The 115,343-nt window shown below is 45.1% G+C and carries 92 protein-coding genes, 2 pseudogenes and 1 riboswitch (1 of these 95 running past the window's edge); of the genes and pseudogenes, 53 read left to right on the top strand and 41 right to left on the bottom strand.

All coding sequences use genetic code 11. The features are described 5' to 3' along the window. Positions 1-594 precede the first annotated feature (594 nt). Positions 595-1,563, top strand: coding sequence for an integron integrase (locus V7R35_RS12860; protein ID WP_334015274.1), 969 nt, complete (start codon positions 595-597; stop codon positions 1,561-1,563). A 41-nt stretch (positions 1,564-1,604) separates the two neighbouring features. Here the strand turns inward: V7R35_RS12860 and V7R35_RS12865 are convergent. The 3 genes and pseudogenes from V7R35_RS12865 to fadB form a co-directional block, all read right to left on the bottom strand. Next, positions 1,605-2,932: pseudogene (locus tag V7R35_RS12865) on the bottom strand (IS4 family transposase). Between the two features lie 130 nt (positions 2,933-3,062). Beyond that, positions 3,063-4,226 carry an acetyl-CoA C-acyltransferase FadA gene (gene fadA, locus V7R35_RS12870; protein ID WP_071816941.1) on the bottom strand — a complete coding sequence of 388 codons (1,164 nt, stop codon included), beginning with the start codon at positions 4,224-4,226 and terminating at the stop codon, positions 3,063-3,065. Positions 4,227-4,244: 18 nt separating this feature from the next. Then, positions 4,245-6,395, bottom strand: coding sequence for a fatty acid oxidation complex subunit alpha FadB (gene fadB, locus V7R35_RS12875; RefSeq protein ID WP_334015276.1), 2,151 nt, complete (start codon positions 6,393-6,395; stop codon positions 4,245-4,247). 587 nt (positions 6,396-6,982) lie between these two features. On the opposite strand from fadB, the gene V7R35_RS12880 reads away from it, so the two are divergent. The 3 genes from V7R35_RS12880 to V7R35_RS12890 all read left to right on the top strand — a co-directional run bounded on the left by V7R35_RS12880 (position 6,983) and on the right by V7R35_RS12890 (position 11,461). Further along, a complete protein-coding gene (locus tag V7R35_RS12880; RefSeq protein ID WP_438823479.1) occupies positions 6,983-9,013 on the top strand; it encodes a transglycosylase SLT domain-containing protein in 2,031 nt (676 codons plus the stop codon). 208 nt (positions 9,014-9,221) lie between these two features. Next, a complete protein-coding gene (pepQ, locus tag V7R35_RS12885) occupies positions 9,222-10,541 on the top strand; it encodes a Xaa-Pro dipeptidase (RefSeq protein WP_334015279.1) in 1,320 nt (439 codons plus the stop codon). A 203-nt stretch (positions 10,542-10,744) separates the two neighbouring features. Beyond that, a complete protein-coding gene (locus V7R35_RS12890) occupies positions 10,745-11,461 on the top strand; it encodes a ZIP family metal transporter (protein ID WP_334015281.1) in 717 nt (238 codons plus the stop codon). Positions 11,462-11,667: 206 nt separating this feature from the next. Here the strand turns inward: V7R35_RS12890 and ispB are convergent, their stop codons facing one another. Then, positions 11,668-12,642, bottom strand: coding sequence for an octaprenyl diphosphate synthase (gene ispB, locus V7R35_RS12895; protein ID WP_334015282.1), 975 nt, complete (start codon positions 12,640-12,642; stop codon positions 11,668-11,670). A 669-nt stretch (positions 12,643-13,311) separates the two neighbouring features. Between ispB and rplU the strand changes: the two genes are divergently transcribed. The 3 genes from rplU to cgtA all read left to right on the top strand — a co-directional run bounded on the left by rplU (position 13,312) and on the right by cgtA (position 15,304). Then, positions 13,312-13,623 carry a 50S ribosomal protein L21 gene (rplU, locus tag V7R35_RS12900; RefSeq protein ID WP_012517169.1) on the top strand — a complete coding sequence of 104 codons (312 nt, stop codon included), beginning with the start codon at positions 13,312-13,314 and terminating at the stop codon, positions 13,621-13,623. A gap of 15 nt (positions 13,624-13,638) precedes the next feature. Next, positions 13,639-13,896: a 50S ribosomal protein L27 gene (gene rpmA, locus V7R35_RS12905; RefSeq protein ID WP_012517170.1), complete on the top strand. Its 258-nt coding sequence runs from the start codon at positions 13,639-13,641 to the stop codon at positions 13,894-13,896. Between the two features lie 238 nt (positions 13,897-14,134). Then, positions 14,135-15,304 (top strand): Obg family GTPase CgtA, encoded by a 1,170-nt coding sequence (cgtA, locus tag V7R35_RS12910; protein WP_334015283.1) that lies wholly within the window; start codon positions 14,135-14,137, stop codon positions 15,302-15,304. 156 nt (positions 15,305-15,460) lie between these two features. Here the strand turns inward: cgtA and V7R35_RS12915 are convergent, their stop codons facing one another. Next, complete coding sequence (locus tag V7R35_RS12915; RefSeq protein ID WP_334015284.1) at positions 15,461-15,826, bottom strand: hypothetical protein; 366 nt, start codon at positions 15,824-15,826, stop codon at positions 15,461-15,463. A 242-nt stretch (positions 15,827-16,068) separates the two neighbouring features. Between V7R35_RS12915 and folA the strand changes: the two genes are divergently transcribed. Then, a complete protein-coding gene (gene folA, locus V7R35_RS12920) occupies positions 16,069-16,566 on the top strand; it encodes a type 3 dihydrofolate reductase (protein WP_438823477.1) in 498 nt (165 codons plus the stop codon). 119 nt (positions 16,567-16,685) lie between these two features. Here folA and rpoS read toward each other — a convergent pair whose 3' ends face one another. The 10 genes from rpoS to V7R35_RS12970 all read right to left on the bottom strand — a co-directional run bounded on the left by rpoS (position 16,686) and on the right by V7R35_RS12970 (position 26,412). Beyond that, positions 16,686-17,675 (bottom strand): RNA polymerase sigma factor RpoS, encoded by a 990-nt coding sequence (rpoS, locus tag V7R35_RS12925; protein ID WP_334015285.1) that lies wholly within the window; start codon positions 17,673-17,675, stop codon positions 16,686-16,688. A gap of 71 nt (positions 17,676-17,746) precedes the next feature. Then, on the bottom strand, positions 17,747-18,619 hold the full coding sequence (locus tag V7R35_RS12930; protein WP_334015287.1) for a peptidoglycan DD-metalloendopeptidase family protein: 873 nt from the start codon (positions 18,617-18,619) through the stop codon (positions 17,747-17,749). Between the two features lies 1 nt (position 18,620). Then, positions 18,621-19,199, bottom strand: coding sequence for a YqaA family protein (locus V7R35_RS12935; protein ID WP_334015288.1), 579 nt, complete (start codon positions 19,197-19,199; stop codon positions 18,621-18,623). Further along, positions 19,196-19,831: a protein-L-isoaspartate(D-aspartate) O-methyltransferase gene (locus tag V7R35_RS12940; protein ID WP_334015289.1), complete on the bottom strand. Its 636-nt coding sequence runs from the start codon at positions 19,829-19,831 to the stop codon at positions 19,196-19,198. The genes V7R35_RS12935 and V7R35_RS12940 overlap by 4 nt, the downstream gene beginning before the upstream one ends. Positions 19,832-20,078: 247 nt before the next feature. Beyond that, entirely contained in the window at positions 20,079-21,161 is a 1,083-nt protein-coding gene (gene truD / locus V7R35_RS12945) for a tRNA pseudouridine(13) synthase TruD (RefSeq protein WP_334015290.1), read from the bottom strand. Further along, positions 21,158-21,631, bottom strand: a complete 474-nt coding sequence (ispF, locus tag V7R35_RS12950) for a 2-C-methyl-D-erythritol 2,4-cyclodiphosphate synthase (protein ID WP_334015291.1) — start codon at positions 21,629-21,631, stop codon at positions 21,158-21,160. The genes truD and ispF overlap by 4 nt, the downstream gene beginning before the upstream one ends. After that, positions 21,631-22,416 (bottom strand): 2-C-methyl-D-erythritol 4-phosphate cytidylyltransferase, encoded by a 786-nt coding sequence (ispD, locus tag V7R35_RS12955; RefSeq protein ID WP_334015292.1) that lies wholly within the window; start codon positions 22,414-22,416, stop codon positions 21,631-21,633. The genes ispF and ispD overlap by 1 nt, the downstream gene beginning before the upstream one ends. A 5-nt stretch (positions 22,417-22,421) precedes the next feature. Next, a complete protein-coding gene (gene ftsB / locus V7R35_RS12960; protein WP_334015293.1) occupies positions 22,422-22,712 on the bottom strand; it encodes a cell division protein FtsB in 291 nt (96 codons plus the stop codon). Between the two features lie 104 nt (positions 22,713-22,816). Further along, a complete protein-coding gene (locus V7R35_RS12965) occupies positions 22,817-24,532 on the bottom strand; it encodes a TIGR03545 family protein (protein WP_334015294.1) in 1,716 nt (571 codons plus the stop codon). 257 nt (positions 24,533-24,789) lie between these two features. After that, positions 24,790-26,412: a methyl-accepting chemotaxis protein gene (locus V7R35_RS12970; RefSeq protein ID WP_334015295.1), complete on the bottom strand. Its 1,623-nt coding sequence runs from the start codon at positions 26,410-26,412 to the stop codon at positions 24,790-24,792. Between the two features lie 268 nt (positions 26,413-26,680). Here V7R35_RS12970 and V7R35_RS12975 point away from each other — a divergent pair, with 268 nt between their 5' ends. Next, positions 26,681-27,721: a zinc-dependent alcohol dehydrogenase family protein gene (locus tag V7R35_RS12975; RefSeq protein WP_334015296.1), complete on the top strand. Its 1,041-nt coding sequence runs from the start codon at positions 26,681-26,683 to the stop codon at positions 27,719-27,721. Between the two features lie 326 nt (positions 27,722-28,047). Beyond that, the gene (putA, locus tag V7R35_RS12980; RefSeq protein WP_334015297.1) at positions 28,048-31,845 is read left to right on the top strand and encodes a bifunctional proline dehydrogenase/L-glutamate gamma-semialdehyde dehydrogenase PutA; all 3,798 of its coding nucleotides are present in this window, start codon (positions 28,048-28,050) and stop codon (positions 31,843-31,845) included. A 94-nt stretch (positions 31,846-31,939) separates the two neighbouring features. Here the strand turns inward: putA and V7R35_RS12985 are convergent, their stop codons facing one another. Then, positions 31,940-32,542: a TIGR04211 family SH3 domain-containing protein gene (locus V7R35_RS12985; protein ID WP_334015298.1), complete on the bottom strand. Its 603-nt coding sequence runs from the start codon at positions 32,540-32,542 to the stop codon at positions 31,940-31,942. A gap of 160 nt (positions 32,543-32,702) precedes the next feature. Between V7R35_RS12985 and V7R35_RS12990 the strand changes: the two genes are divergently transcribed. After that, a complete protein-coding gene (locus tag V7R35_RS12990; RefSeq protein ID WP_334015300.1) occupies positions 32,703-34,208 on the top strand; it encodes a CYTH domain-containing protein in 1,506 nt (501 codons plus the stop codon). A gap of 91 nt (positions 34,209-34,299) precedes the next feature. Then, positions 34,300-35,376, top strand: coding sequence for a DNA mismatch repair protein (locus V7R35_RS12995; protein WP_334015301.1), 1,077 nt, complete (start codon positions 34,300-34,302; stop codon positions 35,374-35,376). Between the two features lie 87 nt (positions 35,377-35,463). Here V7R35_RS12995 and mutH read toward each other — a convergent pair whose 3' ends face one another. Next, positions 35,464-36,138 (bottom strand): DNA mismatch repair endonuclease MutH, encoded by a 675-nt coding sequence (gene mutH, locus V7R35_RS13000; protein WP_334015302.1) that lies wholly within the window; start codon positions 36,136-36,138, stop codon positions 35,464-35,466. Between the two features lie 113 nt (positions 36,139-36,251). On the opposite strand from mutH, the gene rppH reads away from it, so the two are divergent. From rppH to V7R35_RS13035, 7 genes are all read left to right on the top strand, one after another. Beyond that, on the top strand, positions 36,252-36,794 hold the full coding sequence (rppH, locus tag V7R35_RS13005) for an RNA pyrophosphohydrolase (protein WP_334015304.1): 543 nt from the start codon (positions 36,252-36,254) through the stop codon (positions 36,792-36,794). 44 nt (positions 36,795-36,838) lie between these two features. Continuing rightward, complete coding sequence (gene ptsP, locus V7R35_RS13010) at positions 36,839-39,130, top strand: phosphoenolpyruvate--protein phosphotransferase (protein WP_334015501.1); 2,292 nt, start codon at positions 36,839-36,841, stop codon at positions 39,128-39,130. An 80-nt stretch (positions 39,131-39,210) separates the two neighbouring features. After that, on the top strand, positions 39,211-40,017 hold the full coding sequence (locus V7R35_RS13015; protein WP_334015305.1) for a sulfite exporter TauE/SafE family protein: 807 nt from the start codon (positions 39,211-39,213) through the stop codon (positions 40,015-40,017). 4 nt (positions 40,018-40,021) lie between these two features. Beyond that, on the top strand, positions 40,022-40,822 hold the full coding sequence (lgt, locus tag V7R35_RS13020; RefSeq protein WP_334015306.1) for a prolipoprotein diacylglyceryl transferase: 801 nt from the start codon (positions 40,022-40,024) through the stop codon (positions 40,820-40,822). A gap of 18 nt (positions 40,823-40,840) precedes the next feature. Then, complete coding sequence (locus tag V7R35_RS13025; RefSeq protein ID WP_334015307.1) at positions 40,841-41,674, top strand: thymidylate synthase; 834 nt, start codon at positions 40,841-40,843, stop codon at positions 41,672-41,674. 10 nt (positions 41,675-41,684) lie between these two features. After that, entirely contained in the window at positions 41,685-42,794 is a 1,110-nt protein-coding gene (locus V7R35_RS13030) for a response regulator (protein WP_334015308.1), read from the top strand. Between the two features lie 17 nt (positions 42,795-42,811). Beyond that, positions 42,812-43,777, top strand: coding sequence for a diguanylate cyclase (locus V7R35_RS13035; RefSeq protein ID WP_438823480.1), 966 nt, complete (start codon positions 42,812-42,814; stop codon positions 43,775-43,777). Here V7R35_RS13035 and V7R35_RS13040 read toward each other — a convergent pair. The 6 genes from V7R35_RS13040 to rapA all read right to left on the bottom strand — a co-directional run bounded on the left by V7R35_RS13040 (position 43,772) and on the right by rapA (position 52,715). Then, entirely contained in the window at positions 43,772-45,940 is a 2,169-nt protein-coding gene (locus V7R35_RS13040) for a hybrid sensor histidine kinase/response regulator (protein WP_334015311.1), read from the bottom strand. The two genes, V7R35_RS13035 and V7R35_RS13040, sit on opposite strands and share 6 nt — an antisense overlap. Positions 45,941-46,063: 123 nt before the next feature. Further along, complete coding sequence (locus V7R35_RS13045; RefSeq protein WP_334015312.1) at positions 46,064-47,368, bottom strand: AmpG family muropeptide MFS transporter; 1,305 nt, start codon at positions 47,366-47,368, stop codon at positions 46,064-46,066. Between the two features lie 161 nt (positions 47,369-47,529). Next, positions 47,530-47,853: a hypothetical protein gene (locus V7R35_RS13050; protein WP_334015313.1), complete on the bottom strand. Its 324-nt coding sequence runs from the start codon at positions 47,851-47,853 to the stop codon at positions 47,530-47,532. Positions 47,854-47,995: 142 nt separating this feature from the next. Next, positions 47,996-48,973 (bottom strand): DUF3530 family protein, encoded by a 978-nt coding sequence (locus tag V7R35_RS13055; protein WP_334015314.1) that lies wholly within the window; start codon positions 48,971-48,973, stop codon positions 47,996-47,998. 197 nt (positions 48,974-49,170) lie between these two features. Continuing rightward, positions 49,171-49,872 (bottom strand): pseudouridine synthase, encoded by a 702-nt coding sequence (locus V7R35_RS13060; protein ID WP_334015315.1) that lies wholly within the window; start codon positions 49,870-49,872, stop codon positions 49,171-49,173. Continuing rightward, positions 49,872-52,715 carry an RNA polymerase-associated protein RapA gene (rapA, locus tag V7R35_RS13065; protein ID WP_334015317.1) on the bottom strand — a complete coding sequence of 948 codons (2,844 nt, stop codon included), beginning with the start codon at positions 52,713-52,715 and terminating at the stop codon, positions 49,872-49,874. Before rapA ends, V7R35_RS13060 begins: the two co-directional genes overlap by 1 nt. A gap of 863 nt (positions 52,716-53,578) precedes the next feature. Between rapA and V7R35_RS13070 the strand changes: the two genes are divergently transcribed. After that, a complete protein-coding gene (locus V7R35_RS13070) occupies positions 53,579-54,976 on the top strand; it encodes a PhoH family protein (RefSeq protein ID WP_334015318.1) in 1,398 nt (465 codons plus the stop codon). Between the two features lie 5 nt (positions 54,977-54,981). Here V7R35_RS13070 and V7R35_RS13075 read toward each other — a convergent pair whose 3' ends face one another. The 3 genes from V7R35_RS13075 to V7R35_RS13085 all read right to left on the bottom strand — a co-directional run bounded on the left by V7R35_RS13075 (position 54,982) and on the right by V7R35_RS13085 (position 59,417). Continuing rightward, entirely contained in the window at positions 54,982-56,019 is a 1,038-nt protein-coding gene (locus tag V7R35_RS13075; RefSeq protein WP_334015319.1) for a hypothetical protein, read from the bottom strand. Positions 56,020-56,090: 71 nt separating this feature from the next. Next, positions 56,091-57,476: a siroheme synthase CysG gene (gene cysG / locus V7R35_RS13080; protein ID WP_334015320.1), complete on the bottom strand. Its 1,386-nt coding sequence runs from the start codon at positions 57,474-57,476 to the stop codon at positions 56,091-56,093. 129 nt (positions 57,477-57,605) lie between these two features. Beyond that, entirely contained in the window at positions 57,606-59,417 is a 1,812-nt protein-coding gene (locus V7R35_RS13085; RefSeq protein ID WP_334015321.1) for a DEAD/DEAH box helicase, read from the bottom strand. A 362-nt stretch (positions 59,418-59,779) separates the two neighbouring features. Between V7R35_RS13085 and prsT the strand changes: the two genes are divergently transcribed. Then, positions 59,780-62,581: an XrtA/PEP-CTERM system TPR-repeat protein PrsT gene (prsT, locus tag V7R35_RS13090; protein WP_334015322.1), complete on the top strand. Its 2,802-nt coding sequence runs from the start codon at positions 59,780-59,782 to the stop codon at positions 62,579-62,581. Positions 62,582-62,713: 132 nt separating this feature from the next. Here the strand turns inward: prsT and V7R35_RS13095 are convergent, their stop codons facing one another. Continuing rightward, positions 62,714-63,544: an ion transporter gene (locus V7R35_RS13095; protein WP_334015323.1), complete on the bottom strand. Its 831-nt coding sequence runs from the start codon at positions 63,542-63,544 to the stop codon at positions 62,714-62,716. Between the two features lie 114 nt (positions 63,545-63,658). On the opposite strand from V7R35_RS13095, the gene V7R35_RS13100 reads away from it, so the two are divergent. After that, positions 63,659-63,811 carry a hypothetical protein gene (locus V7R35_RS13100; protein WP_334015324.1) on the top strand — a complete coding sequence of 51 codons (153 nt, stop codon included), beginning with the start codon at positions 63,659-63,661 and terminating at the stop codon, positions 63,809-63,811. A gap of 292 nt (positions 63,812-64,103) precedes the next feature. Here the strand turns inward: V7R35_RS13100 and tolC are convergent, their stop codons facing one another. Next, positions 64,104-65,477 carry an outer membrane channel protein TolC gene (gene tolC, locus V7R35_RS13105; RefSeq protein ID WP_334015325.1) on the bottom strand — a complete coding sequence of 458 codons (1,374 nt, stop codon included), beginning with the start codon at positions 65,475-65,477 and terminating at the stop codon, positions 64,104-64,106. Positions 65,478-65,772: 295 nt separating this feature from the next. Here tolC and nudF point away from each other — a divergent pair, with 295 nt between their 5' ends. The 5 genes from nudF to parE all read left to right on the top strand — a co-directional run bounded on the left by nudF (position 65,773) and on the right by parE (position 70,319). After that, positions 65,773-66,399, top strand: coding sequence for an ADP-ribose diphosphatase (gene nudF / locus V7R35_RS13110; protein ID WP_334015326.1), 627 nt, complete (start codon positions 65,773-65,775; stop codon positions 66,397-66,399). 41 nt (positions 66,400-66,440) lie between these two features. Next, entirely contained in the window at positions 66,441-66,836 is a 396-nt protein-coding gene (locus tag V7R35_RS13115) for a DUF1249 domain-containing protein (protein ID WP_334015502.1), read from the top strand. A 24-nt stretch (positions 66,837-66,860) separates the two neighbouring features. Continuing rightward, positions 66,861-67,649: a metallophosphoesterase family protein gene (locus V7R35_RS13120; RefSeq protein ID WP_334015327.1), complete on the top strand. Its 789-nt coding sequence runs from the start codon at positions 66,861-66,863 to the stop codon at positions 67,647-67,649. A 67-nt stretch (positions 67,650-67,716) separates the two neighbouring features. Next, positions 67,717-68,298, top strand: coding sequence for a YqiA/YcfP family alpha/beta fold hydrolase (locus V7R35_RS13125; RefSeq protein ID WP_334015328.1), 582 nt, complete (start codon positions 67,717-67,719; stop codon positions 68,296-68,298). A 125-nt stretch (positions 68,299-68,423) separates the two neighbouring features. Further along, a complete protein-coding gene (gene parE, locus V7R35_RS13130) occupies positions 68,424-70,319 on the top strand; it encodes a DNA topoisomerase IV subunit B (RefSeq protein ID WP_334015331.1) in 1,896 nt (631 codons plus the stop codon). Between the two features lie 28 nt (positions 70,320-70,347). On the opposite strand, the gene V7R35_RS13135 is transcribed toward parE, so the two are convergent. After that, entirely contained in the window at positions 70,348-71,025 is a 678-nt protein-coding gene (locus V7R35_RS13135) for a hypothetical protein (RefSeq protein WP_334015332.1), read from the bottom strand. A gap of 362 nt (positions 71,026-71,387) precedes the next feature. Here V7R35_RS13135 and V7R35_RS13140 point away from each other — a divergent pair, with 362 nt between their 5' ends. Further along, on the top strand, positions 71,388-72,683 hold the full coding sequence (locus V7R35_RS13140; RefSeq protein WP_334015334.1) for a hypothetical protein: 1,296 nt from the start codon (positions 71,388-71,390) through the stop codon (positions 72,681-72,683). A 32-nt stretch (positions 72,684-72,715) separates the two neighbouring features. On the opposite strand, the gene V7R35_RS13145 is transcribed toward V7R35_RS13140, so the two are convergent. Next, positions 72,716-73,048, bottom strand: a complete 333-nt coding sequence (locus V7R35_RS13145; protein ID WP_334015335.1) for a hypothetical protein — start codon at positions 73,046-73,048, stop codon at positions 72,716-72,718. A 174-nt stretch (positions 73,049-73,222) separates the two neighbouring features. Between V7R35_RS13145 and V7R35_RS13150 the strand changes: the two genes are divergently transcribed. Next, complete coding sequence (locus V7R35_RS13150) at positions 73,223-73,414, top strand: hypothetical protein (protein ID WP_334015337.1); 192 nt, start codon at positions 73,223-73,225, stop codon at positions 73,412-73,414. 1 nt (position 73,415) lies between these two features. Here the strand turns inward: V7R35_RS13150 and epmB are convergent, their stop codons facing one another. Beyond that, on the bottom strand, positions 73,416-74,441 hold the full coding sequence (gene epmB / locus V7R35_RS13155; protein ID WP_334015338.1) for an EF-P beta-lysylation protein EpmB: 1,026 nt from the start codon (positions 74,439-74,441) through the stop codon (positions 73,416-73,418). Positions 74,442-74,477: 36 nt separating this feature from the next. Here epmB and efp point away from each other — a divergent pair, with 36 nt between their 5' ends. The 5 genes from efp to V7R35_RS13180 all read left to right on the top strand — a co-directional run bounded on the left by efp (position 74,478) and on the right by V7R35_RS13180 (position 80,223). Then, positions 74,478-75,047 (top strand): elongation factor P, encoded by a 570-nt coding sequence (gene efp, locus V7R35_RS13160; protein ID WP_334015340.1) that lies wholly within the window; start codon positions 74,478-74,480, stop codon positions 75,045-75,047. A 206-nt stretch (positions 75,048-75,253) separates the two neighbouring features. Next, complete coding sequence (gene epmA / locus V7R35_RS13165; protein ID WP_334015341.1) at positions 75,254-76,222, top strand: elongation factor P--(R)-beta-lysine ligase; 969 nt, start codon at positions 75,254-75,256, stop codon at positions 76,220-76,222. Positions 76,223-76,383: 161 nt separating this feature from the next. Further along, the gene (locus tag V7R35_RS13170; RefSeq protein WP_334015343.1) at positions 76,384-78,894 is read left to right on the top strand and encodes a TonB-dependent receptor; all 2,511 of its coding nucleotides are present in this window, start codon (positions 76,384-76,386) and stop codon (positions 78,892-78,894) included. A 188-nt stretch (positions 78,895-79,082) separates the two neighbouring features. Then, positions 79,083-79,736: a gamma-glutamylcyclotransferase gene (locus V7R35_RS13175; RefSeq protein ID WP_334015344.1), complete on the top strand. Its 654-nt coding sequence runs from the start codon at positions 79,083-79,085 to the stop codon at positions 79,734-79,736. Between the two features lie 16 nt (positions 79,737-79,752). Further along, positions 79,753-80,223 (top strand): GNAT family N-acetyltransferase, encoded by a 471-nt coding sequence (locus V7R35_RS13180; RefSeq protein WP_334015345.1) that lies wholly within the window; start codon positions 79,753-79,755, stop codon positions 80,221-80,223. Between the two features lie 123 nt (positions 80,224-80,346). Here V7R35_RS13180 and V7R35_RS13185 read toward each other — a convergent pair whose 3' ends face one another. Continuing rightward, positions 80,347-80,916, bottom strand: coding sequence for a peptidylprolyl isomerase (locus V7R35_RS13185; RefSeq protein WP_334015503.1), 570 nt, complete (start codon positions 80,914-80,916; stop codon positions 80,347-80,349). Positions 80,917-81,000: 84 nt separating this feature from the next. Then, on the bottom strand, positions 81,001-82,209 hold the full coding sequence (locus V7R35_RS13190) for a methyltransferase (protein WP_334015346.1): 1,209 nt from the start codon (positions 82,207-82,209) through the stop codon (positions 81,001-81,003). A gap of 286 nt (positions 82,210-82,495) precedes the next feature. On the opposite strand from V7R35_RS13190, the gene V7R35_RS13195 reads away from it, so the two are divergent. The 4 genes from V7R35_RS13195 to V7R35_RS13210 all read left to right on the top strand — a co-directional run bounded on the left by V7R35_RS13195 (position 82,496) and on the right by V7R35_RS13210 (position 85,366). Next, positions 82,496-83,578, top strand: coding sequence for a hypothetical protein (locus V7R35_RS13195; RefSeq protein WP_334015347.1), 1,083 nt, complete (start codon positions 82,496-82,498; stop codon positions 83,576-83,578). A gap of 211 nt (positions 83,579-83,789) precedes the next feature. Further along, positions 83,790-84,425 (top strand): alpha-ketoglutarate-dependent dioxygenase AlkB family protein, encoded by a 636-nt coding sequence (locus tag V7R35_RS13200; protein ID WP_334015348.1) that lies wholly within the window; start codon positions 83,790-83,792, stop codon positions 84,423-84,425. Positions 84,426-84,430: 5 nt separating this feature from the next. Continuing rightward, the gene (locus V7R35_RS13205; RefSeq protein ID WP_334015349.1) at positions 84,431-84,742 is read left to right on the top strand and encodes a BolA family protein; all 312 of its coding nucleotides are present in this window, start codon (positions 84,431-84,433) and stop codon (positions 84,740-84,742) included. Positions 84,743-84,805: 63 nt separating this feature from the next. Then, positions 84,806-85,366, top strand: a complete 561-nt coding sequence (locus tag V7R35_RS13210) for a nucleotidyltransferase family protein (RefSeq protein ID WP_334015350.1) — start codon at positions 84,806-84,808, stop codon at positions 85,364-85,366. Here the strand turns inward: V7R35_RS13210 and V7R35_RS13215 are convergent. Both V7R35_RS13215 and V7R35_RS13220 read right to left on the bottom strand, forming a co-directional pair. Continuing rightward, positions 85,359-86,732, bottom strand: a complete 1,374-nt coding sequence (locus tag V7R35_RS13215) for a nitrate- and nitrite sensing domain-containing protein (RefSeq protein WP_334015351.1) — start codon at positions 86,730-86,732, stop codon at positions 85,359-85,361. The two genes, V7R35_RS13210 and V7R35_RS13215, sit on opposite strands and share 8 nt — an antisense overlap. A gap of 343 nt (positions 86,733-87,075) precedes the next feature. Next, positions 87,076-87,366 carry a hypothetical protein gene (locus V7R35_RS13220; protein ID WP_334015352.1) on the bottom strand — a complete coding sequence of 97 codons (291 nt, stop codon included), beginning with the start codon at positions 87,364-87,366 and terminating at the stop codon, positions 87,076-87,078. 262 nt (positions 87,367-87,628) lie between these two features. Between V7R35_RS13220 and V7R35_RS13225 the strand changes: the two genes are divergently transcribed. From V7R35_RS13225 to V7R35_RS13285, 14 genes and pseudogenes are all read left to right on the top strand, one after another. Next, complete coding sequence (locus tag V7R35_RS13225) at positions 87,629-89,194, top strand: SulP family inorganic anion transporter (RefSeq protein WP_334015353.1); 1,566 nt, start codon at positions 87,629-87,631, stop codon at positions 89,192-89,194. 379 nt (positions 89,195-89,573) lie between these two features. Then, positions 89,574-92,123, top strand: coding sequence for a nitrite reductase large subunit NirB (nirB, locus tag V7R35_RS13230; RefSeq protein WP_334015354.1), 2,550 nt, complete (start codon positions 89,574-89,576; stop codon positions 92,121-92,123). 87 nt (positions 92,124-92,210) lie between these two features. Beyond that, on the top strand, positions 92,211-92,612 hold the full coding sequence (nirD, locus tag V7R35_RS13235; RefSeq protein WP_334015355.1) for a nitrite reductase small subunit NirD: 402 nt from the start codon (positions 92,211-92,213) through the stop codon (positions 92,610-92,612). A gap of 21 nt (positions 92,613-92,633) precedes the next feature. Continuing rightward, entirely contained in the window at positions 92,634-95,429 is a 2,796-nt protein-coding gene (locus tag V7R35_RS13240) for a nitrate reductase (RefSeq protein ID WP_334015357.1), read from the top strand. 45 nt (positions 95,430-95,474) lie between these two features. Further along, entirely contained in the window at positions 95,475-96,464 is a 990-nt protein-coding gene (cobA, locus tag V7R35_RS13245; RefSeq protein WP_334015358.1) for a uroporphyrinogen-III C-methyltransferase, read from the top strand. Then, positions 96,448-97,440 (top strand): glycosyl transferase family protein, encoded by a 993-nt coding sequence (locus tag V7R35_RS13250; RefSeq protein ID WP_334015359.1) that lies wholly within the window; start codon positions 96,448-96,450, stop codon positions 97,438-97,440. The genes cobA and V7R35_RS13250 overlap by 17 nt, the downstream gene beginning before the upstream one ends. Before the next feature lie 110 nt (positions 97,441-97,550). Further along, a complete protein-coding gene (locus tag V7R35_RS13255) occupies positions 97,551-99,044 on the top strand; it encodes a bifunctional metallophosphatase/5'-nucleotidase (RefSeq protein ID WP_334015360.1) in 1,494 nt (497 codons plus the stop codon). Position 99,045: 1 nt separating this feature from the next. Beyond that, positions 99,046-100,641, top strand: coding sequence for a GGDEF domain-containing protein (locus V7R35_RS13260; RefSeq protein WP_334015361.1), 1,596 nt, complete (start codon positions 99,046-99,048; stop codon positions 100,639-100,641). A 236-nt stretch (positions 100,642-100,877) separates the two neighbouring features. Then, positions 100,878-101,654, top strand: a pseudogene (locus V7R35_RS17855) (PAS domain-containing protein); the annotation flags it as partial. Positions 101,655-101,789: 135 nt separating this feature from the next. Then, the gene (locus tag V7R35_RS17860) at positions 101,790-102,194 is read left to right on the top strand and encodes a methyl-accepting chemotaxis protein (RefSeq protein ID WP_390381280.1); all 405 of its coding nucleotides are present in this window, start codon (positions 101,790-101,792) and stop codon (positions 102,192-102,194) included. Between the two features lie 574 nt (positions 102,195-102,768). After that, positions 102,769-104,178: a CmpA/NrtA family ABC transporter substrate-binding protein gene (locus V7R35_RS13270; RefSeq protein WP_334015364.1), complete on the top strand. Its 1,410-nt coding sequence runs from the start codon at positions 102,769-102,771 to the stop codon at positions 104,176-104,178. 85 nt (positions 104,179-104,263) lie between these two features. Continuing rightward, entirely contained in the window at positions 104,264-105,259 is a 996-nt protein-coding gene (locus tag V7R35_RS13275) for an ABC transporter permease (protein WP_334015366.1), read from the top strand. Between the two features lie 26 nt (positions 105,260-105,285). Further along, the gene (locus V7R35_RS13280) at positions 105,286-106,164 is read left to right on the top strand and encodes an ABC transporter ATP-binding protein (RefSeq protein ID WP_334015368.1); all 879 of its coding nucleotides are present in this window, start codon (positions 105,286-105,288) and stop codon (positions 106,162-106,164) included. Between the two features lie 136 nt (positions 106,165-106,300). Further along, positions 106,301-107,521: an alginate export family protein gene (locus tag V7R35_RS13285; RefSeq protein ID WP_334015370.1), complete on the top strand. Its 1,221-nt coding sequence runs from the start codon at positions 106,301-106,303 to the stop codon at positions 107,519-107,521. A 106-nt stretch (positions 107,522-107,627) separates the two neighbouring features. Here V7R35_RS13285 and V7R35_RS13290 read toward each other — a convergent pair whose 3' ends face one another. The 6 genes from V7R35_RS13290 to V7R35_RS13315 all read right to left on the bottom strand — a co-directional run bounded on the left by V7R35_RS13290 (position 107,628) and on the right by V7R35_RS13315 (position 114,824). Next, positions 107,628-108,233 (bottom strand): HD domain-containing protein, encoded by a 606-nt coding sequence (locus V7R35_RS13290; RefSeq protein WP_438823478.1) that lies wholly within the window; start codon positions 108,231-108,233, stop codon positions 107,628-107,630. 104 nt (positions 108,234-108,337) lie between these two features. Continuing rightward, complete coding sequence (locus V7R35_RS13295; protein ID WP_334015372.1) at positions 108,338-108,970, bottom strand: thiol:disulfide interchange protein DsbA/DsbL; 633 nt, start codon at positions 108,968-108,970, stop codon at positions 108,338-108,340. 252 nt (positions 108,971-109,222) lie between these two features. Further along, the gene (locus V7R35_RS13300) at positions 109,223-111,145 is read right to left on the bottom strand and encodes a TonB-dependent receptor plug domain-containing protein (protein WP_334015373.1); all 1,923 of its coding nucleotides are present in this window, start codon (positions 111,143-111,145) and stop codon (positions 109,223-109,225) included. Positions 111,146-111,229: 84 nt separating this feature from the next. Next, positions 111,230-111,475: riboswitch (cobalamin riboswitch) on the bottom strand. 18 nt (positions 111,476-111,493) lie between these two features. Continuing rightward, positions 111,494-112,477 (bottom strand): serine/threonine protein kinase, encoded by a 984-nt coding sequence (locus V7R35_RS13305; protein ID WP_334015374.1) that lies wholly within the window; start codon positions 112,475-112,477, stop codon positions 111,494-111,496. Beyond that, positions 112,474-113,904: a cytochrome c oxidase accessory protein CcoG gene (ccoG, locus tag V7R35_RS13310; protein WP_334015505.1), complete on the bottom strand. Its 1,431-nt coding sequence runs from the start codon at positions 113,902-113,904 to the stop codon at positions 112,474-112,476. The genes V7R35_RS13305 and ccoG overlap by 4 nt, the downstream gene beginning before the upstream one ends. A 227-nt stretch (positions 113,905-114,131) precedes the next feature. Beyond that, on the bottom strand, positions 114,132-114,824 hold the full coding sequence (locus V7R35_RS13315) for a lipase (RefSeq protein ID WP_334015376.1): 693 nt from the start codon (positions 114,822-114,824) through the stop codon (positions 114,132-114,134). A gap of 389 nt (positions 114,825-115,213) precedes the next feature. Between V7R35_RS13315 and V7R35_RS13320 the strand changes: the two genes are divergently transcribed. After that, positions 115,214-115,343, top strand: partial view of a hypothetical protein gene (locus V7R35_RS13320; protein ID WP_334015377.1) — the 5' end (the start) only. The gene runs 236 nt beyond the window's last position; only the first 130 of its 366 coding nucleotides appear in the window; its start codon is at positions 115,214-115,216; its stop codon lies off the right edge, out of view.

Below are 115,343 nucleotides of genomic sequence, written 5' to 3' on the forward strand. Positions count from 1 at the left end.
AATTTTTTTGTTATGTGCCATTACTAAAGACAATCTCCGTTTGCGCAGCTAGTAATTAAAACTATAAGCCAAATCGCCACCAAAGTTAGAAAAAGGTACGTGCTAACAACTAAAATTTTAAAAACCTTGCTTGGATACCGTATTTTAGAGAGCGATACCACGCCAATAGAGGGTAGAAAGAAGGCAAGAATACCGTTTGCAACGTTTGCTCCTATCCAAAACTGTGTTTGGATAACGAGCCAGGAGCCAATTAACGGAACCGAAACGGCTATAGCAAAAAATTTTAAGTTTCTTACTTCCATTTATTTTTCAATTTCCGTTGGCACATAACAATTTAATCGTCCCCAAAACGGGACGATTTCCCGAACCGGAACGGGGTTTTTGTCCGTTTGAGCTATGTTAAGACTAAACCATAAGTTACCGCAATTACTATTAAATTTCACGTTGGTGTTTTTTGCTCAAAGATTAAAAACACCAAATCGGTGTGCAGGTGAATTTGGGGTATTTCATGCGTTTTTATGCTTAAAACTGGTGCTATGGTCAGTTATTTGAAAAATATTTTTTAAATAAACTGCTTCTACTTAGGAGCAGACCATGAAATCAACCTTTATCCAAACGCTTTATGATCACATGATGATGAAGCGTTATGCTAAACGCACTATTCAAACCTATCTTAACTGGATTAGCGACTATATTCGCTTTCATAATTTTCAACATCCCAAAGACTTAGATTCTGTGCATGTTGAAGCGTATTTAACGCATTTATCTACAAGGCGAAAGAACGCGCGTTCAACACAGGCTACTGCACTCAATGCGTTGGCATTTTTATATAACAAGTACCTTGACCAACCGCTACCAGAAGATATGAATTTTGTTGGAAGTGGGCGAGAACGAAAACTGCCTGTAGTGCTTACTCAGCTTGAGATAAAAGCGCTGCTGGGTCGAATACCTACCAATCATTATTTAGCGGTAGCATTGCTATATGGCAGTGGGCTTCGGTTAATGGAATGCACGCGTTTGCGAGTGGGCGATATCGACTTCGATTATAAATGCGTGCGTATTTGGTTTGGGAAAGGCGGTAAACATCGCGTGGTAACCTTATCGGAAGCGCTGCTCCCACTGCTAAAAAATCATATCAGTGAAAGTGAAAAGCTGCTTGCTAGAGATTTATTGGTGCCGGAGTTTGCTGGTGCTTGGATACCTCATGCGTTAAGAAAGAAATACCAGCAACGCAATAAAACTATTGAATGGCAGTATTTATTTCCCGCAGCAAAGCTAAGCGTCGACCCTGAAAGTAAATTGTTGCGAAGGCATCATATCGACGAAAAGCAAATACAAAGGGCTGTTACGCGGGCAGCAAATGATGCAGGCATTATTAAGCATGTCACTCCTCATACGCTAAGGCATTCTTTTGCTACGCATTTGCTTCAGTCGGGGGCAGATATAAGAACTGTGCAAGACCAACTTGGTCATGCCGACGTGCGCACTACACAAATATATACGCATATTTTACAGCAAGGCGCGAATGGTGTGGTAAGTCCGCTGTCTAGCCTGGTTTTTTAACATAGGCAGACAACAAAAAAGGGCCCGAAGGCTAATGCCAGTCAGTTAAGCTGACTGGCATTTTTCTTTTTGGCGGGGTACTTACTCGGTTTGGGTTTAACACATCGTGGATATAACCTATCCTCTCGCCGTGGCGGGAGCACATAGTAAGTCAGTTGATTGATAAGATTTTCATACAATACGGGCAGCTTCCCGGGGCTTGTAAGCCCTGTTGTTAGAAGGAATGCAATCACTGCGCTAGAACACCCGCTGAAGCTTAGTTGATTAGGCCAGATACCTTTGCGTGAAGCGGCTTCAGTCATTGCTACTCGTATTAAATTATAAGCCAGCAGTAATCCCCATAACTCTTGTTCAACCATGTCAGGCCGTTTACTTCTAAGCGTGTATTCACTGTTCAATAATGTCTGCTTCATTTCACGATACCCTAACTCTATCTCCCAGCGATGACTATATAAGTCTACAATCTCGTCACTGGGATAACGCATCACATCGGTAAGTGATGTAAGCATTCGACACTCTTTTCCCTTAATTTTCTTCGTAATTAGGCGCGCTTCAATTTCATTGGGAAGCGTGGCGAGCTTCTTTCTCGCTTGAGGTGTGGTTGTTAGTTTTACCCGCTTATCTACACGGCTATAACTCTCTAATACATCAAACTGGAGGCCTTTTTTGGCGGGTATCATCCAGTGCCTTTCTTGTCCTTCACTATGCCATTGGTGGAGTAAACCCAACGAATAAAAACCACGGTCAAACATAGTGAGCGAGTGGTTAGGCGTGCCTTTAATTAGCTGTTCTGCTAGCACCATCTCGTTAGACTTATACTTGTCAAATACACTGTTTATAAGTTGATGACTTGTCAACTCCATCTGGCAGACCATACGAATCTGAGGAAAAGCTGTATCGCCATATTGTGTGCTGCCAGAGCCATATTTTTCTCGATTCTCCGCAGTATCAGCCGTTCGCCATACGACCCCATCGACACCAAGTAAATTCAGGCCGTTCCATGTTTCGAATTCACTCTGTTGATACCAATGTTTGCCATCTTTTTAAATGACTGTTCAACGGCCTCAGTTCCTAGACGCTGCCGCGCCTGAACCATAGCGCTTGGCGCTACCAGCGGAGCTTTACCGGGCAATGCAATATCCATCTTAGTAGCAATATTCCACACTGATTCTTGCCTAAAAAGACTCATTCCCATGACACACCACATTACGGACTCAAGCGGTAAGCGACGCTTTCTAACGGTTGCCACACCAGCTTCAACAAAGGCCTCATCGATAATTGAAGGGTCTAAGAAAGTTGAGAGCTTTTCAAATGAGTGAAACTGTGTACTGGCGTTGAAAGCAGTATCTAACGCTGTTTTGATATCCATAAAAAAATCCGATGGCAAATGCTCATCGGATTTTTACATCTATAAAAGATCGGTCAACCGATCGCTAAAACATTTCTTAACTGATCGGCATTAGCCCGAAGGCCCTTTTAAAAACTAAGCAGTTAAACGCTTATACACGCTCAAATACGGTAGCAATACCTTGGCCTAAACCAATACACATAGTCGCTAAGCCTAGGCTTACGTCTTGTGATTCCATTAGGTTGATAAGCGTACCCGAGATACGTGAACCAGAACAACCTAGTGGGTGACCAAGTGCAATCGCACCACCGTTAAGGTTAATCTTAGTATCTAGGTGGTCCATCCAACCAAGTTGCTTAATGCACGATAGTGCCTGTGCTGCGAACGCTTCGTTAAACTCAGCAAGTTCAATATCGTCCATGGTAAGGCCAGCACGCTTAAGGGCTTTTTGTGTAGCCGGAACTGGGCCGTAACCCATAATTGCCGCATCACAACCAGCCACTGCCATCGAGCGAATTTTCGCACGCGGCGTTAAGCCAAGCTCTTTTGCACGGTCTGCTGACATAAGCAGCATAGCTGATGCACCGTCAGACAGCGCAGAAGACGTACCGGCAGTAACGGTACCGTTTACTGGGTCGAACACAGGGCGAAGTGCCGCCATGCTCTCAGCAGTGCTCTCTGGGCGTACTACTTCATCGTAGTCAATTAGCTTTAATACGCCGTTTGCATCGTGACCTTCAACAGGCACAATCTCGTTAGCCCAGCGGCCTTCAAGGTGTGCTTTGTGCGCTAGTTGGTGCGAACGTGCACCAAATGCGTCCTGTTGCTCACGAGTAATACCGTTTTGGCGGCCAAGTAGCTCGGCAGTCATACCCATCATGCCCGACGCTTTCGCCGTGTACTTGGCAAGACCTGGGTGGAAGTCGATGTTGTAGTTCATCGGTACGTGACCCATGTGCTCAACACCACCAATCATGTAAATGTCACCACGACCGCTCATGATGCCGCTTGTTGCATCGTGAAGGGCTTGCATTGATGAACCACATAAACGGTTTACCGTTACCGCGCCAGTTGTGCGTGGAATTTGTGTTAGTAGTTGCGCATTACGTGCAACGTTGAAGCCTTGTTCTTTAGTTTGCTGAACACAGCCCCAAATGATGTCTTCAATTTCCGCTGGGTTTACGCCAGGGTTACGCTCTAGTAGCGCGGTCATTAGCGCAGCAGATAGGTCTTCTGCACGCACATTTCTGAAAACACCGTTTTTTGAACGACCCATTGGGGTACGTACGCAATCGATTACGACCACTTCTTTCATTAGTTTTTCCTCCGGGTCTTATGCGAAATAGGATTTACCAGAAGCGGCCATTTCACGAACGCCGTCTGAGATCTGATAAATAGGACCAAGTTCAGCGTACTTGTCTGCCATAGCAACAAAGTTCGCCAAGCCAATGGTTTCAATCCAACGGAAAATACCACCGCGGAATGGAGGGAAACCTAAGCCGTAAAGTAGCGCCATATCTGCTTCAGCTGCGCTATCTACAATGCCTTCTTCTAGGCAGCGAATTGCTTCGTTTGCCATAGGGATCATAAGGCGTGCAATAATGTCATCTGCTTCAAAGTCTGTCTTTTCAGCTACGTGTGGCGCCATTAGTGCGTAGGCTTCTTCAGCAGGTGTTTTAGACGGCTTACCGCGCTTATCAACACCGTAGTTGTAGAAACCTTTACCGTTCTTCTGACCTAAACGTTCTTCTTTGTAGAACAGTGTTACAGGGTCGTTGTCTAGGCGAGCCATACGCTCTGGAATACCCGCTGCCATTACGTCTGCTGCGTGATCGCCAGTGTCGATACCTACAACGTCCATTAGGTAAGCTGGGCCCATTGGCCAGCCGAAGATTTTTTCCATCACTTTATCAACGGCAACAAAGTCAGCACCGTCGATAAGAAGCTTACTGAAGCCCGCAAAGTATGGGAACAATACGCGGTTTACCAAGAACCCTGGGCAGTCGTTAACCACAATTGGGGTTTTGCCCATTTTAAGGGTAGCGGCTACTACAGCATTGATGGTTTCTTCTGATGTTTTTTCGCCACGAATAATTTCAACAAGCGGCATGCGGTGCACTGGGTTGAAGAAGTGCATGCCACAGAAGCGCTCTGGCTTGTCTAGGCTTTCAGCTAGCTGGTTGATAGAGATAGTAGAGGTGTTTGAAGTGATGATAGCGTCGTCCGCTACATTGTCTTCTACTTCTTTAAGCACAATACCTTTTACTTTCGGGTTTTCTACAACCGCTTCAATAACAAGGTCTGCATCTTTAAGCGTGCTGTACTCAAGGGTAGGGGTGATAGCGTTAAGTGTTTGCGCCATTTTAGTCGCATCAACTTTACCGCGCTTCATCCCTTTACCAAGAATTTTTGCTGCTTCTGAAAGGCCAAGGTCTAGTGCACCTTGGTTAATGTCTTTCATGACTACCGGTGTGCCTTTCACAGCGCTTTGGTATGCAATACCGCCACCCATGATGCCTGCACCTAGTACAGCGTTAAGTTTAGATTGCTTAGTCGCCGCTTTCGCTTGCTTCTTACCTTTGCTCTTAACTAGCTGGTCGGCAAGGAAAATACCAATTTGTGCTTTCGCAGCGTCGGTTTTCGCAAGCGCTACAAAGCCTTCGTTTTCAAGCTTAAGTGCGCCGTCACGGTCTAGGCCAGCTGCTTTTTGTACTGTCTCAACCATTTTGTGCGGTGCTGGGTAATGTTTACCAGCTTGTGCAAATACCATGGCTTGAGCAGTAGAGAAGCTCATCATAGCTTCGTTTTTGTTTAACTGTAGTGGGGCTTTCTTAACCGCACGACGAGCTTGCCAGTCAAACTTGCCTTCTGCAGCGTCTTTCACCATTGAAAGTGCGCCTTCAACAAGTGCTTCTGGTGCTACAACTGCGTCAACCGCGCCTTCAGCAAGAGCTTTCGCGCCTTTTCTGTCACGGCCAGTGGTCATCCACTCTAGCGCGTTATCTGCACCAATTAGACGAGGTAAACGAACCGTACCACCAAAACCAGGCATTAGGCCAAGCTTAACTTCTGGTAAACCAATTGAAGCGGTAGTGTCTGCAACACGCATGTCACACGCCAATGCCATTTCACAGCCGCCGCCTAGTGCGAAGCCGTTAACTGCAGCGATGGTAGGGAAAGGTAAGTCTTCGAAGCGGTCGAATACTTGTGAAGTATTGGCAACCCAGTTTAGTACTTCAGCGTCTTCCATGGCGAATAAGCCAGTGAACTCGGTGATATCAGCACCTACAATAAATGCAGGTTTTGCGCTGCGTACTACTAAGCCTTTAACGTCGCCTTTGGCTACTAGGGCTTTTGTTGCTTCGTCAAGTTCGCTTACCGTTTGGCGGTCGAACTTGTTTACTGAACCTTGGGCGTCGAATACCAGCTCAGCAAAGCCGTCATCTAACAGGCTGACGGAAAGACTTTTGCCTGTGTATATCATTATCATCTCCTTCGGCATTGGCCAGGATGTTAGTGAATTAATCCAACTAAATTGTAGGGTCGTACTCAAAACACTAACGCGTTAGGGTGGCTAAATTCTTGATGAAGCCACACAGAATTTCAAAGAAAAAATTCAAACAGCTGTTTCAATTTGTCTTAAGGTAGTGGTCGGATGACTTAAATTCAAGAGCAAATAGTGAATATAAGCTTCATTTAGGTTTTGGTGATTGTATAATGAGCGTTATTGACGCAAAGCGCCAATCCAGCATAAAAATATTCAACAATCATCAAAGGCTATGTTTGTAAACCATAGCTAACGACAGCTGGCACAGCATCTTCTTTTGGCATGGAGCCAAGCCGTTAACGGGGCAAGTATTCTATTGCATTGTGCTAAACCGTTAACGAGCAAAGTGTTGCCTACGTGCATCACTATTTTAACAACTCTACTTATCATCGTAGTGCCATTACGTGATGGGTTTGAGTTTTGTTCAGGGTAGGAGTTTCATTGTGTCTAGATTTATTTTTACAAAACGGCCTTGGCAGAAAATAAGGTCATGCGCTCAACCAACTGCTAATGCCTTAAGCGTATTGCGCAGTGCGCTAAACGCATGGCTTAGGGCGTTTGTATGCGTATCAGTTTGTCTATTTTCCTCTGTTACCGCTTTTGCATCTTCGTCGTTTTCATCCCCAGCGCTTTCATTACCGGCCGACATATACAAAGAAGAGCGTGAGCGCTTTCTTGCCGTTGAGAAAAAGTTGCTTACCTACTCGAAGCGGCGCTTAGACCAGCTAGACGATGAAATCTACGCACTGGCCGATTACCCCCTTTATCCTTATTTGCTGCGTTTGAAGCTAGATCGCACAATATCTATTCGCAATAAGCGCGAAGTTGCTCAGTTCTTACAAGACTTCAATGGCCAGCCAGTAAGTTACGGCCTGCGCTATAAATGGCTTAACTATTTGGCGTCCCGCGATTACCAAGGCACATTTCTAGACCATTACCGCGAAGGCATGGGGGCTAAGCTTACGTGTACTGCGCTTAACTATCGCCTAGATCAAGGCGACAGTGAACAAGACGTGTTGGCCAGAGTAGACGGGCTTTGGCTTCACGGGGAATCACAACCCGACGAATGCGACCCGCTTTTTGCGAAATGGAAAAAAGCAGGAAAAATGACACCTAACAGTGTTATTGGTCGCATTGAAATTGCAGCTAAAGCAGGCAATAGACGTATTATTCCGTATTTAAAACGCCAGCTACCAACCAATCAGCAATACATTGCCGATGCATGGCTTCAGGTTACAAAAGATGCCAGTCGCGTTCGTCAAAGCCGTTTGTTTCCGCTTAAAAACAAGCCTTATGAAGTGAATATTCTGGTATGGGCCATTGAGAAGTTAGCATGGCGAAATCCAGATTTGGCCGCTGAAGTATTTGAAAATTACAATGCAAACGGCTTGTTTAGTAACGCCCAGCAGCACGTTATGCGCCGAGCTATTGCATTAAGCTATACCATTGACCGACTGCCCCAAGCGCAAGAATGGCTGCAAAAAGCAGATGTTGACGGAGCTAGTGATGACGTAAAACTGTGGCACGTGGCGCACTTGTTACGCGTAAAACAGTGGCAGCAAGTTGTAGATGTAATTAACAGTGCACCGTCGCACTTGCAGCAAGAAGAAAATTATCGATATTGGAAAGCGCGAGCGCTCGAAGCATTGGGCCAAACCATGCAGGCTACGGTGTTATACAGTGAACTTGCACAAGAGCGCCATTACTACGGCTTTATGGCCAGTGCACATATTGGGGCCACGCCTAATTTATCGCATGTGCCTGCCCCCAAAAACGCGCAAGCGATGCAAAGCGTTGCTAATACCCCAGCAACAAAGCGCGCTTTAGAGTTTTTCCGGTTACAGCGAAACACCGAAGCGCGCAGAGAATGGTTTTATTTGTTGGCAAATTTGCCCGAGTCGAAGGTAACCGATGCAGGCATTTTGGCTTACGAATGGGGCTTATACGACCAGGCTATTTCAAGCTTTGCGCGAAGTGGTTATTGGAATGACGTTGAGCGCCGTTTTCCACTGGCGTTTAACGATGTTTTTACTGAAAAGTCGCAAGCGCACAATATTTCAAAGTCATTAGCGATGGCCATTGCGCGTCGCGAGAGCTCTTTTAGAACCGATGCTATCTCATCGGTTGGTGCAACGGGCTTAATGCAGTTAATGCCGGGAACGGCCAAATATGTTGCCCAGCAAAAGGTTACGCGCAGCGCGTTATTTAACGCTAACGATAACATTGAGTACGGCGTGCAGTACTTACGCTACTTAATGGATAAGCTAAATAACAACCCTGTATTGGTATCGGCGTCGTATAACGCAGGTTGGCGGAAAGTATTGGAATGGTTACCGCAAAACGAGGCGTTGCCCGTAGATATATGGATTGAAAATATTCCGTATAAGGAAACCAGAGCCTATGTGAAAGCGGTTATGGCTTATCAACATATTTACGACCAGCAGCTTGGCAGTAACGAGAATATATTTCCGCAGTTAACCCAAGACATGATCCCTTCGGCCGAGGCCGTGAGTACGCATCCGGTAACCGGCACGCTACAGCTAGCGCCTAAATAGGCAAAAGCGCTGCGTTAGCACAAAACAGAAAGTGTGGGTTATGGTAAGCGGGAGATATGAAGAGCGTGGTAAAAACGATAAGTTGACACTTTCCCACGTGCAGCTTGTGCTAGGGTGATATAACCCGTTTCATGAGCGTGTTACACTGACAAAAAACAAACAAACCATCTAACGACGATAAATTAATTACAAAAGAAATAGAGGGGCTATGTCGCAACATCAAGCAACGTACCAACAGCACATCGATGAATTACAAGCGCGTACGCGTGAAGCTTTACAGCGCGAAGGTTTAGACGGGTTAGTAATTCACTCAGGGCAAGGGAAGCGATTATTTTTAGACGATAATCACTACCCATTTAAAGTTAACCCGCAGTTTAAAGCGTGGGTGCCTGTAATAGATAACCCGAATTGCTGGCTGGTGGTAAATGGCGTTGATAAGCCCACATTAATTTTCTATCGCCCTGAAGATTTCTGGCACAAAGTACCGCCAGAGCCGAACGACTTTTGGACCGACAGTTTCGATATAAAGCTACTTCAGCAGGCTGATGCTGTTGAAAAGCTACTGCCATACGACAAACAGCGCTTTGCTTATATTGGTGAATACATTGAGGTCGCTAAAGCGTTGGGTTTTGAAAACGTAAACCCAGACCGCGTCTTGCATTACTTGCACTACCAACGCGCGTATAAAACCGACTATGAACTTAACTGCATGCGCGAAGCGAACAAGCTTGCAGTAGCGGGTCATAAAGCCGCCGAACAAGCATTTCGCGAAGGTAAAAGCGAGTTCGATATTAACCTTGCTTACGCAACAGCATGCAGACAAGGTGATAACGACGTGCCATATACCAGCATTGTTGCGCTAAACGAACATGCTGCAATTTTGCATTACATGCAGTGTGACACCGTAGCGCCAAGTGAATCTCGCAGTTTCCTTATTGACGCTGGCGCGAATTACAACGGATATGCCTCAGATATTACGCGCACATACAGCCAGAATTCAGCGCTTTTCAGCGACTTGATAACCGCTGTGGACAAGGTGACATTATCGTTAGTCGACGCCCTTAAACCAGGCGTGGCCTACCCAGATATTCATAGACTTGCCCATGAAGGCATTGCGCAAATCCTTCACGATACTGGCATTGTAAACCTAGCGCCTGCCGATATTGTTGAAACGGGAATTACTCGTACCTTCTTCCCGCATGGCATTGGCCACTTTTTAGGCCTGCAAGTACACGATGTAGGTGGCTTGGTAAATGACGACAGAGGCACACCTAAACCTGCACCAGAGGACCATCCGTTCTTGCGCTGCACACGTGTAGTTGAACCGCGCCAAGTGTTTACCATCGAGCCTGGATTGTATTTTATCGACAGTTTACTGCGCGACTTAAAAGCAACACCATCGTCGAAGTACATTAACTGGGATACCATTGATGCGTACAAACCATTTGGTGGTATACGTATTGAAGACAACATTATTGTGCATCGTGACAAGAACGAGAACATGACCCGCGAGTTAAAGCTTGACTAATTTTTAGGTAAGCGTGAATGATGTAAAAGAGCAGCTTAGGCTGCTCTTTTTCGTTACCTGCGGTAACACGCCGCGATTACGAACATCTCAACTCTCTCTGAGTGGGTAATTATCTATGCGGACTGGTATTACTTATAAACCAATGATGCCGTGTGTAGTAATCAATAGGGAGATGTAAAAGCAATGATTAGCAAGGAGTCGTTATGCCACAAGGCGATATTGTAGGTTTATTAATAATGGCAATGGTGGCTGGTCTTGCTATGCCCGCAGGCGCCATTTTAGCGACGTATCATGGCATTCAGCCTAAGTGGCTAGAAAAAGAGCTACGGCATGGCATTTTAGCGTTAGGAGCAGGAGCGCTAATTTCGGCGGTGGGACTTGTACTTGTACCTGAAGGCATAAAAGACGTATCGGTATTGGCGGCCATAATGTGCTTTGTTGGCGGTGCCTTAGCTTTTATGGCCCTTGATATTTACTTAGCGAAAAAGAAAACCGCGGGCAGCCAGTTAGCCGCCATGCTCAGTGATTTTGTGCCTGAGTCTATCGCCCTTGGGACTACGGCAGCATTAGGCGGTGGCACTATGTTGTTAGGCCTATTAATTGCGGTTCAAAATCTACCTGAAGGGTTTAATGCCTACAGAGAGATGTTGCCCAAAAACAAACAGCGTAGCAATAAACTCATTTTTATCTTTGTTTTGATGGGGCTACTTGGCCCCTTATTCAGTTTGCTAGGCTTTTATTATCTAGCCGAATTCCCAGTAGTTATGAGCGGGATCATGTTGTTTGCAGCAGGTGGTATCCTTTATTCAGTGTTCCAGGATATTGCTCCGCAAATTCGCATGGAAAATCACTGGCTTCCTCCACTTGGCGGTATTCTTGGCTTCTTAGTAGGCCTGGTCGGCTTTATGCTTGAAGGGTAGCTTTTTAAAAATGCGCTTAGCCTAAACATTTGTTTTCATGATGAATCAGCGCAGAGAAAGTTCTCTATTGAAATGGCTTATTAGAGCTTCTAAAACATTTTGTGTATCGACAGGTTTGAAGCCTATGTTTAAGTGCTATGCAAGTTTTACCCACCAAAAAAAAGCGTGTTGGTTGCAACACGCTTTTTCATACCATCAGTCGGTAATTAGCTCGTACGCTCAACTGAAATATGTGCCAGTGCAATAAGCGCTTCTTTATATTCAGAGTCTTCTATAGCGTTGAGGCTATCAATGGCCGTTTGCACTTCTTTTTGTGCACATTCACGTGTGTAGTCCAAAGCGCCGGTTTCTTCCATAATGCCTTGAATACGCGATAAGTGTGGGAGGCCATTACTTTGTTCAATGGCTTCTTGAATAAGCGCTTTGTCGTCGTCATTTTTTGCGTGCCACATAGCGTAAAGTAATGGCAGAGTAGGTTTACCTTCAGCTAAGTCGTCGCCAGCATTCTTGCCCATTTCTTCGCTGTCAGCCATGTAGTCAAGTATATCGTCGGCTAACTGAAAGGCCGTGCCTAAGTGCTTGCCGTATTCTTGCATAGCGCGTTCAATGTGTTCATTTTGGTCGGTCAAAACAGCGGCTAATTGTGTAGCAGCTTCAAATAAACGGGCTGTTTTACCGTAAATAACGTCAAAGTAGCGTGCCTCAGTGGTACTAGCGTCATTACAGTTCATTAGCTGAAGTACTTCACCTTCGGCAATTTGGTTAGTTGCCTCTGATAAAATTTCCATAACGCGCATGCGCTTAAGGCTTACCATCATCTGAAATGAGCGAGTGTAAAGAAAATCGCCTACCAGCACTGACGCTTGATTACCGAAGATAGCATTGGCCGTCTCGCGGCCTCTGCGCATGGTCGACTCGTCAACCACGTCGTCGTGAAGCAGAGTAGCGGTATGAATGAATTCTACAATGGCTGCCAAGGTATGATGATCGTTATTGTCTATGCCCATAGCACGCGCACTAAGTACGGTTAGCAATGGGCGCAAGCGCTTACCACCACTGTTTACTATGTAAAAACCAAGCTGATTAATAAGGGCAACTTCAGAATCTACTTGCTGTTGAATCAGTTGGTTAACCGCCTGCATGTCATCGTTAGACAGGTTGCGGATTTGATCTATATCCATAGGCATGGCAATAAATACTTACTCTTTACGTCTTGGCAATATTGGGTGCGATTGTACCTTAATCATTTGTACTATCCACCAAATTGTCTTAAAAAATGATGGCTTAACCGCTTTACAGTATGCGGTGGCATTAACAAAAATAACAACACGTGTAAAAAACAGTGTTATAGCTGCTCTTTTGGTTTCATATTTTTATGTATTCGCAAACATTATTGTAATTATAGGCACTGTTTAGTTTTTTTCTGCTTAAAGCGCCATTTGTCATAATTATTTTAAAGTTACGATAGCCAACATATTGTTAAGTATTGCTTTTGAGTACCAGAAAGCGGTAAACAAAACAAAAATAAGCTGCGTTGATAACAGCATCCGTATTGAGCGGCTTTTGTGTTTTTTATAAACCAATACGCACTCGTTAAATGGGATCTGAACACGCCAGATCGCAGATCGCAGATGCGAAAGTGTTAGCCGATCGCAAAATTTCCCTAATTTTTTACGCTATTTATCGCTTTAAAAGCTGCATCAAATGGGCAATTCAGGCATAATTCGCCCCATGTTGGAAAAATAATCATTTTTTCTGCGAATCGGGCTTGTGATTTACGGATGTTTCACGTACAATTCGCGCCCTGTTTTTTGAATTGAAGCGTCAGTGGACGCAGAGCGGAGTTAACTATGTACGCGGTTTTCCAAAGTGGCGGTAAACAACACCGTGTGGCCGAAGGCCAAACCGTTCGTCTTGAAAAAATCGAAGTAGCCCCAGGCGAAACGGTTGAATTTGACAAAGTTTTAATGGTAAGCAACGGTGACGACGTAAAAATCGGCACACCAATCGTTGCTGGTGGTAAGGTGACTGCAGAGGTTGTTACACACGGTCGTGGCGATAAAGTAAAAATCGTTAAGTTCCGTCGTCGTAAGCATTCTCGTAAGCAAGCGGGTCACCGTCAGTGGTTCACAGAAGTGAAAATCACTGGTATCAACGCATAATAGGAGCACGAACACATGGCACACAAAAAAGCTGGTGGTAGTACCAAAAACGGTCGTGATTCAGAAAGTAAACGCCTAGGTGTTAAGCGCTTTGGTGGTGAATCTGTTCTTGCTGGTAACATCATTGTTCGTCAACGTGGTACTCGTTTCCACGCTGGTGACAACATGGGTATCGGTAAAGACCACACGTTGTTTGCACTAAAAGACGGTAAAGTTCAGTTCGACGTTAAAGGACCGAAGAACCGTAAGTTTGTAAGCATCGTAGCTGAGTAAGCGCGAAAGCTTCTCGCCGAACAGGCTTAGAAAAACCCCGCGCAAGCGGGGTTTTTTGTTTTATGAAACCTAGTAGGTGTTTTTTTAAGTAAGTAATTGTGCTTAACAAACACCGTAAAACGTTTCTTTCTTTTTGGAACTCGATGCGTGTAGTTACGCGTTTATACCCGATTTGGTGTAAACTTAGGGTTCACAGCAATAACCTAATAACCCACGGCATTTATGCCCGGAGTGATAAATGAAATTTGTAGATGAAGCTGAAATTCGCGTTGAAGCCGGTGACGGCGGCAACGGTACCATTGGCTTTAGAAGGGAAAAATACGTACCTAAAGGTGGCCCAGATGGTGGCGACGGCGGTGACGGCGGCAGTGTATTTTTACAAGCCGATGAAAACCTGAATACATTGATCGACTATCGCTTCGAACGTTTTCACCGAGCAGAACGCGGCCAAAACGGCCAAGGCGGTAACTGTATTGGTAAAAAGGGTAAAGACCTTACCGTAATGGTACCCGTGGGTACACGCGCTACCGATTGCGATACCGGCGAAGTACTGGGCGACCTTACTCGTCACGGGCAAAAGCTAAAAGTGGCACAGGGTGGTTTCCACGGTCTTGGTAACGCACGTTTTAAAAGCAGTACTAACCGTGCGCCACGTCAAAAAACGAATGGTACACCGGGCGAAATTCGCAACCTTAAACTTGAGCTAATGCTGCTTGCTGATGTGGGTTTATTGGGCATGCCAAATGCGGGCAAATCTACCTTTATTCGCTCGGTATCTGCGGCTAAGCCAAAAGTAGCCGACTATCCATTTACCACGCTTGTGCCAAACTTAGGCGTAGTGCGTCAAGACTCACAGCGAAGCTTTGTGGTAGCGGATATTCCAGGGCTTATTGAAGGTGCTGCCGACGGCGCTGGTTTAGGTATTCGCTTTTTGAAGCACCTTGAACGTTGTCGTATCTTGTTGCACGTTGTCGATATTTTCCCTGTTGATGAAAGCGACCCAGCAGAAAATGCAAAAGCCATTGTTGAGGAACTAGAAAAGTACAGTCCGAAACTGGCAGAAAAGCCACGCTGGTTAGTATTCAACAAGGTAGACCTTCTGTTAGAAGAAGAAGCAGAAGAGCGTTGCCAACATATTATTGATGCCCTTGAATGGGACGGTCCGGTATATCAAATTTCAGCATTCCAAAAAATGAACCTAGATCCGCTTTGTAACGACATCATGGATTTCATTGAAACGTTACCTAACGATCTTGAAGCTGAAGAAGAGAAGAAAGAAGTGGAATTCAAGTGGGATACATACCATAAGAATACCCTTGAAACTCACGACGAGTTTGAAGACGACGATTTAGATGATGACGACTGGGACGAAGACGACTACGACGTGGAAGTTGAGTATCGTCGTTGAGAAACAATCGCTGAGAAACAATCGCTGAGAAACAGCCGCTTAGGAACAGCCGCTAAAAAATGAGTAGCGGCGAAAAATCGAAGCAAAAATCAAACTTACAAAAAGCACGACACACGTAAAACGTACATAACGTACCAATTACGCAGTCGTGTTTTTTTATACGCGAAATGTAATACTTTTACTGTGTTTTACTGCGCTACTACTCGCATCAATTACCGTATGCGTTCTATCAACAATTGCGTTTCGGTGCTGAGGTAAACGCAAGTAATAATAGATCTCTTCCAGCATTGCACTTAAGCATTTAATTTTATGTGCCATCGCTGTATTTTCCCCACCATCTACTTCAAGCAAGATAACCGCTATATCGTAAGCGCATCCTAAATACGGAACAGCATTGCTGTACTGACCGCTGTGCATCATTAAACTGCCCTGCATTTCATCTCTAGCCATAACATGCAAGGCATGTTCTGGATGGCTGTATACCCAGTCAGCGTGCTTCTCGCAAAGGAATTGAATCTGCATAATATCGTCCTCCCGTAATTACAGTAGGTGAATCTTGCTCTATTTGCAAATGATAATTATTATTGTTTGTGTGGGGGTGTAGTTACACGCTTCTAAAGTTGGACGACATTTAAAAATAAAGCAGAATATTATTAGCTATCTACGTTATACAATGGCGAGATGCGGTATGATGTATGTACAGTCTATAAGCGCGCTGGTATTCAGCACTGATAGAAAGAAACGTTAGAAAAGGTGAGTAGTAAATGAAAGTAGCCATGATTGCCGCAATGGCGAATAACCGTATTATCGGCGCAGACAATGATATGCCTTGGCATTTACCTGCGGATTTAAAGCACTTTAAAGCTGTCACGCTCGGTAAACCTGTCATCATGGGGCGTAAAACCTATGAGTCTATTGGTAAGGCGCTACCAGGGCGTTTAAATATAGTGATAACGGGCAACAGTGAATATAGCCTTGCTGATGCTACGGTGGTGGACTCGCCTGAATCTGCATTAGAAGTGGCTAAGGCATTGGGTGAAACCGATGAAATCATGGTAATTGGTGGTGGCACTATTTATCAATCGTTCCTTGATATGGCAAACACGCTATACCTAACGTTTATCGACTTAGACGTTGAAGGCGATACGCAATTCCCTGAGTACGATGCTGCCGCTAAATGGAACGAAATACAGCGCGAGGCATTTTCACCGGATGAGAAGAATAAACACGCTTATAGCTTTGTTACGCTAGAGCGAGCTTAATAAGATGAAACGATAATAAAGGGGTTATGTGTCGTAACATCTAGTTTTCTAGCCCATGCTTTCAAGTACATAAAAAAACGCCAGCAGACGCTGGCGTTTTGCATTTTTATTAGCGAAAACTACTTCATTTGTTCGAAGAGGTTTTCAAGCGAAAGGCCCTGATGACCTAACATATCACGTAATCGGCGTAGTGCTTCAACTTGTATTTGGCGAACTCGCTCTCGAGTTAAGCCAATTTCAGCACCCACGTCTTCAAGTGTTGATGGTTCGTAACCCATCAGCCCAAAGCGGCGTGCAAGCACTTCGCGTTGTTTTGGGTTTAACTCTTGAAGCCACGTTACGATATTGGATTTGATGTCAGAGTCTTGCAAGCTCTCTTCAGGGCTAAACTCTTTTTCATCAGCGATAATATCTAACAGTGCTTTATCGTTTTCACCACCAATTGGTGTGTCGACAGACGTAATGCGTTCGTTTAAGCGAAGCATTTTGGTTACATCTTCTACCGGCTTATCAAGCGCCGCAGCAATTTCTTCTGCAGTTGGTTCGTGATCAAGCTTTTGTGATAGTTCACGCGAAGCGCGCAAATACACATTCAGTTCTTTCACTACGTGAATAGGCAGGCGGATAGTACGTGTTTGGTTCATGATGGCACGTTCTATGGTTTGTCGAATCCACCATGTTGCGTAAGTTGAAAACCTGAAACCGCGTTCCGGATCAAATTTTTCAACCGCACGAATTAAACCTAAGTTTCCTTCTTCAATTAGGTCTAAGAGCGCTAGACCGCGATTGTTATAACGGCGTGCAATTTTCACCACTAGGCGAAGATTACTAACAATCATACGTTTTCGCGAGGCTTCACAGCCTTTCAGTGAGCGGCGTGCAAAGTACACTTCTTCTTCTGCGGTAAGCAGTGGCGAAAAGCCAATCTCACCAAGATAAAGCTGTGTTGCATCCAAATTTTTAGGTTGGTCGTCTTGACTGAAAATAGCGTCATCGCTTTCCAGTTCGGCGTCGTTTTCTAAGGTGTCGTCAGCTTTCAAGTCAGCTGGCATTTCGATGACGTCTAGTTCATCGTTTTTTGATTCCAAGGCTTTATTTGACTTACCCATGGCGAATCTCCTGCTACAAGGTTTACCTTATGACGTTTCTCCTTTATTTCTTTTATTATTATTATTTATTGTTATTGTTTTATTTTTGGCAGATACGTCATAGGATTTAACGACTTTCCTCTGTACCTTACTTCAAAATGAAGCTTAACCGAATCTGTTCCGCTATTACCCATGGTCGCAATTTTCTGACCTGCCGACACCCATTCTCTTTCTTTTACTACAATGGTGTCGTTGTATGCATACGCACTAAGGAAGGTATCGGTGTGTTTTATTATGACTAAATTACCGTAACCTCGAAGCGCGTTGCCTGAGTAAACCACTTTTCCGTCTGCCGCTGCTACTACATTACTGCCTCTAGCACCGGCGATATCAATTCCTTTGTTGCCCGACTCAGCCTTGCTAAACGTACCAACTAATTTTCCGTTTGCAGGCCACACCCACTGTTTAACTTTGTCTGGGAAACTTGTCGGAGCAGTTTTTTTGACGCTAGGTGACAAGTTCTTGACAGTTGTAACTTTTTGTGGGCTAACAACTTTTTCATCTTCAACATACGCTTCTGTTTTTTTGCGGTCAACAATCTTTTTACTTTTATTTAACGTGGTCGGATCTGTTGACCGTTTGGTCTTCGCCTTAGGTATAGTGTGGGTTGTAGCGGTGTTTTTAGGTGGTGTAACGCTCAGGATCTGCCCTGGAAAGATCGTGTAAGGTTCTGATAATTTGTTATATTTTGCTAAATCTCGGTAGTCGTTTCCGGTATACCATGCTACCGCAAATAAGGTGTCGCCTTTTTGAACTTTGTAGGTGTCTTGTGTGAATTCTTCGCTACCATCGGTAACTTGGCTATTTAATAAGATAACGGGGGCAGGGGCTGTTCGCCCTGCACATCCGTGTAACAAGAAAAGAGAAAGAAAAACTGAGGTAATGCAAACCTTAGTCGAACACATGTTACCGCAATAGTAGATAGGCTAAGATAGCCAAAACCACGACAGACCAGCCAATGATTTCAACGTACTGCCGTAGCTTCTGCTCCATAGCGGCACCACCCCATCGCATAAGGCCTGCAACAAGAAAGAAACGTGCGCCGCGGCCAATGGCTGAAGCTAAAAGAAATGGAAGCAGGGCCATTTGTAAGAAGCCCGCACTTACGGTAAATATTTTGTATGGAATTGGAGAGAAACCGGCCAAAAACACTACCCATACGCCGTAGGTTTCAAACCACTCCATTGCTTTTGCAATTTTGTCATCATAGCCCCATTCGGCAATGATAGGAGCAAGCCATGCATCAAACGCAAAGTAACCCAAACAATACCCAGCAACACCACCTAGTATAGAAGCCAGTGTAGTAATAAAGGCCAGTCGCCACGCCTTTTCGGGCTGAGACAGTGCCATTGGCGCAAGCATAACGTCAGGAGGTATAGGAAAGAATACAGACTCAGAAAAGCTTAGTCCGCTTAAATATTTTGTGGCGTGGCGGTGCTTCGCCCAACGAAGTGCCATGTCGTAGCATGACTCGAACAACCTCACATTATCTCTCCTGCAACAAGAGGCACAAACCTCACCGACTCAATGGTTGATGTTTTAAGTTCACCCTCTACTCTGTCTATACACAGTAAAGACTGCTGCTCATTGCCTACGGGAATAATCAGTCGGCCGCCTTCTTTTAATTGATCGCACAAGTCTTGAGGCAAAGTGGCTGCCGCTGCAGTAACAATAATGGCGTCATACGGCCCTTTCGACTCCCAGCCTTTCCAACCATCGCCGTGTTTCATGGCAATATTGTGAAGATCTAACTGGTTCATTCGGCGCTTAGCCTGAAACTGCAGCGATTTTATGCGCTCAACGCTAAACACTTTTGAAAAGAGTTGCGCAAGAATAGCGGTTTGATAACCAGAACCCGTGCCTATCTCCAACACCTTTTCTGGTTTATTGGGGCTATCTAAAAGAAGCTCGGTCATTTTCGCCACAATATAAGGTTGCGAAATGGTTTGGCCCTGACCAATAGGTAATGCCGTATTTTGATAAGCTTTGTGTTTTAACGTATCAGGTAAGAAGCCTTCTCTAGGCGTACCCGCAATGGCGTTTAAAACCGCTTGTGAACGTATTCCTTCGTCATAAAGCAGTTGTGCTAACGCGTCTCCTTTTCTAGAAGCTCTCATGATGTTGCGTACTTTCCTTTATTCTTATTTACAGCCACGCGAAAAATAAAACTGCGAGCCACGCTTTTACTAAAGTTGAAGATGTATTGCCGCCGCGCATAATAGCTGCGGTCTGCAAGTACTCTGATTAATTATTGTAATCAAATAATTTATCAGCACTAGCTATAGCATGAAAGTGGGCGCCACAGCTAGCAACACGAAATAAAATGCCCTTATATGCCTTTCTGTATTGCTTCAGTAGAGCGGTTTAAACTCTATTAATAGGCGATAAGGTTTCTACGCATTCACGCAATACTGACGTTGCAAAGCATCCTGTGGGCAACGCGAAAGAGATAGTAAATGTATCACCCTTACTTTGCCATTCAAGCTCAGATGGCCAAATTTTTATTGCCCGACGCTCTTGCTCAAAGCCACACTGACTTAAAAAGTCGATAACTTCAGTACTGTTGGCAGCTACTTCTTGCTCTAGCGCTAAAGCGTCAGCTTGGGTAGCAAGCGTCCCTTTACCCCATAGTGGTGCAGAAGGACAAACGTCTTTGTTGTCGTAGCGGTGCTGCACGTCATTCAAACTGGTACTGTCGTCATTGTTAGCTATAAAAAAGCTATTTGAGCCCGAGAGCACCATGGCGTCGCCAGACAGCACGGTATTAAACTGAGTTTTTTGCAAACGAGTAGACAACATTTCATTAAACAGCCAGCTTCGTAGCGCAGACATAGCCATAGAGCGTTTATTGCGATGTCTAATGGTTTCACCATTTACCATACGCTCGGCCATCATTAAGTTGCCGCCGCGCTGCACTTCACCCATTTCGTTAAGGCGCATTACACCGAAGCGCTGCTCACCGTAGTAGTTAGGTACGCCATGTTGCGCTATTTCTTCTAAGCGCTCTTCAATAGCTTCAGGGTGCATAACCTGACGCAGTGTAATGGTAAAGTGATTGCCTTTAAGCTGACCCGTGCGCAGTTTTCTATTGTGACGTACTTGCTTTAATACGCGTACGCCTTCTAATTCAAAGGTACTGAAATCGAAATCGGGTTTACCTGGGGCATGAATGCCGAACCACTGTTGCGTAACGGCGTACTTGTCTTTTCGGCCCGCATAGGTAACTTGTCTAAGCGGAAGTTTCACAAAACGCGCAATTTGTTCGGCAACAAACGCGGTATTGTTATTGGTTTTTTCCACAAAAATGAATTGATGCTCACCTTCACCACAAGGTTCATAACCTAAATCTTCCACCACTTGGAAATCGTCGGCTTGAAACTTAAAAATACCGGTAGATACCGGCTTGGCGTAGTAGTACTCCCAGTGATCAGTGTGTAATGGCTTCATAGCTTTTCCAGTAGTACAACAGCATGAGCGGCAATACCTTCTTTACGTCCGGTATAGCCGAGTTTTTCCGTGGTAGTGGCTTTTACATTAATATCGTCCACCTCAACGTTACAGTCTTTGGCAATAATATCGCGCATGGCCTGAATATGTGCTGCCATTTTAGGGGCTTGCGCCACAATCGTCATATCAGCATTACTCAGCTTGTAGCCTTTTTGCTTTACCACGTTAATTACATGGCGCAACAGTACGCGGCTATCTGCTCCCGCATAAGCATCGTCAGTGTCTGGGAAGTGCTTACCTATATCGCCCAATGCTGCTGCGCCTAATAGCGCGTCGCACAGTGCATGTAACAGAACATCACCGTCGGAATGTGCAACCAAGCCTTGCTCGTAATCAATGCTTACGCCACCAATAACAATGGGGCCGTCGCCGCCAAACTTGTGTACGTCGAATCCATGTCCTATTCGCATTACGTGTGTGCCTTTTTTGTTTGTGCGTTTTCTAAATTGTCAGTGTTTTTTGTAGCAGTAGCTAATCGCTGCTGTAGATAAAATTCAGCAAGGGGCAGGTCGGCAGGGTGGGTTACTTTTATATTTGCCGGACTGCCGTTAATCATTGCTACGCTATGCCCTGCAAATTCCATGGCAGACGCTTCATCGGTAATGGGTAAACCTTGCTCAATACCTTGCTGTAAAGCTGTTTTAAGTAGTGCTGCTGGAAAAAGCTGTGGGGTTAGCGCGTGCCACAGGTTTTCTCTGTCTTCTGTATGTGAAATAACATTGTGGGAGCTGCTGCCATTATCAATCTTCTTCGCATGGTTTTGGGCATGAGCGCGCTTCATGGTGTCGCGAACAGGCGTAGCAAGAATACCGCCTGATACGCTGCTATCATGCATAACCTTTATTAAGTTGGTAATGTCACCACTGTCTACACAGGGTCTTGCTGCATCATGCACCAATGCCCAATCGTCATCATTTAAGGCCATGATGCCACTTAAAACGCTATCTGCACGTTCTTTGCCGCCATTAACAACCGTTATAGGCTTTGCACGTAATCCAAGCGCGTCGAAGTAGGCGTCGCCTTTGCTTATCGCAACAATTACATCGTCAATGAGAGGGTGCTCAATGAGGGCATCAATGGTGTGTTCAAGAATGGTTTTGTTTGCAATGCTTAGATATTGCTTTGGGCGGTCTGCTTGCATGCGACTGCCCACTCCCGCTGCGGGTATTACCGCAACTACACGAGGCGTGGTCATGGTTATCACTTAGTTTCTGCAGGTAAAATACGGTAAAAAGTTTCACCCTGTTTAATGAGCCCAAGCTCGTTACGTGCTCGTTCTTCTATAGCTTCTAACCCAATTTTTAGGTCACTAATATCGGCTTGAAGTAATGCGTTACGCTGCGCGAGGTTAGCATTTTGAAGCGCTTGCGTTTGCACTTCTTGCTGACGGCTAAAATAATCAGGAATGCTATTTTTGCCGAACCATAGTCGGTACTGCAGTAGCCCTAACAGCACTAGCAATATGATGGGAAGCCATTTACCTTGCAACACAGATTCACCTGACCTTTGGTTAAGCGTAAATAAAGAGGTGCAGAAACGTCATGGCCTCTACACTTCTGTATTATGCCGCGAAGCAGCGCTGAGTCAAAGGAGCTTTACTCACCTTGACCCAATTTGCTCTTTAATTTGTCGAACAGTTTGTTTTTCTGTTGTTCAACCACGTTGTTCAGTTGTGCTTGTAACAATTCTTGTAACGCTGCACTGTCACCTTGTGCTGCGCTAATCATGCTGTTTACATCAACTAATTCACCCGTTAGTAAAGATTGTTGATTGCCAATCATACTGTTTAATTTACTGTTCAGCTCGTCAAGCTTGTCTTGTTGAGACGCAGTAAGCTGGCCTAAAGCCGCTTTTGCAAGCTTGTTATCTAAATCCGATTTTAAATTAAAACCTGGGTTAGACAGCGTACCGTCAAGCAGCATAGTCATATTTAAGCTGGTTAAGGTTTGTAGAGCGCTAGCGATAGCGCTGGTAATATCGCTTGTGCCGGTGGCTTCCATTACTAGCTGCTGCAAGTCTACTTCGCCTGTACCAGACAGCATGTTGTCGGTAACCTTCATAGAACCGTTGGTTTTCATTAATGCGGTTTTAAGCACGGCGTTTAATGCTTCATTACCACTGAACGGAATGTTCTGCATGTTTACACCGGCTAACTGCCATACTTGGCTTGCGTCTACACCGTTACCGTCAATCCAAAACTCACCGCTTGAAGTAAATTCTTTAAGCATGTCACCGGCAGCTTCAATAGTGAAGGTGGTTGGATTGCCAAATACCTCGTGTACATTGGTGATATTGTTCCATTTGCTGGTAATTGATTCGTTTTGCCAAAGAACCGATACATTGGCTTCTTTTACCAAAATAGAAGGAATGTCTGCTGGCGCTTCACTCTTTTCCTCGCCCTGAATAAGTGGCATTACAATTTGCATCGCTGCCATAAGGTATTCGGTATATTCGGCTGCTTTATCGCCAAATACGAAATAGGTTACTTGTGATAGGGCGGCTTGGTCACCGGCAATGACACCTTTTAATAACGCATAATCTTCCTTAGGGGCGTTTTTAAGTGCTTGTACACTCTCGCTTAATGCTGTTTTAGCTGTCGACGCTTTTTCAGTAAAATCGCTAATCATGGCTTTGTCGGCCATCATTTCTTCTTTTAACTTGTCGAAGGCTGATTTAGCCTGAACAAGGGCTTGAGGATCTTTAAAGTCGGTATTTTTTAACTGCTCAACCTGCGTTTTGTAATAGTCGATGCGAGACTTATCAGGCAGTGCTTCATAGTCTGCTTTTAAGCCTTCACCGTAGGTTTCGTAAGTTGCTCGTGCTTGCTCTACGGCGGCTGTGGTTTTTAGTGGGTTACGCGCTAACAGCTCGTCTACCGAGGGTACTGCATCCTTTGCTTTGGCCTTTATTTCATTGAATGAAAGCGAACGTTCTGGTACACGATATACTTCACCCGGGCTTGCGCGTTCAGTGTCAAACTGTACTTCAAGCAAGTTTAAGTTGTTTACAATAACTTGGTCTTTTAAAAGCGGGGCAAGCTCAACGTCAGCATTTGCGGTTCCCACAAAAACTTGGTTGTGTGAGGGTTTAATGGGGTTTGTTAGCGAAATACCAGTAATGGTTACCGTTGTAGGGAAGAGTGTATGGTCAAAGTCGTCTATATTTACTTCGGCGCCATAGGACTCACCGAGTTTCGATTCAAGCACCGCTTTTATAATGCTGTTTGCAAAAACGAAATACACAACAAAGAGCAGCACAAAAAATCCTGCTACCCACTTTAATATTGACTTACCTGCTGAACCGCTACTCATGTCGCACTCCTTGTACCCATTTTTACTTGCGCTAACTTCTACTTAGTTAATTTCTACTTAGTGATAAGCGTTGAGAGATCACATGCTCGCATCCAAGTATGCTTTGCGTATCTGAAACTCTGAATCGCAACGTTTTACCTTTGCCAGTGTAATGCACTCAATACCAATCTTCCACGTGCAAAATCGCTAGTTTGTGTAAAGAGAATAAAAAAGGGGCCACAGCCCCTTTTTTGTCGGTTGAACGCAAATAATGAATGCTAAAGCTTAAAGCGATTCGCAATATCCATAATGGCAAGACAGCTAGCACGCAGCGCTTCACTTGCCGACGCTAACTCATCGGCGGTTCGTAAGCTGCTATCTGCGGCGCCGGATAGCGCATTAATACGCATATTGGCCTCAGTCGCTGCTTCCGCTTGCTGCTCGGTAGCGCGAGCAATTTCACTACTTTTATTTGAAATCTCGGTCATTAATCGGTCAGCTTCTTGTAAGCTTTGATTGGCCTGAATGGCGTTGTCTACCGTTCTTGTCGATGCCGACTGACTCACTTTTACGGCATCAACCGCTGCTTTGGCGTTACTTTGCAGCTTTTCTATCATGGCTTGAATTTCGTCGGTGCTTTGCCCGGTTCTGCTTGCCAAGGTCCTTACTTCATCTGCTACTACGGCAAAACCTCTTCCTTGTTCACCGGCGCGAGCCGCCTCAATGGCTGCATTTAATGCAAGTAGGTTGGTTTGTTCTGCAATACCCCGAATAACGTCTAATACTGCCCCAATGCTGTCGGTTTGTGCAGCAAGCTCGGTTACTACGGTACTTACACTTTCAATGTCGGAGGTAAGCGAACGAATGTCGCTAACTGTACTATCTACCACCGCTGCGCCATTTTGCACGTTGGTTCTAGCACTGCCAGTGCTTTTCTCTGCCGTATCGGCATTGTTACTGACTTCATTAATTTGTGTGGTCATTTCTTCCATGGCCGCAGCCACTTGCAGCATATTCTCGTTTTGGTCCTGCGCTTGCTGGTTACTGTTTTTGCTTGACCTTTCAACCAGCTCAGCCTGTTGATTGAGCGAACTGATGTTCTCTCTAATGCCTAACAACGACTGACGCATTTTCTCGGTATACTGATTAAAGTAGCGTGCCAGACGCGTAATTTCGTCTTGTCCCGTTTCTGGTAATGACCGTGTCAGGTCACCCTCACCTTGCGAAATATCTTTCATACGCTCGGTAACTTCCTGCACAGGTTTAACAATGCTACCGCCGATAACATAGATCAGTAGGACGACAAGGACGATACTCACCACGCTGAAAATCACAATTAAATTGCGTAAGCTGGCGTATTCTTTTTCCAAATTGGTCAAATATATACCCGAACCCACCGTCCAGCCCCAAGGTTTAAACTCCTTCACGAAAGAGATTTTGTCGGTGGGGCTTGTCTCTCCAGGTAGCGGCCACACGTAGTCGACAAAGCCTTCACCGTTGGCTTTTACCTGCTGCGCCATTTCAACAAATAATGCTTTGCCATTTTCATCTTTAAACGAGCGTAAGTCTTGTCCATCTAGCGCTGGTTTGAGGGGGTGCATAACCATTGAAGGCGTTCTGTCTTGAACCCAAAAATAGTTACTACCGTCGTAGCGCAGTGCTTTTACTGCGTTAAGTGCTTGTTGTTTTGCACTCTCTTCATCAATGTCACTGCGTGCAGCAAAGCTTCCAAGCATGGTATGTACAACCTCTACCAAATGCTTGTTCTCTTCGTAAGACTTATGCTTCAGTGCTTCGAAATGCCTATTTAAAACTAGGCCTGTAAGCACCACGAATAACAGAGTGATCAGGACAATGATAATTCCTAACCTCTGGATAAGGCTGAAGTTCCGTAACCACATAAACACATACCTATTCAACATGATTCTTATTTTTCACTAAGTGTAGACGCTTTTTTTGAGTCCACACCAATTGAGAGATGAATATGTGTAAACGTGTACAACCTATCTTATCGATGTCTTTAAATCTCTTTTGTGGGTGATTCTTTTATTATGGATCTGTTGAGTAAAAGATTCTTTCAATATTGTTCGTGTCGGTAAGGAAAAAGCAAGGTAATTTCTTCGCTACACACTACTATCAATAGTTCAAACATTGACGAGGGCTAACACTATGAAAGCAGTTGTATTTAACGAATTCGGAGGTGCACTTCAAATTCAGAATGTGCCTAAACCAACGCCGAAGTCTCACGGTGTAGTAATCAAAGTGAAGGCAACAGGAGTGTGTCGAAGTGATTGGCACGGTTGGATGGGACACGATGATGGCATAATTTTGCCTCATGTCCCTGGACACGAATTTGCAGGCATAGTTGAGTCGGTGGGCAAGGACGTAACACGCTTTGCTGTTGGCGATAGTGTTACTGTTCCGTTCATAAGTGCGTGCGGTCGCTGTGGGGAGTGCGCGTCAGGAAATCACCAAGTGTGTGGCAACCAAACACAACCAGGCTTTACACACTGGGGCTCATTTGCAGAATATGTGGAAGTAGATTTTGGTGATGTCAACTTGGTGCATATCCCTGAAGGGATAAACTGTGTTACCGCAGCCAGTCTTGGTTGTCGTTTTGCTACTTCGTTTCGAGCGGTTGTCGATCAGGGGAAAGTGCAAGCAGGCCAATGGGTAGCGGTTCATGGTTGCGGAGGTGTTGGGCTATCGGCCATTATGATCGCATCGGCAATAGGGGCAAATGTTATTGCTATTGATATCTCTCCAAGTGCGTTAGCGCTTGCGAAAAAACTCGGGGCAGATATTGCGATCAACGCCCTCGACGAAAGCGATGTGGCGGCAAAGGTTAAAACACTCTCTTCTGGCGGGGCGCATGTTTCTATTGACGCGTTGGGTAACCCAGTAACTTGTGTAAATTCAGTGAACAGTTTAAGAAAACGCGGTAAACACGTTCAAGTTGGCTTACTACTAGCAGAACAATCTACGCCCCCCATTCCTATGGACGCTGTGGTCGCACACGAATTAGAAGTGATAGGTAGCCATGGAATGCAAGCGTATCGCTACGAGGATATGTTTGCCATGATTGCGGCTAAAAAATTGAATCCTCAAGATTTAATTGGTTCAACCATTACGCTTGAAGAGGCACCACATGCGCTTGCGTCAATGAATGAACATAATCAGGCTGGTGTGACTGTGGTGACGATGGATTAAGACTTGTAAGTCGCCGCTTTTTATAGGGGAAATTCACAGTCGTCAAATCACTTAGACATCGTGTAAACGTGAGTGGACTGCCTACATAGACTTGTTTGCAAAAACTTTGCTGGTAAGAGCTTGGCAGGAGTTTTTTGTGTGCTAACATCCGCGCGAATTTGGCGTCATCGTGATCTTCATCCAAAAGTATAAAGTTAAAAAGAAGACTGATGCGAAATTGCGAAGTTTCGACTTCGCTTGTTTTTTAGCCGCTTCCATGACACCGTGGCGCATCAATCACGGCGGGAACGCTTTTTTATTACAGCTATTTCTATGAAAGGGTTGCAATGCTCATTAACGACACACTTCATACAACATCATCGCTGCGTCAGCGCATTAGAGATTACTACCGCATTAGCGAGTCGGTAGCCGTTGATCAAATTTTGCCTATTGCCGAGGTAAACCCACGTGCGCGAAGTCGTGCATGGGAACGTGCGCGAAAAATGGTGCTTCAAATTCGCCGCGAGCAAGAAGGACACGGTGGTGTTGATGCGTTATTAAATGAATATTCACTATCTACAGCGGAAGGCGTGGTATTGATGTGTTTGGCCGAAGCCCTACTTCGTGTGCCAGATAGAGCAACTCAAGACGAGCTTATTCGAGATAAACTGTCGAAAGGGCAGTGGACGCCGCACTTAGGTAATTCTGATTCACTGTTTGTAAATGCGTCTGCGTGGGGCTTACTGTTTACCGGAAACATGGTGAACTATGCCGACAAGCGCAAAAAAGAGCAGTTTGGGCTGTTAAAGAAAACCCTTGGCCGCTTGGGCGAGCCTGTTATTCGCCGTGCAATGAACATTGCCATGCGCGTAATGGGGCGTCAGTTCGTTATGGGCGAAACCATTGAAGACGCTGTTGAACGTGCTAAAGACAAAGAGACGAAAGGTTACGTATATTCATACGACATGCTTGGCGAGGGAGCGCGTACAATGCGCGACGCCGACCGCTACTACGACTCATACGTAAAAGCCATTAAAGTTATCGGTAAAGCGGCAAATGGCCGCGGACCTAAGCGCTCACCGGGTATTTCAGTGAAGCTGTCGGCAATTCATCCGCGTTTTGAATTCTCACACCGCGAGCGCGCAATGGCAGATATTCCGCCACGTTTAAAAGCGCTATGTATGATGGCCAAAGAGTATGACATAGGCCTAACGGTTGATGCAGAAGAAGCAGATCGTTTGGAGCTATCGCTAGATATTATTGAAGCAGTATTTCGCGATGAAGACTTAAATGGCTGGACGGGATTCGGCTTGGCGGTTCAAGCCTATCAAAAACGTGCTATCCACGTTATTGAACACCTTCGTGAGCTAACTTTGGAAGTAGGCCGTCCGTTAATGGTGCGCCTAGTAAAAGGTGCTTATTGGGACACAGAAATTAAACTTACCCAGCAAGCTGGCTTGGAAGAATTCCCTGTATTTACACGTAAATCTTCTACCGACGTGTCGTACCATGCGTGTGCTAACCGCCTGCTCGAATATCGCGACACCATTTATCCGCAGTTTGCTACCCACAACGCCTACACCGCGTCGGTTATTGTTGAGCTTGCGGGCGATGACAAAGAAGGCTTCGAATTCCAATGCCTGCACGGTATGGGCGATACTCTTTACGACCAAGTGGTAACGCAAGACAAAATTCAATGTCGCGTTTATGCACCGGTAGGCGAGCACGAAGACTTGCTGGCATACCTTGTGCGTCGATTACTTGAAAACGGTGCTAACTCATCGTTCGTAAACGCCATTGTTGATGACGAAAAACCGGTTGAGTCGCTACTTGAAGATCCGGTTGAGAAAACACAGCGCTTAAAAGTGCGCTACAACAAGCAAATTAAAACGCCACGAGGGTTATATGCTCCAGAGCGTGATAATTCTCGCGGATTAGATCTTACCGATACGAACGCGGTAACGGCACTTAAGCATGAGCTAGAGCGTTGGCAAGACTACTACAAAGTAGCGGGAGAAGTACCAGAAGGTGCAACACCTGTTGTAAGCCCAACTAACCACAACGACATTGTTGGCTATCATCACTATGCAACACCTGAGCAGATGCGTAAGGCCCTTGATGATGTTGAAGCGGGTTTTGAAGCGTGGTCTAAGCGCGATGTACAAGAGCGTGCTGAAATATTAAATAGAACGGCTGATGCGCTAGAGCGCCACATGGCTGAGCTTATTGCCATTTGTATGCGCGAGGCAGGCAAAGTTGCGCAAGACAGTATTGATGAAGTGCGTGAAGCCGTGGATTTCTGTCGTTACTATGCTGTACGCGCCGAGGAGCTAGCGGAAGATCAGCGTTTGCTACCACGTGGTGTTGTGCTTTGTATTAGTCCGTGGAACTTCCCGCTGGCTATTTTCCTAGGGCAAGTTGCTGCTGCACTGGTAACAGGTAACACAGTGGTTGCTAAACCTGCCGAGCAAACCAGCATTATCGCGCAGCGTGCGGTAGAAATTATGCAGTCGGTAGGCTTACCTGAAGATGCTCTTAAACTTATTGTATCGCCGGGTAAAGAAGTGGGTGAAACCTTGCTTCCAGATGAGCGCATCAAAGCCGTTATGTTCACAGGCTCTACGCAGACCGGCACGCTTATTTCTCAAGTATTGGCAGAGCGAGGCGGTGAACAGGTTCCACTGATTGCCGAAACTGGCGGCCAAAACTGTATGATCGTTGACTCAACCGCACTTCCAGAGCAGGTGGTTGATGATGTTATTCATTCTGGTTTCCAAAGTGCAGGTCAGCGCTGTTCGGCACTTCGCGTGTTGTTTGTTCAAGAAGAAATTGCCGACGACTTAACTGAAATGCTCATTGGTGCAATGAAAGAGCTAACGGTCGGCGACCCAACTCAACTTGCTACCGATGTTGGCCCTGTTATTGATGAAAAGGCACTGAAAACCTTAACTGACCATCAGCAAAACATGGAAGGCAAGGCCAAGTTGCTGTATCGCAATGACATGCCTGAAGGTTTTGAAAACGGTACATTCTTCGCGCCTACGCTGTATGAAATTGAAAACATCGACGTGCTAGAAAAAGAGGTGTTTGGCCCGGTTGTTCACATGGTGCGTTTTAAGTCGAAAGACATTGAAAATGTACTCGAGCAAATAAACGGTACAGGTTACGGCCTAACCATGGGTATTCACTCGCGCATTGAAGAACGCGCGAACGAACTTGCAGCTAAAAGCCGCGCAGGTAACGTATACATTAACCGCAATATGATTGGTGCTATTGTTGGCGTGCAGCCGTTCGGTGGCCGTGGCCTTTCAGGTACTGGTCCTAAAGCTGGTGGTCCGAACTACTTGACGCGTTTAATGATGGAACGTGCCACACCTAAGCCTTCGCATATCGACGACGTAGACGCTACCGACTCGGCGTTAGTAGGCGATGATAAAATTGCAGAGCGCGCCCATGTCATGATGGATAAAGCGAAGGCGGTAGAGTCGCAGTGGCGTCATACAGCGCTTAACGACCGCATTTCAATGGTACGTCAGCTGTTAGCGAAAATAGCGAAAGTGGATATTGTTGACGAGCTAGCCGATGACTTAAATCGCACTCTAGCTACCGCTAGGCAGCAGCTAACCAGCGTTGAGCGTAAGCTTGCGAAGCCAATGACGCTGCCAGGACCAACGGGTGAGTCTAACAAGCTTTACCTAGAGCCACGCGGCATCTTGGTGTGTTTCGCCGATAAAGAAGTAACCTTCGAATACTGGTTACTGTCTATTGTAACTGCGCTATCTACGGGTAACCCCGTGGTGTCAGTGGTGTCTGAAATTTTCTACGATGAAGCAGTAGAAATTCAGAACAAGTTTGAATCGACAGGTGCACCAAAAGGGCTGTTCCAGGTGGCACGTCTTGCCCATTTAGATACCCTGTTAATGGACGAAGATTTATCGGGCGTGGTGGTAGACTCGAACACAGAGCGTACTGCACGTATAACCGCTATGCTATCTTCACGTGAAGGCGCTATTTTGCCGGTAATTACGGCTGAATATAACGACAGCCTAATTCAGCGTCTGATGACTGAGAAAACTATTAGTATCGATACTACGGCATCGGGCGGTAATACATCGCTAATGACCTTAGTGGAAGATGACGAATAAGCTTCGAAGAGAGTTTGAAAGCTCAAAGAAAAAGCCAGCTATATAGCTGGCTTTTTGTTTTTACTGACTTTTTATTTTTTATTGAGGGGCGAGTTTACATCCACTCGCTGTTTCTGCGTTTACGCTTGGGCATATAGGTTAGCAATACGCCCAGCAAAATGCCTGCGCCAGCTACCATACCGCCGCGTGTAAACCACATTACCAACTCGTCTTTATTAGCGCTTTCTACTTTGGCCGATAAGCGAGTAATTTGTGTGGCTTGTTCGTCGTTGGTGGTAGTCAGCGTTGAAACTTGCTGACGAGCGTCATTGAACTGCTGACGAAGACGCGCATTTTCAGACTGTGCACTTTGCAGTGCTGATTGGCTTTCAGCCAAGCGCTCACTAATAATAGGCAATTGCTCGGCCTGCGACATGGTGTTTGACACAAAACGACTTTCTACCCAGCCTGTACGGCCTTCATCGTCGGTAATTTGTGTAAACTCCGCGTCGTTATCTCTGTCGATAACGGTAATAGGTGTGCCGGCTTCTATCGACCCCAAAATGCGATAGTTTCTACCAGCTCCCGCGTGCATGAATACAAACAAATCATCTCTAATATAGTGAGATGAAGATGCGTCTAACTCAGCGATATCCTGTAGCGAAAATGCTTGAAAAGAGCATACAACAAGCGCTGCCGCAAACCACTTTCGAATCATATGAAGTCCAATTCCGAATGTTAAAACAAGATGATGGTATTGGTTGACCGCGATAAAGGCAAGTTTGTTCCACTTTTGTCTAATTTAGGTAAAGTACTAACATTGCGAAAACACCAAGACAAAGGTAAGGTGTCAGCATTACAAGCTGCCCAGCGCAACCATGTCAGAAATAGAACTAAAATTTGTTACCGGCGTTGATGCTCACGACGCGTTCACCCAAAGCGTGCTACCGCTTTTTGAGAAAAACAACATTCGCGTTGCCTCGCACAACACCATGCGTTTAGAAAACGACTATTACGATACCGATAAGCTCGATTTTCAGCAGAGAAAGATGGGCTTTCGAGTGCGTGGAAACGATGGCCGTTATGAGCAAACGCTTAAAACCAATGGCGTGGTAAGTGGCGGTCTTCACAAGCGTTCAGAGTACAATATCGATTTGAACAACTCTCAGCCTGACCTTACGCTTTTTGATGCGTCGGTTTGGCCTGAAGACTTCGATGCACAAACAAAAAATGACGGTTTAACCAAGCAGTTTAGTACGCATTTTACGCGCCATGCCTATGTAGTAGAGTGTGAAAATAGCGTGGTTGAAGTGGTATTGGACTGCGGCGAAGCAAGCACCGATAAAGCCAGTTCACCCATTAATGAAATAGAGCTTGAGTTAATGAGTGGCGATATAAACAGCTTGTTCATATTAGCCACGTTAATTAACGACCACATGCAAGTGCGCTTAAGCGACGTATCGAAAGCAGCACAAGGCTATCAACTGCTGCATGGCTTTAACGCAAAAATACGGCCACTTCCTGATTTTTTGGCCCTTGAAGATACCACCACAACCGAAGAAGCTTTTTGTCTTGCCGTACAAACTGCGCTAGCACATTGGCAATATCACGAGCATATGTTTGTAGAAAGTGGTGCCATAAAAATGCTGGGAGAAGTGGCCAAAAGTATTCGACTACTTTTACAAAGCGTATCGTTGTATTTGCCTGTGCTTCAGTGCCCAGAATTACTTGCCCTTCACAAAAAGCTGGTGGCCCATGCGCAGCAGTGGACGTGGCAGGATGACTTACAAAGCCTTCGTTATTTATTGTCGAAGAAGAGCTTATTTAATAAAACGCTCAGCAAGCATGCCGCTATCGTAAGCTATTTACAGGGCCGTCAGGCTGGGTTGCTGCATGCTCATGAACCTGAAAAACTGTTTTTCGACAACCAAGCTACCGATATTAAAATTCATGCTATTCGCCTAATACAAAACAAACCATGGCAGCAGGCAACGCCAGGCTTCGACCATAGCGTGTTAGATCACGCTAAAGGGTGGTTGTCGCAAGGCTGGCAAACGGTGCAACAAAGCATGCCATTAAATAAAACCATGGGACCGGCTAATTATTCGTCTGTGGAAGTCGTGCTTCGCCAAACTCTGTGGAGCGGCTTTCTGCTGGGTGATTTATTTGTAGAAGAGCGCGGTAATTTTAGAGCGCCTTGGTTAGATTTACTTACGGGCATTGACGAGCTGAATGCACTACTGATGTTAAAAGAGTCTATTGTAGATGCTGATGTGGGTTCAGATGCTGAACTACGTAAGTGGACGGCAGAGAAACTCACTACCCTTATTCGTGTTATGGAGCGCACCAGGACGGTGGCTATGCAACGCGAAATCTATTGGTAGTCTTATCATTGTCAGTTTTGTTATCGCCAGTCTTGGTATTAAAAACTTTGGTATTAAAAGACGTATCGCAACCCATGGATGGAGAAAGTAAATGACGTCACCTGTATATGGCTATTTGTTATTTACATTAGCGGCGTTTTTCGTCATTGGTTTTGTACGCTTGTTTATCCAAAAAGTTAATTTACATAGCCTACGCTGGCTATTTGGCGCATTTGCATGCTGGCCGCTTTATATGACAGATGAATGGTTGCGACTTACTAACGCCACTCAGTGGGCGCCAATTTACGGCTTATCTGAGGTATTTGCGGTAGTGGCGATTACCTGTTGCTATCGCGCTATAAAGCCAATGCTTATTGCAACGCCCTCTGCACGAAAGCGGTTGTGGTGGCCGGTGGCGGTAACTGGCGTGCTGCAGCTTTCCATTCTTTTTATATCATCTCAAGACAAGCAAGCATGGTTTGCCGCCTCACCGGTGGGTGAGCCGCTATATTTGTGGCCTGCCTATTTGCCGTCTTTGCTAACCAGCTTCAGTGTTTTGCTTATTGGCATTCTTATCACCGAGCATATTCAGCATTACCATCGGTATTTGCCGCTACAGGCAGTAGATACGAAACCATTAAAAGTGCCGCGCTTAGCTGCTGTGATGGGGAGTGTGGTTGGCATTGCGTTTGTTAGCATCTTACTGGTTACCGCAGTGATGTTTGGTTTTTTAAAAGTGCCGTTTTGGGAAAGCTTTCATCATTTAATGCTGGGGGCTTCACTGGTACTGGTGTTGTTTAGCCTAACGTTTGTAAGAAGCACGTTGCCGTCGCCTATCGATTATGCACAACTAGATCACGGTAAAGCATCGCCCTATGAAATAAGCAGTATGATGTCGAAAGCCGAGCGTTACGTAGCTACTTCAAAGGCATTTAAGAAGCCATTTCTTACCTTGCAGTCATTTTGCGAGGGCGCACAACTTGAGCCTACGCTATTTGCTATTGCACTTCAGGTAAATGAAAGGAAAACATTTCAGCGTTTTATTTTTCACTACCGCCTTGAATACGTTAAAAACGAGCTACTGCCAGCAGACACTTCGTTGGCATCACGCGCTAATGTTATGGGTATTGAATCGGAAAAATTCTTAAGTGACTACTTAGGTAAATATTTCAGTCAAAACGCGACCTAGCATTTAAAAACAAACCCTACGCTAAGCAATGCACAGCACATTAAAAGTACGCTAAAAGCCCTCTAAAAACTGAGCTCGTCAAACGTATTAGCTAAACGCATTAATTAAGATGTGGTGGGTAAATGTTTTTCTTAAATAGAATCCACGGGGTCTTGTTTTAATACGCTGGCCTTCGGGGTCCAGCGCATCAGTCAGCACTTTTCCATTCGCTGCTTTAGGGCGAATATGCAGTGCTTCGCCTTGCCTTGATGTTATCGACTCTACGTTGCCGGTAATGATTTGCTCAGTTAATTCTTCCCAATCATGACGCAGTATCTCATCTTCATTTGGCGACGGACGCCAGAAAAAGCCAGTTGCTACACGCCGGTGGGCTAGGGGAATTTCTCGGTTGCCCTCAATAGGAAGCCATAGTACTTGCTGAAGTTTGTTGCGCACGTTACTGGTTTCCCAGGTAATACCCGGCTGCATAAGCAGCGGTGCAAAGCACACATATGTAGTTTCAAGCGGTGCAAACTGTGCATCAATCGGTATGGTCTTAAGTTCTATACCCAGTTCAGGAAAATCTTGCTGCGGCTTCGAGCCTGCACTCGCCCCCAGCCACTTTTCAATTAGCATACCCGGCCACCCTTTATGACGCTGTAAGTTGGCCGGAATGGCCACATTTGCCATATCTGCAAGCTCGCCCAGCGTTAACCCTGCTATGGCGTGGCAACGTGATAATAGGGCATCAGGTGAAGAAGGAGGTGACTGCGGTGGCTGCATAAGCGTGGCTTTTTTCCTAGCTGACAATTAACAGTGAACAATAAAACTATGATTGGAGCATAGTTTGTGGAAGAATGAAAACATATAACAGTATAGTGTGCCCGGGAGTCTATGTGATAGATGCCGATGGATTCCGTGCGAATGTGGGCATAGTGATTTGCAACAAAATGGGTCAAGTATTTTGGGCAAGGCGTTATGGTCAACATTCATGGCAGTTCCCTCAAGGCGGAATTGATGAAGGGGAATCTGCCGAACAAGCTATGTACCGCGAGCTTAATGAAGAAGTGGGATTGACACCGAAAGATGTCACCATTTTAGGTGTAACTCGAAACTGGCTTAGATACAAACTACCGAAGCGACTTATTCGCCAAGGGAGCAACCCTGTCTGTATAGGGCAAAAACAAAAATGGTTCTTGTTGCAACTCGATTGTAACGAGAGGGATGTTAATGTGCTTAAAACAAGTCATCCGGAGTTTGATGACTGGCGATGGGTAAGCTATTGGTACCCTATACGAAATGTTGTGTCTTTTAAACGCGATGTATACCGCAGAGTAATGAAAGAGTTCTCGCCGGTTGTCATGGCGGCGCAGCATCGAGCCCAGCAACGCCCCAACGCAGCGCCACATAAACGTGGTAAAAAGCGTAGGCGGGGGTAATTACAAAGGAATAGCTGTTGAGCGTGCAAAGTAACCCCGGCACCATGCTGGCAACACTGAAACGAATAGTGCAGGAAATGAATCGCATTCCTGCGCTAGACATGGCGTTATTCCGCCTTGCCTCGCGCGTTAAGCAAACCCTAAATGTTGACTCTTGCTCTATCTACCTTGCCGACTACGAAGCTCAGCATTTCATTTTAAAAGCCACCGATGGTCTGCACCCTGATGCGGTTGAGCATGTACGCATTGGTTTTTCTGAAGGCTTAATTGGTCTTGTAGGGCAGCGTGAAGAGCCGTTAAACATTGTAAATGCTCACCACCATCCTCGTTTTAAGCATTACCCCGAAGTTAAAGAAGATAACTATAACGCATTTTTAGGTACGCCAATAATTAATCAGCGCCGTGTGCTGGGCGTAATTACCCTTCAGCAGTCGCAAATGCGCAGATTCAGTGAAGACGAAGAAGCCTTCCTTGTTACCCTTGCGGCCCAGCTTGCCCTTGAAATTACGAATGCAGATATTCGCGGGGCGCTGACTTTATCGTCGTCAAACGACACCGTAGCGCAACAGAAAAACGTACGCGGTATAGCGGGCTCACCGGGCCTTGCTATTGGTAAAGGGGTTTCTCCCGATAAGTCAATAAACTTAAAAAACTGGGTAGTACGACGTACTCAGTCGCCACTTGACCAAATTCAGCTATATCGCAAAGGGGTAGAAGTTACCCGCGAGCACGTAAACGACTTATCTCAACGCTTAGATGACGGCCTACCAGAAGACGTTAAGTCTATCTTCCAGCTTTATCACCACTTACTTGATGCAAATAGCTTAGGGCGTGAAGTAGAAGAAAAAATACGGGAAGGCTGGGACGCGGCGTCGTCGCTTAAAATGGTAGTGGAAAACTATGCTGCGCGCTTTCAAGCCATGGAAGACCCTTACATGCAGGAGCGCGCCATTGATATTGTGGATCTTTCAGACCGCATACTTGCCAATATATTGCATGAAGCTAACGGCCACAAAGTGGCTGAGAAAGTGGTGGTTGACGACAGCATACTCGTAGCCAACGAAGTATCTGCACCTATGCTTGCAGAGTTTCCTCGCGACAAACTGAAAGGCATTATTTCAGTGCGAGGTTCTAACAACTCTCATGCCGCTATTTTAGCGCGAGCTATGGGGGTGCCTGCTGTGATGGGGTGCCAGAGTGTGTCGCCAGCACTGCTTGAAGACAAAGAAATACTGTTAGATGGCTATTCAGGTGAAGTTATTGTTTCGCCTGAGCGCAACATAAAAGCTGAATTTATTCAGCTTATTGAAGAAGAATCGGCCATCGCAGAGAAGATTGACGCTGAGGCGGACAAACCTTGCGAAAGCGTAGATGGCTGTAGAATGTCTTTGTATATTAACGCAGGGTTATCGGCAGAAATAGAGCTTAACGCCGAACAAATGGGCTCTGGTATTGGGCTTTATCGTACAGAAATACCGTTTATGCTGCGCGAACGCTTCCCGTCGGAACAAGAGCAGGTAATGTTGTATCGGCGAGTGCTAGAAGCGGCACCTGAATTGCCTATTACTATGCGGACCCTAGACGTGGGGGGCGATAAGCCGCTGCCGTATTTTCCGATAAACGAAGAAAATCCGTTTCTTGGTTGGCGAGGCATACGCCTTACACTCGATCATCCAGAAATCTTTTTGGTACAAATTCGCGCTATGCTGCGTGCCAGTGTTGGCTTAAGCAACTTACAAATTATGTTGCCCATGATTTCCACTGTGTCAGAAGTACAAGAAGCAAAAAGGCTAATTAACCAAGCGTTTTTTGAAATTTCAGATGAGATTGCAAATACAGAACAGTTTCTGAAAAAACCTAAGCTTGGCATTATGTTAGAGGTTCCGTCTGTACTTTATCAGCTTCCCCAACTTGCCAAACATGTCGATTTCTTTTCGGTAGGAAGTAACGATTTAACCCAATACTTGTTAGCCGTAGACCGCAATAATTCCAGAGTAGCAGGGCTTTATAATAGCTACCATCCAGCTGTGCTTGGAGCGCTGTATGATGTTGTTCAAAAAGCAAATCAGAACCAAGTGCCCGTAACAATATGCGGTGAAATAGCGGGTGAACCGGCAGGCGCTCTGTTACTGATGGGAATGGGTTACCGACGTTTAAGCATGAACGGTTTTAACGTTCGAAAAATTAACTGGTTGATCAGAAAAGTAACCCTAGATGAGTGTAAACAACTACTTGCACTAGCACTCACCGCGGCTAGTCAAGAAGAGGTGTTTGTTCATTTGAACGAATACTTAGAAACAAAAGGACTTGGCGGTCTAATTAGAGCTGGGGCCTAATAAAGTCATAGTAAAATGGGCATATGCGATAGTGCGCTGTGTGTGATAATCTTGTGGCCGATTATAGGAAGGAATATTAAATGGACCCCTTGGTTATCGTTGTTGTGTGTTGCCTTTTTTTAGGCTCAGTAGTGGGGATCCTTGCGGGAATGTTGGGCATAGGTGGCGGGCTAATTATTGTGCCGGCGCTGTCTTATCTGCTTGTACACTTCCTAGGCATGACGACGGAAACCGTGATGCCGGTGGCCATAGCCACTTCGCTGTCTACCATTATATTTACAGGAATGTCGTCTGCCTTTGCGCATTATCGCCTTGGCAATATTCAGCCCAACATTGTGTTATACACCTCAATTGGCATTGCGGTGGGCGCTGTGCTAGGTGCGCAAGTTGCCAGCCATATCTCGGGTGAGTTGCTTAAAAATGTATTCGCGGTACTGGTTATACTTATCGCGGCGCAAATGATTTTTGGAAAGCAGAAAGCGTCACAAACCGATGCGTCGAAACCTGCCTTAATTGGGGTTGGTAGTGGCACTGGAGTTATCAGCGCCCTAATGGGCATCGGTGGCGGTGCGCTGTTGGTGCCGGCTCTGGTGTGGTTTAAAGTTAATATTCGGGCTGCCATTGGTTGTGCAGCATTTAGTGGGTTAGTGATCGCGCTCTTTGGCACGGCGAGCTTTGTTGTGGCGGGCTGGAACGCATCTGATATACCGCCATATAGTGTTGGATACGTGTTTTTACCAGCTACTGCGGGTATCGTAACTACGTCGGTATTTACAGCGAATGCTGGTGCTAAATTAGGCCAAAAAGCCAATGTGAAAGTGTTGAAAGCCATGTTAGCGTGTTTGCTAATACTGGTAAGTATTAGAATGATTGTAGGAATTGAATAATAGAATGGAACAGAGCAGTTTTCTGGTTTTCCCTAGTATCGACCCAGTAATTTTCAGCGTAGGGCCACTTAGCGTCCGTTGGTACGGGCTTATGTATTTGGTGGGCTTTATTGCCGCTTATCTACTGGCTCAAAAGCGATTGGCTAATACCAGTTGGAGCAAAGAACAACTAAGCGACTTACTGTTTTGGAGTTTCGTAGGGGTTATCCTTGGTGGACGCATAGGCTATGTGCTGTTTTATCAGTTTGGTATGTTCCTCGACAACCCGCTTTATCTCTTTAAAATATGGGCCGGCGGCATGTCGTTCCATGGTGGCCTGCTAGGTGTGTTAGCTGCGCTGTTTTGGCAGGCGAAACGCATGAACACCACATTCTTACAGTTAGGCGACTTTGTCGCACCGCTTGTACCAATAGGATTGGGTGCGGGAAGAATAGGTAATTTCTTAAACGCTGAACTGTGGGGGAGAAGCACTGACGTGCCGTGGGCCGTTATATTTCCAAACGCTGGAAACGTGCCGCGCCATCCGTCTCAGCTTTATGAGTTTGCGCTGGAAGGCGTGTTGTTGTTCATTATATTGTGGCTGTTCTCTGCGAAGAAACGTCCTGTGGGTGCCGTAAGCGGTTTGTTTTTATTAGGTTATGGCAGCTTCCGTTTTATTGTGGAATTCTTCAGAGAGCCAGACGCACATATTGGCTTATACCAAATGGGACTAAGCCAAGGGCAACTTCTTTGTTTACCTATGATCGCTTTAGGAATAGGATTGATCGTCCGCGCTTACATGCGTGGAAAAAACCGTGTTGAATAAGAAATTATAAGAAGAAAGATGAAAGAATATCTCGCTCTAATGCGCCATGTACGTGATACGGGTGTGAAAAAGGAAGATCGAACTGGTACAGGCACGCTGAGCGTGTTCGGGTATCAAATGCGTTTTAATCTCCAGGAAGGATTCCCTTTGGTGACAACGAAAAAGTGTCACCTTAAGTCGATAATTCACGAACTACTTTGGTTTCTGAAGGGTGAAACCAATATCGCTTATTTGAAAGAAAATGGCGTTAGCATTTGGGATGAGTGGGCTACCGATGAAGGCGAGTTAGGCCCAGTTTATGGTAGTCAGTGGAGAAGCTGGGATAGAGGCGACGGTACGTCAGTCGACCAAATTGCCGATGTAGTTGAACAAATCAAAACTAATCCAGACTCTAGACGTTTAATTGTTAGTGGTTGGAACCCCGCCGTTCTACCAGATACCAACTATTCACCAAAAGAAAATGCGGCAATGGGTAAGCAAGCATTACCTCCTTGTCACACACTTTTCCAGTTTTATGTGCTTGATGGCAAGCTTAGCTGTCAGCTTTATCAACGAAGCGGCGATATCTTCTTGGGCGTACCGTTTAACATTGCAAGCTATGCACTGCTTACCATGATGATGGCGCAGGTGTGTGACCTAGAACCAGGCGACTTTATTCATACACTGGGCGATGCGCATCTATATTCAAACCACTTAGAACAAGTGGAACTGCAATTAAGTAGAGAACCATTCGAGCGCCCAACAATGGCGATAAACCCGAATGTGAAAGATATTTTTGGTTTCAAATTCGAAGACTTTGAACTGCAAAACTATCAGTCTCACCCACACATAAAAGCGCCTGTCGCAATATAAGGAAATACAAATGAGTACTCCTATATTAATTTGCGACGATTCAGGGTTCGCAAGACGCCAAATGGCGCGCAGTTTACCCGATGAGTGGGACGTTGATATTACCTTTGCTGAAAATGGCGAGCAGGCAGTTGAGTATATCCGTCAGGGCAAAGGCGACGTTGTATTTCTAGATTTGAATATGCCGATAATGGACGGCTACCAAACCATGGATGTTATTCGCCAAGAAGACTTGCCCTGTTTGGTTGTTGTGGTATCGGGTGATGTTCAGCCTCAAGCCCGTGAGCGAATGATAAATCTCGGTGCGCTTGATTTTATTCGCAAGCCAATTGATAACGAAAAGCTTACCAGCATACTAACCGCTTATGGCATTTATAGCGGCAGTTCACACAGCACCGGTGCCAACCTTCGCAAAGTAAAGGCACAGAATGAAGCGAAAGCTGTCTCACAAAATTCAAATGGCAGTAATAAAGCCCCTGTACCATTAAGTTCGGTTCGCAAAAACGCACCTGAATTAAGTTTAGAAGACAAACTGGACGCGTGCCGTGAAATGGTAAACGTAGCTATGGGGCGAGCGGGTGAAAACTTAGCGCAGTTGCTGGGTGAGTTTATTGATTTACCTATTCCCAATGTAAACCTTATTGAAAGTAACGAACTGTCGATGGCGGTGGCCGAGATAAATCGCAACGACAGCGTGTCAGCGGTCTCAAAAGGGTTTGTGAGCGAAGGCATTAGCGGAGAGGCTTTGGTTATTTTCAACGATACAAACTCGCAGAATATTGTTGAGCTGTTGAAATATCCGAAAAGTCACTCGTCTGACGGTTTTGCCCTAGAAGCCTTAATGGATGTATCTAACATTCTGATTGGCGCCTGTCTTAATGGCTTGTCTGAACAATTACAGGTAGCGTTTAGTCATACGCATCCAGTATTACTTGGTCAGCACAAAGGCTTATCCACACTGCTAAGCGACAACGTTCAGCGATGGGGCAAGCTAATGGCTATTGAAATTGGATACGCAATAAAAGCGCGAAATATCGCTTTTGATTTGCTACTTCTATTCCCGGGTGACGCTATGACACAAGTTTATGCGCGTTTACTCGATGACCATAGGGATGCGGTATGAACACATCTATGCATTCAATGTTAAATTCTACACCATCGCAACATTCAGCGGTGCCAACAGAGCTTCTAAACTCAATTGAAGTAGGTATTGTCATTTTAGACAAAGACTTCCGTATTCAGGTGTTCAACAAGTTTATGGAAAATCACAGTGGCGACCGCGCTGAGGACGTTACGGGAAAAGTGTTGTTTTCGCATTTTACCGACATTGAAGAACAGTGGTTGCGTACTAAAGTAGATCCTGTTTTCAATCTAAAAAGCCCTGTGTTTATTATTTGGGAGCAGCGTCCCTACTTATTTAAGTTTGGCTGTAACCGTCCGGTAACGTGTGCTGCAAAGCATATGTACCAAAACGTGACCATGTTTCCTTTAGTCGGCCAAGACGGCAATGTCGATAAGTTCTGCATGCTGGTATACGATGTAACCGAGCAGGCGCTTGGTAAACTGGGTATGGAGCACCTTAACGAGGAGCTAAAAATAGCCAGCCGAGTTGATGGTTTAACTGGGCTCTATAATAGACGCTATTGGCAAGAGCGCTTCGAAGATGTGTTTAAGCTGTGTAAGCGTAGAGACAAGCCAAGCACCGCAATGATGCTTGATATCGACCACTTTAAGCGTATTAACGACACGTACGGTCACCAAGCGGGTGATAAAGTGATTAAGATGTTAGCGCAGCTTATTCAGCGTTGCGTGCGTGAAACCGATCTTGCCGGTCGTTATGGTGGCGAAGAGTTCGCAATTATCTTAACAGACTCAAAAGTTGAGAGCGCGGCAGTAGTGGCTGAACGCATCAGACAATTAGCGCAGCGCTTAGAAGTTGAACACGAAGGTCAAACCATTCAATTTACTATAAGTATTGGCTTGGCACAGTTTGAGCGCGATTTCAAAGGGTCTATGGCGTGGTTAGAGCTTGCCGATCAAGCGCTGTATGAAGCTAAAGAAAACGGACGTAATCAATATCGCGTATTCGAGGCTATTACCCTATAGCGCCAATTTTAGCGTGTTCTTTAATTCCTGATACGTCACTGGCTTTACAAGGTGGTATCGCATACCTGCGGTCAGTGACGCCTCTTTATCGCTGCGATGCGCATTAGCCGTTAGCGCGACAATAGGCAGCGTCGGCGAGCGTTCATTAATCACTCTTGCCACTTCCAGCCCACTAATATCCGGTAAATTAATATCAAGTAAAACGCAGTCGAACTGGTTGCTGCCCACCTGTTGAATTGCGTCTTCACCGGTATAACACGTGGTGACAATGTGTCCCATGGTCTCAAGCATGTATTCTACCATTTCAGCATTAATGGGTTCGTCTTCAACCAAGAGGATGTTCGCAGTGCGTTCGCTTTCAATAATTTTCTGTTTGTGCTCGGCAATGGTACGAATGGCATCGACAAAGCGCTGTTTATCAATTGGTTTCACAAAGCTTTGGTAGGTGGGTAACTTACTGTTAGCCACGATGTTGGCAATATCAGGCGTGGCCGATAGCACAATAACAGGCGGAATACGCTCACCATAAATAGCGTGAAGTGTTCTTACTAACTCTAAGCCAGACATTCCCGGCATATACAAATCTGCGATTATCGCAGTGAACTGTAATACATCATCGTGCAGGTTAATTAACTCTGCACCAGAACAGAATGTGCGTGCGATATACCCTTCGTTGGTAATAATAGATTGCAGGTGGAGTCTGGAAATCTCAAGATCATCAACAATAGCGAAACGAGCATTAGTCGCTGTCTCTTTAGCACTTGGTAAGCTTTCGAGGGGCTTAACTGGAATATAAATTTTAAACTCAGAGCCAACGCCAACTGTACTGCTTACTTCTATTGCTCCATTAAGTTTATCTATATTGCGTTTGGCCACAGACAGACCAATACCCGCACCGGGGAATCTTTGAGAGCCAGTATGCGCGCCACGATAGAAACGGTTATACATTTTCTCACGCGTCTTATCGTCTATGCCTATGCCGGTGTCGCTTATAGTGACCGCTAAAAAAACCTTTTGGTTTTTTACTTCGGTCGTCATGGCAATATCAATAAGTCCGCTATTAGTAAATTTAACGGCATTGTCCATGACGTTCACGATAACCTTGGCAATGGCTGTGGGGTCTGATTCAATGAAATGGGGCACGCTGTGGCTGCAATGCATATTGAAATCGACTTTCTTATCTTTTATTTGTACCGAAAAAGGAGAAATACACTCGTCGAGTAAACTTATCAGATCGACCTCAGTCATTTCTAAGTCTTTACTCGAATGTTTCGTCAACACTTCGGTAAGGTTATTGGTTAAATTAAGCAACCGATAGCTAGACTGTTCAGCTTGTCGAATAAGCCTTTCACGCTGGTCTTCCAAATTAGGAATTAATTCAAGTGCGCTAATAATGGCGCTTATAGGCGCTTTAAACTCTTGACTGATAAGTTGTAAAAACTCTTTTTCTTGCAGCTCTTTTTCTTGATCGATAAGCGCTAAACGCAGATGAGAACGATGTAATGACGATGCGTGTTTGTGTGGAATAAAGTCTTTGAAGAGCCAGCTTATACCAACCAATATTGCCGCTATAGTTAGTGCTACGAGCACAAGCACAATCATTTCCTGCCGTAGCATGGCAATTTCATCAATTAGAATACGCTCTTCGGTTTGCATAGCGTTAACTAAAGGTAGCAGAGTGAAATTTGTTCCTAGCAGTATGTTGCTATCATCAACTGAGGCGTTAAGTATGGTGTGCAGAAGGTGAACAGAGTCTTGTGCGATATGATAAGCCGAATCTTTACTTAACTGCCTTTGCTTCTGGCGAAACTCGTCTACCGGCAATACCTTTGGTACAAAATCGTTATCAATATCATTTACTACATATTGTTTTAGACTAGTGTAAGTTTTCCGCATATCTTCACGTAATGCGGTAACTTCATTGGGCTGCTCTAAGGTATAGTAGCGATTAATGCGATGCTCCAAAGCAATGATGGTAGCTTCAAGCGCGCTTTTTTCAGTAAGCGCTGTGCTTACTTTCTGTTGCTGGTACAAAGACGTAAGAAGTATCACTGCCGCGCCAAAAAAAACAATTGCCGCAAGCACCGTCATTTTAGAAAAAGTTGCCTTCTTTAAAAGTGGTGAAAGCGCATTGTCCGCGCGATCTTGTACGTGCTGACTCAAAAGTGTTCCCTTGTCGCTAACACCTCAAGCGAGGCTTATTACGCTGAAGGCTTATGGTTAATGAATACTGTATATTCTTTAACTTTAGAACAAACGTGATTGCTTTCAAGAAAATAGTTAAGATTATGAATATTCGACCTTTTTAATATTCTCTCGAATGCTATAAAGAAACCCTAAACTTGGGATAACCATAAGTGCAGTAAGGATAAAAAACAGGCTCCAGTTTCCGTCCATGGCGTCAACAAAAAAGCCACTGCTGCTAGCAACTAAGGTTCGTCCAGCCACGCTAAGGGATGCCATTAACGCATATTGTGTTGCGCTAAACGCTCGGTTACACAACAACGAAATAAACGCCACCATGGCCACCGTGCTCCATGCACCAGTAAATCCATCAACAATAACGGTAATAGCAAGTAACGAGGTAGAAGGCCCTGTTTGCGCAATGACTGCAAACAGTAAGTTAGACGCTGCCATTGCGATACCCGCCACCATTAGGCCTCGGTATATGCCAAAGCGAATATTTACAATTCCCCCAAGCAACGAGAAAACAATGGTTACCCACCAGTTAAGTAACTTGGAATAGGTCGCAATATCTGTGTTCGAAAAGCCAACCTCTTTATAAAACACAATGCTCATGCGACCTAGAAACGCTTCGCCAATTTTGAATAGAAAAATGAAAAGTAAAAAAGAGGCTGCAAGCTTCACCCCGTTGCGGTTGAAAAATTCAGCGAAGGGAGTAACAATCGTACTGTAAAGCCAGCTTTTCAATGACTGACCGCTAGACGAGGTGCCCTGAATTTCTTGAAGCAGTGCCTCTCGGTCGATTTGCGGTTCTGAACTTAGGCATGTTGCTAGCATCAATACGCCCATAATGGCAGCTAACAGCAGGTATATCGAGGGCCATGACCATGCTGTCATGTCAGCCAAGAAGAAGGGCAGTGCACCTAATCCACCATACCCAGTCCACCAACCTGCTGTTGCCACTGATGAAGCGGCAGACATTCCGTCTTTGTCGTTAGCATCAATGGTGTCAATTCTATAACCATCAATGGCAATATCTTGAGTGGCTGATGCAATGGCGATAATAAGACCAACGAGGGCTATGAAGAACAAATTGTCTTGTGTTGTGAACTGAGACATTGCTATACAGAGTGCCACAACAATGGCTTGCATAGATAAGATCCAGCCTCGCCGTTGACCTAAAAACGGGGGCCTCAATTTGTCGATCAATGGAGACCATAAAAAGTTGAATGAGTAAGCGGAAAAAATAACACCAAACAGGCCAATGGCCGAACGTGAAAGGCCATCGTCTTTAAGCCATGCAGAAAGCACGGAGCCGATCATTATCCACGGAAACCCGCTTGAAATACCGAAGAAGAAAATACTTAAAAAGCGCTTATCTTTATAGGTGTTTAATGCACAGAGCAAAAGCGTTTCCCTTTACGCGAGGTCGAAACGCACATTGAGCCATGCTAGACCTAATTTGGCAATGGTTAATCTGAAATAGTTAATCTGCAATAGGTGATGTAGAAAGTTGATTTGCGATGAACACTATTTTGAATAGAGAAGCGCTGTAAAAAGGCGCTTTACTAAGGTCTAACGCCAACACAGTCCAACGGGCAATGACCAGTGCCTTCCAGGTATTTTACGCAGTTGTTTAATTCATCGAGTAGATATTTATCCTGCATCAGCTTCTCTTCATTCCAATAATGTACTTGGTGAAGAAGATGCCAGAATACGCGCTCTTGTTGTGTGTATGGCTGCGTTAACGTGAAACTAATTTGGCCCCACTCTTCCATTGTGTCCCAAAAGAAAAGTTCTAACTCTTCAATAGGAAGTTCGCCTTGCCAAAATGCTTTCAAATAAAAACACAGTTGCTTCGCTTTGGTATTTACAAACTCTTGAACGTTCACGAGACACCCAACCAGTTTTGCGATCTATTTGAAGTATAGTTCATTGCTGCTCTCCTGCTTACAGCTCCTTGCTGCTTTTCGCATAGTTCCCTGTAGGTGTCTGTTTTTGTATTAAATTTAGCGTAAAACGGAAGGGCAGATTTTACCAGCCCAAATAGCGAGTCCAGCCGACAGTGCTATTTATAACTGATTGAATATATGGGTTTTTTTGATTTGCACTTATACTAAAGGTTAATAAATTTCTTGGGATTTTAACCTGTCTATAATGTAGTTTTAGTTCGTTTTTTGAGCGCCTCTTTCTCTCTGGAGCAGTGTTAAGCTCCCACTCGCTTAAACCTTCAATAGAAATATCAAGAATAGGGTAGCTGCTTTCAGCTATATTTTTGATTATATGAGAGTTTATTAATGTTTCAGGCCAGAAAGGTGAAACAGCAATGAAGCTATCTGGCTGAAGATCAGGTTGTATTTGTATTGCAGAAATATAACTGGCCGCCGACATACCTTGTGCAATGTACAGTCGATAACCTGGTCGTGACTGTAGGTGGTTATCTAATGCATTTAAGTGAATTGCGAGGTTGGTTGTTGCTTGTTGAAAATCGAGGTTATTCGAAAGCAAACTGCTTCTTGGATGCAGACCTTCCGTAGCCATATTACTCTCATTCATATCATCACTAGCTATTCTGTTTTTGTCTATGCTGGCTGCTGCAGTGTCGTTGCTGTTTGTGCTGCTTGCATCGGTTGCACCGTCTGTGTTTTGCGGAGTGTTGCTAGATGAGCTATTGGTGCCAATTGAGGTACTAGCCATTTTTTCAATTGGCAAACTCAACGGGCTTATCAACACATTCCAGCCTTTTTCTGCCAATGCGATACCTAGTGATTGCCCTTGTGCAAGCGTAAGACTGGAAGGATATGAACTTGTTAAGATTACAGCTACACCAAGAGGCAAAGGCGTATGTGCTTCAATTTCTATAATAGGCGCGGTGCCATCGCCTACTATAATTTCATTGATATCAGTTGGAATGTAGGCTTGGCTTACGTCATCAAAGAAATTACTGTGAACTGAAGCTGAAAATAGCAGGGTGCTTAATGTTAAAAGCAAAACAATGTATTGCTTGAACATGAATAAACACCTTCTTTGATATAAAAATTAAGACCTACTTGGAGTATCGGCGCTTTTGGCAAAAACTGAAATAGTTTTCATCCACAGTTAAATACTATTTGGCAAGCAAGATTGGTATTGAGCCTTTGTCTATAAAGGCTCAAACGTCTAACTTAGAATGTCCCGAGTGCTTATCCATAATGGCTCAGGAGGCTAGTTTATATTGGCTCAGGGCTGTATTCACTAAATGGAATAGCGCTTCGAAAGTGCTGCCAATCGTCGGTTTGGGGGTGTTTTAAGCTTAAGCTTTCAGCGTGAAGTTGAAGGCGCGGTGCCATATCAAGTGCATCTTTATGGGCATAAAGACGGTCCCCAAGTATAGGGTGGCCAAGCTCAAGCATGTGAACCCGAAGCTGATGCGAACGCCCGGTTATAGGGTGAAGCGCAACTAACGTAAATGGACGCTGCTTTGCATCCACCTCGCGAGACACCACCTGAAACTGAGTTATTGCACGCTTGCCTCGCTCAAAGTCTACCATTTGCTTTGGACGATTCGGCCAATCACAAATAAGAGGAAGGTTTATCTCCCCTTGTTCATCCGCGATGTGGCCATAAACGCGAGCAAAATAACGCTTTTTTGTCTGCCGCAACTCGAACTGTTTTGATATGTTGCGATGGCTGTCTTTGTTAAGCGCCAGCACCATTAACCCTGACGTAGCCATATCAAGACGATGCACCACAGTGGCCGTAGGGTAAACAACGTTCACTCGGGTGATCAGCGCATCTCTATGCTCTGCCGCTTTCCCTGGTACGCTGAGTAAACCGCTTGGCTTTTGTGCCACCACAATATCGTTATCTTGATAAACAAAATCAAGATAGGGCGACATGGGCGGGTTGTAAACAAAATCAGGGTTTGGCATTACGGGTTATTCACCACAATGCGCAGGGCATCTAGCTGTACGTCGGCTCTTTGAATAACCGTGTCTAGCGTGTTCATCTGCGTTTCTATGTATTCAATTTCAGAATCGCGTACCGCAGGGTTTCGTTTTTGTAGGTCGCGTAAACGCTGAATTTCTTCGTTTAGCGTACTGTGCATTGTTGTTAACGCGTCGTGTTGCTTTTGATTAGCTTGCTGGTGTGCCAGCTTTCTGGTTTTCTCTATAGCCAGTTCAAGCGGCTGTTGAAGCGCCTTCAAAAGCTGAGAGGAGATTTTACGTCCTACCTTACGCTTAACATCAAAACTTAATTCGCTGGCATTACCTTGTGCGTCTAAACACACGCGAATGGGTGTTTGCGGTAAAAAGCGACCAAGCTGAAGTGCTTTGGGGGCTTGTGCATGAAGCACAAACAAAGCCTCTAGCCAATAAGCGCCCTTAGGTAACGATGGTTCTGCAATAAAGCCAATGCTGCTTTTGCCGTGTACGTCGGTGAGTACAACATCAATAGCAGTGTGAACTAGTGGGTGGTCCCAGCTTAAAAACTGAACGTTCTCAAGTGTGGTTGCCACACGGCGTTTGTAAGTTACCGTCATGCCTTCTGGATCTAAACCAGGTAGCTGGCTTACCATCGACTCAGTTGGCATAAGAATAAAGCAGTCGTTACCTTTTTCATCTTGCTGTACGCCAATAGCATCGAAAACGCGGCCCATAAATCGCGATAAGTCTTGTTCACTATCTAACGTAATAATGTCTTCTAACAGCTGCTCTACCCGTCCTTCACCCGATGCGTTTAGCTCTAGTAAACGGTCGCGACCCGCTTCTAGTTGCGCAACAAGCTGGCTGTTTAACGTAACGCTCATGTTTACTAGCTCGTCTCGCGCGCCCATATCGTCTGGGTGCAGACAAGCACCAATCAAAAGAGGCTTAACATCGTCGAAAACACCCGAGCCAGTAGGGCAGGTTTTCTCAAAGGCATTCAGGCCTTCGTGATACCAATCAAGTAATACATGTTGTGCTGTTTTTGCTAAATAAGGCACGTGAATTTGAACGGTTTGTGTTTGACCAATACGGTCTAAGCGGCCGATACGCTGCTCAAGCAGGTCAGGCGTAATAGGTAAATCGAACAGTACTAAGTGATGTGCAAATTGGAAATTACGACCTTCACTACCAATTTCGCTACAAAGCAGTATTTGTGCACCTTCTTCTTCGTCGGCAAAATAATGCGCCGCTTTGTCTCGCTCAACAATACTCATTCCTTCGTGGAATACGCTATGGCGAATACCGGTTTGCGTGCGAATAACTTCACCTAGTTCTTGCGCAGTGCGTGCGCTTGCACAAATAAGCAAGATTTTCTGTGGCTTAACGTCCTGCATAAAATCAAGTAGCCAAGCTACTCGAGGGTCGTTCTTAGTCCAGCTGTTAACAACGCTTGCCATGCGCTCTGGGTATAGCGCGTAGGTTAAATCGCCGCCTGTAACTGCATCGGTGTAAACGTCGGGTAACGCCAGTTCATATGCACTGAGTTTACGTTCTGGAAATCCTTCAATATTGGCGCGGCGGTTCCTAAACAACATGCGACCTGTACCGTGACAGTCAATAAGCTGATGTAATAGTGCGTGGCGGGCATCAGGCTGCGCTAAATCGCCTGCGTGCTCCATTATATCAGGCGCAAATTCAGCCAGTTTTGTGCGCTGTTTGTCGTTTGGTTCGGCGTCTGAAAGTAAGGGGGCTACGGCATCAGCAAGTTGGCTGTATTTCGATTCTTCGTTTAAAAACGCATCGTAGCTATGGAAACGTGCAGGGTCTAACAAGCGCAAACGTGCGAAGTGACTTTCGTGACCTAGCTGGTCTGGCGTTGCCGTTAGCAACAGCACGCCAGGCGTGTTGTTGGCTAGTGCCTCTACGCAGGTATATTCAGCCGATGGCGCTTCTTGTGACCAAGCAAGATGGTGCGCTTCATCAACCACCATTAAATCCCAGCTGGCTGCCTGAATTTGTTGTTGGCGCTTTTCACTTTGGCTTAAGAAGTCGATGCTGCATAGTACAAGCTGATCGCTTTCAAACGGATTAATGCTGCCACTTTCCGATGTTTCACTCTCTTCAATTGCAGCGCAGCGACTCTCATCGTAAATCGCAAAAGGTAGGTTTACGCGACGAAGCATTTCAACCAGCCATTGGTGAACGAGTGAATCTGGAACCAAAATAAGCACGCGCTCAGCTCGACCCGTTTTAAGCTGCTGGTGAATAATTAATGCGGCCTCAATTGTTTTACCAAGCCCTACTTCATCGGCGAGCAATACGCGAGGAGCGTGACGTCCACCTACTTCAGACGCAATGTGAAGCTGATGTGGAATAAGTGATATACGCGCACCCGCAAGGCCAATAGTGCTTGAGCGAAGGTAGTCGTATTGATAATCGAGGGCGCGCTCGCGTAAATCAAACCATTTTGGATGATCAAGCTGCTGGCTAAACAAACGTTTTTCTGGTTGGTTCAAGCGAATATGGTGGTCCAACATGGTTTCAGGCAAGCGAACTTGTGCTTTGGTATCTTCACGCAAGCCGTGATAGATATATACGCCTTGGCTTTCTTCTTTTTCAGCCACGGTCATTTCCCAACCATCTTGGCTTTTTACCGTGTCGCCAATTTCAAAAATAAGTCGCGTTAAAGGTGCTTCCTGTTTGGTGTAAATGCGCGCTTCACCTGTGGCTGGATACAGCACTTCAACCGAACGAAAATCGACCCCAATAACGGCGCCTAACCCCAATTCTGTTTCGGTATTACTTAACCAACGCTGACCTACTGAAAATTGACTACCTGAACTCATATAACACTACCTTTTTTGCGGGGGCGGTATTGTACGCATTGCGTTGTGATAAGTCATTAATACTAGACTATTGGTTGTTGTTTTTACTACTCAGAGGGGCGAGAGCCAGCTTGCAACACGCATGAACACGTCCGTGTGGCTCTCAAACGGCATCCTTGCCGTTTGAAGGTTGCAAGCTGGCTCTCGCCCCTCTTAAATGTAAGCAAACTTCAACGCTACCAAAAATATACCTCAACGATGCTGAGGAAAGAGAATTGCTGAAGCTTGGGAGCGATGACACGCATAAACACATCCGTGTGGCTCCCAAACGACATCCATGTCGTTTGAAGGTCATCGCCCCCAAGCTCCACCACACACCGCTAGCATTGCAAAACCATATCTTCTCAAAATCATTATGACGCGAGTACTAATGACTTATGAAGCTAAGCTAGCTGAAGAGAGAATTGCTGGAGCTTGGAAGTGATGATACGCATGAACACGTGCGTATGGCTCTCGAACGGCATCCTTGCCGTTTGAAGGTCATCGCTCCCTAGCTCCACTACACACAGCAAGTATTGAGCAATCACAGTTATCTCGCAGTGCCTATTAAAGTTTGCAAATTAGGTAATGAAGTTGGATAAAAATAAAAGCAGAAAAACAGTGCTAAAAGTGAAATTCTGCATTAAGGTAAATTTAAGGGTTCGCGGAAAAATACAACGAACCTTCGAGGCAGAAAGTGTAGTACTGCTTCTCAGTCGACGCGAGTAGGGAGGATGTCCTGTTTCGAGCGGCATCACCCAGCAAGCGCAACTGCAGCTTGCTAGTTCACACACGTAGGTATGTGTTAAATGTGACTAGCTTGGCTTTATTTACTGGAGTGAAGGATGCCAAGAAAAAATTCTACCGATACCAAGATTTACGTCCTAGATACCAACATACTGCTTCACGAACCTCACGCTTTTCTCTCATTTAAAGAACACGATGTTGTAATTCCAATGACCGTATTGGAAGAACTCGACTACATCAAAGACAGTAAAAAAGACGTTGCCAGAGACGCCCGAGTGTCTATTCGGTCGATGGAAGACCTGCTGCATGATGCCACGCCAGACAATATGTTAGCTGGTGTTTCTATGAAAGGGTTGGGCGCGGGGCAAACCGCGCCAACGGGCAGCTTGTCAATTTTTGCCGACCTCAATATGGTTGAGGCACAGCAGGTGTTTACCAGTAACGAAAACGATAACCGCATTATCAACGTTGCGCTTCATCTGCAAAAAACCTTTGCGCCGCAAAAGGTGGTACTGGTAACCAAAGACCTAAACATGCGGCTTAAAGCTAAAGGGGCTGGGCTTGCACATGTTGAAGATTATCGCACTGACCAGCTGATCACAGATATCAAATATCTGTCTCGTGGTTTCCATACGTTTGAAGGAAACTTCTGGGATAAGGTGAAAAGTGTAGATAGCCGAACTGAAGGGCGAGACACCATTCATACCGTGCCCAAATCTATGCTGCCTGAAGCCTATATTAATGAATTCCTGTTAGATGAAACCAATCAATTTGCTGGGTTAATAGAGGATATATCTGAGGATACATTAGAAGTGCTCGACTTAGGGTACGACCGCTTAATGAGCCGTCATGCATGGGGTATTACACCAAAAAATATAGGGCAAGCGATGGCGCTTCACGCACTGCTCGACCCGCACATTGATATGGTTATTCTTACTGGCCCAGCGGGTAGCGGTAAAACCTTGCTTGCACTGGCTGCTGCACTTGAGATGGTGGTAGAGCGCAACATGTACGATAAAATTATTGTTACGCGAAGCACACCAGAAATTGCTGAATCAATTGGTTTCTTGCCCGGCACAGAAGAAGAAAAAATGTTGCCTTGGTTAGCAGCCATTACCGACTCGTTGGAGGTGCTGCATAAGCACGATGAAAACACTAAAGGCTCTATGAACTACATCATGGAAAAAGCCAATATTCAGTACAAGTCGGTCAACTTTATGCGCGGTCGAAGCATACAGAATGCCATTGTTATTTTAGATGAGTCGCAAAATTTAACGGCGTCACAGCTTAAAACTATTATCACCCGATGTGGTGAGGGCACTAAGCTTATTCTAGGCGGTAATTTGGCGCAGATAGACAGTAATTACCTAAGCGCCGTAACGTCAGGCTTGACGTATTTGGTCGAGAAGTTTAAAGACTTTTCTGGAAGCGCCACGGTTAATTTAGATGGTGTAGTACGCAGTCGACTAGCCAGTTTTGCTGAAGAAAACCTGTAGCAGTACTACTCTACTTGTTCAACTTGATAGCGCCCCGTAATAAGGTGGCGCTCTGTGTCTTCGGATACCTGCCCAAATGGAATTAGCGCAGGGCCCGTTGGGTCGTAGAGCACGTAGGTTTCGCCATCGTGCTCTATGGTTCTGTCGTCATCGTTCGGTGTAAGTGCAACCCCAAGTAGTGCGTGATTAGGTAAAAATACAATGATCATTTTGGTTGAAGGCAGAAATGCTCGTACCATGGACGATGCTAATACCGCTTTACTGTCACAGTCGCCTAAGTTTTGCGTTAGTAGTGTAACTGGAGGCGCGAAACCGGAGCCATTGCTCACTACTCTATCCTCTAGTGTGTCGTAAGGAATGCTTTGTATCCAGCTAAGTATTAATGAAAAATATGCTCGGGAATTTGACGTCGACTGTACTTTCTCATAAAAAGCTTGCGACGCGCTAATGAGTGGTTTCACCGACTCTGCTACATACCTTACATGGTCGGGTTTTACGGCTTTTTGATTAAACAGCGTTGTAAAGCGGGTAAAGTAGTGGTCTTGCAAATAGTTGGTATACTCTTGTTGCTCAATGGCTTTTAGGTTCTCCAAAACCTCACTTACTTTTTCCTCATTTGGCCCAGCAACACTTATATCAATAGCGCCTTCTCTTGGCGTTATCTCTACCTTTGCCTCTTTAGGATCGACACGTTGAGCCTCTCTAGTAAGCGCAACAGTTATATAGCGTTGTGCAATGTGCGGTTTATAGTTTGCCTGACGCGATGGCGCCTCTTTCATGGCCTCTTGGGGTAAGGTAAATGAAATTGCCTGGCGCGTATTTTCGGCATCAAGCCAAACATAGTTAAGCGTTACACCATCGTCGCTACTGGTTTTTTTGAAGCTTAGCTGTTCGGCATATGACTGCGATGGTGTTACAAGAAGAAAACTAGCAGCGAGTAAAGACAGTGAGAATAACGCAGCCCGCGTAGCGCTTTTATTCAGTGGCGTATTTAAAAAACGCGATATAACGGTGTTTTTGCGAAAAGTCTTTTTAGAAAGCAAGCGTGCACCATACGTAATTCATTAATACTGAATTGAGTATGCACGCCTGATTTCAAAAAACAAATTTTAGGTTATTGCTGAAACCAGTTTAGTTCGTCATGAAGGCTTACCACGCTTCCCACTATGATAAGTGTAGGCGGTTTAAGGTTTGCTTCTTCTTGCTTTGCCACAATGTTTTCAAGCGTGCCGGTAAGTACAGCTTGCTTTTCGGTTGTCGCAGACTGGACCAACGCAATAGGTGTTGATGGTTCAAGCCCATGCTCAATCATTTTTTCGCAAATAATAGGCAACCCGGTAAGCCCCATATAAAACACAGCAGTTTGATTCTTTTGTACAAGCGCGGGCCAATTCAGATCTATTGAGCCATTTTTTAAATGCCCTGTGGCAAATACAACAGACTGTGCGTGGTCGCGGTGAGTTAACGGGATGCCTGCATAGCTAGATGCACCACTGGCGGCAGTAATACCCGGTACAACTTGAAAGTCTATGCCATGCTGAATTAGTGTTTGTATTTCTTCACCACCACGTCCAAAAATAAACGGATCGCCGCCTTTTAAGCGCACCACACGGTTACCTTTTTTAGCCTCATCAACCATAAGTTGGTTAATGTCGTCCTGAGGGAGCGTGTGATTGCTCATGGCCTTGCCAACATAAATCTTTTCAGCATCGCGACGTACAAGCTCAAGTATTTGTGGTGATACTAAGCGGTCGTAAACTACTACGTCGGCTTTCTGCATAAGGCGAAGCGCACGGAAGGTAAGTAGATCTGGGTCGCTCGGGCCTGCACCAACCAAATAAACCTGACCTTCTACTTTTTTGTCTTCGGCAGCTGCTTGCAGTGCAAGTTCAAAGGCTTCGTCAGCTTTTTTGTCTTGGCCTTTTTCTACCATTTCGGCAATATCGCCATCGAGAACATCTTCCCAAAAATAGCGTCTTGCGGTTACGCCATCTAATGTGTGCTTCACTTTATCGCGGAATTTTTCAGAAAACGCGCCTAGTCGGCTTAGGTTTGCTGGTAGTACTGTTTCTAATTTCTGGCGTAAATAGCGAAGAAGTACTGGCGCTACGCCACCGCTGCTCATAGCAATAACAATAGGCGAGCGGTCAACAATGGAAGGCGTAATAAATTGGCAAAGCGGTGTGTTGTCTACCACATTCACCAATACCTTGTTAGCGCGCGCTAAATCGTGAATATGCTGGTTAATATCAGGCTTATCGGTAGCGATAAAAACCATGTCTTTATGGGTAAGGTCGCTATTTTCAAACTCGCGTTCAATAAGCGTTACTTTTTCGTTTTGCGCAAGCTGCTTAACGGTATCGCATACCCAAGGCGCTACCACGGTAATCGTGGCAGGTGTCTTCATAATGAGCTCGAGCTTACGCGCAGCCACTTCACCAGCACCCACAATAAGTACGTGCAGTTTTCTGGCATCTAGAAATAACGGAAAGTAATCCATAAAGGTTTTATTAGCTTTAAATACAAAAAAAGAACTGACACTATTCTGCGCCAATTCTTTTTAATTAGAAAACAACGAAAACAGCCTTTATATTGCAATTAGTTATATAAAGGCCGAATGTGTTGCTATTTAGTTCTTACGCTTACGGTTTTCGCGATCACCACGGTTACCACGATCTTCACGATTACCGCGGTTGCCACGATCTTCACGGTTTCCACGAGGCGCTCTGTCGCCACGGTTCCCGCGATCGCCACGACCTTTTGCTGGTGGCGTATCTGACCACTCGCGAATGTTCAAACGCTGGCCGGCAACACGGGTACCCTGAAGCGTGTCGCGTGTTTCCTTCGGCATGCCATCAGGAAGATCAACGGTACTGAAGTTGTCATAAATCTCTATAGCGCCAATGTGCTTAGAGTTAATGTTTGCTTCGTTAGCAATAGCACCAACAATGTTGCCAGGTTTCGCACCGTGTACATGACCCACTTCAATACGGAAACGCTGCATGCCTTCTTCTGGCTTGCGGTTACCGCGTGGAACTTTAGGCTTTCTTTCGCGACCATCACGAGAGTTTCTATCACGGCTATCGCGCTGTGGCTTGCTGTGAAGATCTGGTCGGTCAGACTCTTTAAGAATTAGCGGCTCATCGCCTTGCGCAATCTTAAGTAGTGCAGCCATTAATACTTCAGGAGACGCTTCGTTCTCTTCTTTAATCATCTCTACGATTGGCATTAGTGCTTCAATGCTATCGTCTTGTGCAGCTTCAGCAACCGATTGCTTAAAGCGGCTTAGGCGCGTTTCATTAATTTCGCTAATTGAAGGAATTGGCATTGCTTCAATTGGCTGTTTAGTGGTTTTCTCGATAGAGAATAACAAGCGCTTTTCACGGTGAGAGATAAATAGAATTGCATCACCTTGACGACCCGCACGACCTGTACGGCCGATACGGTGTACATACGACTCGCTATCGTATGGAATATCGAAGTTAATAACGTGGCTAACACGCTCAACGTCGAGTCCACGGGCTACTACGTCAGTAGCAACAAGAATGTCTATTTGACCTTGTTTAAGCTTTTCAACGGTACGCTCACGAGCGGCCTGAGGAATATCACCGTTTAACGGCTCTACATCGTAACCACGAGCAGATAGCTTGTCAGCTAGCTCAACGGTTGCCGTTTTTGTACGCACGAAAATAATCATGCCGTCGAACGCTTCCACTTCCATAATACGGGTTAGCGCTTCAAGCTTGTGATGCGGTGCTATTTGGCAGTAACGCTGGCGAATTGTACTTGCGGTACTTACCTTAGACGCAATTTTTACATGCTTAGGATCTTTTAAGTAGCGCTGCGTAATCTTCTTAATAGGGCCAGGCATTGTTGCCGAGAACAGCGCAGTTTGGCGTTCTTCTGGCGCGTGGCTAAGAATAAGCTCTACGTCATCAATAAAGCCCATGCGAAGCATTTCATCGGCTTCGTCTAGCACTAGGAACTTAAGCTCGCTCAAGTCTAGCGTTTTGCGTTTTATATGGTCGATGATACGGCCTGGCGTACCTACAACAACCTGTACGCCACGCTTAAGCTGGCGAATTTGGTTGTCATACGACTGACCGCCGTATACTGGAAGTACTTTAATTTTTTGACTAAAGCTCGCATAAACCTGAAACGCCTCTGCAACCTGAATAGCTAATTCACGGGTTGGGGCCAATACCAGTAATTGCGGCTTACGTTGCTCAGGATCGATGTTTGCCAACATAGGCAGGGCAAACGCAGCGGTTTTTCCTGTCCCTGTCTGTGCCTGACCGAGTAAATCGTACCCTTCAAGCAACAGAGGAATACTCTCTGCTTGAATTGGAGACGGCTTCTCGTAGCCAACTTTTTCAAGGGCTTGTAAGATAGATTCTGGTAAATTGAGGTCTTTAAATGTCATGTCGACAGTTGTGGTCATTAAGGATCCTGGTGCATTAAGTAAGGAGGGTGCGGCATACGATTAAACCGTACTTTTTCGGTTTAGTATCGCAAGACGCTATACAGCGATGAACTGGCCTTTCGGGCAAGTTTTAAGAGCTTATTTCTAGCGTATTTCGCGATATGCTTGCCAGCAATGTTGCAAAAAAACGTATTATATTCGAATAATGGCTAGGTTGCCACGAAATTGCACAATTTTGATGAAATAATAAACAGGGTATTCTGCTAAGGGTGTGTGACTTGCTTGTAGATATGCAGGCACTTGAGCAGGCATATTCGCGAACAAGAATTACAATTACTATAAAGCGTCGATGAAAACTTGAGGTAGGGCAAGGAATTACTATGAAAATTAACAATACCAAAGCGCTGCTAAAGCGCACCTCGATAGCCATGCTACTGACAACAACTTTGGTTGCCGGTTGTAGTGAGAAGTCAATGGAAGAGCACCTTGCCTCGGCACGTACCTATGTAACGCAGCAGAAGCTTGATGCTGCGGTTGTTGAGTATAAAAACGCAATCCAAAAAGCGCCTAGTGCCGCAGAGCCGCGCTTTGAGTTAGGCAAAGTCTATCTTCAGAATAAGAATTTTGCAGCGGCCGAGAAAGAGCTAAATAAAGCCATGGAGCTGGGGTATTCAGCAGGTAAAGTGATCCCTCTACTTTCGGCTGCCTATCAGCAATCAGGCGCACAAAACGCGCTAGCGGATGTGGATTATCGTGCCGATGGCATGACCGCAGTAGAGATGGCCGAAGTGGGCTTTTACAAGCTGCAGGCGTTAATGCAGCTTGATCAGCAGGAAGACGCAAAAGCGCTTATTGCAGAACTAGCCAGCCTAGATACAAGCTCGGTTTATAAAGGCCTTATTGAAAGCTATGTGTTTGTTATTAAAAATGACGCGGAGCAGGCGCTCGTTGCAACCGAAGCGCTGCGCAAACAAGCGCCTTCCAACAAAGACGTACTGCAACAGCTAGCCAAGCTATACTTGCAAACCAATCAGCCTGCCAGTGCTGCCGAAGTTTACGGCGAATATGTCCCCCTTTACCCAGAAGATTTGGCTACTCGCTTTGCCTATGCGGCACTACTAGTAGAGCTTCGTGACCTTGATAGTGCAGAACCCGTGGTTGATGACCTATTAGCCATCAACGAGACGCATCCATTGCTTAATGCGTTCAAGGGCATTATAGAGTCTGCACAGAACAACTATGCTCAGGCACTATCACATTTAGAAGTTGCGGTACAAAACGGTGCGTCAGACAGCGTTGTAAGAATGGTTGCCGGGTTTAGTGCGTACCAAATTCAAGATTTTGAAGCAGCACAACGCCACCTCACTATGATTGCCTCAGATTTACCAGACAATCATCCAGGGCTTCGCATGCTTGCTGACAGTATGCTGCAGTTAGGTGAAAACGATGAAGCGCTTGCGGTATTGAACCGTGTTGAAGGCGAGCAAACCACTGATGCTGCACTTTTCTCTAAAGCCAGCTATCAGCTGCTTAAAGAAGGCAATGTGGTGGGTGCAAAGCAAATGGTTGAAAAGTCTGAAGCGGTAAGCACTACGGCCGATGATTTGTCACGTCTAGGTGCACTGCAGCTATCTATGAACGACTTAGATGGTTTGGTGAATCTTGAAGACGCTGTAAAAAAAGCACCTCAGTCTGCATCGTCACAAAACACTCTAGTGCGCGCATATGTGTCAACTAATCAGTTGGATAAAGCAAAAGAAGCGGCGCTTGAGTGGCATAAACAATCACCCGACACAGGTTTGCCATTGGTGTATCTAGGTAGCATAGCGACCAGTGAAAAAGCATTTAATGATGCAGCTAAGTATTTCGATGAAGCCGCTACCAAAGGTGACGTGGGTAATGAAGTGACCTACGCGAGAACAAATTTGCTTATAGCGCAGGATAAAAAAGACAATGCCACAGCGTTTATTCGTGCATTTATTGATAAGAACCCCGCTGATGTTCAGGCGCTAACCATGTGGTTTGCCTTGGCAGCTGAAAGCGGCAGTGCGCAACAGGTCATAACACATACGAAAGCGCAGCTTGATGCAGACGAAGATAATATAAATTTACGCCTTATTTTGGCGCGGATGTTTACCCTTGCAGGCAATGGGACAAGCAAGGATAAAGAAAATGGTGTTGCTAGCGCATTAGCCTTGCTGTCAGAAGTAAAAGGGGATGCTGATACACCATTGGCGTTTTGGAATTTGAAAGGGCAGGTGCTCATTACAAGTAACAAGGCTAATGAGGCCGAAGCGTTTTTCGACCGCTGGCTGTCATTTTATCCACACGATAAAAGTGCGGTACTGGGCAAGCTACTTATTCTTGATGCACAAAAGCAGTTTTTAAAAGGGTTAACCCTAACCAATGCAATATTAGAAAAGCGCAACGATGCGCAACTTACCCTGCTTAAAGCGTATTTTCATAGCCGTGTAGGGCAAACCAAACCCGCTTGGGATATTCTAAATGCCACGTCGCCCGAAGTACGCGCATTGCCATTTGTTAGGGGCATTCTTGCTAGACTTTATTTAAGCGAGCGAAATGCGAAAGAAGCGCTTCCTCATGCGCAAGCCGCGTATGACGCGACACCAAATTCTGATAATGCGTTACTTGTTGTGGCTGCCAATGAAATGCAGGGAAACAGCGATGGGTCTTTTGCGTTTTTAAAAGCGCATGTTGCAAACAAACCAAACGATATTCAAAGCAATATGCTATTAGCAGAGCGTCAAATTCAACAAGATAGAAGCGCTGCTATTGCCACTTACGAGCGCGTTTTAAAAGCAACGCCAGATAACTTTGTTGTGCTTAATAACTTGGCATACCTTGCCTTTGAAGATAAAAACTTCAGCCGCGCTGAAGAGCTTGCCCAGCGTGCAGTAGAGCTTCAAAGCGATAACGCTGATGCTGCAGACACACTAGCCCAAATTTACATCGCACAAGGCAAAAAAGAGCGTGCATTAGCGCTTTACGAAAAGGTATCAGCGCAACCAATAGCTAACGACGAAGTCTATCTAAATCATGTGGCACTGCTATTGTCGATGGAAAAGACTGCACTAGCAAAGCGCAAACTTGAAAGCAGAACGTTTACTAGAGAGGCGTCGAAAAGCAAGGTAGCAGATCTGAAAAAGCAGTATGGCATTTAATGGCTAAACGGACTTAAGCTAAAAAAACGTTTGGCTTAAAAAGGGCGCAGCTAAATGTTGATACAAGCAAAAAAGATAAAAATGCCACGTTGAGACGTGGCATTTTTGTTTTTAGCTGTTGAGCTAACGGTATCACTTGTGTTTGTCGGCAAGTGCCGCTTTTATCGCTTTTAGTTCATCCATCACTTCTGAAAGCGTCGGCTCGGCGGTACCCTTTGCAACTTGCTCTGCTTTAAGTTCCGCTGCCTTTTCTTCGCGGGCCTTTTCGTTTTCACGCTCCATAACGTTTACCACTATACCAATCACCATGTTCAAAAAGGCAAATGCGGTAAAGAAAATAAACGTTAAATAGAATATCCAGCTTAACGAATACACCTCTTGGGTTTCGTACATCACATCTGTCCAATCTTCAAACGTCATTATTCTAAATAGCGTTAGCATGGAAATAGTAATGTCGCCCCAAAGCACAGGATTAATGGCTTCAAATAGCGTGCTACCTACGGCAGCGTAAATATAGAAAATAATAAACATTAGCAGCATGACATAGCCAAGTTGCGGTAATGCCTTTACTAAAGATACAAGTAGAATACGAAGCTCGGGTATGATGGAAATCATACGAAGAACTCTGAATACGCGCACAAGGCGTGCTATTAGTGCCAGTTCAGTGTCGTCTGCTGGAATTAAGCTGATAACAACAATGAGTGTGTCGAACCAATTCCAAAAGCTCTTAAAAAAGAAACGCTTTCGCTGTTCGGCTAGAAAGCGGATGGTGATTTCAGTTAGAAAAAACGCACTGATAAACCAGTCGAGAAAAACGGTAAGAGATGACACAGCTGCCGGCAATTCGTAAGTCTTTGCACCCACCAGAAGAGCCGAAATGACGATAACGCTGATAACAAAGGCTTCAAACCATTTGTTAGCGCGAATTTTTTCAAATTTATTTTGTAGTTCAGAGGCTTGCATTTTTGAGTATCGCTTAATGAAATATTTGGTAGCGCAAAGGGCTTGAGGTAAGCGCCAATGGCGTTATACTTATTTTTGTTATCACTGCATGGCAGAAAAATTAGGGGCCTAATCATGGACGATGAGTTACGTTCGTTGCAAGAAAAATTGCACGCTGTATCAGCGAGGCTGAGCGACCTTTCATTAAATAAGCAAACCGCGGAAGCTTTAGTGGCTGAATATCGCCAGCTCTTGAAGGCTCTTGATAAGTTCACCCCCGCTAACTAGGGATAAAGCTAATAGTGATGCCTTCATATTAGCTATAAACGCAGACCAACTTTTCTTCTACAAACTCGTCATCTCTTATCGCTAATATTTCGCGTTGATTTTCTTTGCTTGCTGGGCGATAAGCCGCCTTGGGCGAAAACAAACAGCCCTGAGCGACAACAAACAGCCCTGAGCGCAAACAAACAGCCTTGAGCGCAAACAAACAGCCCTGAGCGAAAAAAACGTGAGCGACCCCAAAAAAAAGGGCGACTCAGTCACCCTTTTTATCGAAGTAAAAACTGTTACACAGCCGTTAGCCGTTATCTTTTGACATCGCTGGCTTAAGACCACGGTTAATCATTGCTACGTCTTCACCCGTTAGTGTGCCCGCTGCTTGTTTCAGCGTAATAACCGACTGAATAAAGTCGTAGCGTGCACCGGCTAAGTTACGTCTAGCATCGAAAAGATTACGTGTACTGTCTAGTACGTCAACGATGGTACGTGTGCCTACATCGAAGCCTGCTTCCGTTGCTTTTAGTGCGCTGTCAGCAGAAACGACTGATTGCTCTAAAGCGCGAATAGTAGAGATAGACGCCTTAACATTATTAAACGAGCTACGAACCGACTGAACGGTTTGGCGGTATGTTTGCTCAGCTACCTGGCTTGCTGCTACGTAGTTAAATTTCGCTTGGTCAGTTTGTGATGTTACGCGAGAGCCTTGGTAAATAGGCACGTCTAACGTTACACCAATAGACTCACTATTTAGATACGGTGTTTCAAACTGGAGAAACGGGTTAGAAATATCATCTTTACTGCGCGTTACATTGGCCGTTAAGCCTAACGTTGGTAAGTGACCAGAACGTGCAATAGCAATATCTTCTTTTGCAATATCCATAGCAAGACGGTCAGCCAATAATGCTAAGTTCTTGTCTTGCGCTGTTTCTAGCCAATTATCAACTGTGGCTGGCATTGGCATAGTTGCAGAGAAGTTTTCTGTATTTAGGCCATGAAGGCGGTCGTGGTATTTGCCGGTAATAACGCGTAGTGCTTCAAGTGCAAACTCAAGCTGATTCTTCGCTTGGATTTCTTGTGCTACGGTGCTGTCGTAGTTTGCCTGAGCTTCGTGAACATCAGTAATAGCCGTTAAGCCTACTTCAAAGCGCTGACGTGTTTGTTCAAGCTGGCGTTCAATAGCACGTTTCTCTGAGCCTACGAATTCTACATTGTCGCGAGCACGAAGAACGTCGAAGTACGCGGTAACGGTACGAACAATGACGTCTTGCATGCTTGCTGCAAGCTGTGCGTCACTTTGCTCAGCAACTTTTTCAGAACGGTCTAAACCAAGCCAGTTTGCATGGTCGTAAAGCGACATCTGAAGCTGCAGGCCGTAGTTAATATTGTCTACATCTGTTTCAAAAACTACAATTTGCAGGTCATCGGCATTCGCACCTAAGGTTTGGGCGCGTTCTGCGGTTGACATGGTGTAGCCTACTGAGCCAGATAATTGAGGTAAAAGGTTTGCGCGGCTAATACTGATACCTTCAAACGCAGCGTCACGTTGCGCTTTCGCTTGGTTTACCAATGGGTCGTTAGCCAGTGCTTGTTGATACACCTGCATAAGGTCGTCTGCTAGCGCACCCGTTGTCATCGATACTCCGATAACCAGCGATAGAAGTGTTCGTTTCATGCTTACGTCTTCCTGTTGTGTTCAAGTTGTGTCATCCAATTCACGTTTGGTGACAAAGTAAAGCTAGTGTATGAAAAATCAATCACAAACCGTAAGTTCAAACTCGTAACAGTATTGGTTTAACTGTAACAGAATATGTGATCTACCCGCGCAATTTTATTAGTATTAAACGACTTACAAATTGAATTTTCTGTTTTTGCTACATCCATTAAGCAGTGCAATTCATCACGTGTACACTGCATTTATGTAACTGTACTATATATGATAAATCTATTTGAACCATAAGTGTCTGCAGATGAGCAAGGAATTCCTTTCATTTAACTCAAATGACGTCGAAATTACCGACGTAAAGCCAGTATTTCGTGGTTTCTTTACCATGAATGAGTATCAATTTAGACATAAGTGCTTCAACGGTGAATGGAGTGGTATTGTAAAACGTGAAATCTTTGAGCGTGGTCACGCTGTTGCCGTTTTACCTTACGATCCGACCACTGAAGAGTTCGTCCTAATCGAGCAGATAAGAATTGGGGCAATGGCTACGTCTTCAAGCCCTTGGCTAATAGAAATTATCGCAGGTATGATTGACGAAGGTGAGACCGAAGAAACGGTGTGCCACCGAGAGTCGATGGAAGAAGCTGGTATTGAGCTTGCCCACTTAACGAAAGCGCTAAGCTACCTGTCTAGCCCTGGTGGGACAACCGAAAGATTACATATTTTTATGGCAAAAACCGATGCAACCAAAGCGCACGGTGTACACGGCCTTGAAACCGAGTCTGAAGATATAAAAGTGCATCGAGTAAAAGAGAGTACAGCACTTGAGTGGCTCGAAAATGGCCATATTGACAACGCTGCGGCGGTAATTGCGCTACAATGGTTCTTTATGCACAAAACTCAACTTCTGGAACAATGGCAAGTATCGTGACTCATCGCACAAAACGAAAATATGTTCCCCATTTACCGTCTATGCAGGCGCTGTGCGAGCTAAATTACTCGCACGTATTGCGCATATTGCCAGACTGCGACACAGAAGATCTGCGCTATACATTTTCTGTAGGTAAAGGATTGTCATACGAAATTTGTATTGTTGAGTCGGCTCGCTACACCAGCACTTTAAGTATCAAGCAAACCACCAAAGATTTGCCGGCCTTTCTAACACCGTCAATGACAGTGCGCCTTTACCATGACGCGCGCATGGCAGAGGTGATTAACAGTCAAAATACGGGAGCGTTGGAGCCGTCTTACGACTACCCCAATTTGAAAATGCGCCAACGTAATGAAAAACATATGGTGAATATATTTTTAGCCGAGTGGCTACACTTCTGCCTTCAGCACGCGTCAAATGTCACTTCAGAAGTTTAATTGTAGAAGCCTTGTTTTAAAAACGTGATCACCATTATTCAAATTACCGACTGCCATTTATTTAAGCACGAAGATAAGCAAGGTTATTCGGGTGTCGCGCCTTTTCACTCTCTTAAACGCGTTCTTCAGCATGCAGTGTCTTGGGCAAGCGCTCAGAACACAATGGCTTCAGTTTTGCTATTAATAACCGGCGATATAAGCGGAGATGACTCATTAGAAAGCTACACGCTGTTCATGTCGTTAATGCAAGAATACGCCGATGCCAATGGCATTGCGTGGGCGGTGATCCCAGGTAATCACGATAACAACACACATTTCGACAACGTGTTGGCAGCGAAGCACCTAACAAGCCACACGCCGTTAACGTTAGGAAAGTGGCTAATTCACGGCACAGATTCTCGCAGCACATGCAGCACCAACAGTGCTAAAGGTAACGTTCGGGCAAGTGATATTACGTCGATAGCATCGCATGTTGCTGCTCAGCCACATCTGAATCACGCGTTGGCAGTACATCACCATGTAAAAGCATCGAATAGTTGGATGGATAATCATTCACTGAGTGATGCTGGTTTAATAGAGCAGCTGGCAAGCAACTATAATGCGCTTAAGGTGATAGTTCACGGACATGTTCATGCACCGCTTCGTTACACACTAGGTGATTTCAATACGCCCGTTTACGGTTGTCCTTCTACATGCTGGCAGTGGGCAATGCAGTCAGATTTCGGCGTGACTAACGAGGCGCCTGGCTACCAGCTAATTCAGTTAAGCGATGACGGCAGCGTAGGCGTAAAAGTGGTTCGTATAAGCGATTAAAGCAAAAGCCCAGTTAGGTCAGTTAACAGGCTCAAACGAATATAAGAAACAAAAAACGAGAATTAATATGCAACACATTTTGTACCTTCATGGCTTTTTAAGCTCACCAAAGTCGGTGAAAGCCCAAGCCACTAAAGCGTATTTAAAGCAGCATCATCCAGACGTCACGTTACACACTCCTGAACTATCTAACTACCCAAGTAAAGTTGAGGCACAGTTACTAAGCCTTATTGAAGCAACGCCGGCACTACAAAACGGTGATCTTCGTTTAATTGGAAGCTCAATGGGCGGTTATCTGTCTACCTTTTTGCTAGAAAAGTTTGGTGGAAAGGCTGTATTAATTAATCCAGCGGTGCGCCCTTACGAGTTATTGCAAAGCTTTATTGGTTCACACCAAAACCCATACAGTGGCGAGCAATTCGATATTGTCGATAGCGATATGGATGTGATTAAAGCACTAGAGGCTACTTCTATTAAAGATGCTTCAAAATATAGAGTCATGCTGCAAACCAATGATGAAACGTTAGATTACCGACTAGCCGAAGAAAAATATGTGAACAGTCATCTGGTTATTGAACAAGGGGGCGATCACAGCTTTGTGGGGTATGAAGATCACCTACCGGCTATTGCCGAGTTTCTGTTGAAATAAGCACATTGCCAGTATCTACAAGCCCTGATACCATCAATTTATTAGGTTTGTTGTACTTGCTTACCAATGGTAACTAATTACAACAAGCGCCGTTTTTGTTGCTGGCTTAAATAACAACCATAACTATGTCAAATCAATACAATTCAGATGCAATCGAGGTTCTAAATGGCCTTGAACCCGTAAAACGCCGTCCAGGCATGTATACCGATACCATGCGCCCGAATCACTTGGGGCAAGAGGTCATCGATAACAGTGTGGATGAAGCACTAGCCGGTCATGCGTCAAACATCAAAGTCATTCTGCATGAAGACCAATCGCTAGAAGTTATTGATGACGGTCGTGGGATGCCGGTAGATATTCACCCTGAAGAGGGCGTGTCGGGCGTGGAGCTTATTTTGTGTAAGCTGCATGCTGGTGGTAAATTTTCAAACAAAAACTACGCCTTTTCGGGCGGTTTGCACGGCGTTGGTATTTCAGTAGTTAACGCGCTTTCTACCCGTGTTGAAATTACTATCCGCCGCGACAGCAACGTGTATCAAATTGCCTTTGAAAACGGCGACAAAGTAGAAGATTTACAAATAATCGATACATGCGGTAAACGCAACACGGGCACAAGAGTGCATTTCTGGCCTGACCCTCAATATTTCGATTCAGCAAAGTTCTCGGTAAGCCGCTTAATACACAACTTGCGTGCAAAAGCGGTGTTAAGTCCTGGGCTTCGCATTCGTTTCGACAACAAAATAACCAAAGAAAGCCAAGAGTGGTATTACGAAGACGGTTTAAAAGACTACCTTTACCAAGCCGTTGAAGAGTTTGAAACGCTTCCAGCGGACACACCGTTTGTTGGCAGTTTTAGTGGCAACACCGAAGCGGCCGATTGGGCGGTAATGTGGCTACCAGACGGCGGTGATTTGGTTACCGAAAGCTATGTAAACCTTATCCCCACTGCGCAAGGTGGTACGCACGTGAATGGCTTGCGCCAAGGCCTACTTGAAAGTATGCGTGAATTCTGTGAATTCAGAAACTTAATGCCACGTGGTGTAAAACTGTCGCCTGATGATATTTGGGACCGCTGCGCTTATATTTTGTCAACCAAGATGCAAGACCCGCAGTTTGCAGGGCAAACGAAAGAGCGTTTATCGTCGCGTCAGGCCAGTGCATTTGTATCGGGCATTGTAAAAGATGCGTTTAGCTTGTGGCTAAACCAGCATACTGAAATTGCCGAAGCATTAGCTGAAATGTGTATCAGTAATGCTCAGCGCCGCTTGCGTCAAACTAAAAAGGTAGCACGTAAAAAGGTAACACAGGGGCCAGCGCTTCCCGGCAAACTTACTGATTGTTCATCGCAAGACATTTCATACTCAGAGCTTTTCTTAGTAGAGGGTGACTCTGCGGGTGGTAGTGCAAAGCAAGCTCGCGACAGAGAGTTCCAAGCTATTATGCCGCTGCGCGGTAAAATACTAAATAGCTGGGAAGTAGACTCATCACAAGTATTGGCGTCACAAGAGATTCATGACATTTCGGTAGCGCTTGGTATCGACCCAGATTCAACGGATTTGTCGGGCCTGCGCTATGGTAAAATTTGTATTCTTGCCGATGCCGACTCCGACGGACTTCACATTGCAACGCTGCTTTGTGCGCTTTTTGTAAGGCACTTTAGAACCCTTGTAGAGCAAGGCCATGTTTACGTGGCTATGCCACCGCTATTTAGAATTGATGTGGGTAAAGAGGTGTTTTATGCGCTAGATGAAGGCGAGAAGCAGGGTATTCTTGATCGCATTGAAGCAGAAAAGAAACGCGGCAAAGTAAATGTTCAGCGCTTTAAAGGGTTGGGTGAGATGAACCCAATGCAATTGCGCGAAACGACCATGGATCCAAACACGCGTCGCTTGGTGCAGCTTACCATTGAAGACGCAGAAGAAATGATGGAACTTATGGATATGCTGCTTGCTAAAAAGCGTTCGGGTGACAGAAAAACGTGGCTAGAGAGTAAAGGCAATATGGCGGAAGTTGCGCTGTAGTCTTAACTCAAAATTACATAAAAAGGCTTTAGCCTTTTTCCACTTCAATAACGCCGTGTTCTTCACGGCGTTTTAGTTTCAAAATCTCAACAAGCACCGCACCGCGCATGATGACGCTGGTTCCGTTTAGCACCAACAAAGGCCAGCTTTGACTTAACGGCATGGTAAGGCCAAACAGCAGCGTGCTCACGTCTTTAATTAAAATGTTTTTGAATAACGTGGCCGACAACGACCCTACTTTTTGTCTTCGTTTTAGCACCAAAAGTTGATGAAGTGTGCCCTGAAACAAAATAACCGTAACGCCAAGCATTAGGGTGGCGGTACCAAGCTGAGCAATGGCTGGAAAGGGGCGGAAAAACATTGATGCAATGCCCGCTAAAAAAACGAGTGTGGCCATTGAGGCCACCATGGTCGTTACTGGTCCACGGCGCTGTTGCCAAATTTTCATAATAATAACAAGCGTGAGTAGTAGGGCGCCAAAGCGTGTCCACACCAAATAATGGTTAAAGGGCTCTACGGATATACCAAACAGAAAAAGAGAGAAAAACGCAAAGTAGCTTGAGCCAAACTGATTAAGCGACAAACTATTGTTCGCATCTCGGCAAAGATATTGGTATTTGTTCATCGACTTAATTTGCGACCACAAACCAAACCAAGTCAGTAGAAAAAGGGCTGAACTTACCAAGCCCATAACATGATACAACACGCGAAATGCTCTTTATTATTTGATGCTTTTAGTTTATCACATGCTGCATTTATTCGCGTTTAAGCGTGCGTTTTCTATTGTGCTCTGCACCGGTTTAACTTTTACTTTGCCCGTGTTTAACACCAGCTTTGCACTGTTTTTATTGAGCTTCAGGTTTCCTCAACAAGCATGGAGAGCAGTTTGAAAGAAAGCATACTGCTGGTGACTAGCAATAACTTAACGTAGTATATGGCACCAAGAAACATAGGCGTAGCTTATAGAAAACATTGATTTTATTTTACGTGTGGGGCGGAACTTCCTCCCATTTGCTACCCTCATACATACGCGATAAACAGTTAACAGGCGCCCCGCAAACAAAATATATGATTGTACGCAGTATTAAATGGCTACTTATTAGCATTTCACTTATCGCTCTTTTCTTAATGGCCGCAGGGGCAACCGTTGCGGTTATGGCGGTTCAAAAACAGCCTTTAGTGGCGTCTACAGCACCGACACAGTTAGACGGCGCTGATAGCGTTAATACATTACTTGCACAGCTTCAGCGCGCTTTTTCTCGTCGCGAAGAAGGTCATCAAATTACGCTTACCGAAACGCAGGTGGAAAGCCTTGTAGGTGTGTTACAGCGAGCCCTTCCGGAATTCAAAGGGCGCGTTAATATATCGCCCATTGGCGGCACCGTAAGTGTTACTTATGCAATTAAAGATACGGGTTACTATGTTAATGCGTCTGCCCTAGTGTTGCCCGGCAACAGCTTACAGGTACAGCAGCTACAGGTGGGCAATTTAGCCATTCCTGGCCGCTTTTTATTATCTTTTCTTGAATATGTCGTAAACACTTACACCAAGTCTGAAATAGCCACCATTGCGCTGTCTCGTGTCGAGGAAGTTACCATGCGCGATGGCGAACTGTCGCTTAACGTAGGGCGATTAGATACCTTTCTGGCCGAGCTCAATGTCGCGGCGTCTAACTTATCGCAAAGTGAAGCAAGCGAGCTGGAAGTGTTAACCGCGTATTACTTACGCTACATCTCTGGCAGAGAAATTGCGCTGTCTGTAACACCGGTTTCGTTAACTGAATACTTACGCGAGGGTATGGCGCGTGCAAGAGAACAAAGCCATTCGAAAAGCGAAGCTGCGCTTCATAATAAGGCAGTCATTTTAGCCCTTGCTGTTTATGTAGGGCATCATCGCGTAGGAAACTTGGTTGGCGATATTCAACCCTATGCTGATAAAGCGCTTAAGCCTAAAGTGGGTGCAGTATTGCACAATCGCAATGATTTGGCGCGTCACTTCATTATTTCAGCTGCGTTAGAACTGCTTGCCGAACAAGGAATGTCATTAGCCATAGGTGAATTTAAAGAACTTATGGACCGAGGGCAGGGCGGTTCAGGATACAGTTTTGTAGACCTAGCAGCTGATATGTCGGGCGCTAAATTTGGTAGCGTTGCAATTAATCCCGAAAAAGCCATTGAAGTACAAAATGCAATTGCGCGTATTCAAAATGAATTAGAAATAATTACCCCTATCAACAATTTACCTGAAGGGTTGAGCAAGCAGACATTTACACAAGTTTACGGCGGAGTAGACAGCCAAGCGTATTTAGATGAAGTAAAAGAAATACAGCGCAGGCTCGATGAGATTGCGCTGTACAATTTTTAAGTGCTTATATGTAAGTGCTTATATGTAGGTGTTTATTTCTTGCTTAAGCTCTGTTGAAACTGGGCTAAAGTAACTAAAGCTAATTCAATTTTTTTCACCAGCGGCGCCAGCGCCTGTTTTGCAGCGTCACCTTCAAGTTCTTTCATGGCTTGCCAATCGTTAGCAATTTCTTCCACATACGGGCCAAAACGCTTCGCCGATGTAGTAAAGCCGCTGTCTTGTGCAAATACAGCAGCAAACTTCCCTTTTTGGTCACGCTGTAAACTGTCTAACATTTGGTCGGCATCTACCGCCTTGCGATAAAGGGTTTGCATGGTCTCTTGAAGTTGTTGATGAATAGCCTGCATTTCTTGCTTTTCCTGCATAAGAGCGCCTTTTGTTTCGATGCTGAAATTTTGAAAAAAGTGGTTAAAGATTCGTCGTTACTTGCCGATAACCTAACGAATGCTACTTTTTGGGCAACTAAAAGGTAGCACACTATAAAGGGGGGCAATTCTGCCCACTTTTTTACTTTGCTACAAGCAACAAAGGAAAATGGTATGGATCTACAAGGTGCTAATGCCTCTGGAACGTCCGGTGCGTCACTTGAGTTGGCCTCTCTTAAACTGGCGAAAAGTCAGCAAGAGCAAGAGGGACAAGCGTCGCTTCAGTTGCTGGAATCAGCTTCTGACGTACCAAAATCGTCATCTTCAAACCCCGCGTTAGGCGCCAACATTGATACCTACGCGTAAGTTACGGATGCAAATGTAAGTCGATAGGCGTTTTGCCAGGTTGACCGCCAATTTCTCTAACCAGTTTTGGCACCAAGAACCCTGGCAGGCGCTTTATCGCTTCTTCCATGATGCCTCTTGCATCATCATCACTCACATAAAAATGGCTTGCGCCCTGCACTTTATCAAGCACATGTACGTAGTAGGGCAGTACTCCGGCATCAAACAACGCATCACTTAAATCACTTATTGCCTTGCCCGAGTCATTGATGCCTTTTAGTAACACGGACTGATTTAGCAGCGTTACGCCTTTGCTTTGAAGTTCACGCAATCGTACGGCCAAGGCCGGCGACACTTCATTAGCGTGATTCGCATGCAGTACTAGCACCCTTTGCAAAGGAAGATCTCCAAACCACTCCATAAACTTATTATCAATACGTTCAGGTAACACCACCGGCAATCGAGTGTGAATACGCAGGCGTTTTACGTGTTCGATTTGGGCAATTTCCTGAGCCAGCCACGCTAAGTGATCATCTTTTGCCATAAGCGGGTCGCCGCCAGAAAAAATAACCTCATTTATGTTTGGATGAGTGCGAATATAGCTAAGTACTTCTTCCCATTGATGTTTACTCACGGCATTGTCAGCGTAAGGGAAGTGACGTCGAAAACAATACCTGCAGTTCACTGCACAGCCCGTTCGCACCATTAAAAGCACTCGCGAGTCGTATTTATGCAAAATGCCTTTTCCAGCCGTGTCGTGCTCTTCTAGTGGGTCTTCGGTATAACCCGGTGTGCTAAGAAATTCATCGCTTAATGGCATAACCTGCATAAACAGCGGGTCGTTTGGGTTGCCTTTCTCCATTAAGTTTACGAAATGGCGCGGCACACGCATAGGAAAAAGCCGTCTTGCTTTTATATGTTGTGTATACTTTTCCTCGTCTAACCCCATGTGCTGCAACAGTTTTGATGGGTCTGTAAAACTCAATGCCAATTCTTTTTGCCAGTTATGCTCTACAGAAATTGGTTTTTTAGGTATTATTTGTTCCACGAAACTTTTTGTACCTTATGTTTAGACAGAGGAATTATGGCTAATTACAGCACTAACGAGTTCAAAGGCGGCCTGAAAATCATGCTGGACGGCGAACCTTGCAACATTCTAGAAAACGAATACGTAAAGCCGGGTAAGGGCCAAGCATTTAACCGCGTTAAAATTCGTAAGCTAATTTCAGGTAAAGTTTTAGAAAAAACTTTCCGCTCGGGTGAAACAGTTGAAGGCGCTGATGTAATGGATACAGAGCTTGCCTACCTGTACACCGACGGTGAATTCTACCACTTTATGAATAACGATACATTCGAACAAATCGCTGCAGACGAAAAAGCGGTGGGCGAAAATACGAAGTGGTTAGTAGAAAACGACATTTGTACTATTACATTGTGGAATGGTTCACCTATTACAGTAACGCCGCCAAACTTTGTTGAGCTTGAAATTACAGAGACTGATCCGGGCCTTAAAGGCGATACGGCTGGCACAGGTGGTAAACCTGCAACACTGAGCACTGGTGCAGTGGTACGTGTTCCTCTGTTTGTACAAACGGGTGAAGTTATTCGTGTAGATACGCGTTCTGGCGAATACGTTTCTCGCGCGCAAAAATAAAGCTACCGAACACAGCACACTAAGCGCATTACATGCATAGCGTGTTGTCATAAAATTAAACCGGTGTTTCTCGTTAAAGGGTACACCGGTTTTTTTATAGTGGCACACCGGTTCGTTATAAGAAATACACCGGTTTTTTATTTACGCTGTGTTCTACAGCAGTTCTATCAAAGTCAGTTAAATTAAATTTGTTTACGAGTAATGCAATGCCGTCATGGAAACCTACAACAACGCATCAGGCAAGAATAGCGCGGGCTGAGCTTCTGCGTTTAATTCGAGAGTTTTTCTACAAGCGCGATGTGTTAGAAGTAGACACGCCATCATTATCTAACGGCACAGTTACCGACGAGCACCTTGATGCGTTCGAAACGCCGTTTCATTTTAGCACTACGGGAAAAACAACCAGCTTGTTCCTGCAAACCTCTCCTGAATACGCCATGAAACGATTGTTGTGTGCACAAAGTGGCTCTATTTATCAAATAGGCAAAGCATTTCGCCACGAAGGTGAGGGGCGTTGGCATAACCCCGAGTTCACTATGTTGGAATGGTATCGTGTTGGGTTTAATCATTTCGATTTAATGGACGAAGTTGATGCGCTGCTTATGGAAGTACTGGCAACGCAACCTAGCGATAGACTTACTTACCAACAGGCATTCAAAGAACATGTGGGTCTTGACCCGCTTGATACAACCGACACCGCTTTGTTAAACGCAATGCGTGACAACAATATTGATATTCATGAGCCAGAAACGCTGAGTGTTGATAGCAAATTACAATTGTTGTTCAGCTATTGTGTAGAGCCAAAAATTGGCCAACAAAAACCCTGTTTTATTTATGATTTCCCCGCATCGCAAGCAGCTTTAGCAAAAATAAATCCAGATGACGCACGTGTCGCACAGCGATTTGAAGTTTATTTCCAAGGTGCTGAGTTGGCGAACGGGTTTAATGAATTAAGTGCGCCGCAAGAGCAACGCGCCCGATTTGAAGAAGATAATGCTAAACGTCAGGCTAGCGGCTTACCCGTAAAGCCTATAGACGAGCTGTTTCTTGAAGCGCTAGACGCTGGGTTACCTGAATGTGCAGGCGTTGCTTTAGGCGTTGACAGGTTATTAATGCTTAAAATGGGGGCCACTCATATTCAACAGGTTATTAACTTCCCTGTTAGTAGAGCATAGCGTTTTACCCTCTAACTATTTTTACATCCATAGCTAAAGAACATTAAATATCGTTCAATGTGCTAAGCAGTGCGCTTGCTCGCAATTGACATCGCCGGTTAGATCCTGAAAAATGTTATATCATAACCAATGTAATAATATAACATCCTCAGAGGGGCCCCATGAAAATGCGTTCACTGCTAAGTATTACCATAGCAGGGCTGTTAAGTGCGCCTGTTTACGCCACTACCGTAACTGGAAAAGTAACCGATACGGCTGGCAATCCAGTTGCAGGTGCAGAAGTTAAAATTGAAGGAACACGCCGTGTTGCGTTCACCGACGAAAACGGTGTGTACCGCTTTAACGACGTTAAGCAGCCACATATTCATTTACATGTTTATTCATCTGACTATATTCACGGCGACAACGATTTAGGCGATGTATCTACCGATCAGAACGTAGATTTTGTGCTAAAGCCCGCTTCAGTTGAGAACATTGTAGTAACCGCTAATGCACTTGAAACGTCAGTGCTTGAGTCGGTAACACCTGTTACGGTCATTAGCGCTGAAAAACTACGCAAAATTGAAGCACCAACGCTAGGTGAAACTCTTAAAAATACGCCAGGGGTGCACAGCACTTATTTTGGTCCAGTATCTAGCAGCCCTATTATTCGTGGTAACGATGGCCCTCGAGTACGCATTGTACAAAACGGTCTAGACGTGTCAGACGTATCGCGTGTTGGTCCTGACCACAACGTAGCTTCAACCCTAAGCAGCGCAACACAAGTTGAAGTATTGCGCGGACCAGCAACCCTACAATACGGCAGCGGCGCTATCGGCGGTGTAGTTAACGTGGTAGACAAGCGTATTCCTCAGTACCAAGTTGACGGTGTAGAAGGCGAAGCTGAAGTAAGTTACAGCACAGTGAACGAAGGCACGTTTACGCGCGGTGATGTTACTGGCGGCAGCGGCAATTGGGTATGGCACGTAGACGGTTTCTTCCGTGATACTGAAAACGCAGATATTCCTGGCTTTGCGTCGGTAGACCCTGACGAAGACGAGCCAAACGGTGTACTAGAAAGCAGTGCAATGGAAACTACAAACGTTGTTGCTGGCTTATCTTACGTTGCCGAGGAAGGCTATTTTGGTTTTGCCGTTGAGAAGCTAGACAACGAGTACGGTGTACCTGGGCACAGCCACGGACACGGTGAAGAGCATGACGACCATGATGAAGAACACGAAGATGACATCATGGGTGATCACGACGACCACGATCACGAAGAACATGGCGAAGAAGGCGTACTGCTAGACGTTGACATGACACGCTATCAAGCCGCCGGTGAGTGGCACTCACCGGTGCGTGGATTAACTAACTTAAAGTTTGCAGCATCGTATACCGACTATGAACACGCAGAAATTGAAGACGGCGAGCCTGGTACCGTGTTTTCAAACGAAGCGAGCGACATTCGTTTATCTGCTTACCATGAAGAAGTGAACGGTTGGCATGGCGTATTCGGCCTACAGTTCAACCATAGCGACTACAATGCGGTTGGCGAAGAGGCATTTACGCCTGCAAATACTACATCAAGCTTTGCACTGTACCTCGTTGAACAAAAGCAAGTAGGCAATGTAACGTTTGAACTTGGTGGTCGTTTAGAGCGCACCAGCATTGATGCAGATGACAGTGAAATTGAGCTAGACATTGCTCATGAAGAACACGACGAGCATGAAGGCGAAGAACACGAAGGTGAAGAGCACGAAGAACACGAGCTAGCGTTTAGCTTCCCTGATTACGACTTTACAAGCCTTTCGTTATCAGCAGGTGCGAATTGGGAATACGTTGAAGGTCACTCAATTGCCGTAACGTTGTCGCGCAGCGAACGTGCACCAAGCCAACAAGAATTATTTTCAGCGGGTCAGCATTTGGCAACGCAAAACTACGAAGTAGGGTTAGTATTCGATATGGATGAAGAAGGCCATATTGAAGAGACACTGAATAGCGTAGAGGAAGAAGTTAGCACTAACCTTGATATTACATTCCGTAAATTTACGGGTGACTGGGGCTATAGTGTGTCGTTCTTCTATAATCAGGCTGACGACTACATTTTCCAAACCAATACAGGACTTATTGCCCTAAGCGAGCACGGCCATGAAGACGAGCATGACGAGCACGATGAAGGTGTGGAAGAAGGGCACATGGGCGAAGAGCATGAGGGTGATCATGACGAGCACAGCGATGAAGAAGGTCTGCCTGTGTTCTACTTCCAGCAAGCCGACGCAGATATTTGGGGCTTTGAAGCTGAAACCTTCTTTGATTTAAGCGATACGCTACGTCTTACTGTATTTGGTGACTATATTCGCGCTGAAATTGAAGACGATAACCTACCGCGCACGCCGCCAATGCGCTTTGGTAGTGAACTTAGCTACGTAAACGATGGGTTAAGTGCTGATGTTGGTTTCACATGGTACGACGAGCAAACACAAGTTGCCTCATTTGAAACACCAACTGACGGTTACACCCTTGTGAATGCGAGTGTGCAATATGAGTTCGGTGGTCAAGGCGTGGATTGGGTAGTGTTTGCGCGTGGTGAAAACCTTACCGACGAAGAAGCACGTGTACACACGTCATTCCTAAAAGACCAGGCGCCACTGCCGGGCAGAAATGTAACTGTTGGTGTACGAGCCTTGTTCTAAGCACTAAAACAGGTTAGTTTCCGTATGAAAAGGCGATGTAGTGTACATCGCCTTTTTTGTTTGGCACGTTTAAACGCGAAGAATACATGTGAACGTAGCCAACGTATTAACTCACTAAGAGACGTTCACAAGGCCGCGTATTAATGGGGCAACACAAAATTAAGGTAAAAAATTGAAGGGAAATAGCTTTGAAGCAGCAAACTATTGAAGAGATCTCGCAATGGATATCGTCTTTAGATGAACGCCATATTGTGCTTGGCTATGGCAGTTTATTTAGCAAAGATAGCCGCGAGCGTTTCTCGAATATTTTTACCAAGGGAGTGCCGGTAACGGTAAACGGGTTCGAGCGCGCATGGGTAACCCGTAGCGAGCAAGAGAAGCAAACGTACGTAGGTGCGGTAGCTTCTTCGTCGAAGCAGTTAAATGCACAGCTTATTCCTGCTCAGTTAAGCCCAGCACTTCAACAGCGAGAGCGCGACTACAGATTTGTTGAAGTTAATCACGATAATGTACTGCTCAATAAAAGCGGTATTAGTAATTACAATAGCGCTGAGATAGCCAGCTTTCAGCAAGCGCTCGCCCCTTTTAATTTGTGGATTTGTGAGACGCTTAAATGCGCCCCGGCAACACAAGCGTATCCCGTTCATCAAACCTACATCGACACGTGTATGGCCGGTTGTTTGGAGCATGGTGGTATAGAAGAAGCAAAGGCGTTTATAACCTTAACCCAGGCGTGGGACCACCCAAGAGTAAACGACAGGGCGTCACCTCAATACCCAAGGGCTGCTAATGTAAGCCAAGAAGTTACAGAGATAATTGATGGCCTACTGCAACCGCTTTAGTACGAAACGACTCATTATGCGCCCATTAACCCTTGCCGATAAGCACTGGGTGTTGTCGCTACAGCAAGATGAACAGTGGAAAAGGTTTATTGGCAGTCGTGGCGTAAATAATATTGATGACGCGTGTGACTATATTGAGAGCACCAACGCGCAGCGAAAAGAGTGGGGATACGGGTTACTTGCACTAGAAGACAAACAAACAGGCCTGCCCCTTGGTGTGTGCGGGCTATTTAATCGTTTCGCATTTACTTGCCCTGATTTAGGGTTTGCCATGCTACCTCAAGCGAGAGGTAAAGGCTTATGCGTGGAAGCGTGTAATACGGTAATTGATTGGAGTAAGTCACAGGGCTATGGCTTTCTTACTGCCATGACTCATCCTGAAAATGTGGCGTCACAGCGTGTGCTAGAAAAAGTCGGGTTTAAACGTCACGGCATTTACTTCGACAAAACGTTTCCCGCACAAACGCTGTATTGGCGAGACTTATAATGGCTGTTGAAACAAAACATCGGGTGGCCAGCGTGCATTGTTTGTAAAAACATATATTAATAACCACCCATATGAGATTGCTACAGCCAATGTTTATATAAATTATTACCGCATCGTTAGGCGTTACAGTGGCGGTAACACAGTTACTTTCTTGATAACAATGGGTTCAATAGGCACATTGTTCGCGTTTAAGCGAATTGAATACTCTGTTTCCACCTCTGACATCGCATCAACTACATCCTCACCTTCCACGATAACGCCAAATACTGCATAACCCCAATCTCTTCCTGGGTTCAAGCTACTGTTGTCGTTAACGTTAAAGAAAAATTGGCGGTTGGCTGTGTGTGGGTCGCTCTGACGTGCCATCGCAATAGTATGTAAGTCGTTGGTCAACCCGTTCCCAGACTCATTAAAAATTTCAGGGAAGTTAGATTTACCTTCAAAATCGGCAGTATATCCCCCGCCTTGTACAACAAATCCAGGCACTATGCGATGAAAGATGGTGTCTTCATAAGCGCGTTTATCAACGTAGCGAAGAAAGTTGTTTACGGTAATTGGTGCTCGCCTTCTGTCTAATTCAACCACTATGTCACCCTTTGTTGTTTCAATTTTTACACGTGGGTAGTAATTGTCGGGCTGTATTTGCGAGCCATCGTCCTTCTTTGCCGCCGCTGCAGCAAAACTCACCATCATGGTAAGTGCGCAGCATGCTGCCAATATGGTTTTAAAAGAATACTTCATGAAATAGTCCTCTAGTTTCATTCGCTTAAGTATTTATTAGCGTTTTGCTGTGCCTAAGATAACGAACTTTTTGTCACTGGCAAGCACCTTCGCACCACCAAACAGTTTTTTAAGTTTAATGTGATAATCTAAGTGACGATTACCCACAACAACAAGATGCCCGCTCTTTACAAGCAGTGCACGTGAGTCTGTGAACATCTGCCACGCAATATGGTCGGTAATTGCATTTTGCTGATGAAATGGTGGGTTACACAATATTTTGGTTACAGCAGGTGTGTTGGTTCGGTTAAGTAAGCTTTCAAGGCAGTTACTGGCAACAAACTCACACTGGTCAATTTTGTCTGGAAAGTTGTTAAGTACATTCTGTCTTGCACTTTCTAGCGCCATGTAGGACTCATCGATAAAAATTACTTTGCAGTCTGGCGCGAGCGATAGTGCATTTACCCCCAGTACGCCGTTACCACAGCCTAAGTCTACCACTACATCATTTGCGCTAACGGTCATGTGCTCAAGCATAATACGAGCACCAATATCTAATGACTGACGAGAAAACGTATTGGCTAAATTATCTAAGGTTAACGAAACGCCGGTAGTTCCTTTACATTGCCAGCGCGTTGGGTAGGGTGAAGTCGCCTTTTGTTTATTTTCATCGGGTGACGAAAAGATTAGGCGTGACTTTTTCTTAGCCAGCGATGTCGTAGTAGGGCCAATGTATTTCTCAAACAGCCCCAGCACAGATTTTGTGATGGTTTTCACTTTTCCTGTAGCAATGACTTTTGTGTTTGGCGTTATATACCGCTGAATATCGATAAGCTGCTGTTCAAGCAAGGCCAATGCGCGAGGTACTTTTAATACAACAACGCTTGGCGCATTTTTTGGGGTAAACGTTAAACTTTCTACACTGCTTAAGGGGGTAATAGGCGCGGTTTTGCTTTCATCATCCCCACTTAACAAATTATTCGATGCAAGGTTCTCCTGCAATGAACGAAGCGCAATGTAAGAGTCGGAAACCCATAGCGGAGCTAGATGTGAAAACCAGCAACCAAGCGCACCGAATTCATCGTTAAATAGCATCATTGGCGAGTCGTTATTAACCATTGCTTCGTTTTCGCTAAGCAGTGCTTCTATATGCTCTATAACCAGTTCATCTGCACTATCCCATGCCTGCAGGCTTACATGCTGGTGTTTTTCTGGGTAGCGAACAAGCGTAAAGTGACGGTCGGCCAATATAAATTCTGTATTCATTAACGTGTACGTAATCTGCTGGTGGAATTCAATTCGTTGGTGAATGCCGTGCTCGGCACCCGCATACATAAGTTCACTAGAATAGCATTTTAACGCTTTAAACGCAGCGGGAAGGGGGAAGTGGTTTAACTAAAAATGTGTTTGTATGCCACGTTGTGAAGATTGATTAAAATGTAAACGTTTACTTTGTAATTGAAATGTGAAAATATTGTTAAGTTATCTTGTCAGGCCACTAACAACACATCGCTTAAATAAAAACTAAAAACAAAGAAGAACGAATAAAACCATGAAAAAACAACTAACCCTACTATGGGCTGTGCTCGCCATAGCTTTTTCAATGTCAGCCAAAGCAGAAATAACCTTTCCAAACTCCGTGTATAGCAGCTTAGATTACGGTTTATACTGGTTTGATTATAACGACGCAAAAAAAGCCAACAAAGGCCAGTCAAACCCTTATTACAGCAGTAATAAAAAAACCGTTATTTACATTCACGGGTGGCAAAACGGGTCGGTTACTAACCGTAATCGCGAAACGCTAAACAGAAACCGTTCTGGTGGCCCAAATCAAGACCTAGCATGGTACTGGTTAGATCGCGGCTACAACGTAGGTATTTTGTATTGGAACCAGTTTGCTGATGAACGCGAGGTGAAAGACGCTGAAGCGAAAATTCACTCGGCTAACGGTCCAAGAAACATGCGCTGGAAGTCAAGCAACGGCAGCTACAGCAGCGGCCCTAATAAATCCGTTACTGACTTGCTTTACACTGCCCTTGTTGACGGCATGCCAGGCTTTTCTGGTTCCGAGCTTCGTGTAACAGGGCACTCGTTAGGGAATCAGTTGGCCCTTACCATTTCAAACAAATTAAACACTGCTGTGAACCAAGGCAGTTTGTCAGGCGCTTATCGCCCCGACCGAATTGCACTACTTGACCCGTTTTATTCAATTGGCGAGAAGTCTTATTTAAATAACAAGTGGACTGGTGAGCGTAGTAAAGACATTGTGGATACCCTAAAAGCCAAAGGTATAGCTATTGAGGCGTATAGAAGTTCGCCTGTCACCAGCACGTTTTTGGCGGGCGACAACAACGCCAGTCTTATGAACAGCATTGCTTTTTCAGAATTAAAGCCATGGAATTTCCAGTTTTGGCAAGTTGCCGAAAAGCATGGTGCAGCCGTGACTCACTATTTCTGGTCACGTGCGTTCAGCCCATTAACCCTTGATAGAAGTTCAACACAGGTTCCAAGCGCTTCGTCAAGTGCCAGCGTTATTAAAACATGGATGAATAAAAACAAGGGCGTTATTCAAGACAGCGGGGCATGGAGCGCAACGCCAGCGGATGACGATTTCAAAGAAAAGTCACGTCTGTAACCTAACTTCTCTTTCAAAGGCGTGAGTAAAAACTCACGCTTTGTTCGTTGTTTTATCCTTCATCTTTTTTCCCTTTCAAACACAAAATGAAACACGGCAGCAATTCACCTTATCCCCGAGGTGTGCAGCGCATGAACATATTGCATGGGTTTTGCGTACAATAGGATTAACTGTAAGAGTCAAAACGAAATAAAAGGTGCGTTAACTTACGATGCAATTTTCTTTATTCGACGAGGAAAATGGTCGGCGTGAAAGAGCGTGCGTGCAGCTGCCGCTATCAGAAGCCGATGTTAGGTACTATCCCAATGCGCTTTCATCAAGCGACGCTAACCGCTGTTTTGAAGCACTCAAAACCGAGCTGCCGTGGCGCCAAGATGCAATCCGTTTGTTTGGAAAATCGGTAAATATTCCGCGCCTGCAAAGCTGGCATGGCGACCCGCACTGCACCTATACCTATTCAAATTTAACCATGGCACCCAACCCTTGGTCGAAAACGCTTAGCGAGTTACGCGAAACTTGTGAGCAAATTACTGGCACTGAATTTAATAGTGTACTGGCTAACTGGTATCGAGATGGACAAGACAGCATGAGTCTTCATGCCGACGATGAGCCCGAACTAGGTATTAATCCAACAATTGCTTCATTAACCCTTGGCGAAGCACGACCTTTTGTTTTGCGACATAAGGAAACCAAAGCGCGCTTTACGCATGTGCTTGAGCACGGCAGTGTGCTTATTATGGCCGGCAGCACGCAAAGTCATTATGTGCACGGTATAGCCAAGACGGCCAAACCTATCGGTGGTAGAATAAATCTAACATTTAGACATCTAATTTCGCCAGCAGGGTAGTGAATATGCAAGTTAAAGCGTTTCTTGAATCAGCCATCACTCAGGCACTCGCGCCGCAGTATTTAGAGGTTGTTGATGAGAGTTTTATGCACAATGTGCCAGATGGTGCGCAAAGCCATTTCAAAGTTACGGTGGTAAGCGACGCGTTTGACGGTAAGCGCCTTATTGCAAGACACCGCGAAATCAATGCACTTGCTAGTGACGCATTACAAGGCCCAGTTCACGCGCTTGCGCTTCATACCTATACGCCTTCAGAGTGGGAAGCGCGAGGCGGTGAAGCAATCAGTTCACCTAAGTGCTTAGGCGGCAGCAAATGAGCGGCAGTATTTAAGCCCAAAAAGTCAGCCTAGTAATAAAGCCCCGTGATTAAACAGCAGATAATGACTAAAAATGAGGAAAGCTATAAGACCTGTGTTTCGCGTTTAATGCAGGCCGACAGTTTACGGATGGGTTGCCTTGAAGCTGTCCGCGCACTTGAGCTCCCTGAAGGTTATATTGGCGCAGGTTTTCTGCGAAATGCAATATGGGACTATTTGCACAATAAACCTTCGCCAACCCCTCTTAACGATATTGACGTTATCTATTTTTCTAAAACAACGCCTAAACAAGAAGATAAAGCTCTGCAAGCACGGTTAAGTAATGCGATGCCCAATGTAAATTGGCAAGTCAAAAACCAAGCGCATATGCATACCAAGCACAATCATGAACCTTACAGCAGCTGCGAACATGCTATTTCATACTGGGTTGAGCGGGAAACCTGTGTAGCGGTGCGATTAATCGATAATGACCAAATAGACGTGCTTGCCCCGTTTGGGCTAAACGCAAATTTCGCAGAAACCATAAGCTTAAGCCCTTTGTTTAAACGGTCAGAGGTTATGCACAAGCGTGTTGAAGAAAAGGGCTGGCTTGCATTATGGCCTAAGCTACAGCTTGTTACCTAGCCGCAGATGCTATCTCAACCACTTTCGACGCTATATTCACAATGGTTGTATTTTCGCTCATCGCTTGTTTTTGCAGTCGTCGGTAGGCATCGTTTTCACTCAAGTTAAACTTCTCCATTATTACCAGCTTTGCTCGGCTAACAGTTTTCTGTTCTACAATAGCGCGCTTCGCTTCATCAAGCTCACGTTCCATATCTTCAATATGCTGGGCTTGGGAGCGCAACAAGTCGTAAAACGAGCGGTGAGCAGACAGTGTAGAGCGCTGTGACGCTATTGAATTCTGCGGTGCAGAATTAGGTTCTCCTTCCACAAGCCCTGGCATAGTAGGGTCGAAAAGCAGCGTAAGCGGGGAGCCTTCACTTGTTTCTTCATGGGCAGCAATACCTTCGCCGCTACAGTTGTTGCTACTGTGCTCATCGTTAAAGTTTTCAATAAGCTGTTGGTGGTTGGCAAGTTCTCGCTTAGCGTTTTGCACTTGCTGATTAGCTTGGCTAGAAAGTGCCTCGGTTAACAGTGTTTCTATGCTTTGCATAGCGTCGATTCGCCTTGTGGCAACGTCAAACCATACTTCTGAAATTTCACTAGCAATAGGGCTGCCATCACTAAGCTGCGCAATCATATTGCGAAGCTGCAGTACATCGCTGGCCGCTTTACTTTGCTGTAGTGTGACGAGCGCCGCTTTTTGTGCTTTATCGGCAAACTCGTTGAAAATATCGAAGTGGTGCTCTTGCGCTTGCTGCAGTGCCTGAAGCTTTGTGCACAGACGCACATCAAAATGTGTTTCTACAAAACCAATGGCCCCCCAAGAGCGTTCTTGCCCTGCATATTCTTTAGCCTGCATAAAGTTAAATAAAGCGACTAAAGCCCGCGTAATGGTTGGGTCGCTGGCAATGGCAGCTGCTTCAAATATAACGGTTAACAAGCTTGCCACTAAACGGCTATACGCACGGGTAGACTCAAGTGGTGAAATAGCTTGTTGAACGACTTGCTCGCGTAAATGAGGCAGGTGGTCAGTGGCCTGCAGCGCTAAGGTTATGCTGCTTAACAACCTTGGGTTGAGTGAAGAAAAAGCATTGTTTAAGTACAGCGACTTTAGCTGGCTTTTAAGCGTTGATTCAGCTTGCTCGCTGTTAGAAACATATTGGCTTCGTTCTTTTGAGTAGCGTTGTCCGCTAGAAGCGAGATAGATGTTACTGGCACCACGCTCTTTTTGAATTTCGTGAATAAGCTCGTGCACCGCAATAACAATACGACAATTGCTAGAAAGCTGTTCGAGCACGTTAATTTCTGCGTGCTTCGCTGCTAATAAAAATCGCTTTGTTGCATCGCTACAAAGGGCAGACTGAGAAGGGCTGTGTTTAAGCATGGTAATCACCAACAAAGGCGTACGCAAAAATAAGAGGTACGCGGTTTTTGCAACACAGTGGGGAATGCAACACTTATGCCTGTAACAAAGTGAGAGTTGGAAACCTTGCATGATGGAGCTTAGCATACGATATACATAACTGCAGATATCAATGAAGCTAGCGCAGGCATTGGTTTACAGATGATATTTAAAGGGCTTTAAAAAAGTCAGCGCGCTAAAAAAGTTGATGTTAAAAGTTGGTATTAGAGGAAGGGAAAAGTGTTGAGCTGCATTTAATATGCACCTATATGGTGCGTTTTAAATGCAGCATGGCTAGACTGCAGAGTAGACAAGTTACCCAGTGCTATTGGTTGCGAACCACCTTTAAAAACCACCCTACGAACAGCGAAATCAAAAAGCCAAAGAAGGCAACAAGCGTAGTAATGGTAAGCATTTGTCCAGAAAAGTCTGCGGTTTCACCTGTTTGATCGCTTACTAACATGCCAGATGCTTGGAAAATAAAGAGGGCTGCAACGCACAAAAGCAGAATAACAGCGGTAGACATTATTGTGGCTTTCCAATACGTCTTAGGCGCAAGCCAATGAATAGCGCCGGCAACAAGTACACACAAAATGGTTAAAATGTAAGGGACCACAAAAACTCCTAAAACACAGCTTTTTCGCTGTGGGTAAACCACAACACTAAAATTTCAAAGCGCTAACCTTGCCATGCTCACCTTCATTTGTCAGCACAACACGTCAAATAAACCAATAAATGTGATAACAATCTATTAAAAGATTTTAAGTGGTAATGGTGATAGAATCGCCAACAAATTTTTGAAGCTCAACAGGTGCGTCTGTATTACAGAACGCGTCGCGTTGGGCTTTTGCGTTTCACTTTTAAGTTACTGAGAGAACATGTTCGATTTAATTACCAGTAAAGACAGCAATGTAAAAAACGATGTGTTGTCGGGGATCACGGTGGCGTTAGCACTGGTGCCTGAAGCCGTTGCATTTGCATTCGTAGCCGGTGTCGAGCCAATGATTGGTTTGTATGCGGCATTCATGATGGGGCTTATTACGTCTGCCATTGGCGGTCGTCCCGGTATGATCTCAGGCGCAACCGGTGCCATGGCCGTGGTAATGGTGGCGCTTGTCGCTCAGCACGGTGTGCAGTATCTATTTGCCGCGGTTATTCTTGCCGGATTGTTGCAAATTCTCTGCGGTATATTCAGGCTTGGTAAGTTTATTAGGCTGGTGCCTTACCCAGTAATGCTGGGTTTTGTTAACGGTCTTGCCATTGTTATTTTCTTGGCTCAGCTAGGCCAGTTTAAAGTTATTAATGCTGCGGGTGAACTTCAGTGGATGGAAGGTACGTTACTGTACTGGATGCTTGGTTTAGTAGCGCTAACCATGGCTATTATTTATTTGCTTCCAAAGCTGACTACCGCAGTGCCTGCGTCGCTAGTAGCTATTGTATCGGTAACGGCGCTTGTACATGGCTTAGATCTAGAAGCACGTACCGTAATTGATTTCGTACGTGACCTTCTTCCACAAGACCAGCGCGACAGTGCTACATTGGCTGGAGAGTTACCAAGCTTTGCTATTCCTATGGTGCCGTTTACCTGGGAAACCTTCATGATTATTCTTCCTACTTCAATCATTCTGTGTTTGGTAGGTCTAATTGAATCACTACTTACTTTGTCACTTATTGATGAGATGACAGACACACGTGGCCGCGGCAACAAGGAATGCGTGGGTCAAGGCGTGGCAAACACCGTTAACGGTTTCTTTGGCGGTATGGGTGGTTGTGCCATGATTGGTCAAAGCATGATTAACATTAACTCTGGTGGCCGCGGTCGTTTGTCAGGAATTACCGCTGCAGTGGTATTGCTTGGCTTTATTTTGTTTGCCGCCCCACTAATTGAAATGATCCCGCTTGCGGCATTGGTTGGCGTAATGTTCGTCGTTGTTATTGCAACGTTTGAGTGGGCTTCATTCAGAATTATTCGTGGCGTAAATAAAGAAGATGCCTTTGTGCTTTTCTTGGTTACTGGCGTTACCGTTATCGCTGACCTTGCTATTGCAGTAGTGGTGGGTGTCATCGTGTCTGCTCTGGTATTTGCTTGGAAGCATGCAAGACACATTGAAGCTAAGTCGCATATTGATAACGATGGCTGGAAAGTGTACGAACTAGACGGTCCGCTATTCTTTGGCTCGGTTTCGCATTTTAAAGACTTGTTTGATATTGCTAACGATCCAGAAGACGTTGTTATTGATTTCAAAGAATCACGTATTTGGGATTCATCAGGTATCGATGCACTAGATACGTTAGCAGACAAATACGAACAGCAAGGTAAGAAACTGCATATTCGCCACATAAGCGATGAGTGCCGCTGCTTACTTCGTAAAGCCGACAAGTTTGTTGAAATCAACGTGGTTGAAGACCCACGTTACCGCGTAGCTACTGATAAGTTGGCATAAGCGCTAACTAAATTTCCTATGGCTAGTTATGCTGGCCTGCACCAAACGAATTCAATAATGCGTTTGTTTGGTGCAAATAAAACAGCGAACTTGCGCTTTAAATCTTTAAGTGACTGATATGTCGATGTTTATTTAAGTGGCATCGATATTGGATATTAATTAGTGCAAGAGAAATTATGTGTTAACGATGTTGTGTTTGTTGTTTCTGCAATAGCAACCTTCATCGACCATTCTGTGTAAAGGCTAGCTCTGTAAAAACAGGTTATCCGAATAAAGTGTTAGTTAAACGTCTTGTCAGCGTTTAGCGAAATAGGCAACGAAGCCCGCACCAACGAGAGTTGGCGCGGGCTTTTTTTTGTCCCGAAGAAAGGGGAAAAGTATGACTTCATTAGACGCAAAGCAACGTATTGTGGTGGTGGGTAACGGTATGGTTGGTCATCATTTTGTTGAACAGCTTTATAAGAGTAACGCCAACGCAGACATTACTGTGCTGTGCGGCGAATCACGTTTAGCTTACGACCGCGTCTATTTATCGTCGTATTTTAGCGGTGCAACACCAGATGATTTAGCGCTTACTACCGTTAGTGAATATGCAAGCTGGGGCGTAAATGTCATAACGAACGCTATGGTTACCGATATTCACCGTGAAGAAAAAAGGGTGAGTACCTCTGACAATCAGCACTTTTCATACGACAAACTTATTCTTGCCACTGGGTCTTATCCGTTTGTTCCGCCAATTCCTGGCAACGACCAAGAGCACTGCTTGGTATACCGTACTATCGATGACTTGTTGGCTATTGAAGCATCAGCCAGTGTGAGCAAAGTTGGCGTGGTTGTAGGTGGAGGTCTTCTTGGTTTAGAAGCTGCCAACGCGCTTAAAGAAGCTGGCCTTGATACCCATGTGGTCGAATTCGCCCCTCAGCTTATGGCGGTGCAACTTGATGTACAAGGTGGCGGTGTACTTAAAGACAAAATAGAAGGCTTAGGGGTAACCGTACATACCCAAAAAGCCACGCAAGTAATAGAGGCAGGAGAAACGTGCAGATACAAAATGGTGTTTGCAGACGGTAGTGCACTTGAAACCGATATGATTTTGTTTTCTGCCGGTATTCGCCCATCAGATCAGTTAGGCAAAAAATCGGCGTTAACGCTAGGTGAGCGCGGCGGCATTGCTATAGACAACAACTGCGTTACGTCAGACCCAGACATCTATGCCATTGGTGAATGTGCCCTTTGGGATAACAAAATTTTCGGCCTAGTAGCACCTGGCTACAGTATGGCCAGAACCGCGGTGAGTCATTTAACAGGCGGCGATACTACCTTCAACGGCGCTGACATGAGCACTAAGCTAAAACTAATGGGCGTTGAAGTAGGTTCAATTGGCGATGCCCATGAACGTACAGAGGGTGCCTTAAGTTATACCTATTTAAACCAGCCGGAAGGCGTGTATAAAAAGCTGGTAGTAAATAGCGAAAAAACCAAAGTACTTGGTGCAGTATTAGTTGGCGACACCAGCGACTACGACACATTGTTGCAATATGCATTAAACGATATTGCGCTGCCAGAGTCGCCAGAAAGCTTAATTTTACCAACGTCGGATAGTGCACCTGCATTAGGTGCAGATGCACTGCCAGATAGCGCGTCAATATGCTCATGTTTGAACGTAACTAAAGGCGATATTGTGTCGGCCATTGATTCAGGCTGTTGTAGCGTGGGCGATGTAAAAGGCGCAACTAAAGCGAGTACGGGCTGTGGTGGCTGTGCGGCACTGCTTAAAAATGTAGTCGACAGTGAGCTCGAAAAGCGCGGCGTAGAGGTGTCGAAAGCCATCTGCGAACACTTTAACTACACGCGCCAAGAGCTGTTTCATATTGTCAAAGTAAACGGCATTCGCACCTTCGATGAATTACTAGAAACCCACGGTGAAGGTTTGGGCTGTGATGTCTGTAAGCCGGCTGTAGGGTCAATTTTAGCGTCGGTTTACAACGACTACATTCTTGATAAATCCCATGTTCAGTTACAAGACACCAATGACACCTATTTAGGCAACATGCAAAAAGACGGCACCTATTCTGTTGTGCCCCGTGTGGCAGGTGGCGAAATAACACCTGAAAAATTGATATTACTGGGTGAAGTAGCCAAAGAATACAACCTGTATACCAAGATTACGGGTGGTCAGCGTATCGACTTGTTTGGTGCGCGAGTAGAGCAGCTACCAGATATTTGGCAAAAGCTCGTAGACGGCGGCTTTGAAACAGGCCATGCCTATGCCAAAGCGCTTCGCACTGTGAAGTCGTGTGTGGGCAGTACCTGGTGCAGATATGGCGTACAGGACTCGGTTGGCACCGCCATTGATTTAGAAAACCGTTACAAAGGTTTACGTGGTCCTCATAAAATTAAGTTTGCGGTATCGGGTTGTACTCGCGAGTGTGCCGAAGCACAAAGTAAAGATATTGGCGTTATTGCTACCGAGCAAGGCTGGAACTTATATGTTTGCGGTAACGGCGGTATGAAGCCACGACACGGCGACCTGTTTGCCACCGATTTAGATACTCCCACTCTTATTAAATACATCGATCGCGTGTTGATGTTTTACGTGAAAACCGCTGACCGATTGCAGCGTACGTCGGTATGGATGGATAACTTAGAGGGCGGATTAAGCTACTTACAAGATGTAATAATAAACGATGCACTAGGCATTAATGATGAGCTTGAAGCGCAGATGAATGCCGTTGTTGATACTTACCAATGCGAGTGGAAAACCACCCTCGAAAACCCCGAATCTAGAAAGCGTTTCCGCCAGTTTGTTAACAGCGCCGCAAGCGACAGCAATATTCAGTTTGTGTCTGAGCGTGGTCAAGTTCGCCCGGCTACCGATGCTGAAAAAGCGGCAGGCAAAGAAAACTTTATTCCAGTTGCCGTGGTGTAAAAGGCCCGAAAAACGCAAGAGCACGCGATAGCGAGACAACAGTAGATGGAAGCGGTATATGAAACCCGCTTGAAAGGAGCTTTTTCAATGACAGCAATACAACATGTAAGCGCAGACAATGATGCTGCGGCACAAGCCCCAACTCAAATTCAAAACAACGGCTGGAACTTCGTTTGTGAGGCTAGCGACTTGGTAGTTAACAGCGGCGTTTGTGCATTGGTAGATGAAAAGCAGGTGGCTATTTTCAACGTAAAAATGAACGGAACTTCATCACTTTTTGCCGTCAGTAACTTCGACCCCATTGGCAAAGCTAACGTTATGTATCGTGGTTTAGTGGGCTCCATTGGAGGTGTGCCTGTAGTGGCTTCGCCGCTTTATAAAGAGCACTACAGTTTGGAAACTGGTGAATGTATAGAACACCCTGATATTCACCTAACGTCGTTTGCAATAAAGCAAGACGGTGAGCGCATTTATGTTCGCAGTGTGTAACGCGCTTATTGGGAGTTGGTAATGAATATGGCTACACCTCAACCTAATATTGTTTCTGAGCAAATAAAGCAAACCACTTGCCCGTATTGTGGTGTGGGTTGTGGTGTAGATATTAGTTGCAACGTAAGTGAACGTACCTTAACCCTGGACAACGTTAAAGGTACGCCTGAGCATCCGGCCAATTTTGGACGTTTGTGTGTTAAAGGAACTAACCTGCTAGAAACAAACGACTTGAAAGGGCGTTTGCTTCATCCAACCGTAGCAGGCAAGTTGGTAGATTGGGACACGGCTACCAGCATGATTGCATCAAAAATCACAGACACCATATCGCAGTATGGTCCGGATGCCGTTGCTTTTTATGTCTCAGGTCAGTTGCTTACAGAAGACTATTATATTGCCAATAAACTGATGAAAGGGTTTATTGGCAGCGCCAATATAGATACCAATTCAAGGCTGTGCATGTCATCTGCCGTGGCGGCGTACAAAAGAGCCTTTGGCGAAGACGTGGTGCCATGTGACTACAGCGATTTAGAAAATACCGACATTTTGGTTATTACCGGCAGTAACGCTGCGTGGGCACACCCTGTACTATTTCAGCGTATTCAGCGCGCTAAGCTGAAAAAACCTGAAATGAAAGTGGTTGTGGTAGATCCGCGCAAAACCGAAACCTGCACGATTGCTGATTTACACCTGCCCATAAAGCCAGGCAGCGATGTAGCCTTGTTCAATGGCTTGTTACATCATGCGCAACAAAACGGATGCGTGAACCATGCAGAAGTAAGTCAATTTACCCAAGGATTAGATGCAACCCTTGAAAGTGTAGAAGCCTATACGCTTAAAGAAGTGGCAAAACGTTGCGATATTGGTAGCGGTTTACTAACCGCGTTCTATTCTCTTTTTTGCAATGCAGAGCGAGCCGTTACCTTCTATTCCATGGGTATAAATCAGTCGTCATCTGGCGTAGATAAGGCTCAATCCATCATTAACTGTCACTTGGCCCTCGACCTTATTGGTAAACCTGGTTGTGGCCCGTTCTCTATTACAGGGCAGCCCAATGCCATGGGAGGCAGGGAAGTGGGCGGGCTAGCCAATATGCTTGCAGCGCACTGCGATTTAGAAAATCCAGACCATATAAATGCCGTTAAAACCTATTGGAATGCGCCCGCAATGCCAACGAAAACAGGGCTAAAAGCGGTAGACTTGTTCGATGCTATTGCCAAGGGTACCGTAAAGTTTGTTTGGATCATGGGCACTAACCCTGTTGTAAGTATGCCAAACAGAACACAGGTTGAGCAGGCATTGTCGCAGTGTGAAATGGTGGTGGTGTCTGACATTGTCGAGCAAAACGATACGCTTAAGTTCGCCCATGTTGCCTTACCTGCAACAGGATGGTCTGAAAAAGACGGGACGGTAACAAACTCCGAGCGCAGAATATCACGCCAGCGCGGATTGCTGTTACCTCCTGGTAGTGCAAAGCACGACTGGCAAATTATGTGTGCGGTGGCAAAGAAAATGGGGTTTGCAAAGGCGTTTGATTTTTCCCACCCGTCGCAAATATTTAACGAATATGTAGGTCTAACAAGCTACAAAAACCATCAAGCGCGACTTTTAGACTTGTCACCATTACAAAACCTTAGCGTGGCACAATACAATTCACTACAGCCAGTGCAATGGCCCATGCGCAAAGGTCAAACAGGTGAGCCGGATGTGGTCAGTCTCCGCCCTTTTGCAAACAGAAAATTTTCTACGCCTAATCAAAAAGCCAAGCTCATTCCTGTTTCACATACCGCACCTTTGCAACAAACAAACGACGCATTTCCTTTTGTGTTAAACAGCGGTCGTGCCCGTGATCAGTGGCACACGATGACACGCACGGGCAAGGCAGCAAAGCTTTTAGCGAACATGCCAACAGCGCAAATACATGTACACCCAAAAGATGCAGAAGCACTTTGTTTAAATGATGGCGCACTTGCACAGATAAGCAGTGAAGTGCTAATAAAAGCCAATACCGATACGCAGGAAAATGCGGTTATTTACCCTGTTAAACTCGATGAAGCGCAGCGACTAGGTGAAGTATTTATTCCTATCCATTGGTCGGCACAATGGGGTTCACATAGCACGTTAGGTGCACTTTATGATAGCACGGTAGACCCCATTTCAGGTCAGCCTGAATTAAAACATGCTGCGGTTTGTCTCAAGCTCGCCGAATACAGTTCGCACGGGGTAATTTTCTTCAATGAAGCGGTTTGCGAATACATTACGTTATCTACGTTTGATTACTGGTCGAAAACAATACTAGCTGCTCAAAATGATGTGTCGGAAGAGCGTGTTGAAAACGCCCAATGCACACAGCTTCGCATTGCATCAAATGAGGATATAAAAACACTTTTTTCTAGCGTTATTGCGCTACTTCCTAAAAGTGCTGTGGTATATCAGACCCATCAACGCGACTTTTCGGTTTGTCTGGCTTTTATTGAAGACAAGCTGTGTTACGCGGCGTTTGTTGGTTCTGACCCGCTTCCACAAAAAGCAAAATGGTCGATGCCTGCTCAGTGGTTATCAGCGCTGTTGGGCCAGCCTATTGAAGAAACTACTCGTCAAAAGCTTATGCGATGTGAAATAGATGAAGCATTCGCACAAGGCAACGTAGTGTGCAGCTGCTTTAACGTTAGAGAAAAGACTATTGAGAAAGCAATATCTGAAGGCAGCAATACCGTTGAACAGCTGGGCAAAAAACTAAAGTGCGGCACCAATTGCGGTTCTTGCAAACCAGCGCTTGCGAATATTATTGAGACTGTGGTTATTCAAAATGCCTAGCATCCAACTTCACGTAGTGCAGAACAAAAAAGTAGAGAGGAAACCATGTCATTAATTACTCGAATATCACAGCCGTTTTCTCAGCTTTTTCTGACTAAACCTTTTTCGTTTTTAGGCCAATTTAATTTACATCAGTTCAGCTTAACTCATAGTGCTGAGCGGATCTCACGGGAAGCCCCGAAAGAGGAAACGAGAGAAAGTAGGAAAAGCCACACCATTCAATTTACTGCTTCAAGGAAAAGCAAACTACATAAAACGTCAGGCGCTGGGCAGGTATTTATTGTAGGTGCTGGGCCAGGTGATGCTGAACTACTTACACTTAAAGCGTTGCGCCTTTTACAAGAGGCCGACGTGGTGTTGTTTGACGCGTTAGTCAGTGCAGAAGTATTGGCGTTAATTCCCAATCACGTTGCGCGTGAATATGTAGGCAAACGAAACAAAAAGCACAGCTACAGCCAAGACTATATTTGCCAGCGTGTGGTTGAGTTAGCGCAGCAGGGGCAAACTGTAGTGCGCTTAAAAGGTGGCGACCCTGCGTTGTTTGCGCGTACTTGTGAAGAAACAGACGCGTTGCATGCAGCAGAAATTCCCTTTGCTATAGTCCCTGGTGTGACGGCGGCATCGGGTATGTCTGCTTACACGGGTATTCCGTTAACTGACAGACGCTGTGCACAGTCGGTGTGCTTCATGACTGCACATTTCAAAAACGCCAACACATGGCCTGAAATGCACACAATGGCACAATCCGTGCAAAAGCAAACGGTAGTGGTATATATGGGGTTAAGTCGCTTAGACGGTTTGTGTAAAGGGCTTTTAAATAATGGTGTCTCCGGTAGTTGGCCTGTCGCTGTTGTTGAAAATGCCACAACCAAATCGCAGCGCGTTATTGTGGGCACTGTCGACACCATTTTCGACAAAGCGAATAGGGCAAAATTAACTGGCCCAACGTTACTTATTTTTGGAAAAGTGGTAGAGTCGAAGCAACACGTCAATACGCTGCTACTGCACTCATATCAACATGCAACAACCGTTTAGTGAATACATTAAAATTATTGGGAAAGGCCAAAAAGGTGGTCGAAGCCTAACACGAGAAGAAGCCTACTTTGCCATGAAAATGGTATTAGCGAATGAAGTTACTGGCGATCAGCGAGGTGCATTTTTAATGTTGCTTCGTACCCGTGAAGAAACCCCCGAAGAGGTTATTGGCTTTGTTGACGCCTGTCGCGAGCTTATTGTTCCTGATGTAAAGCACTTAAAACCTTCACTAGATGTGGGTTGCTACGCCGGAAAGCGACGACAGTTGCCGTGGTATTTGTTATCTGTAGCACTGCTTGTAAAACAAGGTGAAAATGTATTACTCCATGGCGCCCATGAGCCTGGCTCAGGGCGTTTATATGCAAGCGTCGCATTGCCCACCTTAGGCTTGCCTGAAGTAAGCAGCGTAGCAGAAGCTGAATTACAACTTTCCCAACTTGGTGCAACCTACCTCGACCTGTCACATTTACTGCCAGCACTCGATACCATTATTAAGCTTAGAGAAGTATTTGGCTTACGCTCATGTGCAAACACCCTTGCTCGCTTACTCAATCCTACCGAGGCCAAATATGCGATACAAGGAGTTTATCATATGCACCTTGATCACAAGCATTGTAGGGTAAACGAGAATTACCCCTCTATAAATGCGTTATGTTTTCGCGGTGATGGGGGCGACCCCGAGGTGAACGGCGAACGTGAAACCGAGCTATTCATTACGCGCAATGGCGAAACCAAACGTATTGATTTACCTGTGGTGGCAGACAAATGGGCGCTTAAAGATAAGCGCATGGATGTTCAAGTCATGGTAGATGTGTGGCAGGGCAAACAGAGGCATGTCTATGGTGAGCAATCAGTCGTCGCCACCTTAGCAAGCTACCTTGTGCTTCTTAAAAATGCAGAAGCGGGTGATGCACTTGCCGAGGCTCAACATCTATGGAAGCATCGTAAAGGCGAATTTTTGCCTTTTCATCAATAATATACGTTAAGCTTTTTTGTTAGACATAAGTTTATAACAAGTCCCAGCAACTTGACTTATTCGGGTATATAATTGTTAATGACGTTAACAATTTGTGTTTTTGTGGTGCTATGGGAAATAAACTTCTGTTTGTGTTGGTGATGTTAATATCGTGGGCGTGCAACGCCAGCGATGAGCATTCCCCTGTCACGCTTATTTTCGCAGCTGATATGCCTAATATCAGCGACGAGCGCACTGGTCGATACGCTGAACTAAAAACCTTAGTCGATGAATATCGCAACACCAGCGATAGTGTGTTTTTTGTGTTCGGTGGCGGCTCAATTGGACCTAGCGCGCTATCTTCTTTTGATAGAGGCTCGCACATTATCGACCTGTTAAACTCCTTAGAGCCTGACGTGATGGGCGTTACAAAACGCGAGTTTAGCTTTTACGAAGATGAGCTTTCGTTACGTTCTTATGAAGCTGCATTCCCAATAGTTACCAGTAATGTGAAAGACAATAGAGTAGGGCAGACACCGGAAGGCCTGCTGTCATCTGCGTTAATTAGAAAAGAAAATGTTTCCCTAGGTGTCATCTCTATCTTGCACGAGCGCGTTATTAGCGAATATCAGCTATTTGATGTTGTGGTGGAGCCTCCACAAAAAGCGGTACTTGAAGCATCACAAGTCCTTAAAGAGCGTGGGGCGGATATTGTGTTACTTAATTATTCTTACCCCTTTCCCTTTGTAAGCAACTTTCTTGAAAAAGGCATCGTTGATATCGCCTTTATTTCTGACAGCCGTCTAAACGACAGGCCGTACGACGACAGTATCGATCATCCTAATATTTTGAAACTAGCTACGCCTGCAACCGCTATTGTGGCGACTATTAATAAAAAATCGCAATGGGCTGTAAGTAACGTTGACTATACCGCGCTTGCAGACATACAGCCTCATCCGATGGTTAAAAAACAGCTGCTCGGTTACGAGTCTCGGTTAAAGCGACTTTTAAACATTCAAATTGGAGAATGGCAAACCGCTTTCTCTACCGAGCGTAAGCTTGTTAGAGGCGGTGAGAACGCGTTTGTAAACTTCGTAGCAGACACCATACGGGAACATGCTGGTGCTGACATAGGCTTGGTCAATGGCGGGAGCATACGGGGCAATGTTTCTTATGGCGTGTCCGAACCTATTACGCGACAGGATATAGTATCCGAGTTACCGTTTAGGGCACATGTTGTTACCCTTATTCTAACTGGCGAACAAATAGTTCAGGCCTTGGAAGAGGGGCTGTCACAATATGAGAATAGTCGGGGAGGATTCCCACATGTGTCGGGTATGGCTTATACCTTTGACAGTAATGCCAAGCCGTTTGGACGAATACAGCAAGTCACCGTGAACGGTAAACCGTTAGTAAACGAGAAGTATTATACGCTAGCTACCAGCGATTTTATTGCTAATGGTGGCGATGGCTATGAGTCGTTAAGTAGTGCACGCCGAAAAGACAATGCTTCTGCAAGGCCGCCTCAGATATCTGACCTTGTAGTACAGGCTATTGTTGATAAATTTGAAGTTAAGTTAACGCTTGAAGAGCGCATTCGAAATCTCGCGGAGGGTGATGATTGATATGCGTTACAACAAGGCCACGTTACAGATATTCATTATTGCTCAAGGCAGTATCATAGGCCTAATTTTGCTTATTTTGATGCTGTCTTTTGCTAGGCTCAATGATGTGCGTTCAGTGTTATCGACAGTGACAAGTAACGCGGTTCCAGCGCTTACTCAAGCTACTGCGCTCACTCGGGAAGTGCAGCATCTCATTTCACTTACTGCCAGGCTAACCTCGTCTGAAAATCAGTCTGCTCGCCGCATTGTTAAAACCCAGGTAGATGAAACATTAAGTCGCCTTCAATCGCCTTCGTTAATTAATCAAGATAGCGAGCGTTATCTAAGTACTCAGCTTAACGTACTAGCGCAGGAAATTGATGAACTAAACGGCTTAGTTCGCAGGCGAATATCGGTAGAGCAAGAGGCTCATGCAGAACGAGAAGCATTATTTTTGTTTCTAAATAGATTAGTTGATAAATCGTCTGCTGATTATTTATCCGAAGAAAGTGCTGATGTACTAGTATCGTTGATTCTTCACATTGCACAAATAAATCAGCAATTTCAGCTACATGAATTACGCTTACTTGAAACACAAATTGAAAATGCCATAGAAGCGTTTGCCGAGCTTTCCAGCGGACCGCGCCACAATGAGCTTGTTAGTTCATTATCATCCTCGGTCCTTGGTGATGAGGGCATGGTAGACAAACAAGCTAATATTCTACGCATACGCGGTCGCTCTCGTGGGCGAGGTAGCTTTGTTGAACATCTTGCAGAAGAAGTGGCAACTAACATTGAGTTCAAGGCCGCCAATATTACTCAAGAAACCTCAGCTAAAGGTCAAAAAGCCATTGCCGGTGTCTCAAAGCAAATAACGCAATCGCTGGTGTTATCGGGCGTGGTAATGCTGATTTGCTGCATTATTATTGTCTACATTTATAAGCGCATCATATTGCGACTTATCGATTTGACGAAGTTAGTAGAACAAGGAAGTACAGAGGTAGACAACTTCCAGGGCAGCGATGAAATAGCGCGGTTGGCAAAAAGCTTTGCTTCCTACTTTGAGCGTGTACGGTCGCAGGAAGATGAGCTTATTCGACTGAGTTTAAGCGATGCATTAACCAAAATTCCTAACCGTCGTGCCTTCGAAATTGAAATTGAAAAGTCGATGGCATTGGCTAAGCGTCACAGCTGGCCGCTAACTTTAATGCTGCTCGACGTGGACAGTTTTAAAGGCTACAACGACTACTACGGTCATACCCAAGGTGATGAATGTTTGAAAGCCGTTGCCGCAGGATTAAACAGTGCTATTACGCGCACAACTGATTTCTGCGCGCGCTACGGCGGAGAAGAGTTTGTTGTTATTTTGCCTTGTACCGACGAGTCTGGTGCGCGCATCAAGGCTGAAGATATTCGCGCTTCCATTGAATCATTGCAATTAGAGCATAAAAAAAGCGCAATTTCGGATTACGTGACCATGAGTCTAGGGGTAGCTACGTTTAACTATAGCGGTACAAAAGAGTGGTCGTTAAACACAATGCTCAATGAAGCTGATGCTGCTTTATATGAAGCTAAGGCATCGGGACGAAACTGTTGTAAATTTGCATCTCATATCTAAGTTTAGTGCTTGTATGGCACTTCAAGGTAGTAAACCTTATCTGTTATTTTTCAAATGTTTTTTGAAAACATCGTAAAAAATCAAAATGCTCTGCTATTTTTAATCAAACGCCGAAAAAAATAACGGCCCTTTTTACGCGGTATAACTAAAATTGTTACAGGTGTTTTGGTGGTATCCAGAGATTAACTCATCCTACGTGTGAACCTGCAGAGTAAGGATGGAGATAGGAGTAGTGGATGTTTTTCAAGAATAAACAGCTATTAGAAGAAAACGCACGCCTAAAAAAGGAACTTGAGGCATATAAAACCGTGCAGGAAGAGCTGCGAGAGGAAATGCTATTTATTGAGCTTTCTCACGATGGACGAATTCAGGGAGGCAATGCGCTGTGCCTCGAGGCAACAGGGTATCAACTCGGTGATATCAGTGGTAAAACCTTAGAGAGTTTAATTCCTCAAAAGTCGCTTAAGAAGCAAGATGCACAAAACATGCTTAAAGCCATAAAAAACCACCGGCATTGGCATGGGGCAATAAATTTCTTAAATGCTAAGGGCGATGAAATGTGGGTGCGTGGCATAGTACAGCCTGTTGACGATGCAAATGGGAACATTGCCTATATCGCTTTTTATATGGCAGAGCAAACGCGCAATATTACGTTAGGCAATGAACTTATGGATATGATAAGTGCGCTACACCGATCATCTGCTGTAATAGAGTTTAAACTTGATGGCACCATCATTACCGCAAACGATAACTTTCTTGCGGGTATGGGTTATTCACTAGACCAGATAGTAGATAAACACCATCGAATTTTTTGTAAAGAAGAAGAGGCTGCATCAGCAGATTACAAACAGTTTTGGAAAGACTTAGCGGGCGGAAAGCTCATGTCAGGTAGATTTGAACGCATTGACAGTCAAGGAAACTCTGTATGGCTTGAAGCGTCATATAATCCTATTCGAAACGAAGATGGCGTTATTTATAAAGTGGTTAAGTTCGCCACGGTTATCACAGAGCAAATGGAACGAGAGTTCGCTATTTCAGAGGCTGCTAATGTGGCGTTCAACATTTCCGAAAATACCGGTGAACAGGCTAAAAAGGGAAGCGAGATCCTAGACTCCACAGAGCGCACAATGAATGAGCTTGTTCAGCGTATGGGGGAAGCAAGTTCAGGTATAAAAGATTTGGATGAACAGTCGCAGAAAGTGGCAGATCTGGTAAAAAGCATTAGTGGCATAGCCGACCAAACTAATTTGTTGGCACTTAATGCTGCTATCGAAGCGGCGCGCGCAGGTGATCAAGGACGTGGATTTGCGGTTGTTGCCGATGAAGTTCGCCAGTTAGCATCTAATACCAGCAGTGCAACGGAAGAAATCGTGAACGTGGTAAATGAAAACCGAAAGTTGACTGAAAACGCAGTGCAGTTAATAGAAGCAGGTCAAGAGAAAGCGAGAGAAGCACTCGATTACTCGACTGAATCTGGTAAAGCGATGAACGAAATTCAAAAAGGTGCCAATGAAGTTGTCAACGCTATTGGTCAGTTCACTAAACGTTTATAGTTAACATTTAGCCCATCAGATAACGCATTTATTAACACTGCTAAAGCGCACCAAGGTAGAACATCATATTCTGTTTTGGTGCGTTTTTTTGTTCTTGTCTATTGTGTGATATTGGTTCGTGCAATCTTTCTCTTTTTATATCAATGTTTTAAATATTTGGCACGAAGGCTGCTAAATTCTTCTTGTACATTGTGCTTTGCGTTGTTTATGAATCGAGTTATTAAAAAAATTTCTCAAAAATCATTCAGCATCTATTCAAATAGTTGTCCTGCAAAGCATTGAGAAAAAGTACTGCATGCAGAGTAAAGCATAAGATGGAGCGCTTGGCTTTTTAAGGAATAATAACGCCTCATAATTAATACTCGCATGAATAAGAATAATAAAAGTAAGTTTTAGATTTAACAAAATCGCTTAAAAGACGAGGTGCGTAAGCTGAGATGGCGTTAGCTTACCAATTTAAAAATTGAAGAGTTTGTGAGTACTCCGAGCTTACAAACACGGCAATGAAGCCCACCAAGCGCGACAGCTAGCTGTCGAGTGCTGGTGGGCTTTTTTTTGGCTACGAGGAACACGTATGACAGGGTTAAAAACAACATCAATACTCAAACGTCTTCGCATAGCGAGCGTGGGAGTATGTACCGCACTAGCAGTCTCACTTGCTAGTGTATCTTCAGTTGCATTATCAAAAGAGCAACAAGTGGGCTGGCCAGAAAAAGAAGAGCTTAAATTTGGCTTCATTAAATTAACTGACATGGCGCCACTAGCCATTGCTTACGAGAAAGGCTTTTTTGAAGACGAAGGGCTTTATGTAACGTTAGAGGCACAAGCAAACTGGAAAGTTTTGTTAGACCGCGTAATTGATGGTCAGCTGGACGGAGCACATATGCTTGCGGGTCAGCCATTAGGCGCAACCATAGGCTTTGGCACCGAATCGCATGTGGTTACTGCGTTCAGCATGGACCTAAACGGTAACGGTATAACGGTTTCAAATGAAATATGGGAAAAAATGAAAGCCCATATTCCTACAGAGAACGGCAAGCCTGTTCACCCGATTAAAGCAGACTACTTAAAGCCTGTTGTTGAAGAATATCAAAACGCCGGTAAGCCTTTTAACATGGGCATGGTGTTTCCGGTATCAACGCATAACTACGAGCTTCGCTATTGGCTAGCTGCTGGCGGCATCCACCCGGGCTATTACGCACCTCATAAAGGCGATACTGCTGGTCAAATAGATGCTCAAGCTTTGTTATCGGTTACTCCACCACCACAAATGCCTGCCACCATGGAAGCTGGCACTATTTACGGTTATTGCGTAGGCGAGCCATGGAACCAGCAAGCGGTATTTAAGGGCATTGGTGTGCCTGTTATTACCGACTACGAAATTTGGAAGAACAACCCCGAAAAAGTGTTTGGCGTAAGCCAAGGTTGGGCTGAAAAATACCCTAATACGCATATTCGTGTAGTGAAAGCGCTTATTCGTGCAGCAATGTGGCTTGATGAAAGCAACAATGCTAATCGCCCTGAAGCAGTAAAAATATTGTCTAAAAGCACCTATGTAGGTGCCGATGAAGACGTATTAGCAAACAGTATGACGGGCACCTTTGAGTATGAGAAAGGCGATAAGCGCGAAGTGCCTGACTTTAACGTATTCTTCCGCTACAACGCTACCTATCCCTATTACAGCGATGCTATTTGGTATCTAACGCAAATGCGCCGTTGGGGGCAAATTTCAGAGGCTAAGTCGGATGACTGGTACAAAGAAACCGCGAAAAAAGTGTATAAGCCAGAGATTTATGCAAAAGCGGCGCTTGCACTTATTGCAGAAGGAAAAGCAAATCCAGCTGACTTCCCTGAATTCACCACAGAAACAGGCTTTAAACCACCACAGAGCGAGTTTATTGACGGTGTAACGTACGACGGCAGTAAGCCCAATGAATATCTTCAGCAGTTTGATATTGGTCTTAAAGGCGAAACCGTACTTTAACTAACGAGAATACGCTTTTCACTAAGAGGTGCCTTACCGTTGCGTATGGCACGCTCTTAGGGCTTAAAAGTGTAAGGAGCAGATGATGAGCAAAATGACCACAATACTTCGTATTCCCAGCGCAACGCAGAGCTCAAACCCAGTGTTGAGTCGAATCGTTCAATCTACACCAGCGTTGCTGCTGCCGATTATTGGTCTATTGCTTTTTTTAGCAATATGGAACGGTGTTGCTAAAAGTATTGATACGTCGCTAGGCCAGTTTCCAGGGCCTGCACAAGTATTGGAGCAGGCGGGAGCGCTTGTAGACGAGCATGCTGCACAACGGGAAAAGGCTGATGCGTTTTACGAGCGACAAGAAACGCGCAATGCGGCACGTGTAGCACAAGATCCTTCCTACGTACCCAAAATAAGAGAATTCACCGGCGCGCCCACATTCTTTGACCAAATTTGGACAAGTTTGTATACCGTCATGGTGGGCTTTTTTATTGCCTCGGTGGTTGCTGTTCCTGTGGGCATTTTATGTGGCTTAAGTAAGTCTGCGTATACCGCTATTAACCCGCTTATTCAGTTGTTTAAACCAGTGTCGCCGCTAGCGTGGCTGCCATTGGTGACCATGGTAGTCAGTGCACTGTATGTGAGTGATGACCCTGCTTTTTCCAAGTCTTTTGTCACTTCAGCTTTTACCGTGTCGCTATGCTGTTTATGGCCCACGCTTATCAATACTGCGGTTGGTGTGTCTAATATCGACAAAGACTTACTTAACGTAAGCAAGGTATTGCGACTCACGCCCTTTGCACATTTAACAAAAATTGTACTGCCTTCATCTATTCCAATGATTTTCACAGGTCTTCGCTTATCGCTGGGGATAGGTTGGATGGTGCTTATCGCGGCAGAGATGCTGGCGCAAAACCCGGGGCTTGGAAAATTTGTTTGGGATGAGTTTCAAAACGGAAGTTCTGAATCACTGGCTCGCATTATGGTAGCAGTGCTAACTATAGGTGCAATTGGCTTTGTTTTAGACCGTTTAATGCTGTCTATTCAGCGTGCTGTTAGCTGGGATAAGTCGAGCGTTCTACGATAACCATCGGCGATAATTTGGAGAATATTATGACCACAAAACATTTAGAGCTTGAGCAAGTAGGCATAGACTTCCCAACGCCTAAAGGCCCTTTTACCGCGCTTAAAGACGTTAACCTTAAAATGTCAAAAGGTGAGTTTGTATCGCTTATTGGCCACTCGGGCTGCGGTAAGTCTACGGTGCTAAACATTATCGCTGGACTTCATCAGGCAACAACTGGCGGCGTTATTCTAGATGGCGCAGAAGTGCGCACGCCTGGTCCAGAACGAGCGGTAGTTTTTCAAAACCACTCTTTGCTTCCCTGGCTAAGTGTTTATAAGAATGTTGAGCTAGCAGTAAAATCTACCATGCGAGGTAAAAGCAAAGCAGAAATGCGTGATTGGATTTTGCATAATCTCGAGTTAGTCCACATGACTCATGCGCTTGATAAACTACCAAGCGAGATATCGGGTGGTATGAAGCAGCGCGTGGGTATAGCACGTGCACTGGCGATGGAGCCTAAAGTACTGTTAATGGATGAGCCATTTGGTGCCCTAGACGCATTAACCCGCGCTCACTTGCAAGACTCGCTTATGGAAATTCATGCCGACTTGGGTAACACGGTCATTATGATTACCCATGATGTGGATGAGGCAGTGCTGCTGTCAGATCGCATTGTAATGATGAACAATGGCCCTGCCGCTACCATTGGTGAAATACTCGATATCGATTTGCCGCGACCCCGTGACCGCTTGGCATTGGCCGATAATCCTCAGTACAACCACTATCGCCATGAAGTGCTTACGTTCTTATACGAGAAGCAAAAGAAGGTAGAGACCGTATCTTCTCACGTTAAATCTGAAAGCAAAAAACATAAAACCGAGGCGTCACCTGAAAAAAAAGATTCAAATAATTCAGATGCAGCCTAGCGCTATCGGCATCTGAAAACGTGCGGTTCTTCGCCGCACGCATATTTAAAAAAGCATTTAAACATTATCGTTTTCTGCACGTTTTCGTGCGGAAGGGGATCGCTGATTCTAAAAACAACACCGATAGGGAATACACATGAACACGTTTCACAAAATGAGCCTCAAATTTCTAGCGGCTTCTGTTTTGGCTTCACTTACTGGCAGCGCGTTTGCCGATAGCATTCATGATGCACTAAGCAATTCTACTGCTTATGCAGATTTCAATTTACGCATGGAAACTGCAGACCAAGACAATGCACTTCAAGATGCAAGCGCACTAACGCTTCGTACTTGGATTGGCTTTTCAACCGGCAGCGTAAATGGTTTTTCATTTACCGCTGAAGTAGAAGACAGTCGTATTGTAATGGGGCAAGATGAATTCAGTGTTGGGCCTGCTGGCTTCAATCCGGGTGAATACTCTGTTATTGCTGACCCCGAGACTACAGAGCTTGATCAAGCCTATATTCAATACAAAAGCGACAACTTTACGGGTCGTTTAGGCCGTCAGGTTATTACCCTTGACGATCACCGATTTGTGGGGCATGTGGCTTGGCGTCAAGATAAACAAACCTTTGATGCGGTAAGTGCAAAATATGCGTTTAGTAAAGATGTAGAAGTATTCTATAGCTACTTATACAAGCGTAACCGCATATTTGCAGAAGCCGCCGATTTAGATTCGAAAGACCACATTGTGCACGCTACCTATAAATCACCTATAGGTAAATTTGCGGCTTATGCGTATTTACTTGAAGTAGATAACGATACACCCAATGCGCTTGATACCTATGGTGTAAGCTTTGACGGCAAAATGAAAGGCGACAGTATTAACTGGGCGTATGGTGCAGAATTTGCCACCCAGTCAAGCGAGTCGGGTAGCGGTGAAACAGCCACCGATTTTGATGCATCTTATTTTAATGCATATGTTGGCGCTACTATTTCGGGCATAACAGCAAAAGTAGACTATGAAGTGTTGGGTTCAGATGATGGGCTGTATGGTTTTGCAACGCCACTTGCCACGCTGCATAAATTTAATGGTTGGACCGACCAATTTTTAAATACACCAGTACAAGGGCTACAAGACCTTAAGTTCTCATTGTCAGGCAAGTTAGCGGGTGGTAAATGGATAGTGGCATACCACGATTTTAGTGCAGATGAGAGCACGCCGGGAGTAGACGATTTAGGCAGCGAGATAAACCTACAGTACACCAAGAAGTTTGATGGTAAGTATCGCTTTGGTATTAAGTACGGTACGTACGATGCTGATGATTTTAAAGTAGATACAAACCGCTTTTGGATGTGGGTTGGTACGCGTTTCTAAACCCATTTATAGTCGCACTTTGCAACTTTAAACTGATGCGCTTGAAGTCTTTTCAAGCGCACTGTTTTAATACTGCGTTATCTACTCACAAAACACTTACAAAGCATTATTTCAGCAACCAGCCTTTATCAACGGCGCTATCAAGTTCAGTCATTAGATATTGCCAAAGCTGCGGCGCACAGGTTTTCAGGTGGTGATTTCGCTTTTCAATTTTCTCTCGAGCAATGCCGTATTTTCTCCAGCTTCCGCCTTCATTGTTCATGTTTTGAAAAACGGGCAATACTCGGTCCATCGCTTTAGCAAATTCAGCGTCATCTGTCTTAGCATCTTCAAATTCAAGCCATAATGACAACATGTCGTTATTTAGCGGCGCAGGTAATAAACCGAAAATACGCTTTGCAGCAGTCAACTCTTTTTCTGCCTGTGCATCGTGATCTTGCTGTTCGTTAAAGGCGAACATATCACCGGCATCAATTTCCACGATATCGTGAATTAGGATCATTTGGATAACGCGCTGCGTGTTTATGGGTTTAGCGGCATACTGACAAAGCATGGTTGCCATAAGCGCTACGTGCCAGCTGTGTTCGGCCGAGTTTTCTTTACGGTTGCCGTCAGCGGGTAACGTAATTTGTCTTTTCACCGCTTTTAACTTATCAAGTTCACAAATAAAAGCCGCAAAGTTTTCCACTGGCACCACGGTGTTTTGTTCCAAAGACATACCTCTAATATAATTTGTTGAAAAGATAGAAACGAAAAAGGGCGCAAAGCGCCCATTTTCTGAAATAGCCTGCCCCGCCAATGCAAAGGCAATACAAACTACTTTTGCTCAGATAGCCATACAATTAAGTCAGCAATATCGTCAAAAGTCATATCAGCAGTAAACGTAGGCTGATATTTACCATTGATAATAAAGCTTGGTACACCTGTTAAGTATTCACGGTAATCATCAATTTGTTGCTGGTTTTTACGCAGCATGCTGTTTACGCCAAAGCTCTTAGCCATTTTATCAAACTCGGCGCCATCTACACCGTTTACAACAAAGATGTTGCGTAAGTCTTTAAGACCCGTGATAGAAGCGCGCTGTTTGTGAATGTAGTTAAAGATAGCACCGTTCATCGCTTCTTCTTGCTTCATAGCACGCGCGATAAGCATGGCTTTTGTTGCATCATCTTGTACGTCTGGACCAGTGAAGCGCATAAAGTTTACGTGTACTTTGTTGAATTTAGTGCCTTCGCTCTTCTTCGCTTTAATTTGCGCTACGATAGGTTCAAACTGGAAACAGTGTGGGCACCAAAATGAGAAGTACTCAGTAATAACAGGCTTATCAGTGGCTTCTCTGTCGAGTACTTTATAGTGCGTGCCTTCTTTCCATTTAGAACCTGCTTCTTGCGCACAGGCTGCTAATGGCAAAAGCATTGCCATGACAAACATTACTGCAAACTTTTTCATTAAATTGTTTCCTATAATTATAATTCAAAAAACACGTTGAGATTATCACAGGCATTTAAGGTTAACTAGAACCTGTAGGTTATCAAGCGTTAATACGCGTAGTGGTGGCGATAAAATGCAAGTTTTGCGTTAATCGTATGGCTTTATGTTAATGATGAAAACCTGAATGTTGAATGAACGACTAAAGGGAAAAGAAAATGCCGCTATTAGGCGGCATTTTAAGTGCGATGATAACCGTTCTATCGGTTTTAATTACATGCTGTAAGTTACCGACAGTAATGCACGTCTTTCTTGCCCAGCGAACCCAACAATATCTTCGTAATCGGTATCGAATACGTTGTTAACTTTAAGCGCAAGCTGCCATTTTTCATCAATTTGATAACCAAGGTTCACCGTGGCTAAAGTGTATGCTGAAAGCGCTAGCGTTTCAGGTGATGCTGGGAACGGCGGGAAGAACGTATCAAAACGCGTGCCGGTATACGCTAGCTTTGCATAAAGACTAAAGCGTTTTGTGCCTAAGTTCGACATGTAAGTTAACGCACCTTGATGACGGGCGCGTCTTAACTCGGTGGTCACTATGCCCGCGTTATCTTGCTCAGCATCTAAATAGCTATAGCTTGCACCTAGGTTTCCGTAATCGGTTGACCACGTTAGCTCTACGTCAACACCTTCACGATTACTGTCGCCAGCAACGTTGTCAGCACTAAAAGTACCAAGGTCGGGGATGAATACAAAACCGTTAATTTCATCTTCAAGGTCGGTGTGATAATAGCTAACTTGGCCGCTTATATTGGCCCAGTTGGCTTTAACACCCACTTCCCATTCTTCGCTGGTTTCTGGTTGAAGGTTAGGGTTACCAATAAAGCTTGCTGGGAAAAAGCCAAAGCGTTCGGTAAAGGTGGGCGTTTTTACTGCACGGCCTAAACTGGCAAATGCCGCATAGTGTTTATTAAGTTGCCATGTTAAACCGCCGCGGTAGCTTATTGCATTGTCAAACTCGCTATTGCTATCGTGACGCACGCTTAACGTAGCAAACACATTGTCGCTAAGTTCACCATTTGCTTCGGCAAACACGCTGTATGTGTTGTCGTGTTGCTTCTGATTGGGGTCGCCAAAACCAATTGGACCTCGCTGTGCAAACAAGCGCTGTAAATATTCAACGCCGCCTGCCACTTGCCAGTTGTCGAAATTGTAAAAGCTTGTCCAGTTAAGCTCTAATCGCTCGCCTGTTGTGCCGCCTGCATTAAGCCCAGATGTTGTGTTGTCGTTTTCATCTTTACGATATTGAAGGCTTAGTGCACTGCGATAAGCTGTGGCATTTGGTGCAAATTCCCAGCGCAACTTTGCGCTTAGTTGTGTGCCATCGGTTACGTTATCTGAATCAGTAGGCAGGCCTGTGGTAACAAAATCAGTACCATCGTACTGGTTTTCATAGTTAACCGTGCGCAGGTTACCAATAAAAGTGTGCTCATCATTAAATGCGTAGTTAGCATTAACGCCCGCCGTTACGTTCTGGTAGCCATCGTCTTCACTTCCCATGCGAGAAACATTATCGCCATCGGTATTGAAGTAGTTTGCGTAAGCGGTAACGCCTAACTTGTCGATTTGCGACGTTGCATTAATACTACCGGTATAGGTGCCTTGGTTACCCGCGCCCGCGGTTAACGTTACGCCCGATGATGCATTATCAAACTGACCGGCCTTGGTGGTAATGCTTAATACACCACCAATGGCGCCGCTTCCCCAGCGTGCGCTTTGCGGGCCGCGTAATAGCTCTATTCGCACAACGTTAGCGCTATTTAAATGTGCAAGGTCAACTAAACTGCCTTGACCTACATCGTTGGCAACAACGCCGTCAATTAGTACGAGTAAATGGTTGGTTTCGCTGCCGCGAACGCGAACTTCGGTAAGTCCGCCCGGGCTGCCCGATTGTGAAAGGCTCACGCTCGGTAAACCGCGAATAAGGTCGATAAGCTGAATAGCACCCGACGCTTTAATATCTGATTCGGTTAGCACCGATACTGAGCCTGGAAGCTTAGTAAGTTGAATAGGTAAACGAGAGCCAGTAACGGTAAGCGTTTCTATTTCTGAGTCTGTGTTTTGAGAAAATGAAGGTGTGCTAAAGCACGACAAAACCGCTGTAGCAACAGCAGCGCGAGTTAGTTGTGTACGCATGATTTTTCAGTGTTTTATCAAATGTGCTCCACCCGAGCACATGTTATTGTGGACGCTCAATACGGTTATGAGTGAAATAACTGTATGAGCCATGAGGCACAGGCCGGTATCCGGGCTTACTCGCTGAAAATGTACTTCAGATCTTTTACCTTCCCATCGACAAAAGCAGGTATTGCTTAAAAGACAGTGGTGTATGAAAAGAGCATGTTGAACAACAACATGGAGCTTACCGTTGCGGGGGCAGCACCAGTTTTTCACTGGTTTCCCGTTTAACGCCAATGACTGTAGAACAAAGGTAGTTATTGGCGCACCTACGCGTGGCGAGAGTATATAGAATATACGGTTTGATTAAAACCCAAGCTTAAGTGGTGCTTCGTTTAACGCGGCTAACTGTTCCTTTAGGGCTAATATCTGGCCTTCCCAGTACTTATCTTCGGCAAACCACGGGAATGCTCTAGGGAAAGCGGGGTCTTCCCAACGTCTTGATAGCCACGCCATATAATGCACCATACGCATAGCGCGAAGAGGCTCAATCAATGAAAGCTGGCTGTTATCGAAAGTGTGAAATTCTTCATAGGCTTCAACTAGGGTTTCGAGCTGCAGCAGCTGTTGTTGTCTGTCGCCGCTTAACATCATCCATAAATCTTGAATGGCTGGACCCATACGACAGTCGTCTAAATCAACAAAAGTAGGGCCATCGCGCCACAGTATGTTGCCCGGGTGACAGTCGCCGTGTAGGCGAATGAGTGAACTAGCGCTGTAAGCCTTGCGCGTAGTCTCAATAACCGGGTTAAGAATAGCGAAAAATGCGGTTTTTAAGTGCTCTGGCAACAGCGAGCTATTCTCAAGCACGTGCTTTGGCTCTTCTAAATAACTGTGAATATCAATGGTAGGGCGTTCTTTAAATGGTGTTGCTTGCGCCACTTGATGAATGCGGCCAATGAATCTGCCCATCCATTCAAGCTGATCTAAATTGTCGTTTTCAAACTGTCGACCGCCTACCGATGGAAATAGCGTAAAGCGATAGTCGGTGCCCTTAACATTATGGTGGTGCAGGGTACTACCATTCAATGCAATGGGGGCTGCGAGCGGAATTTCGCTTTCAACTAATGCTTTTGCGAACACGTGCTCTTCAAGTATTTGGGCGTCAGTCCATCGCCCAGGTCGGTAAAATTTAGCAACGTAGCGCTTCCCGTCTTCAGCTAAAAACTGATATACGCGGTTTTCGTAGCTATTAAGCGCAAGCAGGCCGCTTTGTAAAAAAATGCCCTGAGATTCCAGGGCATCAAGTATGGTGTCGGGGCTAAGCCCCGAGAAAGAAAAATCTGTCATCGATAAAGAAATTTAGTTGGCTCATCAACGGTAACTGCCTCGCCATCAATGGTGGTGGTTACGCTGATGAAGATATCCGTTACCGTATCTTCCAGATTATAGGCATCGGTTGCAACTGATATTGGCGTGCTGTACACCTCGCCACCTTTAACAGTAACCTGCTGTTCTCCAATGTAGGTGTAGTCAGGCAAACCTTTTACCGCAATAGTGTAGGTGTGCTCTTGCTGGGTTTTGTTAAGCACTTTAATGGTGTACACATTTTCAATTAGGCCTTCGTTGGTTTCTCGATACAGTGAGTTTCTGTCGCGAATGATGTCAACTTCAGTGGGGCTGCGAGTATAAATATTGGCGAATAACAGGCCTAACATAATAACTAACACCACGAAGTAACCTATTAGCTTGGGGCGAATAATATGCGTTTTGCCGCCTGCAAGTTCCTCTTCAGAAGTGAAGCTAATAAGGCCTTTGGGGTACCCCATTTTATCCATTACACCGTTACAGGCATCAACACATGCGCCGCAGTTGATGCACTCGTATTGCAGGCCATTTCGAATGTCGATACCGGTAGGGCACACTTGTACACATAAGTTACAGTCTATACAGTCACCAATGCCCTTTTCTTGTACTTGTTCATGGCTTAACTTTCTTGGGCGAGGGCCACGCTGCTCTCCGCGATTCGCGTTATACGACACGGTAAAGGTATCTTTATCAAACATTGCCGATTGGAATCGCGCATAAGGACAAATGTGCGTGCACATTATCTCACGCATATACCCTGCGTTTCCGTAGGTACATACAGCAAAAAAGATAACTGAGAACCCAGCCCAAAAGCTGGTATTAACGGTGAAGAAGTCAATGAATAGACGGTCGATGGGTGTGAAGTAGCCTACGAATGTGAGTGCAGTGAGCAGGGCAACAGCAATCCATGCGCTGTGTTTGGCTGTTTTGCGAAGAAACTTGTCGGTATCCATAGCGCGGTTATCTAGTGCTATGCGCTTGTTACGAGGACCTTCAATTTTCTCTTCAAACCAAGTGTAAATGTATACCCACGTAGTTTGCGGACACATGAACCCGCACCACACACGCCCCGCGAAAGTGGTGACGAAAAACAAGGCAAACGCCGATACAATAAATATGTACGCTAGCAGCGTAAGGTCTTGTGGCCATAGTGTTAACGAGAATATGGTGAAGCGCTGCTCGCCAATATCAAGTAACACTGCCTGCTGATTGTTGTACTGGAACCAAGGGATAATAGCGAACAGGCCTAAAAAGAATAGGCCGAAAAAACGGCGGAAAGATTCCAGTGGACCTTTTACGGCGCGCACGTAAATGCGGCTGCGAGAATCGTAACGTTTCCCTTCAATAGCCCCTTTGGGCTTATGCACTTTTACCGGAGTGACATTTTTTACCGGTATTTGGTCATTCATAGTTACACCTTCGCTAACAACATCTACTGCTACGTTGAGTATAACAGCATGTGCTACATCATCTTTAATGTAGATCAATAGTGGCGTGAATGATCCATTTTTTTTATGTTTCAGTCAATACTGAAAGTTCAGAAAGTTTGAGTCTGTGATTTTATGAAAGTTTAGTTCTAAGTTCAATTAAGGCCATTTAACCACTGACCTTAATCGAGCATTAGGTCAAACTGTCGCTATTGAATAAGGTTTACTTGCTGTACAGCAGTGTCTGTTTGAAGACCGAAATGACCTAAAACATAAGTATATGACGCGTCTTCACCGTCTATTCTGCTGCTATGAACGCCGTTAACTGTACATACGCCAGTTGCGCACACAATTTGATCAATATTGCTTTTAATGGAATACACGTTTCGACCAATAGGCACGTTGGCAATGCTGTCTAAAAATGGGCTTGAAATAGAAAGGCCGTCTCGTCCGCACGTACTTGACCACACGTTAAACGGGTACATGCCACATGTGCGCAGGCCTTTTGTTGCGCCTGCTATGCCTACGAAGCTATCCACAAAACCTGATGCTGCTAGTTTATCTATTTGTTGAATAGATAAGGTAACACCCATCGAGTGCGCGATAACATCAATACGCCCTGTGCACGATGCGTTTACTGCATCAATAATCGCATTCCTCACCGGTGTTTCCTCTGAACCGCTGTGGTTATTGCATGCAGCACATGTCTTTGAGCCCCAGTTCGGCAAGAACAAGTCGCTTGACGAGTAGCCTCGACGGTATAATTCACTAACCGTGTTATTCCAACTTGATGGTGACGCACTGTTCCCGTGTACTAATACGACAGCGTCTTTACACGCGTTAGCATAATTAGCTACAACCGACGAAATTAATAACAGAACTATCATTTTTATAATTTTCATTTTCTTCAACCTTTGCTTGTTAACAATTGTTTAACAAGGCTAAGGTAGAAGGCCTGTAACATTATTTCGATAGTACTTTCGTACAGCAAATGAACAATTTATAGTAAAGGAAAGCCAACACTCAAATATTGAGTGAATGCAAAAGATGATAGTAGTAAGGCGCACGTTGTTTATAGCAACGCGGTAATGCTGATGATGTGATTTAAACATATATGCAGGCATATATACTGGCGTATAGATAGCGCTATTTATGACCTATAAATGTATGTATATACTCACTAACGTTTAATGGAACTGAACGAGTTACAGTGCTTATTGTCAACCAAATATCTATGTTGAATAAGTGCTGTTAAACGTTGTATACAACTGTAGAAGTAGGCTGAGAAGTCATGTTACGTTTTTTTGTTATTGCTGCTGAAATTGTTCTTTTGGTACTGGTACTGCGCTCGCCTTTTGCACAATATTTATTTGAAGATGTGCAAAACTCTATTTCTGATTGGCTTGCAGAAATGGCTACTA

Origin of the sequence: Alteromonas sp. S167 (assembly GCF_036864375.1) — a bacterium.
Lineage (GTDB): Bacteria > Pseudomonadota > Gammaproteobacteria > Enterobacterales > Alteromonadaceae > Alteromonas.

Excerpts from the sequence above, each read along its gene's own strand:
- V7R35_RS12940 (WP_334015289.1), bottom strand. The coding sequence starts at position 19,831 with ATGAGAGCTTCTAGAAAAGGAGACGCGTTAGCACAACTGCTTTATGAC.
- V7R35_RS13125 (WP_334015328.1), top strand. The coding sequence starts at position 67,717 with ATGCAACACATTTTGTACCTTCATGGCTTTTTAAGCTCACCAAAGTCG.
- mutH (WP_334015302.1), bottom strand. The coding sequence starts at position 36,138 with ATGCAGCCACCGCAGTCACCTCCTTCTTCACCTGATGCCCTATTATCA.
- V7R35_RS12860 (WP_334015274.1), top strand. The coding sequence starts at position 595 with ATGAAATCAACCTTTATCCAAACGCTTTATGATCACATGATGATGAAG.
- prsT (WP_334015322.1), top strand. The coding sequence starts at position 59,780 with ATGAAAATTAACAATACCAAAGCGCTGCTAAAGCGCACCTCGATAGCC.
- cgtA (WP_334015283.1), top strand. The coding sequence starts at position 14,135 with ATGAAATTTGTAGATGAAGCTGAAATTCGCGTTGAAGCCGGTGACGGC.
- V7R35_RS13055 (WP_334015314.1), bottom strand. The coding sequence starts at position 48,973 with ATGTTCAAGCAATACATTGTTTTGCTTTTAACATTAAGCACCCTGCTA.
- V7R35_RS13095 (WP_334015323.1), bottom strand. The coding sequence starts at position 63,544 with ATGCAAGCCTCTGAACTACAAAATAAATTTGAAAAAATTCGCGCTAAC.
- rapA (WP_334015317.1), bottom strand. The coding sequence starts at position 52,715 with ATGAGTTCAGGTAGTCAATTTTCAGTAGGTCAGCGTTGGTTAAGTAAT.
- V7R35_RS13195 (WP_334015347.1), top strand. The coding sequence starts at position 82,496 with ATGAAAAAACAACTAACCCTACTATGGGCTGTGCTCGCCATAGCTTTT.
- nudF (WP_334015326.1), top strand. The coding sequence starts at position 65,773 with ATGAGCAAGGAATTCCTTTCATTTAACTCAAATGACGTCGAAATTACC.
- V7R35_RS13150 (WP_334015337.1), top strand. The coding sequence starts at position 73,223 with ATGGATCTACAAGGTGCTAATGCCTCTGGAACGTCCGGTGCGTCACTT.
- V7R35_RS12975 (WP_334015296.1), top strand. The coding sequence starts at position 26,681 with ATGAAAGCAGTTGTATTTAACGAATTCGGAGGTGCACTTCAAATTCAG.
- V7R35_RS13255 (WP_334015360.1), top strand. The coding sequence starts at position 97,551 with ATGGGAAATAAACTTCTGTTTGTGTTGGTGATGTTAATATCGTGGGCG.
- V7R35_RS12985 (WP_334015298.1), bottom strand. The coding sequence starts at position 32,542 with ATGATTCGAAAGTGGTTTGCGGCAGCGCTTGTTGTATGCTCTTTTCAA.
- fadA (WP_071816941.1), bottom strand. The coding sequence starts at position 4,226 with ATGAAAGAAGTGGTCGTAATCGATTGCGTACGTACCCCAATGGGTCGT.
- folA (WP_438823477.1), top strand. The coding sequence starts at position 16,069 with ATGAAAGTAGCCATGATTGCCGCAATGGCGAATAACCGTATTATCGGC.
- V7R35_RS13060 (WP_334015315.1), bottom strand. The coding sequence starts at position 49,872 with ATGCCAAACCCTGATTTTGTTTACAACCCGCCCATGTCGCCCTATCTT.
- V7R35_RS13145 (WP_334015335.1), bottom strand. The coding sequence starts at position 73,048 with ATGCAGGAAAAGCAAGAAATGCAGGCTATTCATCAACAACTTCAAGAG.
- V7R35_RS13205 (WP_334015349.1), top strand. The coding sequence starts at position 84,431 with ATGCAAGTTAAAGCGTTTCTTGAATCAGCCATCACTCAGGCACTCGCG.
- V7R35_RS12915 (WP_334015284.1), bottom strand. The coding sequence starts at position 15,826 with ATGCAGATTCAATTCCTTTGCGAGAAGCACGCTGACTGGGTATACAGC.
- V7R35_RS13295 (WP_334015372.1), bottom strand. The coding sequence starts at position 108,970 with ATGAAAAAGTTTGCAGTAATGTTTGTCATGGCAATGCTTTTGCCATTA.
- V7R35_RS12965 (WP_334015294.1), bottom strand. The coding sequence starts at position 24,532 with ATGAGTAGCGGTTCAGCAGGTAAGTCAATATTAAAGTGGGTAGCAGGA.
- V7R35_RS13260 (WP_334015361.1), top strand. The coding sequence starts at position 99,046 with ATGCGTTACAACAAGGCCACGTTACAGATATTCATTATTGCTCAAGGC.
- V7R35_RS13085 (WP_334015321.1), bottom strand. The coding sequence starts at position 59,417 with ATGACCACAACTGTCGACATGACATTTAAAGACCTCAATTTACCAGAA.
- V7R35_RS13140 (WP_334015334.1), top strand. The coding sequence starts at position 71,388 with ATGATTGTACGCAGTATTAAATGGCTACTTATTAGCATTTCACTTATC.
- V7R35_RS13015 (WP_334015305.1), top strand. The coding sequence starts at position 39,211 with ATGGACCCCTTGGTTATCGTTGTTGTGTGTTGCCTTTTTTTAGGCTCA.
- V7R35_RS13300 (WP_334015373.1), bottom strand. The coding sequence starts at position 111,145 with ATGCGTACACAACTAACTCGCGCTGCTGTTGCTACAGCGGTTTTGTCG.
- V7R35_RS13200 (WP_334015348.1), top strand. The coding sequence starts at position 83,790 with ATGCAATTTTCTTTATTCGACGAGGAAAATGGTCGGCGTGAAAGAGCG.
- V7R35_RS13275 (WP_334015366.1), top strand. The coding sequence starts at position 104,264 with ATGAGCAAAATGACCACAATACTTCGTATTCCCAGCGCAACGCAGAGC.
- V7R35_RS13225 (WP_334015353.1), top strand. The coding sequence starts at position 87,629 with ATGTTCGATTTAATTACCAGTAAAGACAGCAATGTAAAAAACGATGTG.
- fadB (WP_334015276.1), bottom strand. The coding sequence starts at position 6,395 with ATGATATACACAGGCAAAAGTCTTTCCGTCAGCCTGTTAGATGACGGC.
- V7R35_RS13030 (WP_334015308.1), top strand. The coding sequence starts at position 41,685 with ATGAGTACTCCTATATTAATTTGCGACGATTCAGGGTTCGCAAGACGC.
- nirD (WP_334015355.1), top strand. The coding sequence starts at position 92,211 with ATGACAGCAATACAACATGTAAGCGCAGACAATGATGCTGCGGCACAA.
- V7R35_RS13270 (WP_334015364.1), top strand. The coding sequence starts at position 102,769 with ATGACAGGGTTAAAAACAACATCAATACTCAAACGTCTTCGCATAGCG.
- V7R35_RS13285 (WP_334015370.1), top strand. The coding sequence starts at position 106,301 with ATGAACACGTTTCACAAAATGAGCCTCAAATTTCTAGCGGCTTCTGTT.
- V7R35_RS12970 (WP_334015295.1), bottom strand. The coding sequence starts at position 26,412 with ATGTGGTTACGGAACTTCAGCCTTATCCAGAGGTTAGGAATTATCATT.
- rpoS (WP_334015285.1), bottom strand. The coding sequence starts at position 17,675 with ATGGGTAAGTCAAATAAAGCCTTGGAATCAAAAAACGATGAACTAGAC.
- cobA (WP_334015358.1), top strand. The coding sequence starts at position 95,475 with ATGTCATTAATTACTCGAATATCACAGCCGTTTTCTCAGCTTTTTCTG.
- pepQ (WP_334015279.1), top strand. The coding sequence starts at position 9,222 with ATGTCGCAACATCAAGCAACGTACCAACAGCACATCGATGAATTACAA.
- V7R35_RS13070 (WP_334015318.1), top strand. The coding sequence starts at position 53,579 with ATGCCAAGAAAAAATTCTACCGATACCAAGATTTACGTCCTAGATACC.
- V7R35_RS13170 (WP_334015343.1), top strand. The coding sequence starts at position 76,384 with ATGAAAATGCGTTCACTGCTAAGTATTACCATAGCAGGGCTGTTAAGT.
- V7R35_RS12930 (WP_334015287.1), bottom strand. The coding sequence starts at position 18,619 with ATGTGTTCGACTAAGGTTTGCATTACCTCAGTTTTTCTTTCTCTTTTC.
- ispD (WP_334015292.1), bottom strand. The coding sequence starts at position 22,416 with ATGACCACGCCTCGTGTAGTTGCGGTAATACCCGCAGCGGGAGTGGGC.
- V7R35_RS13190 (WP_334015346.1), bottom strand. The coding sequence starts at position 82,209 with ATGAATACAGAATTTATATTGGCCGACCGTCACTTTACGCTTGTTCGC.
- V7R35_RS13305 (WP_334015374.1), bottom strand. The coding sequence starts at position 112,477 with ATGACAGATTTTTCTTTCTCGGGGCTTAGCCCCGACACCATACTTGAT.
- ccoG (WP_334015505.1), bottom strand. The coding sequence starts at position 113,904 with ATGAATGACCAAATACCGGTAAAAAATGTCACTCCGGTAAAAGTGCAT.
- V7R35_RS12995 (WP_334015301.1), top strand. The coding sequence starts at position 34,300 with ATGACGTCACCTGTATATGGCTATTTGTTATTTACATTAGCGGCGTTT.
- V7R35_RS13280 (WP_334015368.1), top strand. The coding sequence starts at position 105,286 with ATGACCACAAAACATTTAGAGCTTGAGCAAGTAGGCATAGACTTCCCA.
- V7R35_RS13210 (WP_334015350.1), top strand. The coding sequence starts at position 84,806 with ATGACTAAAAATGAGGAAAGCTATAAGACCTGTGTTTCGCGTTTAATG.
- V7R35_RS13215 (WP_334015351.1), bottom strand. The coding sequence starts at position 86,732 with ATGCTTAAACACAGCCCTTCTCAGTCTGCCCTTTGTAGCGATGCAACA.
- epmA (WP_334015341.1), top strand. The coding sequence starts at position 75,254 with ATGCCGTCATGGAAACCTACAACAACGCATCAGGCAAGAATAGCGCGG.
- ptsP (WP_334015501.1), top strand. The coding sequence starts at position 36,839 with ATGCTGGCAACACTGAAACGAATAGTGCAGGAAATGAATCGCATTCCT.
- rpmA (WP_012517170.1), top strand. The coding sequence starts at position 13,639 with ATGGCACACAAAAAAGCTGGTGGTAGTACCAAAAACGGTCGTGATTCA.
- tolC (WP_334015325.1), bottom strand. The coding sequence starts at position 65,477 with ATGAAACGAACACTTCTATCGCTGGTTATCGGAGTATCGATGACAACG.
- V7R35_RS13315 (WP_334015376.1), bottom strand. The coding sequence starts at position 114,824 with ATGAAAATTATAAAAATGATAGTTCTGTTATTAATTTCGTCGGTTGTA.
- lgt (WP_334015306.1), top strand. The coding sequence starts at position 40,022 with ATGGAACAGAGCAGTTTTCTGGTTTTCCCTAGTATCGACCCAGTAATT.
- V7R35_RS13250 (WP_334015359.1), top strand. The coding sequence starts at position 96,448 with ATGCAACAACCGTTTAGTGAATACATTAAAATTATTGGGAAAGGCCAA.
- V7R35_RS17860 (WP_390381280.1), top strand. The coding sequence starts at position 101,790 with ATGGGGGAAGCAAGTTCAGGTATAAAAGATTTGGATGAACAGTCGCAG.
- V7R35_RS13100 (WP_334015324.1), top strand. The coding sequence starts at position 63,659 with ATGGACGATGAGTTACGTTCGTTGCAAGAAAAATTGCACGCTGTATCA.
- V7R35_RS13240 (WP_334015357.1), top strand. The coding sequence starts at position 92,634 with ATGAATATGGCTACACCTCAACCTAATATTGTTTCTGAGCAAATAAAG.
- V7R35_RS13115 (WP_334015502.1), top strand. The coding sequence starts at position 66,441 with ATGCAGGCGCTGTGCGAGCTAAATTACTCGCACGTATTGCGCATATTG.
- V7R35_RS13185 (WP_334015503.1), bottom strand. The coding sequence starts at position 80,916 with ATGATGGTGAGTTTTGCTGCAGCGGCGGCAAAGAAGGACGATGGCTCG.
- putA (WP_334015297.1), top strand. The coding sequence starts at position 28,048 with ATGCTCATTAACGACACACTTCATACAACATCATCGCTGCGTCAGCGC.
- nirB (WP_334015354.1), top strand. The coding sequence starts at position 89,574 with ATGACTTCATTAGACGCAAAGCAACGTATTGTGGTGGTGGGTAACGGT.
- ispF (WP_334015291.1), bottom strand. The coding sequence starts at position 21,631 with ATGCGAATAGGACATGGATTCGACGTACACAAGTTTGGCGGCGACGGC.
- truD (WP_334015290.1), bottom strand. The coding sequence starts at position 21,161 with ATGAAGCCATTACACACTGATCACTGGGAGTACTACTACGCCAAGCCG.
- ispB (WP_334015282.1), bottom strand. The coding sequence starts at position 12,642 with ATGGATATAGATCAAATCCGCAACCTGTCTAACGATGACATGCAGGCG.
- V7R35_RS13180 (WP_334015345.1), top strand. The coding sequence starts at position 79,753 with ATGCGCCCATTAACCCTTGCCGATAAGCACTGGGTGTTGTCGCTACAG.
- V7R35_RS12890 (WP_334015281.1), top strand. The coding sequence starts at position 10,745 with ATGCCACAAGGCGATATTGTAGGTTTATTAATAATGGCAATGGTGGCT.
- parE (WP_334015331.1), top strand. The coding sequence starts at position 68,424 with ATGTCAAATCAATACAATTCAGATGCAATCGAGGTTCTAAATGGCCTT.
- V7R35_RS12990 (WP_334015300.1), top strand. The coding sequence starts at position 32,703 with ATGTCAGAAATAGAACTAAAATTTGTTACCGGCGTTGATGCTCACGAC.
- cysG (WP_334015320.1), bottom strand. The coding sequence starts at position 57,476 with ATGGATTACTTTCCGTTATTTCTAGATGCCAGAAAACTGCACGTACTT.
- V7R35_RS13035 (WP_438823480.1), top strand. The coding sequence starts at position 42,812 with ATGTTAAATTCTACACCATCGCAACATTCAGCGGTGCCAACAGAGCTT.
- rplU (WP_012517169.1), top strand. The coding sequence starts at position 13,312 with ATGTACGCGGTTTTCCAAAGTGGCGGTAAACAACACCGTGTGGCCGAA.
- V7R35_RS13025 (WP_334015307.1), top strand. The coding sequence starts at position 40,841 with ATGAAAGAATATCTCGCTCTAATGCGCCATGTACGTGATACGGGTGTG.
- efp (WP_334015340.1), top strand. The coding sequence starts at position 74,478 with ATGGCTAATTACAGCACTAACGAGTTCAAAGGCGGCCTGAAAATCATG.